Source organism: Rothia nasimurium (genome assembly GCF_042660305.1).
In the GTDB taxonomy this organism is placed as follows: domain Bacteria; phylum Actinomycetota; class Actinomycetes; order Actinomycetales; family Micrococcaceae; genus Rothia; species Rothia nasimurium.
Map to the genome: position 1 here is coordinate 1 of NZ_JBHSTW010000008.1, position 99,871 is coordinate 99,871.

Annotated in this window: 95 protein-coding genes, 5 tRNA genes and 1 riboswitch; of the genes, 41 read left to right on the top strand and 59 right to left on the bottom strand. The window is 61.0% G+C overall.

Annotated features, from left to right (window positions below; all coding sequences use genetic code 11):
• Positions 1-249: 249 nt before the first annotated feature.
• Positions 250-753, bottom strand: coding sequence for a Dps family protein (locus tag ACFP6B_RS02980; RefSeq protein ID WP_377126638.1), 504 nt, complete (start codon positions 751-753; stop codon positions 250-252).
• A gap of 581 nt (positions 754-1,334) precedes the next feature.
• On the opposite strand from ACFP6B_RS02980, the gene ACFP6B_RS02985 reads away from it, so the two are divergent.
• From ACFP6B_RS02985 to ACFP6B_RS03000, 4 genes are all read left to right on the top strand, one after another.
• A complete protein-coding gene (locus ACFP6B_RS02985; RefSeq protein WP_377126857.1) occupies positions 1,335-2,453 on the top strand; it encodes a VIT1/CCC1 transporter family protein in 1,119 nt (372 codons plus the stop codon).
• A gap of 184 nt (positions 2,454-2,637) precedes the next feature.
• The gene (locus ACFP6B_RS02990) at positions 2,638-3,570 is read left to right on the top strand and encodes an amino acid oxidase (RefSeq protein ID WP_377126641.1); all 933 of its coding nucleotides are present in this window, start codon (positions 2,638-2,640) and stop codon (positions 3,568-3,570) included.
• A 342-nt stretch (positions 3,571-3,912) separates the two neighbouring features.
• The gene (locus tag ACFP6B_RS02995; RefSeq protein WP_377126644.1) at positions 3,913-5,178 is read left to right on the top strand and encodes a DUF418 domain-containing protein; all 1,266 of its coding nucleotides are present in this window, start codon (positions 3,913-3,915) and stop codon (positions 5,176-5,178) included.
• Positions 5,179-5,304: 126 nt separating this feature from the next.
• Positions 5,305-6,543, top strand: a complete 1,239-nt coding sequence (locus ACFP6B_RS03000) for a heparan-alpha-glucosaminide N-acetyltransferase domain-containing protein (protein ID WP_377126860.1) — start codon at positions 5,305-5,307, stop codon at positions 6,541-6,543.
• A gap of 78 nt (positions 6,544-6,621) precedes the next feature.
• Here the strand turns inward: ACFP6B_RS03000 and sucD are convergent, their stop codons facing one another.
• The 4 genes from sucD to pcrA form a co-directional block, all read right to left on the bottom strand.
• Positions 6,622-7,536 carry a succinate--CoA ligase subunit alpha gene (sucD, locus tag ACFP6B_RS03005; protein WP_377126647.1) on the bottom strand — a complete coding sequence of 305 codons (915 nt, stop codon included), beginning with the start codon at positions 7,534-7,536 and terminating at the stop codon, positions 6,622-6,624.
• Between the two features lie 33 nt (positions 7,537-7,569).
• A complete protein-coding gene (sucC, locus tag ACFP6B_RS03010; RefSeq protein WP_377126650.1) occupies positions 7,570-8,736 on the bottom strand; it encodes an ADP-forming succinate--CoA ligase subunit beta in 1,167 nt (388 codons plus the stop codon).
• 210 nt (positions 8,737-8,946) lie between these two features.
• Complete coding sequence (locus tag ACFP6B_RS03015; protein WP_237199300.1) at positions 8,947-9,555, bottom strand: sarcosine oxidase subunit gamma family protein; 609 nt, start codon at positions 9,553-9,555, stop codon at positions 8,947-8,949.
• A gap of 67 nt (positions 9,556-9,622) precedes the next feature.
• The gene (pcrA, locus tag ACFP6B_RS03020; protein ID WP_377126654.1) at positions 9,623-12,319 is read right to left on the bottom strand and encodes a DNA helicase PcrA; all 2,697 of its coding nucleotides are present in this window, start codon (positions 12,317-12,319) and stop codon (positions 9,623-9,625) included.
• A gap of 94 nt (positions 12,320-12,413) precedes the next feature.
• Here pcrA and ACFP6B_RS03025 point away from each other — a divergent pair, with 94 nt between their 5' ends.
• Positions 12,414-13,118 (top strand): hypothetical protein, encoded by a 705-nt coding sequence (locus tag ACFP6B_RS03025; RefSeq protein ID WP_377126657.1) that lies wholly within the window; start codon positions 12,414-12,416, stop codon positions 13,116-13,118.
• Positions 13,119-13,196: 78 nt separating this feature from the next.
• Here ACFP6B_RS03025 and ACFP6B_RS03030 read toward each other — a convergent pair whose 3' ends face one another.
• A complete protein-coding gene (locus tag ACFP6B_RS03030) occupies positions 13,197-14,030 on the bottom strand; it encodes an endonuclease domain-containing protein (protein WP_377126660.1) in 834 nt (277 codons plus the stop codon).
• A 251-nt stretch (positions 14,031-14,281) separates the two neighbouring features.
• On the opposite strand from ACFP6B_RS03030, the gene ACFP6B_RS03035 reads away from it, so the two are divergent.
• Positions 14,282-14,354 (top strand) — tRNA-Arg (locus tag ACFP6B_RS03035).
• A gap of 71 nt (positions 14,355-14,425) precedes the next feature.
• Here ACFP6B_RS03035 and ACFP6B_RS03040 read toward each other — a convergent pair.
• The 3 genes from ACFP6B_RS03040 to ACFP6B_RS03050 all read right to left on the bottom strand — a co-directional run bounded on the left by ACFP6B_RS03040 (position 14,426) and on the right by ACFP6B_RS03050 (position 16,846).
• Positions 14,426-14,665, bottom strand: coding sequence for a hypothetical protein (locus ACFP6B_RS03040; protein ID WP_377126663.1), 240 nt, complete (start codon positions 14,663-14,665; stop codon positions 14,426-14,428).
• Between the two features lie 229 nt (positions 14,666-14,894).
• Complete coding sequence (locus ACFP6B_RS03045) at positions 14,895-15,518, bottom strand: C40 family peptidase (protein ID WP_377126666.1); 624 nt, start codon at positions 15,516-15,518, stop codon at positions 14,895-14,897.
• A gap of 4 nt (positions 15,519-15,522) precedes the next feature.
• Positions 15,523-15,667, bottom strand: a riboswitch (cyclic di-AMP (ydaO/yuaA leader).
• A 486-nt stretch (positions 15,668-16,153) separates the two neighbouring features.
• On the bottom strand, positions 16,154-16,846 hold the full coding sequence (locus ACFP6B_RS03050; RefSeq protein WP_237207603.1) for a metal-dependent transcriptional regulator: 693 nt from the start codon (positions 16,844-16,846) through the stop codon (positions 16,154-16,156).
• Positions 16,847-17,237: 391 nt separating this feature from the next.
• Here ACFP6B_RS03050 and serC point away from each other — a divergent pair, with 391 nt between their 5' ends.
• The gene (gene serC / locus ACFP6B_RS03055; protein WP_377126863.1) at positions 17,238-18,332 is read left to right on the top strand and encodes a phosphoserine transaminase; all 1,095 of its coding nucleotides are present in this window, start codon (positions 17,238-17,240) and stop codon (positions 18,330-18,332) included.
• 88 nt (positions 18,333-18,420) lie between these two features.
• On the opposite strand, the gene ACFP6B_RS03060 is transcribed toward serC, so the two are convergent.
• Positions 18,421-19,791, bottom strand: coding sequence for an MFS transporter (locus tag ACFP6B_RS03060; protein WP_377126670.1), 1,371 nt, complete (start codon positions 19,789-19,791; stop codon positions 18,421-18,423).
• Positions 19,788-20,348, bottom strand: a complete 561-nt coding sequence (locus tag ACFP6B_RS03065) for a DUF3027 domain-containing protein (RefSeq protein ID WP_377126673.1) — start codon at positions 20,346-20,348, stop codon at positions 19,788-19,790. The genes ACFP6B_RS03060 and ACFP6B_RS03065 overlap by 4 nt, the downstream gene beginning before the upstream one ends.
• Positions 20,349-20,454: 106 nt before the next feature.
• On the opposite strand from ACFP6B_RS03065, the gene ACFP6B_RS03070 reads away from it, so the two are divergent.
• From ACFP6B_RS03070 to ACFP6B_RS03085, 4 genes are all read left to right on the top strand, one after another.
• Positions 20,455-20,700 carry a hypothetical protein gene (locus ACFP6B_RS03070; protein ID WP_377126676.1) on the top strand — a complete coding sequence of 82 codons (246 nt, stop codon included), beginning with the start codon at positions 20,455-20,457 and terminating at the stop codon, positions 20,698-20,700.
• Positions 20,701-20,826: 126 nt separating this feature from the next.
• Positions 20,827-21,537 carry a response regulator transcription factor gene (locus ACFP6B_RS03075; RefSeq protein WP_185174100.1) on the top strand — a complete coding sequence of 237 codons (711 nt, stop codon included), beginning with the start codon at positions 20,827-20,829 and terminating at the stop codon, positions 21,535-21,537.
• 84 nt (positions 21,538-21,621) lie between these two features.
• Positions 21,622-23,037, top strand: coding sequence for a sensor histidine kinase (locus ACFP6B_RS03080; protein WP_377126866.1), 1,416 nt, complete (start codon positions 21,622-21,624; stop codon positions 23,035-23,037).
• A gap of 265 nt (positions 23,038-23,302) precedes the next feature.
• Positions 23,303-23,593 carry a WXG100 family type VII secretion target gene (locus ACFP6B_RS03085; RefSeq protein ID WP_377126680.1) on the top strand — a complete coding sequence of 97 codons (291 nt, stop codon included), beginning with the start codon at positions 23,303-23,305 and terminating at the stop codon, positions 23,591-23,593.
• On the opposite strand, the gene ACFP6B_RS03090 is transcribed toward ACFP6B_RS03085, so the two are convergent.
• The gene (locus tag ACFP6B_RS03090) at positions 23,590-24,510 is read right to left on the bottom strand and encodes an RNase H family protein (protein WP_377126683.1); all 921 of its coding nucleotides are present in this window, start codon (positions 24,508-24,510) and stop codon (positions 23,590-23,592) included. The genes ACFP6B_RS03085 and ACFP6B_RS03090 overlap by 4 nt on opposite strands.
• A gap of 80 nt (positions 24,511-24,590) precedes the next feature.
• Between ACFP6B_RS03090 and ACFP6B_RS03095 the strand changes: the two genes are divergently transcribed.
• The gene (locus tag ACFP6B_RS03095) at positions 24,591-25,400 is read left to right on the top strand and encodes a 4'-phosphopantetheinyl transferase family protein (RefSeq protein ID WP_377126686.1); all 810 of its coding nucleotides are present in this window, start codon (positions 24,591-24,593) and stop codon (positions 25,398-25,400) included.
• Here the strand turns inward: ACFP6B_RS03095 and ACFP6B_RS03100 are convergent.
• The 6 genes from ACFP6B_RS03100 to ACFP6B_RS03125 form a co-directional block, all read right to left on the bottom strand.
• Positions 25,397-26,491: an isochorismate synthase gene (locus tag ACFP6B_RS03100; RefSeq protein ID WP_377126689.1), complete on the bottom strand. Its 1,095-nt coding sequence runs from the start codon at positions 26,489-26,491 to the stop codon at positions 25,397-25,399. The two genes, ACFP6B_RS03095 and ACFP6B_RS03100, sit on opposite strands and share 4 nt — an antisense overlap.
• A gap of 90 nt (positions 26,492-26,581) precedes the next feature.
• A complete protein-coding gene (gene rlmC, locus ACFP6B_RS03105; protein WP_377126691.1) occupies positions 26,582-27,718 on the bottom strand; it encodes a 23S rRNA (uracil(747)-C(5))-methyltransferase RlmC in 1,137 nt (378 codons plus the stop codon).
• 117 nt (positions 27,719-27,835) lie between these two features.
• Complete coding sequence (locus ACFP6B_RS03110) at positions 27,836-27,988, bottom strand: hypothetical protein (protein WP_237205995.1); 153 nt, start codon at positions 27,986-27,988, stop codon at positions 27,836-27,838.
• Positions 27,989-28,229: 241 nt separating this feature from the next.
• Positions 28,230-29,855, bottom strand: coding sequence for a chaperonin GroEL (gene groL, locus ACFP6B_RS03115; protein ID WP_135013265.1), 1,626 nt, complete (start codon positions 29,853-29,855; stop codon positions 28,230-28,232).
• Between the two features lie 329 nt (positions 29,856-30,184).
• On the bottom strand, positions 30,185-30,937 hold the full coding sequence (locus tag ACFP6B_RS03120; protein WP_377126695.1) for a LytR C-terminal domain-containing protein: 753 nt from the start codon (positions 30,935-30,937) through the stop codon (positions 30,185-30,187).
• Positions 30,938-31,079: 142 nt separating this feature from the next.
• Complete coding sequence (locus tag ACFP6B_RS03125) at positions 31,080-31,322, bottom strand: DUF3263 domain-containing protein (protein ID WP_377126698.1); 243 nt, start codon at positions 31,320-31,322, stop codon at positions 31,080-31,082.
• Positions 31,323-31,385: 63 nt separating this feature from the next.
• On the opposite strand from ACFP6B_RS03125, the gene ACFP6B_RS03130 reads away from it, so the two are divergent.
• Positions 31,386-32,066 (top strand): uracil-DNA glycosylase, encoded by a 681-nt coding sequence (locus tag ACFP6B_RS03130; protein ID WP_377126701.1) that lies wholly within the window; start codon positions 31,386-31,388, stop codon positions 32,064-32,066.
• Positions 32,067-32,095: 29 nt separating this feature from the next.
• Here ACFP6B_RS03130 and ACFP6B_RS03135 read toward each other — a convergent pair whose 3' ends face one another.
• The 10 genes from ACFP6B_RS03135 to ACFP6B_RS03180 form a co-directional block, all read right to left on the bottom strand.
• Positions 32,096-33,574: a threonine/serine exporter family protein gene (locus ACFP6B_RS03135; RefSeq protein ID WP_377126704.1), complete on the bottom strand. Its 1,479-nt coding sequence runs from the start codon at positions 33,572-33,574 to the stop codon at positions 32,096-32,098.
• Entirely contained in the window at positions 33,564-35,690 is a 2,127-nt protein-coding gene (locus tag ACFP6B_RS03140; RefSeq protein ID WP_377126707.1) for a threonine/serine exporter family protein, read from the bottom strand. Before ACFP6B_RS03140 ends, ACFP6B_RS03135 begins: the two co-directional genes overlap by 11 nt.
• An 81-nt stretch (positions 35,691-35,771) precedes the next feature.
• The gene (locus ACFP6B_RS03145; RefSeq protein ID WP_377126710.1) at positions 35,772-36,872 is read right to left on the bottom strand and encodes a lipid II:glycine glycyltransferase FemX; all 1,101 of its coding nucleotides are present in this window, start codon (positions 36,870-36,872) and stop codon (positions 35,772-35,774) included.
• Between the two features lie 209 nt (positions 36,873-37,081).
• Entirely contained in the window at positions 37,082-37,360 is a 279-nt protein-coding gene (locus ACFP6B_RS03150; RefSeq protein ID WP_135013272.1) for an HPr family phosphocarrier protein, read from the bottom strand.
• 123 nt (positions 37,361-37,483) lie between these two features.
• Positions 37,484-39,181: a phosphoenolpyruvate--protein phosphotransferase gene (gene ptsP, locus ACFP6B_RS03155; RefSeq protein ID WP_377126713.1), complete on the bottom strand. Its 1,698-nt coding sequence runs from the start codon at positions 39,179-39,181 to the stop codon at positions 37,484-37,486.
• Positions 39,182-39,211: 30 nt separating this feature from the next.
• Positions 39,212-41,215, bottom strand: a complete 2,004-nt coding sequence (locus ACFP6B_RS03160; RefSeq protein ID WP_377126716.1) for a PTS fructose transporter subunit IIABC — start codon at positions 41,213-41,215, stop codon at positions 39,212-39,214.
• Between the two features lie 55 nt (positions 41,216-41,270).
• Entirely contained in the window at positions 41,271-42,233 is a 963-nt protein-coding gene (locus ACFP6B_RS03165; protein ID WP_377126719.1) for a 1-phosphofructokinase family hexose kinase, read from the bottom strand.
• The gene (locus ACFP6B_RS03170) at positions 42,230-43,021 is read right to left on the bottom strand and encodes a DeoR/GlpR family DNA-binding transcription regulator (protein ID WP_185174084.1); all 792 of its coding nucleotides are present in this window, start codon (positions 43,019-43,021) and stop codon (positions 42,230-42,232) included. The genes ACFP6B_RS03165 and ACFP6B_RS03170 overlap by 4 nt, the downstream gene beginning before the upstream one ends.
• 99 nt (positions 43,022-43,120) lie before the next feature.
• On the bottom strand, positions 43,121-43,561 hold the full coding sequence (locus ACFP6B_RS03175; protein ID WP_377126722.1) for a VanZ family protein: 441 nt from the start codon (positions 43,559-43,561) through the stop codon (positions 43,121-43,123).
• Positions 43,561-44,676 (bottom strand): histidine phosphatase family protein, encoded by a 1,116-nt coding sequence (locus tag ACFP6B_RS03180; RefSeq protein WP_377126725.1) that lies wholly within the window; start codon positions 44,674-44,676, stop codon positions 43,561-43,563. Before ACFP6B_RS03180 ends, ACFP6B_RS03175 begins: the two co-directional genes overlap by 1 nt.
• Positions 44,677-44,831: 155 nt before the next feature.
• On the opposite strand from ACFP6B_RS03180, the gene ACFP6B_RS03185 reads away from it, so the two are divergent.
• The 4 genes from ACFP6B_RS03185 to ACFP6B_RS03200 all read left to right on the top strand — a co-directional run bounded on the left by ACFP6B_RS03185 (position 44,832) and on the right by ACFP6B_RS03200 (position 46,795).
• The gene (locus ACFP6B_RS03185) at positions 44,832-45,572 is read left to right on the top strand and encodes an HAD family hydrolase (protein WP_377126728.1); all 741 of its coding nucleotides are present in this window, start codon (positions 44,832-44,834) and stop codon (positions 45,570-45,572) included.
• 27 nt (positions 45,573-45,599) lie between these two features.
• Complete coding sequence (locus ACFP6B_RS03190; protein ID WP_377126731.1) at positions 45,600-46,199, top strand: hypothetical protein; 600 nt, start codon at positions 45,600-45,602, stop codon at positions 46,197-46,199.
• Between the two features lie 85 nt (positions 46,200-46,284).
• Entirely contained in the window at positions 46,285-46,521 is a 237-nt protein-coding gene (relB, locus tag ACFP6B_RS03195) for a type II toxin-antitoxin system RelB family antitoxin (protein WP_237196471.1), read from the top strand.
• A gap of 1 nt (position 46,522) precedes the next feature.
• On the top strand, positions 46,523-46,795 hold the full coding sequence (locus ACFP6B_RS03200) for a type II toxin-antitoxin system RelE family toxin (protein WP_377126734.1): 273 nt from the start codon (positions 46,523-46,525) through the stop codon (positions 46,793-46,795).
• A 132-nt stretch (positions 46,796-46,927) separates the two neighbouring features.
• Here the strand turns inward: ACFP6B_RS03200 and ACFP6B_RS03205 are convergent, their stop codons facing one another.
• The 4 genes from ACFP6B_RS03205 to ACFP6B_RS03220 form a co-directional block, all read right to left on the bottom strand.
• Positions 46,928-47,527, bottom strand: coding sequence for a methionine ABC transporter permease (locus ACFP6B_RS03205; protein WP_185174719.1), 600 nt, complete (start codon positions 47,525-47,527; stop codon positions 46,928-46,930).
• 59 nt (positions 47,528-47,586) lie between these two features.
• Positions 47,587-48,639 carry a methionine ABC transporter ATP-binding protein gene (locus ACFP6B_RS03210; protein ID WP_237210131.1) on the bottom strand — a complete coding sequence of 351 codons (1,053 nt, stop codon included), beginning with the start codon at positions 48,637-48,639 and terminating at the stop codon, positions 47,587-47,589.
• A gap of 191 nt (positions 48,640-48,830) precedes the next feature.
• Entirely contained in the window at positions 48,831-49,685 is an 855-nt protein-coding gene (locus tag ACFP6B_RS03215) for a MetQ/NlpA family ABC transporter substrate-binding protein (RefSeq protein WP_237210130.1), read from the bottom strand.
• Between the two features lie 232 nt (positions 49,686-49,917).
• Entirely contained in the window at positions 49,918-50,724 is an 807-nt protein-coding gene (locus ACFP6B_RS03220) for a FadR/GntR family transcriptional regulator (RefSeq protein WP_377126739.1), read from the bottom strand.
• 145 nt (positions 50,725-50,869) lie between these two features.
• Between ACFP6B_RS03220 and ACFP6B_RS03225 the strand changes: the two genes are divergently transcribed.
• From ACFP6B_RS03225 to ACFP6B_RS03255, 7 genes are all read left to right on the top strand, one after another.
• Positions 50,870-52,480: an ABC transporter substrate-binding protein gene (locus ACFP6B_RS03225; protein WP_377126742.1), complete on the top strand. Its 1,611-nt coding sequence runs from the start codon at positions 50,870-50,872 to the stop codon at positions 52,478-52,480.
• A 223-nt stretch (positions 52,481-52,703) separates the two neighbouring features.
• The gene (locus ACFP6B_RS03230; RefSeq protein ID WP_377126745.1) at positions 52,704-53,657 is read left to right on the top strand and encodes an ABC transporter permease; all 954 of its coding nucleotides are present in this window, start codon (positions 52,704-52,706) and stop codon (positions 53,655-53,657) included.
• Positions 53,658-53,659: 2 nt separating this feature from the next.
• On the top strand, positions 53,660-55,753 hold the full coding sequence (locus ACFP6B_RS03235) for a dipeptide/oligopeptide/nickel ABC transporter permease/ATP-binding protein (protein WP_377126748.1): 2,094 nt from the start codon (positions 53,660-53,662) through the stop codon (positions 55,751-55,753).
• Positions 55,750-56,616, top strand: a complete 867-nt coding sequence (locus ACFP6B_RS03240; RefSeq protein WP_237185152.1) for an ATP-binding cassette domain-containing protein — start codon at positions 55,750-55,752, stop codon at positions 56,614-56,616. Before ACFP6B_RS03235 ends, ACFP6B_RS03240 begins: the two co-directional genes overlap by 4 nt.
• 75 nt (positions 56,617-56,691) lie before the next feature.
• The gene (locus tag ACFP6B_RS03245) at positions 56,692-57,612 is read left to right on the top strand and encodes a dihydrodipicolinate synthase family protein (RefSeq protein WP_377126751.1); all 921 of its coding nucleotides are present in this window, start codon (positions 56,692-56,694) and stop codon (positions 57,610-57,612) included.
• 29 nt (positions 57,613-57,641) lie between these two features.
• A complete protein-coding gene (locus ACFP6B_RS03250; RefSeq protein ID WP_377126754.1) occupies positions 57,642-58,139 on the top strand; it encodes an ROK family protein in 498 nt (165 codons plus the stop codon).
• 7 nt (positions 58,140-58,146) lie between these two features.
• A complete protein-coding gene (locus ACFP6B_RS03255) occupies positions 58,147-58,836 on the top strand; it encodes an N-acetylmannosamine-6-phosphate 2-epimerase (RefSeq protein WP_377126870.1) in 690 nt (229 codons plus the stop codon).
• 49 nt (positions 58,837-58,885) lie between these two features.
• On the opposite strand, the gene nagB is transcribed toward ACFP6B_RS03255, so the two are convergent.
• Complete coding sequence (gene nagB / locus ACFP6B_RS03260; protein WP_377126757.1) at positions 58,886-59,695, bottom strand: glucosamine-6-phosphate deaminase; 810 nt, start codon at positions 59,693-59,695, stop codon at positions 58,886-58,888.
• A gap of 73 nt (positions 59,696-59,768) precedes the next feature.
• Here nagB and ACFP6B_RS03265 point away from each other — a divergent pair, with 73 nt between their 5' ends.
• On the top strand, positions 59,769-60,899 hold the full coding sequence (locus tag ACFP6B_RS03265) for an N-acetylglucosamine-6-phosphate deacetylase (RefSeq protein WP_377126760.1): 1,131 nt from the start codon (positions 59,769-59,771) through the stop codon (positions 60,897-60,899).
• Positions 60,900-61,024: 125 nt separating this feature from the next.
• Here ACFP6B_RS03265 and ACFP6B_RS03270 read toward each other — a convergent pair whose 3' ends face one another.
• Positions 61,025-62,743 (bottom strand): long-chain-fatty-acid--CoA ligase, encoded by a 1,719-nt coding sequence (locus ACFP6B_RS03270; RefSeq protein WP_377126763.1) that lies wholly within the window; start codon positions 62,741-62,743, stop codon positions 61,025-61,027.
• 47 nt (positions 62,744-62,790) lie between these two features.
• Here ACFP6B_RS03270 and ACFP6B_RS03275 point away from each other — a divergent pair, with 47 nt between their 5' ends.
• The 6 genes from ACFP6B_RS03275 (at position 62,791) to ACFP6B_RS03300 (ending at position 67,739) form a co-directional block, all read left to right on the top strand.
• A complete protein-coding gene (locus ACFP6B_RS03275; protein ID WP_237222181.1) occupies positions 62,791-62,940 on the top strand; it encodes a hypothetical protein in 150 nt (49 codons plus the stop codon).
• Position 62,941: 1 nt separating this feature from the next.
• Positions 62,942-63,583 carry a sugar O-acetyltransferase gene (locus tag ACFP6B_RS03280; RefSeq protein WP_377126768.1) on the top strand — a complete coding sequence of 214 codons (642 nt, stop codon included), beginning with the start codon at positions 62,942-62,944 and terminating at the stop codon, positions 63,581-63,583.
• Between the two features lie 27 nt (positions 63,584-63,610).
• A complete protein-coding gene (locus ACFP6B_RS03285; protein ID WP_377126771.1) occupies positions 63,611-64,474 on the top strand; it encodes a hypothetical protein in 864 nt (287 codons plus the stop codon).
• Between the two features lie 174 nt (positions 64,475-64,648).
• The gene (locus ACFP6B_RS03290; protein WP_237185161.1) at positions 64,649-65,362 is read left to right on the top strand and encodes a response regulator transcription factor; all 714 of its coding nucleotides are present in this window, start codon (positions 64,649-64,651) and stop codon (positions 65,360-65,362) included.
• Positions 65,363-65,509: 147 nt separating this feature from the next.
• Positions 65,510-66,733: an ATP-binding protein gene (locus tag ACFP6B_RS03295; RefSeq protein ID WP_237185162.1), complete on the top strand. Its 1,224-nt coding sequence runs from the start codon at positions 65,510-65,512 to the stop codon at positions 66,731-66,733.
• The gene (locus ACFP6B_RS03300; protein ID WP_377126775.1) at positions 66,723-67,739 is read left to right on the top strand and encodes a hypothetical protein; all 1,017 of its coding nucleotides are present in this window, start codon (positions 66,723-66,725) and stop codon (positions 67,737-67,739) included. Before ACFP6B_RS03295 ends, ACFP6B_RS03300 begins: the two co-directional genes overlap by 11 nt.
• 513 nt (positions 67,740-68,252) lie before the next feature.
• On the opposite strand, the gene ACFP6B_RS03305 is transcribed toward ACFP6B_RS03300, so the two are convergent.
• The 4 genes from ACFP6B_RS03305 to ACFP6B_RS03320 all read right to left on the bottom strand — a co-directional run bounded on the left by ACFP6B_RS03305 (position 68,253) and on the right by ACFP6B_RS03320 (position 73,302).
• The gene (locus ACFP6B_RS03305) at positions 68,253-69,815 is read right to left on the bottom strand and encodes a dihydrolipoamide acetyltransferase family protein (protein ID WP_377126778.1); all 1,563 of its coding nucleotides are present in this window, start codon (positions 69,813-69,815) and stop codon (positions 68,253-68,255) included.
• Between the two features lie 17 nt (positions 69,816-69,832).
• Positions 69,833-70,834, bottom strand: a complete 1,002-nt coding sequence (locus tag ACFP6B_RS03310) for an alpha-ketoacid dehydrogenase subunit beta (RefSeq protein ID WP_377126781.1) — start codon at positions 70,832-70,834, stop codon at positions 69,833-69,835.
• A 3-nt stretch (positions 70,835-70,837) separates the two neighbouring features.
• Positions 70,838-72,013, bottom strand: coding sequence for a thiamine pyrophosphate-dependent enzyme (locus ACFP6B_RS03315; RefSeq protein WP_377126784.1), 1,176 nt, complete (start codon positions 72,011-72,013; stop codon positions 70,838-70,840).
• 152 nt (positions 72,014-72,165) lie between these two features.
• On the bottom strand, positions 72,166-73,302 hold the full coding sequence (locus ACFP6B_RS03320; protein WP_377126787.1) for a histidinol-phosphate transaminase: 1,137 nt from the start codon (positions 73,300-73,302) through the stop codon (positions 72,166-72,168).
• 145 nt (positions 73,303-73,447) lie between these two features.
• On the opposite strand from ACFP6B_RS03320, the gene ACFP6B_RS03325 reads away from it, so the two are divergent.
• Positions 73,448-73,522: transfer RNA gene (locus ACFP6B_RS03325), tRNA-Thr, on the top strand.
• A 122-nt stretch (positions 73,523-73,644) separates the two neighbouring features.
• Here the strand turns inward: ACFP6B_RS03325 and ACFP6B_RS03330 are convergent.
• From ACFP6B_RS03330 to ACFP6B_RS03345, 4 genes are all read right to left on the bottom strand, one after another.
• A complete protein-coding gene (locus ACFP6B_RS03330) occupies positions 73,645-73,881 on the bottom strand; it encodes a hypothetical protein (protein WP_237185167.1) in 237 nt (78 codons plus the stop codon).
• A gap of 35 nt (positions 73,882-73,916) precedes the next feature.
• Positions 73,917-74,768, bottom strand: coding sequence for an HpcH/HpaI aldolase/citrate lyase family protein (locus tag ACFP6B_RS03335; protein ID WP_377126790.1), 852 nt, complete (start codon positions 74,766-74,768; stop codon positions 73,917-73,919).
• Between the two features lie 86 nt (positions 74,769-74,854).
• Entirely contained in the window at positions 74,855-75,613 is a 759-nt protein-coding gene (locus ACFP6B_RS03340) for an ABC transporter ATP-binding protein (RefSeq protein ID WP_237196444.1), read from the bottom strand.
• Between the two features lie 212 nt (positions 75,614-75,825).
• Positions 75,826-76,917: an ABC transporter permease gene (locus ACFP6B_RS03345; RefSeq protein ID WP_377126794.1), complete on the bottom strand. Its 1,092-nt coding sequence runs from the start codon at positions 76,915-76,917 to the stop codon at positions 75,826-75,828.
• 234 nt (positions 76,918-77,151) lie between these two features.
• Here ACFP6B_RS03345 and ACFP6B_RS03350 point away from each other — a divergent pair, with 234 nt between their 5' ends.
• Together ACFP6B_RS03350 and ACFP6B_RS03355 are read left to right on the top strand one after the other, a co-directional pair.
• Positions 77,152-78,546 carry a sensor histidine kinase gene (locus ACFP6B_RS03350; protein WP_377126797.1) on the top strand — a complete coding sequence of 465 codons (1,395 nt, stop codon included), beginning with the start codon at positions 77,152-77,154 and terminating at the stop codon, positions 78,544-78,546.
• A complete protein-coding gene (locus ACFP6B_RS03355) occupies positions 78,543-79,172 on the top strand; it encodes a response regulator (protein WP_272878415.1) in 630 nt (209 codons plus the stop codon). The genes ACFP6B_RS03350 and ACFP6B_RS03355 overlap by 4 nt, the downstream gene beginning before the upstream one ends.
• On the opposite strand, the gene ACFP6B_RS03360 is transcribed toward ACFP6B_RS03355, so the two are convergent.
• The 5 genes from ACFP6B_RS03360 to ACFP6B_RS03380 form a co-directional block, all read right to left on the bottom strand.
• Complete coding sequence (locus ACFP6B_RS03360) at positions 79,169-80,335, bottom strand: acyltransferase family protein (protein ID WP_377126800.1); 1,167 nt, start codon at positions 80,333-80,335, stop codon at positions 79,169-79,171. The two genes, ACFP6B_RS03355 and ACFP6B_RS03360, sit on opposite strands and share 4 nt — an antisense overlap.
• Positions 80,336-80,482: 147 nt before the next feature.
• A complete protein-coding gene (locus ACFP6B_RS03365; RefSeq protein WP_377126873.1) occupies positions 80,483-80,968 on the bottom strand; it encodes a dehydrogenase in 486 nt (161 codons plus the stop codon).
• Positions 80,969-81,210: 242 nt separating this feature from the next.
• Complete coding sequence (locus tag ACFP6B_RS03370) at positions 81,211-81,399, bottom strand: YbdD/YjiX family protein (protein WP_377126803.1); 189 nt, start codon at positions 81,397-81,399, stop codon at positions 81,211-81,213.
• A gap of 9 nt (positions 81,400-81,408) precedes the next feature.
• Positions 81,409-83,679 (bottom strand): carbon starvation CstA family protein, encoded by a 2,271-nt coding sequence (locus tag ACFP6B_RS03375; protein WP_377126806.1) that lies wholly within the window; start codon positions 83,677-83,679, stop codon positions 81,409-81,411.
• Positions 83,680-83,843: 164 nt separating this feature from the next.
• Positions 83,844-84,836, bottom strand: coding sequence for an NAD(P)H-quinone oxidoreductase (locus ACFP6B_RS03380; RefSeq protein ID WP_377126809.1), 993 nt, complete (start codon positions 84,834-84,836; stop codon positions 83,844-83,846).
• Positions 84,837-85,005: 169 nt separating this feature from the next.
• Here ACFP6B_RS03380 and ACFP6B_RS03385 point away from each other — a divergent pair.
• Positions 85,006-85,096: transfer RNA gene (locus tag ACFP6B_RS03385), tRNA-Ser, on the top strand.
• A gap of 108 nt (positions 85,097-85,204) precedes the next feature.
• On the opposite strand, the gene ACFP6B_RS03390 is transcribed toward ACFP6B_RS03385, so the two are convergent.
• Positions 85,205-85,591, bottom strand: a complete 387-nt coding sequence (locus ACFP6B_RS03390) for a DUF4190 domain-containing protein (protein ID WP_237222167.1) — start codon at positions 85,589-85,591, stop codon at positions 85,205-85,207.
• Between the two features lie 177 nt (positions 85,592-85,768).
• Between ACFP6B_RS03390 and ACFP6B_RS03395 the strand changes: the two genes are divergently transcribed.
• A tRNA-Ser gene (locus ACFP6B_RS03395) sits at positions 85,769-85,860 on the top strand.
• A 151-nt stretch (positions 85,861-86,011) separates the two neighbouring features.
• On the opposite strand, the gene ACFP6B_RS03400 is transcribed toward ACFP6B_RS03395, so the two are convergent.
• The 10 genes from ACFP6B_RS03400 to ACFP6B_RS03445 all read right to left on the bottom strand — a co-directional run bounded on the left by ACFP6B_RS03400 (position 86,012) and on the right by ACFP6B_RS03445 (position 94,457).
• Positions 86,012-86,539: a SixA phosphatase family protein gene (locus tag ACFP6B_RS03400; protein WP_377126812.1), complete on the bottom strand. Its 528-nt coding sequence runs from the start codon at positions 86,537-86,539 to the stop codon at positions 86,012-86,014.
• 9 nt (positions 86,540-86,548) lie between these two features.
• Positions 86,549-87,331 (bottom strand): alpha/beta fold hydrolase, encoded by a 783-nt coding sequence (locus ACFP6B_RS03405; RefSeq protein ID WP_377126815.1) that lies wholly within the window; start codon positions 87,329-87,331, stop codon positions 86,549-86,551.
• Between the two features lie 128 nt (positions 87,332-87,459).
• A complete protein-coding gene (locus ACFP6B_RS03410; protein WP_237185177.1) occupies positions 87,460-88,233 on the bottom strand; it encodes a winged helix-turn-helix domain-containing protein in 774 nt (257 codons plus the stop codon).
• A 462-nt stretch (positions 88,234-88,695) separates the two neighbouring features.
• Entirely contained in the window at positions 88,696-89,334 is a 639-nt protein-coding gene (gene upp / locus ACFP6B_RS03415) for a uracil phosphoribosyltransferase (protein WP_237207283.1), read from the bottom strand.
• A gap of 172 nt (positions 89,335-89,506) precedes the next feature.
• Positions 89,507-89,597 (bottom strand) — tRNA-Ser (locus tag ACFP6B_RS03420).
• A gap of 65 nt (positions 89,598-89,662) precedes the next feature.
• Positions 89,663-90,316, bottom strand: a complete 654-nt coding sequence (locus ACFP6B_RS03425; RefSeq protein WP_377126819.1) for a TetR/AcrR family transcriptional regulator — start codon at positions 90,314-90,316, stop codon at positions 89,663-89,665.
• Between the two features lie 110 nt (positions 90,317-90,426).
• Entirely contained in the window at positions 90,427-90,912 is a 486-nt protein-coding gene (tadA, locus tag ACFP6B_RS03430; protein WP_377126822.1) for a tRNA adenosine(34) deaminase TadA, read from the bottom strand.
• Between the two features lie 18 nt (positions 90,913-90,930).
• Positions 90,931-93,150, bottom strand: a complete 2,220-nt coding sequence (locus ACFP6B_RS03435) for a RecQ family ATP-dependent DNA helicase (protein WP_377126825.1) — start codon at positions 93,148-93,150, stop codon at positions 90,931-90,933.
• On the bottom strand, positions 93,150-93,878 hold the full coding sequence (locus tag ACFP6B_RS03440; RefSeq protein WP_377126828.1) for a hypothetical protein: 729 nt from the start codon (positions 93,876-93,878) through the stop codon (positions 93,150-93,152). The genes ACFP6B_RS03435 and ACFP6B_RS03440 overlap by 1 nt, the downstream gene beginning before the upstream one ends.
• A 72-nt stretch (positions 93,879-93,950) precedes the next feature.
• A complete protein-coding gene (locus tag ACFP6B_RS03445; RefSeq protein WP_377126831.1) occupies positions 93,951-94,457 on the bottom strand; it encodes an asparaginase domain-containing protein in 507 nt (168 codons plus the stop codon).
• A gap of 445 nt (positions 94,458-94,902) precedes the next feature.
• Between ACFP6B_RS03445 and ACFP6B_RS03450 the strand changes: the two genes are divergently transcribed.
• The 3 genes from ACFP6B_RS03450 (at position 94,903) to ACFP6B_RS03460 (ending at position 97,212) form a co-directional block, all read left to right on the top strand.
• Positions 94,903-95,619 carry a hypothetical protein gene (locus tag ACFP6B_RS03450; RefSeq protein ID WP_377126834.1) on the top strand — a complete coding sequence of 239 codons (717 nt, stop codon included), beginning with the start codon at positions 94,903-94,905 and terminating at the stop codon, positions 95,617-95,619.
• A gap of 30 nt (positions 95,620-95,649) precedes the next feature.
• Complete coding sequence (locus tag ACFP6B_RS03455; RefSeq protein WP_377126837.1) at positions 95,650-96,222, top strand: hypothetical protein; 573 nt, start codon at positions 95,650-95,652, stop codon at positions 96,220-96,222.
• Positions 96,223-96,369: 147 nt separating this feature from the next.
• Positions 96,370-97,212, top strand: a complete 843-nt coding sequence (locus tag ACFP6B_RS03460; protein WP_377126840.1) for a sulfurtransferase — start codon at positions 96,370-96,372, stop codon at positions 97,210-97,212.
• 2 nt (positions 97,213-97,214) lie between these two features.
• Here the strand turns inward: ACFP6B_RS03460 and ACFP6B_RS03465 are convergent, their stop codons facing one another.
• Entirely contained in the window at positions 97,215-98,126 is a 912-nt protein-coding gene (locus ACFP6B_RS03465) for a 3-hydroxyacyl-CoA dehydrogenase NAD-binding domain-containing protein (protein ID WP_377126848.1), read from the bottom strand.
• 344 nt (positions 98,127-98,470) lie between these two features.
• Here ACFP6B_RS03465 and ACFP6B_RS03470 point away from each other — a divergent pair, with 344 nt between their 5' ends.
• Positions 98,471-99,127, top strand: coding sequence for a hypothetical protein (locus ACFP6B_RS03470; RefSeq protein WP_377126851.1), 657 nt, complete (start codon positions 98,471-98,473; stop codon positions 99,125-99,127).
• The gene (locus tag ACFP6B_RS03475; protein ID WP_377126854.1) at positions 99,114-99,740 is read left to right on the top strand and encodes a class I SAM-dependent methyltransferase; all 627 of its coding nucleotides are present in this window, start codon (positions 99,114-99,116) and stop codon (positions 99,738-99,740) included. The genes ACFP6B_RS03470 and ACFP6B_RS03475 overlap by 14 nt, the downstream gene beginning before the upstream one ends.
• Positions 99,741-99,871: the final 131 nt, after the last annotated feature.

The window sequence follows — 99,871 nt, forward strand, 5'->3', positions numbered from 1 at the left end:
TCCGATGGGGTATCGGAGCCAGGCTTTGGCAGCCCTGACGGTCTAGGATTAAACCAGTCCAACTTTCGGGGGCTAGTTCAGACCGAGGTGCCGGAACATCTGGGGCATGCCCGCTACACCCATACAGAACTTAGCCTGGAAAAAATTAGGGCGCTACCCGAGGGCTAGAAGATACAAGCACATCAGTAAAGGCGGGTCTATCGTGCGATAGACCCGCCTTGACTGTTGTGATTCACGTATAAGTGGAGCTTACTTGAGGTTGCCCTGGCCGTCTTCCAGGTGACCGCGCAGGAACCACTGGAAGAGTTCCAGCTCGGCGGTCTGGCCAATGAGCAGATCCTCGGTAATGGGATCAATATCGCCCACCTTGGCAATAGCTGCCCGGTGATCTTCAATAAGGATGTTGTATACCTCGTTCAGAGCACGAATATGGGTCATGGCATCGGCCCGATCCACATCGTACTCGGCCCAGGTACGCTTCTCTACCAGGTCGCCAGAAAGACCGTTGGGGGCTACGCCCATGGTAGCCATGCGCTCGGCAATGGCATCAACAAAACCACGAACCAAATCAACCTGGGGGTCTAGCATTTCGTGAACGGCAATGAAGTTGGGGCCAACGACGTTCCAGTGGGCGTGCTTGAGCACCAGGTGAAGGTCATTGAGGGCGTGCAGACGCATCTGGAGAACGTCGGCAACGTGGTGGCCTGATTCTTCGGTCAGGCCGGGAACGGTGAATGAAGCGTACTTGCTCATGGCAGACTTTCCTTTCGGGGTTTCTAAGTGACTAGGGGGCTAAGTGTGGGAGCGCCTACCCTAGCCTGCTGTCTACCCTCAACCTTACGTACTTCCCCAGAGCTTTTCAAGGTTTATTGTGAATAAATCAAAATAAGGAAAACCTGGTGCGACAAGGACATATACCTATATAACAGCTTATGCAAGCCTAACCTCAGCAGTAATGATTAGGGCAGATAACCAACCCGCCAAGCTAGCTGCCCAACTAAGCGACTCGGGCTGGCATCTCCGGGACTAGAAAAAATTTTCCCGCTAACCTCCAACTGAACCTCTGAGTAATCCAGCTAGCTGCTATTTTGCATACGAGGCGGCCAGCTCGCTAGAGTGGGAAGAAGCGAAGGGGAGTAGCTCCCACAGGCAGGCAGTATCGAATCGGTGCCAAAGCGGTTTATCGACATACTGGTTACCCCCAGCGGGGCACCCGGTAAACCACCGCTTCCAAGAAGCGGCGAGCGAGACCTTCGGCTAAGAGAACTAGAGTTTCTTTGGCCGAAGTGTATGCAACCTACCCCCACTTCGGCTCCTGCTACAAGGAGAAAACCATGCCAGTGGCTAGCCCGACACCCCCCCTGAACCAGCCCAGTCCCCAACAGATACGCCGCTGGCGGCGCTACCTGGCCGAAGAAATATCAGAAGCCCAGATTTATGCAACCCTGGCCCAGCGCGCCCAGGGCAAGGAAGCAGAAATTCTTAGGCAGGTTGCCCAGGCTGAACTCCGCCACCAAGAGCACTGGCGAGCCCTGTTGGGTAAACATGCCCAGCCTGAACCCCGCCCCTCTATCTCGGCAAGACTCCTGCAGGTTCTAGCTAAAAATTTCGGGTCAGTCTTTGTTTTAGCCTTAGCCCAGCGAGCCGAAAGCCGTTCCCCCTACGCACATGACCCCGACGCTACCGAAGCTATGGCGGCCGACGAAGCTATACACGAGGAAATTATCCGCGCCCTCTCAACCTCAGGTCGCGAGAAACTCTCAGGCAACTTCCGCGCTGCCGTATTCGGCGCCAATGACGGCCTAGTCTCAAATGCTGCCCTCATTATGGGGGTAGGGGCCAGCGGGGCCAGCAGCTCCCTGGTGCTCCTATCGGGCGTAGCCGGACTCCTAGCAGGTGCCCTATCCATGGCCGCAGGAGAATTCGTCTCGGTGCGTTCCCAGCGCGAACTTTTAGCGGCCTCCCGCCCTACCCAGGTCACTCTAGACGTTGCCCACCAGCTAGATATCAACCAGAATGAGTTAGAACTCATCTACCGGGCCCGCGGTATGAGCCAGGAAGCAGCCAGACATCGTTCCATGGAACGTTTCGGCTACTTTACCTGCGACTGCGACCCCTCCCTTTCCTACCGTGACGATAGCCAAGCAGATTCCGCCGATAAGGAGCATCATGCCCTGGGCAGTGACGTGGGAGCTGCCGCCTCTAGCTTCTCCTTCTTTGCCTCCGGTGCCCTCATTCCGATCCTGCCCTATATTTTCGGACTTTCTGGCACTCCGGCCCTGCTCATCTCCCTCCTGCTAGTTGGCCTGGCCCTCATGGTGACCGGAGGAATCGTCGGCCTTCTCTCCGGTGCCTCCCCCCTCAAGCGAGGCCTCCGCCAACTTGCCATCGGCTACGGAGCGGCTCTAGCAACCTACCTCCTAGGCCTTATGTTTAGTGTCACAATTCTTTAGCCCCTCCCTCACCACTAGGAGATACATTCAGCACACCCAAGATAAAAAGTTATCCCCTAAGAGACCAAAACACCCCAGACCAGAACTTTAAGGGTAGAACAAATACAGCACTACAAGCCTTTGCCAGACATTCGCAGGGCTTTTAAAGCAAAACACTCGTACTTCCATAAGGACGCAACCTTACATGACTCGCACAAACGTAGACCGCCGCTCCCTGGCCCAGGCAACCCTTTGGTCGGCTCCCCTGGTTCTAGCTTCCAGCACCCTGCCCGCCTACGCTGCCTCCAGCCCCCGCACGCCCACCCTCGATGTACAGCACGGTATCTTCGTTACCACCCAGTACAACGGTGACTTCGTTGGCTACCAGGGAGCTAACGACTCAACCGGCCACCCCACCACCCCTGCCGCCTACTTCAACTCCCTACCCAATACCCCCGAAGCAGATATCAACTGGAACGACGCTACCAACCGTCCTGCCAACAATAGCTTCTACACCAACGGTGAAGGCTCCTTCACTCCGGCAACAAACGGCCAGAGCGCCAACCCCGGAACCTACCTGACCTCCACCGGTTTTTGGTTTTCGGTTCCCACCACCAACCTCGTCAGCGGCACCGACTACGTAGCCGAATCAGTAGCCACCCTAGAGAAGGGTGCTTCTTTCAGCACCGTTGTCGAGTTCGTGGTTCCCGCCAGCGCCACCCAGACCATCAACAACGTCAAAATTAACCGTATCGTCTGGAACCGGCAGCTATCAGGTCGCCTGGCTGACATCAATGCCTCTGGCGCCTCAGTCTACCTACAGACTGCCGGTATTGCCGGTGACTGGGTTGCCGAGAAGCCGACCATCACCCAGCAGGCCGATGGTTCCCTGCGCTTCCGGTCCACCATCACCTTCGTCACCAGCAAGGCCCTGACTCTGACCCAGAAGGAGCAGAAGTACTACGCCCAGGCCATGATTCTTCCTGCCACCATTGAGCTGAATCCTGCCCAGGGCTGGGAGAGTTTCTCCCTGACTTCCTCTGTAACCTCAGCTACCGTAACCTACTCTGCGCCTGGCTATAACTCCCAGGTCAAGGTTATTGCTGGCGATACCGTAACTTCTACCATCAACCCCTAGCGGTTAGCCCAGGTTCCAGATATTTTCTCAGGAATTTAAAAAATAGGGGCAGATTTCTTGCCTCACCGGGGCCTATCCAGCCTAAGCTGAGGTTAGTTCACTCAAAACTTTCACTACCCTCAGCTATCGGATAGGCCCTTGGTCTACCCGGTAGACAGTTTTACCTCCGCCACTGGCGGGCCTAAACCTAAAAAATTGCCAGAAAATTCTGTATATTTTCCGCCAAAATTCCCGCTGCTAGCCAGGTCGCAGAAGATACGCGCTAGTCAAAGATAGATTCTGAGGCTTACTCCCGCCCCGTAACCCAAGCAATCTTAAGAAGTCTATGGTAACCTCACGCCTATGAAGAATAAGCAGACACCTTCCCTCAGCACCTCGGGGCGCTACCTGGCCCTTGACGTCCTGCGCGGCATGGCCATCATAGGCACCCTGGCCACCAATATAAGTATTTTTGCCAGCACCGGAATTACCAACCTGGCATCAGCCCTGGACGGCGGCGGAGAAGAGCAGGTTCCGCTCACTTCGCTCCTAGTCAATCTAGTGACCGACGGAAAATGGATTGGCCTGCTGACCATCATGTTCGGCATCGGCCTAGAAATTCAGCGACAGAGCGCCCTCAAGAAGGGCAAAAGCTGGCCGGGCCGCTACCCCTGGCGAGCTGCCCTGCTGATTTTAGATGGCCTTCTGAACTATATTTTTATCTTTGAATACGATGTCCTTATGGGCTACGGCCTCACAGCCCTGGTTGTCTGCGTCGTTCTCGCAACCACACCAAGAACCCAGAAAATTTGGTTAGCTATCTCTCTTGTTGCCTACGTTCTCGTCATTGGGGCTATCTGGGCCAATTCAACCTTCTTCGCTCCCCTAGAGGAAGGTGACGCCCAAATCCAGCAATTCGCAGAAGGGGGCGACGTTCAGACCGAAGACATTCAAATGGCAACATCTACCTCCTACTGGGGAGCCGTTATCTTCCGTCTCGAAAATTTCTGGTCAGGTCGCTACGAGATTCCCATCATGTTTGTCATGGGTATCGCTCTCTTCCTAGCCGGGGCCCACCTCTACCGGGCTGGCCTCTTTAAAGCAGAACAGGGTGCCCTGCGGAAAAAGATTATGCTCTACTCCTTTACCCTGGGCCTTGCCCTTGACTGGTCCCTCAGGCTCTGGCAGGGCGGTATCTATTCTGGTGCCCTAGGGCGCTACCTGACCTCCACGCTGGTTTCTTTCGGCCTGCTGGCAGCGGTAGCCCACTTCTATGCTGGAGGACGGCAACTAGGGCCGCTAGGCTACTTCTTCACCATCATTGGACGCACAGCCCTGAGCTGCTACATTCTGCAAAATCTCATAGCTTCCATCATCTTCTACGACTGGGGCTTAGGATTAGCAGCTAAGATTGACCCTACCAATTCATCACTGGTCTGGCTTAGCTGGTTCTTGATAAGCCTGGCTCTTTTTGCCTTCTCCTGGCTCTGGCTCCGTTTCTTCCCACGCGGGCCGGTAGAGCTGATCTGGCATTCCTCCTTCATGGGTATTAATAAGATTCTCGATCAGCGTTCAGCCCGCAAGGCCGCTTCATCAGCGTCCTCAGAAAGCTCCCCTAAAACCGAGTAAACCAGCTCTTGACAGGGAAAGCCAAGATGAGACAAGGAAATATCCTATGACCCTAGCCCCCTCTGCTGCCCTGCAGAAGCCAGCTGGCAGAAGAATCAGTATCGCTGAGAGATTCTCGGCCCCCGTATTCCCGGGCTAGACCTAGCCCGGGCCCTGGCCATTATCGGAATGGTCGCGGTGCATACCACAACGGTTTCTACCCAGGTATCGCTCACCGACCCCGCTACCTGGAGCGGCCTAGCCAATGGCCGCCCGTCCTTGCTGTTCGCCCTGCTCGGCGGTATCTCTATCGCGCTTATGACGGGAAGAAAGCAGCTCCCCCAGGCAGCTGAGCTACCCCGTATTCGCCTTAACCTTACGGCCCGAGCACTGACAATTTTTGCTATCGGGGTTCTCCTTGAACAGTTAGCCACCAATGTAGCCGTTATTCTTACACTCTACGGGGCAATCTACTTTCTGCTCTTTCCCTTTCTGCGGCTACCTCCCAAAATTCTCTTTGGCCTATCTCTAGGCATCGCCCTGCTCGGCCCCCTCCTGGTGGAAATCCTCAATAAATTTTTCCCGGTTTCCATCGGCATGGGCCATGCCCTGCTTTTTCAGACCTCCTACTCCCTACCTGCCTGGCTAGCTACTATGCTCTTCGGCCTGGGTATAGGCCGGAGCATTACCGACTGGAGAAATATTAAGGTTGCCCTCACCTTCCTGGCTCTCGGTTTGGCTCTCACCAGCCTGGGCTACGGTCTAGGAAGTCTCTACCAGGGCGGGGGCCAAAGCCAGGCAGAAAAGTCCTCCCTGGCAGAAGACTTCTCCGGGAAAAGCCCAGAATTTTATGAGCAGCTATCGCAGGCAGAAGGCTGGGAGACAGAAAAAGATAAATCCCAGCTACCCCTCTCTGATCCCTCTCAAGAGACAGAGAGCGCTACTGATAACGAGATTATCAGTGCCTGGCCCGACACCCTCGCTACAGCCCTCTCAACGGACTGGGGAGCCCTAGCGATGGAGGCCCTGTTAACCTCAAGACCCCATAGCGGTGCTAGCGCAGAAATCATTGGCTCTGGAGGTATCAGCCTCATAGTGCTCGGTCTCTGTCTGCTGCTCTCTCGGCTGCTTCCCTATCTGCTCTACCCCCTCCTAGCCTTGGGCACTATGCCCCTGACCGCCTACTCCGCCCACGTCTTTATCATCTGGCTAGTCACCGGCCCTGGGGGTAACCTATCTTCCCTGCCCTTCTTCCTCTTCCTCACCACTGTGCTTATCTTGGCAAGTAGCCTATGGTTGCTCTTCTACCGGCGTGGCCCGCTTGAGGCCCTGACCCAAAAGGTAGCCAAGGCCATGTTAGGGCCTCTAGCAAGGACAAAAAACTAGCTTGAGATAGCTTAAAGGGGTCTTCCCCCTCCTGCTGACAGGAGGGGGAAGACCCCTAAGACTTTTGAGGAAAATCCTTTACTGAGCGAAAATAGCCCGAACCAGCTGCGCCGCCTCAGAAGGAGTCTTACCGACCTTAACACCGGCTGCCTCAAGGGCTTCCTGCTTAGCCTGAGCCGTACCGGAGGAGCCTGAAACAATGGCACCGGCATGGCCCATGGTCTTACCCTCAGGAGCAGTAAAACCTGCCACATAACCGACCACAGGCTTAGTAACCTTAGCCTTGATAAACTCGGCGGCCCGCTCCTCAGCATCACCACCAATCTCACCGATCATGACGATAGCTTCGGTCTCCGGGTCAGCCTCAAAGGCCTCCAAAGCATCAATATGAGTGGTGCCAATGATGGGGTCACCGCCAATGCCGATAGCGGTGGTGAAACCGATGTCGCGCAGCTCGAACATCATCTGGTAGGTCAGGGTACCTGACTTGGAGACCAGACCGATCTTGCCCTTACCGGTGATGTTGGCGGGGGTAATACCTACCAGGGATTCGCCGGGGGTGATGATGCCGGGGCAGTTAGGGCCGATGATGCGGGTAATCTGCTTGCCGTTGGCGTCCACCTTGCTCTTGGCGTAGGCCCAGAACTCGGCGGTATCGCCCACGGGCACGCCCTCGGTGATAACGACGACCAGGGGCACCTCAGCGTCGATGGCCTCGATCACGGCGTCCTTGGTGAAGGCCGGGGGGACGAAGACGATGGAGACGTCAGCGCCGGTTTCCTTGACGGCTTCAGCAACGGAGCCGTAGACGTTCAGCTCAACGTCGTTACCGGAGGCGTCCTTGTGGGAGACGGTGGTGCCAGCCTTGCGGGCATTGACACCCCCCACAATCTGAGTACCGGCAGCCAGCATACGGGCGGTGTGCTTGGTGCCTTCACCGCCGGTGATGCCCTGAACGATGACCTTGGAGTCCTTGTTCAAAAAGATAGACATTGTATAAACCTTCTAGTAATAATCAGCGGTGATTTATGCGGTGTGGGCCAGCTCGGCTGCCTTATCGGCACCAGAGTCCATGGTTCCTGCTAGGTAAACCAGCGGGTGGTTAGCTTCGGTGAGAATGCGGCGGCCCTCTTCGACGTTGTTGCCGTCCAGGCGAACGACCAGGGGCTTAGTTGCCTTATCACCGAGGATTTCCAGGGCCTTGACGATACCGTTAGCTACAGCGTCGCAGGAGGTGATACCACCGAAAACGTTAACGAAAACAGACTTGACCTGCTCGTCGTTGAGGATGATGTCCAGGCCTGCTGCCATCACCTCGGCAGAAGCACCGCCACCGATGTCGAGGAAGTTAGCGGGCTTGACATTGCCGTGGTTTTCACCGGCGTAGGCAACGACGTCCAGGGTAGACATGACCAGACCGGCGCCGTTACCGATGATGCCGACTTCACCGTCGAGCTTGACGTAGTTGAGGTCATTTTCCTTGGCCTTAGCTTCGAGGGGGTTCTCGGCTGACTTATCAACCAGAGCCTCGTGCTCGGGCTGGCGGAACTCAGCGTTATCATCGAGGGAGACCTTGCCGTCCAGGGCCAGAATCTTGCCATCGCCGGTCTTGACCAGCGGGTTGACCTCAACCAGGGTAGCGTCTTCCTTCTTGTAGACCTCGCCCAGCTTGACCAGCACGGCGGCGACGTCCTCGCGTACGTCCTCAGCGAAGCCAGCGACCTCCACAATCTCGGCGGCCTTCTCGGCGGTGATGCCGTCCATGGGGTTGACCTCAACCTTGGCCAGGGCCTCGGGGCGCTCGGCAGCCAGGGTCTCAATGTCCATGCCACCTTCAACGGAGCACATAGCCAGGTAGGAGCGGTTAGCGCGGTCAAGCAGCATGGAGAAGTAGTACTCTTCAGCGATGTCTGCGCCCTGGGCAATCATCACGCGGTGAACGGTGTGGCCCTTGATGTCCATACCCAGAATCTGCTGGGCGTACTCGTAAGCCTCATCAGCGGTCTTAGCGACCTTCACGCCGCCAGCCTTACCGCGTCCGCCCACCTTAACCTGGGCCTTAACAACGGTGACGCCACCGATCTTCTCAGCTGCTGCCTTTGCTTCTTCAGGGGTGGTAGCTACGATGCCCTGGAGCACGGGAACGCCGTGCTTCTCAAAGAGATCGCGTGCCTGGTATTCAAACAGGTCCACAGGTGTGTCCTTCTTCGTCGAAGTCATGCCAGAAAGCGGTGCTCCCGGCGTTTACATGTACGAAGTTCGGTGCCCGCCCCATTGCGAGAGCTGGAGCACACAAAGCTTCTCCACAAAGAAACTTTAGCGTACTTGCCTATAGGGGTGCGAACTTATTTCCCTCTGAATGAAACAAACCTGTCAGTTACCATCGACGCTCCCACACCGGGACTATTTGACCTTCTCGCAGGCGTCCAAAATATTGACCAGGAAGGGGGCTGTATCGGAGGCGCGAGGCACCATCAGATACTCCAGCTCGTCGATGCGCCAGAGCATGATACGGGCCTCAGCCACGGTGCAGGACAGGGCCTTGCCCGGGTCGAAGAAGTCCGGCGGGAAGTCGAAGTGCACGACCTCGTCGATGACGTCCGCCGCGGCAACCCCGCTCAGGTTCAGCACGGTGCGATTGACCGATACATCGAGCACCAGCCCCTCATCGCGCCCCAGGGCCGCGGTGAGCGCGCGCCCCAGCTTTACGGCGTCCACCCTGGTCACCACCAGGTACACGCCCTCTTCAACGTAGAGGCAGGCCACGACCTGGCGGGTGCCGTACAGCAGATGCAGGGCGGTCGCATCGCCAGTTACCTGCCCGCGAGTAGTGGGAAGGGCAGCGCCCAGCACCTTCTCAATGCGGCGGGCAGCATCGGTCGAGGGGTCAATTTCAATACGAAAAAGGAAGAGATCAGAAATCTCTTGAAGCTGCACGCGGGTATCGGTCACCTCATCCATTGCCTCCACAAATTCTTCGGCGATAGAGGGAAGGTTAGAGTCGTGATCCATGGTCATCCTTGAGTGAATCGGGCAGAAAAGAGCCCGGCACCACGGGCGGTACCGGGCTTCTTATATCTTAGTCGGTCTTTTTAGTCAGCGGCGCGTAGCGCAGCAGGAGTCGTTTCTCTTCTTTGGCGAAGCGCACCTTGGCGACGGTTTTATCGCCGGCCCCTTCAACCGCGGTCACGCGGCCCTCACCAAAGCTGGTGTGCTCAACGCGGTCGCCAACCGCGAGCGCCGGAATTTCCTTGTTCTGCTGCACGCGGGAGACCTGCCGGGCTGCTGCCTTGAGTCCGTAGGTGGAAGACCCGTTGACTTCGCTGGTGGACGGTTCGGCAGGACGCCGCCGCTCGGCCGGTTCGTCAAAGCGGCTGGAGTAGGTGGAGGACCCGTACGAAGAACCGTACCCGCTCGATGAGCCGCCGCGGTTGCCTGCCCAGCCGCCGCGTCCGCCCGCGTAAGCGCCCCCGTAGCCGCTACCGGAGTATCCGCCAAAGGAGGAGCCGGTGCGCTTCCAGTCAATGAGCTCTTCGGGGATCTCTTCGAGGAAGGGCGACGGCGGGTTGAACTGGCTCTGGCCCCACATGGAGCGGTTCTCAGCGCGGGTGAGGTAGAGGCGTTCCATGGCGCGGGTCAGGCCCACGTAGGCCAGGCGGCGCTCTTCGCTCATCTCCGAGTCGTCGGTGAGGGCTCGCTGGTGGGGGAAGAGGCCGTGCTCCATACCGGTCAAGAAAACCACGGGGAATTCTAGGCCCTTAGCGGTGTGCAGGGTCATGAGGGTAATGACGCCCTGGGAGCGGGCTTCTGCCACCTCTGCGGCAATCTGGGCGGCGGACGGCCCGCCCTCCTGCTCGGACTTGGGCTTGTTGGGGATCTGGTCGGCGTCAGCGACCAGGGCAACGTGTTCGAGGAAGTCCTCCAAGGTGGCACCTGCGTTGTCGATTTCGAACTCGCGCACGGCGTCCACCAGCTCTGAGAGGTTTTCCACGCGGGATTCGTCCTGAATATCCTTGGACTCGCGTAGAGCCGCCAGGTAGCCGGTCTGCTCCAGTACCGCCTCTAGGCAGGTGGCTGCTGACTCGGTGGCAGCTAGCTGAGCAAGGTCGTCGATCATCTGGGCGAAAGCGGCCATTTTCTTCACGGCGGCAGACCCCAGGCCGGGCACTTCACTGCCCTGGCGCAGGGTGGCCATGAAGGAGATACCGGTAGCGCGCGCGTGGTCGGCGACCACACTTTCAGACTTAGCCCCGATTCCGCGTTTGGGTTCGTTGAGCACGCGGCGCACGTTGATGTCGTCGTCGGGGTTGACCAGCACGCGCAGGTAGGCCAGGGCGTCCTTGATTTCCTTGCGCTCGTAGAAGCGGGTGCCACCGACTACGCGGTAGGGCAGACCCACGCGCATGAGCATTTCTTCAAGGGTGCGGGACTGGGCATTGGTGCGGTAGAAGATCGCCACGTCGCCGGGGGCGGTGCCGTGTTCATCGCGCAGGCGGTCAATTTCCTGGGCGATGTAGCGGGCCTCAGCGTGCTCGGACTCTGCCACGTAGCCGGTGATTTTGGCACCGTCGCCGCTGGCCGTCCAGAGCTTCTTGGGCCTGCGGCCCTTGTTGCGCTCAATCACGGCGTTCGCTGCCGAGAGGATGTTCTGGGTAGAGCGATAGTTCTGCTCCAGCAAGATGGTATGGGCCGCCGGGTAGTCCTGCTCAAAGTCGGTGATATTGCGAATATCAGCCCCGCGGAAGGCATAGATGGACTGGTCAGAGTCACCCACCACCGTCAGCTCAGCGGGCGGGTAGGCGTCGGGGTAGGGACCGTTATCGGCGGGGCCGGTCTCAGGGCGCAAGGACGCCGCACCCCCCACCAGCTGCCGCACCAGCTGGTACTGGGCATGGTTGGTGTCCTGGTATTCGTCCACCAGGATATGGCGGAAGCGACGGCGGTAGTACTCGGCTACCTGGGGGTGGTTCTTCAGAAGGTTGACAGTTTCAAAGATGAGGTCGTCGAAGTCCAGGGAGTTAGCGGCCCGTAGACGCTCGGTGTAGGCCGTATAGACCTTCGAAATCACGCCTTCCCAGGGGTCGGTGGGGCTGGTTTCAGCTGCGAACTGTTTGGCGCTGACCAGTTCGTTCTTGAGGTTAGAGATACGGTTGCCCACGACCTTGGCGGTGAACTTCTTGGTATCGAGATTCATCTGCTTGATAATCAGGGTCAGCAGGCGCTGGGAGTCAGCCGAATCGTAGATGGAGAAGGTCGATTTGAGGCCCAGGGCTTTTGCCTCGCGGCGCAGTACGCGCACACAGAAGGAGTGGAAGGTTGAAATCCACATGCTCTGCGCCCGCGGCCCCACCAGGGCGGTGATACGCTCCCGCATCTCGGCGGCAGCTTTATTGGTGAAGGTAATAGCCAGAATCTGCCCCTGGTGGGCACGCCCCGTTGCCAGCAGGTAGGCGATACGGTGAGTCAGCACGCGGGTCTTACCCGACCCGGCACCCGCCACAATCAGCAGGGGGCTACCGGCATGCTTTACCGCCTCAGCCTGGTGCTCGTTCAGGCCCGCCACCAGCGTCTCGGGATTGACGCTGGGAGCAGGGCGGACGTCCTCAAACTCAGGCATAAACCCGCCCACCTGGTAGGCAGGGGGCACAAAATCATCAGCCGGAGGGGCCGCATCGTAGAAGGGGTCGAAAGGAGGCTCGTCAAAGAAAGGCTCCCCCTCAGGCGCAGCAGAGCGCGGCGAGGCGGGCGCAGGCATAAAATCGTCGTCATCAAACATAGAAGAACCCTCCAAAGATCAACCGTCAACTCCCCATTTTAGGCGAGAGGGCCACAGCCCACACCCGATTGAGCTGACAGATAAGATAGACAGCATGGGTCTTTCAAAAGGTCAGAAGAAACGTCTCTACGGTGAAAACACGCAAGCGCACTCCCCCGCGCCGCCCGCAGCTCAAGCGGGGCGGACGTCCGCGCCCCCTCGCGGGCAGGGGGCAGGGCCGCGCGTTGTCACCGACTACAGCCGGGCAGAGCTTGCCGCCGAGCCGGAAAAGGGCGGGGGTTCCTATATTTTCTTGGGCGTTGCCTTTGTCGTGACGGTGCTGTTTTTGCTCTACTACTACCTCATGCTGCTACCGGGGGTGTCGGCGGCTGCCAGTGCTACCGCCCCGGAACTCATGCTGCGTTTTGACGCCCAACACCTGCAAACCGTAGCGGCGGGCCTGGGCGTAGAGGGCTTGCAGGCCTACCAGGTGCTCCACCGTTCAACGGGGCTCATTCTGCCCCTGATTTTTGCTTTCACCTGGTGGAATATGGTGCGAGCCTCCAAGTTTGAGCTGCTGGTGGGCCGACTGATGCTAACCCTGCCGGTGGCCTACGCTTTTGTGTTCATTGCCGGTGGTTTTGCCGTTGATTCAGCCCTAGCCGACCCGCTGGGCGGCGCTACCGCACTTGCTTCTCTTCTCATGACGGCCCGCTGGGCCCTGTTCGTGCTCTGCCTGGTGCAGCTGGGTTACCTGGCACTGCGACTGGTTAGAAGCAAGATGGACGCCTTCGCCCGCGGCGAGCTGCCCGGGCAGTGATGTTAGGCTAGCGTCCCGCCCGCGTCCGCCCCCGAAAAGTGCAAGTGCCTGTGCAAAAGTGACAGGCACTTGCACTTTTTAAGCGGCATCTAGTCGCCGCACCCCGTGCCGTAGCAACAGACAAACCACGTGCTGCGGGCGGTGGGTGAGGTCTTCATAGGTGATTCGCAAGACCTTCCAGCCCTCGTTCTCTAACTCGCGCTGCCGGAAGAGATCTTGTTGCCGCTGTTCGTCAAAAGACCGATAAGCCCCAGTGTACTTGATACGGCCGTCGACCTCGAGGATAAGCCTGAGGCGCCGCCACATAAAATCAGGACGATAGCGGCGGCCACTGCTCGTAACCACCCACCGCTGCAAGGCGGGCAGCTCAAGATTTTCAAGCACCATCAGAAAATACGCCTGAGATTCTAGCGGTGATTCAAGCTCGGTCGTCAGGCTCCGTGCCAGGATACGAGCTTGCTTCGCGCCGCGGTCGGAGACGGCTAGTAGCGCATCGTGCAGCAGGTACTGGTTGCAAAGGTTCTGGTGGAGAAAATAGTGTGCAACCGTCACCGTGGTGAGCGCCCGCTGGTGACCGATACAGCTCAGGACGGTGTCTATAGGTGAGAGAACCGTAAGGCCCTGGTGTTCCTGTGCCCTATTTATTGCTTCAGCAGGAGTGACGCAGCGGCGAATGCCCTGCTGTTTGCCGCGATCGCGCCAGGAACTCGCGAGGTAGATATGAGAGGGGAGTTCAAGGAGGGGCGCTCCCCAGGCAAGAGCAGCGGACGTGCGTGTAAGGACGGCGTGTGAGCGGGTTTTGCTCACCGCTATGTGGTGTATCAGGGCACGCTCGGTAGGGGTTGCCTGGGCGAGAGTCTGGGTTTTGATGTAGGCTCCCTGTCTGAGACGGACAAGCTCTTTGGACCGCACTGCGTCACTAATTTTGCGACTGGTCAGTCCCTGTAGTCGTAGATCACCGGTAAGAAGTACTGAGTTATATAGGTTCTGGCTCATGGTGTATAGGGTGACTGAATCAGGGATGTTGACGCTAGCCCTGTGGACGCAGGGGCCGGTTAGCGCGTCTTAACGCCGCAGGAAAAGTGCATATGCCGTCGACTTATCCACAGGCGTTTGCATTTTTCGGGTGGCGTATAGGTTTTCGTGTAAACTGGTGGGGTTGCGCCCTCGTAGCTCAGGGGATAGAGCACCGCTCTCCTAAAGCGGGTGTCGGACGTTCGAATCGTCTCGGGGGCACAAAAAGAGAGGGTATGCCATACTGCGCGAAGCGCTGGCATACCCTCTCTTTTTGTGCCCGCCTGGGGGCGTTAGTTGCGGGTTTTCTTTTTTCGGTAGGCTAGCCGAGAGATGACAAGCCCGAGGACGATGCCGATGCCGCCGGTGATGGAGACCCACATGGCTGCGTGCCCGACGAAGATGGCGATGATGAGGCCGAGGACGATGCCGGGTATGGCGCCGGCTACCATTCCGATGGCCATGTAGGTGAATTCTTGGTCGGATGAACCGGTCGGGTTTTCGAATTGGGGGCTGTTTAACTTCTGCGACATAGTTCCAATCCTAGCTGTGCCTTCTACCGGAGTCGAAAAGTGGGTATAAAAAATGCGCCCCAGCTGGTCGTCTGGTGCGCATGCGCAAACGTAGTGTTTGCGGGGGATCCTTACCGTGTGATGTGTGGTAGGAATTCTTGTGTTCATTTTTCAGTAGGAAGTTGACCAGCTACTGAATGAACGTCACCGACTGGGGCAGTTTTGGCTGCCCCGTACCGTGTGAGAAGTCTTAGATGCCAGCGGTGTAGTAACCGTCAACGGGCATGAAGCCGCCGCCGTCAACTGCGGTCAGCTGGGTGCCCTGTGAGGGGTTGAGAGCTGAGATCATCTGGCCGTTACCAACGTAGATGCCGACGTGTGCGTAGCCGTTGGTGAAGACGATGTCACCGGGCTGGGGGTTTGAGGTGGGGGTCAGCTCGGTTGCCATGGTGTAGGTGTAGGCGGTCAGGTTGATGCCAGCCTGTGCGTAAACGTAGGAGACGAAGCCTGAGCAGTCCCAAGCCTTGTAGGACTTGCCACCCCAAACGTAGGAGCCGCCGATGCCGTCGTAGGCAGCTGCCAGGACGGTTTCGCGAGCGGTTGACAGGTCAACGTTGCTGGAAACCTCGGTGGTGGTGGTTGCCTGGGTGGTGACGGTTGAGGTGGTCTCAACTGCGGTGTTTTCAACTACGGGAGCAGTTTCGTAGCCCCAGGTGTTGTAGTTGTAAGAGTGTGAAGCCAGTGCAGGTGCTGAGTGGGCGGGTGCTGATACTTCAGCTACTGCGAATGCGTTTGCGGGTGCAACGGTTGCGGCGAGCATGGCGCCTGATGCTGCAACGATACCTGCGGTGCGTACGATGGTTGACTTAGCCATTTTGTTTTCCTCCATTGCCGAACGAGGTGAGCTGTCGGGTTCGAGCATGAAGTTCGCTCGGCCGCAGAATCTGCGACTTAACCCCTAGGGTTCTCGGTGGAGAGCCCGAAAGGTGGGTCCCCCGCTTCTGCCGTGATGTTATTTTGTTTGTTTTCCTGTGAACAGTGGCAGAACTAGGCGGTGCTGTTCGTAGGGTGCTGATCCGACCAGTGATGAGCACGAAATAGAACATTACACAGCCTGGGCTGGTTTGTCACGCTTTGGTCACGATTTTGTTGCAAGACCCCCGGAATGCAAAGCAGGGTGATTGATTTTTTGGCTTTCAGGACGTGTCCAGCTGGGGCTTATGGGGCACATAGAGTTAGTTTTGACAAGGGAAAATAAAAGGATTTTAAGGCAGCCCCACAACACCCTCCCGCCGGCCCCCTATCAGGGTTTTGCCAGTCTTAATTTAACTGAGAAGCCGACCACTTAAGGCCCCGCACCCTCTCTACAGCCCTCCGCAGCCCCTCAGCCAGTCCCCCATCAGCACCTTACGCAACACCAAAAACAGCTTTTCACCCTCAGAACATCACAATTTGATAACAAAAAAGGTGCCTACCAGCCGGGTGGGCACCTTTTTCGTTATCAAACTGTTATCTTTTGACGATAATCGCTTCTGCTACTTCAGCGCTGAGCGTCAGCGCTTCGTCCTCGCCGTCCGCGTGAACCAGCACGGAGCCGTCCTTATTACCCAGAATCGACACCGTTGCACCGTAGACGATGCCCGCATCGCCCAGACGCTTCAGCAGCTGCACGTCGGTCTGGATAAACTCGGGCAGACGAGACACAGTAAAGCGGTCATCTTCAGATGAGTCGCGGCCCGCAATCGACATGGTAACGGTGCGGCCGTCGTTCTCTTCGCTCTCGGCGCCCAGCTCTTCCAAGCCGGGAATCGCGTTGCCGTAGGGGGAGAACTTAGGCTCATTGAGCAGTTCCAGCAGGCGGCGCTCCACACGCTCACTCATGACGTGCTCCCAACGGCAGGCCTCTTCGTGGATGTATTCCAGGTCAAGACCAATCACGTCAGCGAGCAGGCGCTCAGCTAGACGATGCTTGCGCATTACCTCCACTGCCTTCTGACGCCCTTCTTCGGTGAGCTGGAGGGAGCGGTCGCTAGCGACGGTGAGCAGACCGTGGCGTTCCATGCGGGCAACGGTCTGAGAAACGGTGGGGCCGGAGTGCTCAAGGCGCTCTGCAATACGGGCGCGCATGGGGGTGATGCCCTCTTCCTCAAGCTCCAGCACGGTGCGCAGATACATTTCAGTGGTATCAATGAGGTCTGTCATGCCTTCTCGAATCTCCTTGGGCCAGCCCGCACGGTGCACGGGTTGTTAGGTGCAGTGGTTTTGACCTTAATTGTATGCGCTACTAGGTCAGGGAAGCGTTTACTCTCTTCAAGAGCTGAAATTGTTGCGCCCGCACCGCGCACCTTCGGTTTGCAGCGCCGTCCACCACCAAGCCCTACACCGAGGCTATCTCACTATATAAATTTATTCCCCACATTTTGGGCCGGTACGGGGTGCTTGAGGGCCGCGGGGCCCGCGCAGGTTGCACAATAGAAACAGCAGGACGCCCGCGGCACCTCCCTCCCTCACATCAACGCAAAGCCGCCCGGCTGACCTCCTGCCCGTGTCTAGGAGATATTCAGTGACCACTTTTCCCGTGATTCCCACCGAGATGCTACCTGCCGATGGCCGTTTCGGTGCCGGCCCCTCGAAGGTCCGCCCCGAGCAGGTTGCCGCCGTATCAGCTGCTGCCACTACCCTGCTAGGTACCTCCCACCGCCAGGCCCCGGTCAAGAACCTGGTCGGTGAGATTCGCGAGGGCCTGCGCGCTTTCTACTCTGCACCCGATGGCTACGAGGTGATCCTGGGCAACGGTGGCGCCACCGCGTTCTGGGATGCCGCAACCTTCGGCCTGGTTGAGAACAAGGCTCAGCACCTGACCTTCGGTGAGTTTGGCTCTAAGTTTGCTTCAGCCACCAAGGCGGCCCCTTTCCTGGATGATTCCACCGTTATTTCTTCTGAAGCCGGCACCCGCCCCGAGGCCCGTGCTGAAGAGGGCGTAGACGTTTATGCTTGGCCCCACAACGAAACCTCAACCGGTGTTTTTGCCCCGGTGGCCCGCCCTGCCGGTATCGCCGATGATGCCCTGGTGCTGATTGACGCTACCAGTGCCGCTGGCGGTCTGGATGTTAACGTGGCCGAGTCCGACGTCTACTACTTCTCACCCCAGAAGAACTTTGCCTCCGACGGCGGCCTGTGGCTAGGCCTCTGGTCACCGGCAGCGATTGAGCGCACCGAGCGTATCGCCGCTTCTGACCGCTGGATCCCCGATTCCCTGAACCTGGTTACCGCCATTAGCAACTCCCGCCTCAACCAGACCTACAACACCCCGGCTCTGGCCACCATGATTATGCTCAATGAGCAGATCAAGTGGATGAACGAACAGGGTGGTCTGGCCTTTGCCGCAGCCCGTACCGCTGATTCTGCAGGCCGTGTCTATAATTGGGCCGAGGCTAGCGAGTACGCCACCCCCTTTGTGGCGAACCCGGCTGAGCGCTCCAACGTCATCGCTACCGTTGATTTCGATGAGAGCATCGATGCCGCTGCTATTGCCAAGACCCTGCGCGCTAACGGCATCGTCGATACCGAGCCCTACCGCAAGCTGGGCCGCAACCAGCTGCGTATTGCCACCTTCACCGCTATTGACCCCGAGGACGTCTCAGCCCTGCTGGCCTGCATCGACTACGTGGTCGAAAAGCTCAAGTAGTTGTAGCTAGGCAAAGATAAGGACGCCGCTCCCCGCTCACCTGCCGTGTGGCAGGAAGCGGGAGGCGGCGTCCTTCTTTTCTTAATCTTTAGCGGGGTTCTTGCAGGTCGATTGCTGCTGTGACCGGGGGCGGCTCCCGGTCAGGGCTCTCAGCGGTTTCAGGGCGCGGACGCAGCACCAGGCGGGTGCGGGCCTGCCTGTCGTAGTGCAGGTGCAGGTGCTTATATTTCATGATCCAGATCAGCCCAATCAGGGCCGCCAGAAAACCGGAGGCAGAGGCAACACCCAGGCCCCAGCGAGCGCCGAAGACGTCGTTGACCAGCCCGACCAGGGGTGAGCCGATAGGGGTACCGCCGATGAATACAGCCATGTACACGCTCATAACCCGCCCTCGCATGGCAGGCTCGGTTGTTACCTGCACGTAGGCGTTTGCTGAGGTGATGATGGTCAGTGCCATGAGCCCGAGCGGAATCAGGGCCAGGGCAAACAGCCAGAGGTTGGGGGCGAGTGCCGCCAGTAGGGTTGCCACGCCGAATCCCAGGCAGGAGGCAAACATGAACCGCATGCGTGGGGTATCCCGCCGAGCAGCTAGCAGGGTGCCTGTCACCGAGCCGATGGCAACAACGGAGTTCAGCAGCCCGAATTCACCCGCGCCCTGCCCGAATTCGGTGGTGGCCATAGCAGCAATATTGAGGGCTGTATTCAGGCCGAAAGTACCAATGAGGAAGGCTGCCACCATCACCACGATGATGTCGGGGCGATGTTTGAGGTAGGTAAGGCCGTCGCGCACCCGGTTGTGAGCGGCGGACGACCGTGGCAACTGCCGTAATTCATTCTCACGGATAGCGATGATTGCCAGAATCATAGCTATAAAGGTCACCGTGTTCAGCAGGAAGACCGGCCCGGTGCCCACCGCAACAACCAGCAGGCCGGCAACCGCCGGCCCGATCATGCGGGCGACGTTGAAGGACATGGAGTTGAGCGCTACGGCATTGGGCAGGTCTGCGTCTGAGACAAGTTCTGAGACGAAGGTTGACCGTACCGGGGAGTCCAGGGCTGAGATGATGCCCAGGGCTAGCGCGAAGAGGTAGACGTGCCAGATAGCAACATGGCCCGATAGCACTAAAAGCCCCAGCCCGAGGGCCAGCAGGCCCATGATGCTCTGGGTCCATAGGAGAATTTTTCGCCGATCGCCCCTATCAGCAAGCGCCCCCGCATAGGGGGCTAGGAAGAGGGGCGGGGCGAACTGCAAAGCGATGACGATACCCATCTGGGTAGAGTCGTGGCTTGAGAGGTCGTTGAAGACCAGCCAGTCCTGGGCGGTGCGCTGCATCCAGGTGCCGATGTTAGAGACAAGGGCACCAATGAACCAGAGACGGTAGTTAAAAATCCACAGTGAGCGGAAGGTTTTATTCCTCCCGTTCATGGGCTGGGGTTCTCGTCTCTGGGTGGAGGTCATTCAGCGCTGGCACCTACCTGAGCTTCTTCGGTGAAGTCGGTATCGTCCTCGCTCTCTGAGGCGCTGTCACCGTAGTCCGCATCGTCATGGTCGTACTCTTCTTCCTCCCGGTCTTCGGGCAGGAGGCGGTCGGCCCAGGGCACCCAGGCCGGGGCCAGCAGGGCGTCATCGCCGGGGAGCAGGCCGACCTCACAGACGGTTGCTACCTTTGAGCGGGGAGCACGCGAGAGGGTGGCAAACCAGAACCAGCCACGGTAGCCGGGAAGGGTACATTCAAAAAGGTGGGTGGTGAGGCGTTCTTCTTCACCGCGCAGGTGGTGGACGGGGCCGATAGCGTTTTCCGGGGCGATGTCGGCTAGGCCTGCGAGGGCTACGTCTTTAGCTGCGGCAAGGACGGCGTCGACCTTGCTGGTACGACGACGGCGAGTGGGCTCGCCCAGGGTTGGTTCAGGGGCGGACGCCGGTACCTGCTCAGCGGCTTCGGGGCCGGGCTGCTCGTAGCTTTCTGCGCTCGAAGCGCCGGGGGCTGTTAGCTCGTCTTTTACCTCTTCAGTCATACTCCTATTAAAGCAGGCCGGTAGAGGCTGTGGCCGCTGCTCTTCCTCCCGGCGTAATACCCGTGCTTCTTTAGGTAGCTATAGCGGGCCTTGATAGCTTAGAGATATGTCTTCTGAACACACTGAAATTCCTGAGCTACCCTACGGCGGTGGTATCCGGGCGCTGGGGCTTGCCGCCGGCGTCCTCATGCTGGTGGGCACCCTCTCCGGTGTCACTATGCTGTTGCTGAAGTGGGCTACCGGAGCTGCTCCTGAGATTTTGAGTATTACACCGCTGCTGACTCTACCGCTAGCTTTTTTGGCCTTGTTAGGATCCCTGTTTCTCACTCTGCTTCGCCGCCGAGCTAGCTAGAGACTGAGCTCTGCCCTTTTGCTCACGGCGTACTTACCGTATTTTCCCAGCAGGGCTAAGGCAAACTCAGCAGAACATACAGCTGCACACAGCTAGTGCACAGGTAGTAAGCGCACAATTAAAAGCGTGAATACCAAAGAACCTGAAGCAAAACTGCTGGTCGTCGACGACGAACCCAACATTCTAGAGCTCCTCGCAACCTCCCTGCGTTTTGCGGGCTTTGAGGTTGTCACCGCAGCCAACGGCCGTGAAGCCCTTGAGAAGGCTGAAACCGAGTCACCCGACCTGGCTGTACTCGATGTCATGCTGCCCGATATGGACGGCTTCACCGTCACCCGCAAGCTGCGTAGCTCCGGCCGCCTCTTCCCCGTCCTCTTCCTCACCGCTAAGGACGACACCGAAGACAAGGTCACCGGCCTGACCGTCGGCGGCGATGACTACGTCACCAAGCCCTTCAGCCTCGATGAAGTTGTGGCCCGCATCCGCGCCGTCCTGCGCCGTACCCAGCCCCACATCGAAGAAGATTCCCGCCTGCGCGTAGATGACCTGGTGCTGGACGACGACGCCCACGAGGTCTTCCGCGGCGACCGCGAAATCGACCTCTCCCCCACCGAGTTCAAGCTCCTGCGCTACCTGATGCTCAACCCCAACCGTGTGCTGTCTAAAGCCCAGATTCTGGATCACGTATGGGAATACGACTTCAACGGCGATGCCTCTATCGTGGAGTCCTACATCTCCTACCTGCGCCGCAAGATCGATAATGATCAGAACCTACCCCCGCTGATTCATACCAAGCGCGGCGTCGGCTACCTGCTTCGTACCGCTAACAAAAACTAAGGGGTTACGAGTTTGCGCTCTCGTCTCTCTGTGCACCGGCTGGGTTCGCTGTCCTTGCGAACCCAGCTCGTGCTTTTAACATCTATGCTGCTGGCTCTGGCCATCTCTGTGATGTCTCTGGTTGCTATTTCAGCGATTCGGGGCAAAATGATGGATCAGCTCGACGATGAGATTACTGCCAGCTACAGCTACCTGGTCACTGCGGTCTATGCTGACCAGCAGCTATCACAGACCCAGGGAACTTTTATTCCCTATGAAGCATATTTACTAGATAGCGACGGGAATATCGTACGCCCGGTGGCAACTCTGGCTGATGAATCCTCCTCCCCCGTCATTTCGGGTCTCACCGCCGATAACGTCAAGCGCTACAACAAGGCTGCCCTGACGGTGCGTTCAGCCAGCGGCCACACCGAATGGCGCCTGATCGCATTCCCGGTTGAAGACACCAACCAGACCCTGGTCATTGCCGCACCCCTGACCCAAATCAATCAGACGGTAGCTATCGTGGGCAGCTTAACTATGCTCTTTGGTGTGGCAACCCTCTTAGCCTCTATTGCGCTGACCTGGGTGATTGTTACCAGAGCCTTTGAGCCCCTTGCCCGCGTGGAGCAAACCGCTGCCCAGATTGCCGCAGGCGACCTCTCCCAGCGTATTGAGAACTACAGCCCCTACAACGAGATTGGCCACCTCACCACCTCTTTGAACACCATGCTCTCGCACATCGAAGAGGCCTTTGACGCCCAAAAGCGGTCAGAGGTGAAGATGAGGCGTTTCGTGGGCGATGCTTCGCACGAGCTTCGCACCCCGCTAGTATCGATTCGGGGCTATTCTGAGCTCTACCGTATGGGCGGCCTGCCCAACGATGAGGCCGTGGCAATGGCTATGGACCGCATTGAGTCAGAGTCGAAGCGCATGGGCCAGCTGGTAGAAGACCTCTTGACCCTGGCTCGTCTCGACGAGCGCCGGGTTGCCGAGAACGCCCGGGTAGACCTGCTGAAGCTAGCTACGGACGCCGCTAATGACGCCTTCGCCTCGGCCCCCGACCGCACCATCGAGGTGGTGGGGCTAGAGGGTGCAGAAGCTCTTACCTCCCTGGTCTGGGGCGATGAGCAAAGACTGCGCCAGGTCATCGCCAACCTGATGACCAACGCGCTGCGCTACACCCCGGCGGGCTCCCCGATTGAAATTGCGGTCGGGTCGGTGCCGGGCGTTGATGGCACGTGGACGTCCGTGCTCCAGGTTCGCGACCATGGCCCGGGTATTCACGGTGAGGACGCCGAGCGCGTCTTCGAGCGCTTCTACCGGGCCGATACCTCACGAACCCGGGAGACAGGCGGCACCGGCCTTGGCCTGGCTATCGTCGCTGCGATTGTGGGCCAGCATGACGGCACAGTGCGGGTTGAAGAAACCGAAGGTGGCGGTGCTACCTTCACGATTCGTCTTCCGCAGTACAGCGACCGTACCGGACCTATTCCGCTGGTTGCGGGGGAACAAGCCTAGAGTCTCCATCAGCCCCAGCTGCCGGTGTAGGAGACCTGTGGATAGCCTCTCGAAGCCGTCATAGAGACGTCATCACTGCACCGTTTATCGCTTGTAGCACTGACCCGAACCCCGCCTCACTAGCCTGGCTAGTGAGGCGGGGTTTTCCACAGGTTCTCGTTTTCTTCCGCTACCAGACCTCTCTCCCCTAGGCTCAAGGTCATCAGGCACCTCTACCTAGCGGTACCTGTCCCACCCTTAGACCTAACTTTAAAAGGAGAGCCCCATGGCCCAGTTCAATGTCGATGCAGACCTCATTGCCAGCAAATCAGCCCAGGCCCGCGCCCAGGTAGAGACCATCGTTTCGGAGGTAAACGCTCTAACCGCTTCCCTCCAGGACCTTCAGGGATCGTGGACTGGCTCTGCGTCCGCTAACTTCCAGGGCGTGCTCGCTAACTGGCGAGCTACCCAGCACCAGGTGGAAGAATCTATCGCCCAGATTAACGAGGCACTCTCACGAGCTGGTGTGAACTACTCAGAAACTGAAATGGCTAATGCCGCCATGTTCGTGGGTTAGTCTCTCGTCGCAGTGTCCTGGCGGTAGCGGAGCTTCCAGCTGCCGCCAGTGAGTACCCAAGTACTGGAACGCACCAGGGTTCCCCGCGCTGTGGGAACCTTGGATACCAGTAGGGCTGCGCCCTGCCCCAGGGCTACCGACGACAGGCACTCAGGTTCCCCCGTCGTTGCACAGGCCCGCTCGCGGTAAGCCAGCACCGTTACCCTATCTGTTACCTGGCCAGTCGGCACGGTCCAGCTCAGCTCGGGGTGCAGGAGGGCTCCTAACAACTTTTCTGACCCATAGATAGATGGCTTGAGCATCTGCTCTTCGTGGGCGAGCGCTTCTGCTACAGGGTCTGTCGTGCTCTTAGCAACCTGCTGGGTCAGTTCCTGGGTTTTCTGCTGATGAGCTGTAGTGACCTCTTCGGTAGTTGTGCCTTTGTCCCTTGGCCTCTCGCTCCGAGCAAGCCGCAGGCCGGGCCCAGCGTCTACCGGAGTGCCATCGCGGTGGGCCTGGGCAGCCCGGTTGGCGCGCTCGTCCGCGGCCTCGTTCAGAGGATGGCCGGTATGCCCCTTGACCCACTCAAAGGAGTAGCTTCGCCCCTGGATAGCTCGATCAAGGGCCTGCATGAGGTCAACATTGAGTACCGGCTTGCCGTTGCTTTTCTTCCAACCCTTTTTCTTCCAACCGGGCATCCACTTGGTGATGGAGTTGATGGTGTACTGGCTATCGCAGATGACGTGCAGATGGTCCTCTGCCCGGTCTGCTGTTGCTTCAAACAGGTCAAGTACCGCTTTGAGCTCGCCCATGTTGTTGGTTCCGTGCTCCCAACCACCGGCTGCCCAGTTATCTTCGTTGATGTACCAGGCCCAGCCAGCGGGCCCGGGATTGCCCAGGGCAGAGCCATCTGCGGCAGCGATGATTTTTTCGGTCATGGTCCTCGAACTTTCAGGTTGTGGGCGCCTTTTATTCTACGCGCCGCTCCACTTGGAGCATCACCGTTAGAATGGTCATCATGGTTCACCCTTCAGCTACCGCCGAGGCAGCGAGCGCCCAGCTCACCCTTTTTAGCATGCCCGCAGAGACCCTCCGCACGGGTCACGGGGTGAGTTGGCTGGCTTATGTCGGTATTGAGGAGCAGGTAAGAGCCTCTGAATTCAAGAATCCGGACGAAGCGCTTGCCTTTGCAGCCCAGCACACCCTCATGCGGTGTATGGCGGCGACCCTGCTCGGGGTTAAGGCGACGGCGGCCGCAGATATAGCGGTAGACCGCACCTGCCTTTTATGTGGAAGCGGGCAGCCTCACGGCAAGCCACGTATTGAGGGGGTCAACCTCAGCATGGCAAGGGCCCTAGGGCTGGCGGCCGGGGTAACCGGACCGACCGGGCTCAGTATAGGGCTCGATCTCATTACTGTGCGCGGTAGCTATTACGATAGCTTCGACCGCATCGCCCTCGCCGACTACGAAAAGCGGGTGGTGGCGTCCTTACCTGCCGCGGAAGCAGCCTTAGCCAGACACCTGCTCTGGAGCGCTAAAGAAGCGGTACTCAAGGCTACCGGCTACGGCCTGGCGCTAGCACCCAGCACCGTTATGCTGGCGTTGCCGCCCCTACCCGCCACGCTGGAAGAAGCCCACGGGCTTACGGCTAGAGCTTCAGTACAGCTACCCGGTGAGGCCGAGTCTCGCACCTACTGGGTGACCTGGCAGGTTCACGAAGGCACCTACCTACTAGCTATTGCCAGCGACCAGCCCCATACCCTCACCAGCCACAGGGTTACAGCGCCGCTCATGGTGCGCCGGGCTCTAGAGCAAGAAATGCGCTAGAGCTCTAGGGAGCCCAGATTAAGCCCCAGGGCCCGGGCGAAGGTCCCCAGCTTGGTTGCGGTCTCAGCGTGCTCGTTAGCCGGGGTGGAATCTTTCACAATTCCGGCGCCCGCGAAAAGAGTAGCCTGTAGTGGAGCAACCTCAGCACAGCGCAAAACCAGGTACCAGCTCCCCTGCCCGTGGGCGTCCATGTACCCCACCAGACCGCCGAAGAAGCCCCGGTCGAAAGGCTCTAGCTCTTCAATCAGCCCCCGAGCCACCTCTGTAGGTGTGCCGCAAATAGCCGGGGTAGGGTGGATGGCTCGGGCTGCCTGCAGCGACGAGACACCGGGCAGCAATTGGCCGGTGACCGGCGTACTGAGGTGCCAGAGCTGGGGTGTAGAAATAAGTGAAGGTACGGCGGGCACATCCATCTGCACGGTAAGGGCCTCTAGCCGCTGGCTGATGTCATTGACCACCGTTGCGTGTTCGGCTCTGTCCTTAGCGGACCGCATGAGAGCCTCACCGATTTGGGCATCGTCGGTGCTCCCCGGGGCAGCAGTTCGGGCAGCGGAGCCAGCCAGGGGGACAGTTCGAAACGCGCTCCCCTCCGTCTGAAACACCAGCTCGGGAGAAGCACCCATAAGGTAGTTTCCATTGGGCAGCTGAGCACTAAAAACGGTAGCCCGCTGCTGCTGGGCACGCAGGGTATCAAAGAGATGGGGCAGGTTCAGTTCTTGCTCGTACTGCACCCGCAGCAGGCGGGCCAGGACGACTTTATCAAGCTGACCCCGGTTCATCAGCTCAACGGCATGGGCGACGGCTGCCCGGTACACGTCACTGTCAATTCCCTCAACCAGGGCAGGAGCCGGCTGGTCCGCCGTATCGTCATCGGGTAGGGGGGTATCTTCTCGCACCCAGCGGTCAGGAACGGCAAGCTGGGCCGGAGCGTCCGGGTCAAAGGGTATCAGCCCCACGACCGCAGAGCCCCGGCGCTGGGCCAGGCTCAGAGCGTCTGCCTCGCTCACCGGAGTCAGGGCACCTTCAGCCCGCACTACGGTAGTGCCTTCAGCCAGCATAAAAGGCGAAGGCAGGGCAGGGAGCTGAGGCATTTTACTTTCTTTCACACTTATTCGGGGAGCGGAGTTGGGCTTCTTTCACCCTAGTACACAGACCTGATGAGAGCCTAAAAACAGGGTAGGTTAGCGGCGGCGCTTAAGCAGCATAATCGTCTCGTAGTGGCTACTGTGCGGGAACATATCCATTACCTGCCCCTGCACGGGCTCCATCGACGGCATGCTTTTGAGATCTTTGACGAGAGAGCGCAGGTTGCAGCTCGAATAGATCACCTGGTCGATACCGCTGCCCTCGATCCAGTGAGAAAGCTGCGGCCCCAGCCCCCGGCGGGGCGGGTTCACAATCAGCATCTCGGGTACCTGGCCACTGCTGGTGGCGTAGTCGGGCGCATCCTGGGCAATGAAGTGTAAACCCGCAAGTCCCCGTTCAGCGACGGTGCGCTGGGCAGAGGCAATAGCTTCGCTACTAATTTCAATACCGGTCACGGTAGCCCCCGTCGGCATGACCGCTGCAGCGTGCAGGGCGAAGCCTCCTACCCCACAGTAGAGGTCCCAGAGGCTGGCCGGTGCTGCTTCGCTGACCCATGCCTGGGCCTGACGGTATAGGGCAGCTGCGATGGGGGTGTTGGTCTGGAAGAAGCTCTGGGGGCGCAGGTGCAGGGTCATATCGTTGACCTGCATGGGCAGGGTAGTGCGCTCGGTCAGAATAATTTCTTCGCTCCCCTCAACCAGGGCAACGTGTTCGCGCAGCAGGTTGACACTCACCACCGCAAGCTGAGGTAACTGTTCGTGGAGCCAGGGCAGTTCCCGTTTGAGCGCAACAATGAGCTTTTTGGAACGCAGAACGAAGCGGACCATCAGTTCGCCGCTATCTGAAGCGGTCACCAGAATGTTTTTCAGTTCCCCCTTGCGTTTCTGAACGCTGTAGGGGGTAAGGTCAGCCCGCTGGATTAGGTCAGCAAGGACGGGTATGGCTCGGCTAATTGCGGGCAGGTAAAGCTGGCAGTCGGAGAGGTCAATGCCCTGCCCCTGCCTGTCGAGAATACCGAGGGTGGGCTGCTGGGAGGTTCCTCCTACAACCAGCTTGGCCTTGTTGCGGAAGGCTTCGTCAGCGCTTGCTACGGGTGGGAGCCAGCTGAGGCTCGCCCAAGGTTCGAGCAAGGTCTGGGCGTCATGCTGTTTACCCGCTAACTGGTCGGTGTAGGGGGTTTCAAGCAGGGAACATGAGCGGCAGAGGCCGGCATCGAAGTAGTGGCAACGCATAGCTTCACTATTTTACAGCCCCCGCCACCGGTCGTATAGGTGGAGCTTTCGGCATAGAGAAACCGGCGCCTCGTTGCCGAGACGCCGGTTCCAGGAAAACACAATCACTATTAACTCTTAGCCACCTGCACCAAATGCAAGATCGCGATGGAGAGCCTCAGCGCTCTTCTTCTCGAGCTTGGTCCAACCGTCGGATGCGTAGGCAACAAGCAACATTGCCAGGAGCCCCACGATGATTGCGTAGAGAACAAGATCGACAATGGTAACCATATGCCTCACACCTTTCAGTTTCGCCTTTGATACTGATGAGTAAAAGTAAGAGAAGACCTCTTTAGTGATTTAAAGCATACCCATAGATAGATGTGAAGTGCAATACTATTATCTAAAATTTTTAGTCATATTTTCAGAGGGGTATAAAAAAGCTCCGCCGCTCCTTGCCAGGGGCAAGAAACGGCGGAGCTTACAGCACATGAGAAACCGGACGTGAACCGGTGCTCTCAGGCGGGCGTGATTACATCATGCCGCCCATGCCACCCATGTCGGGGGCAGCAGCTGCTGCTGCGGGTTCGGGCTTGTCGGCAACGACGGCCTCGGTGGTCAGGAAGAGACCGGCGATGGAGGCAGCGTTCTGCAGGGCAGAGCGGGTTACCTTCACGGGGTCGTTGATGCCTGCTGCCATGAGGTCTTCGTACTCACCGGTTGCAGCGTTCAGGCCGGTACCTGCGGGCAGGTTACGGACCTTGTCGACAACGACGCCGGGCTCCAGGCCTGCGTTGAAGGCGATCTGCTTGAGGGGAGCATCGATAGCGACGCGGACGATGTTGGCGCCGGTTGCTTCGTCGCCGGAAAGTTCCAGCTTCTCGAAGGCCTTAACGCCGGCCTGAATCAGGGCTACGCCGCCGCCGGGGACGATGCCCTCTTCAACGGCTGCCTTAGCGTTGCGGACGGCGTCCTCGATGCGGTGCTTGCGTTCCTTGAGTTCGACCTCGGTGGCGGCACCGGCCTTGAGAACTGCAACGCCGCCAGCCAGCTTGGCCAGGCGCTCCTGCAGCTTCTCGCGGTCGTAGTCGGAGTCGGAGTTAGCGATTTCGCCACGGATCTGGGCTACGCGACCCTCGATAGCGTCGGCATCGCCGGCGCCCTCAATGATGGTGGTCTCGTCCTTGGTAACAACAACCTTGCGGGCCTGGCCCAGCAGGTCGATGGTTGCGGTGTCGAGGGAGAGGCCGACCTCTTCGGTGATGACCTGGCCGCCGGTGAGAATAGCGATGTCAGCCAGCTGGGCCTTTCGGCGGTCGCCGAAGCCGGGAGCCTTAACAGCTACAGACTTGATGGAACCACGCATCTTGTTGAGGACCAGCAGGGCCAGGGCTTCGCCCTCGACGTCCTCAGCGACGATCAGCAGGGGCTTGCCGGACTGCATGACCTTTTCGAGGACGGGGACGAGGTCCTTGACGTTAGAAATCTTGGAGCTAACGATCAGGATGTAGGGGTCTTCAAGAACAGCTTCCTGGCGGTCTGCGTCGGTGACGAAGTAGCCGGAGAGGAAGCCCTTGTCGAAGCGCATACCCTCGGTCAGTTCCAGGGTCAGGCCGAAGGTGTTGGACTCTTCGACGGTGATGACGCCTTCCTTGCCGACCTTTTCCATGGCCTGGGCAATGAGCTTACCGATTTCGGGGTCGCCGGCTGAGATAGATGCGGTTGCAGCGATCTCTTCTTCGGTTTCAACTTCCTTAGCTGACTCCAGCAGTTCGGCGGTGACGGCTTCTACAGCCTTTTCGATGCCGCGCTTGAGGGAGAGGGGGTCGGCACCAGCGGCGACGTTGCGCAGGCCTTCGCGGACGAGAGCCTGAGCCAGGACGGTTGCAGTGGTGGTACCGTCACCGGCGATATCGTCGGTCTTCTTGGCGACTTCCTTGACCAGCTCTGCGCCGATCTTTTCGTAGGGGTCTTCGAGTTCGATTTCCTTGGCGATGGAAACACCGTCGTTGGTGATGGTGGGTGCGCCCCAGGCCTTCTCCAGTACAACGTTGCGACCGCGGGGGCCGAGGGTTACCTTCACTGCGTCTGCCAGGGTGTTTAGACCCTTTTCAAGACCGCGGCGTGCCTCTTCATCAAAAGCAATCAGCTTTGCCATATGGCTTTCGCTCCTTCTGGAACATTCGGGGTGAGCGCGATTCTTCGGTGCCCGCGACGGACGGCGCAGCCCGGCTTGTACTGCCATGGGGCAGGTGGGTGCGCCTCACCAGAGCATCGCTTCAGGTGTCTTACTCAAGAGCGGTTCGGCGGCTAAACCTAGCACATGATTTAGCAGTCGAAGCCTCTGAGTGCTAATACCAATCTTGGCACTTGAGCCCTAGGGGCGCAAACCTATTGCTCTTTCAGTTCCCCCTTAATCGCCCACAGCGCACAAGCCCTACCTGGCAGACGGCGGGGCGGGCGTCCACTGGCCGCTAGCTCCTACCGCTAACCTAGCTGGTAGGTGCCGGTGACAGGGTCATAGATATAGCTGCCGGCTGGGTCCAGGTAGAAGGTGCCGGTGGCAGGGTCGTAGCTGTAGCGCTCAACGTCGGCGGGTGTAGCAGAGCTAGTAGCCCCTGCTGTGCCCCCTACCTCAGTGCTACCGCTGGCGGCCTCTTCGTCCGTGGCTGAGGGCGATGACGCAGTCCCGGGAAGGCTGGCAGGGTCAAAGTCAGCTCCGAGCACCACATAGATAAGGCCGGTTTCTGCCTCATAGTCCTGGGCGATGGTAGGCAACCCCAGAGTATCAGCTACCTCGTTGGCTTCTGAGGACGCCCCGGTAGCGAAGTAGACCATAGATTCAGTAGCATAGGCCCCCGCCCAGTTAGCGGTAGCGCTTACGGTGTAGCCGGCTTCTTCCAGGGCGGCGCTTGCCTGGGCGGCTGCACCTGACGGGGCGCTGGAGTTATAGACCTCAACCGTCACACTAGAGGGGTTGGTGGTGGGAGTAGGCTCAGCACTGGAGCTTGCCGAAGCGGTGGCCGTAGCGCTACTTGCATCAGCAGCTTCAGGAGCATCGGTACGCGGAGAAATCACGTACATAGTGCCACCCACAATCAGGGCCAGGATGCCGCTGATAATGATGGCCATTAGACCGGCGCGGGAGGTCGCAGTATCGACTACGGCACCGCGATAGGCGCCGCGGCGGGCCTTGTTCTCGTCGATATCGTCGAACTCATCGCGGGGGTAGCTGTTCACAGACGTCCTCATTATCGTGCGCGGTGGCGGGTTTTTAGTTACTAGGGTACACGCTAGGTAGTGGTGAAGCGGGCTCACGCTCGTTGCCGCCCCTCTCGCCGGTTCGCTAGCTGGCTCTCAAGCTCGTCAGCTAGACTGCGGGCTAGGTTAGGGCGTCGCGTTTGAGTCGCAGGCGCCGGGTAAGGGCAGGCTCGGCGGCGATAGCCTTGGGGTTATCGATCAGCGTGTTGAGTTGCTGGTAGTAGGCCACCGGGGTGAGCCCGAGGGTGCTGCTGATAGCCGGCTCCTTACTGCCCTGGTATTTGAACCGTTTCTTTTCAAGGGCAAGGATGCTGAGCTCCAGCTCTGTGAGGCTCTCTGGAGACTGGGGGCTTTGACTGCTCATATGACCTCTTTCGGTGGTCTAGTCTTAGTAGGGAGAATACCGCACCGACACCCAAGGAGTACCGTGCCTGCCCGCCCCCTGCATGAGATTATGGCCCCTGACTGGGCTCAAGCCCTAGCCCCGGTGGAGCCTCAGATTCGCGCTATGGGAAATTTCCTGCGAGCAGAACATGAGGCTGGGCGGGCAACGCTCCCCCCGGGTGCTGACATTTTCAGGGCTTTCACCTACCCTATGAGCGAGGTGAAAGTCCTGGTCATTGGCCAGGACCCCTACCCCACTCCCGGGCATGCCATGGGCTTGAGCTTCTCGGTGCGCCCCGATGTGCGTCCGCTTCCTCGCTCCCTCCAAAATATCTACAAGGAGCTCCAGGCTGATACCGGCCTTGTTCCACCTGCCCACGGAGACCTCACCGCCTGGAGCGCCCAGGGGGTCATGCTCATGAACCGGGTGCTATCGGTCGGCGCGGGCCAAGCTGGCTCCCACCGTAACCTGGGGTGGGAGCAGGTCACGACTGCCGCTATCGAAGCGCTGGCGCAGAGGGGCAAGCCCCTGGTGGGGTTACTCTGGGGTGCGGACGCCCGCAAGTGCAGGCCCCTGCTTGGCGGCTATCCCTGTGTTGAGTCGCCTCACCCGTCACCGCTGTCAGCATCACGTGGCTTCTTTGGTTCCCGTCCCTTTAGCCAAGTCAATGGGCTTCTGGTAGAGCAAGGGGCGCAACCTGTGGACTGGGCATTACCCCACTAAAGATATAGCTAAAAGAGCATATAGCTTTGTCAGACCTGCTGATGGGAGTTCCCCAACCGTAATCGCCGAGTTATCTCATCCCACACATAGGTACCGCACACAATGCCCGTGGCCATCAGCAGAACCGTCACCCCGGCGGCGGTGAGGCCCTGGCCCCCGGCAAAGACGTCCTCCCCTCCCAAAACCAGGTAGGAGGAGCGGAAAATAGTGAGACCCGGCAGCATAAACATCATGCCCGGCACATAGTAAATAGAGGCCGGGCTATGCAAAAGATAACCCAAGAAGGCCGAACTCAAGCCCACCAAGGTTGCCCCGGCGAGTATCTGCAGACGTCCGCCCTCTAAGCCCGTTATAGCACCCAGCCCGTAGTAGCCTGCCTGCCCCAGCAAAGACACCAGCAGGGTCAGCCAGATAGTCTGGGCAGAGCCCTGCCAGGCAGCTGCCGACATGGCACTTCCCACCGCCATACCGGCTATAGAAACCCACAGGGGCGGCGGGCTAAAAACTGACTGCTGCACGTCCAGGCTAGTGGCATCGAAATAGTTCATGACCGTCACGGCCACCGCGATTCCCGCGATAATCCCGGTGAAATTAGCCCCTGTAATGACAAACTTACCGGCCGCGGTGAGGGGGAAACCGTGCAGGGCGTCCTGAACCGCTGATACCAGGCGGAAGGTGGGGAGTAGCATCATCAACCCTGCCGCCACGATATGCGGGGCAGATACGTAAAAGCCCCTGGCATAAAACCAACCCTCGGGGTCAGAGACCAAGAGGGCCAGCACCGTAATCGTTGCAGCGCCCAGGGCCATCATGAAGTAGCTAGGCAGGCGCAAACGCCCCGCCCACACCAGCACAAAGTTCACCACGGTAAACACCGCCAGAGAAGTCACAGCGGCTCGCCAGGAGCCTCCCACGCCCAGAGTAAAAGCCCCTGCCATCAACAGGTTCCAGGCCAGCAAAACAGCCGGTGAATAGGGCTTCTTCTGCGCATTGACCTGAGCCAGACGGCGCTCGGCCCGGCCCCGGCTCACACTCCCCTGGGCAATATCGTGTACCAGGCGGTAGAGCTGGTGCAGGGCTAGGTAATTCTCAGAGGTTGACCGTACCACCCGCACCAGGGTCAACCCCAGCTTCTCAACACCCAATCCACCGGCTTCGGGCAGCTGCCCGCGCCCCGCTGCCTCATCAAATTCAGAGACATAGTTAATCACGATGGACTGGTAGGTGATATCAACCTCTACATCGTGAATACCGTACATAGCGCATACGGTCACAACGGCGGTATCTACGTCCGCAGCGTCAGCCCCGTAATGGAACATGGTCTCGGCCAGACGTAGGGCGAAAGCCAGAATCTCGTGGGTTTCTTCCTTCTGCCGAATCCGCTGCCGGTAGCGGGCTAAGGCCACCTGCGCCACCTGGCGCTGGGCCACACGGGCAAGTCCGCGAATAGGGACGGTCAGGGCTTGCTGGGGCTGGGCAAAAGAACGAAAGCCCCCGTTAGCGGTCACGCTTTTCTTTCTGCTCGCCGCCTTCAAGAGCGGGGCTCAGATAGCGCTGAATGATGTACTGCATGAGGTAGCTCCCCAGCACCACTCCAGAGGCCATGGAAAGAATAATGGCGATAGCCGCTACCATGCCGGGCACACCGGCATCGGAGTTAGCTTCGACCGTAAACAGGTAGAGGCCGCGGAAGACCGAGAGACCGGGGAGCAGGAAGGTCAGGGCAGGAACGTAGAAGATAGAGGCCGGGGCATGCAGGCGATAGGCCAGGAAGGTGCTCATCAGGCCGATTACTAGAGCGGCAAAAGCTGTATTGGCCCGCCCAGCGCCGGCACCAAACATAAGGGTGTAGCCCTGGTAGACCCAGAAGCCGCAGGTTGAAATCAGCAAGATCCACAGCAGGGTTCGCCAGCGGGCGTGGGTGGTCACCGCAAAGGCTAAAGAGGCCAGCATGAAGAAGGTGTAGCTGACGCCCAGCCCCGCCCCCACAAATCGGGTTTCGGTGATATCGAGTTCGCTCACGCCCAGTACCGACAGCACCGCTACCGCCGAGGCCAGCCCCACCACAATGCCCAGGAAGGACATGCCCGTTGACACGAACTTACCCGCCGCCGTGAGCGGGAAGCCGTTGAGGGCGTCCTGCACCGTCGAGACCAGCCGGGCGGTGGGCAGGAGCATGATGAGCCCGGCCGCCACAATGTGGGGAGCCGAAACGTGAAAGCCCACTTGAGAGAAGATAGATGCCTCATCCGATATATAAATAGCGGCGAAGGTAACCACACCGGCACCCGCTGCCATGTTAAAGAAGCCGGGCATCTTGAGCTTAGAAATCAGGCTGTTAACGAAGTGAATCGCCAGGAAGACGATACCGCCCACAGCGCCCGCCGCCAGAGACCCGCCCAGGGCCAGGACCAGGGAGAAAGCCGCCACTATGTTGGCCAGCATAATGACCATGGGTGAGTAGGGCTTTTTAGCGGTATTGATTTTGTGTAGGCGACGCTCGGCCCGGTGGCGGGGTAGGCCGCCAGCGGTGATGTCGTTAATGAGCTTGTAGATGTCGTCCAGGGCAGCGTAGTTCTCTGACCAGGAGCGCACCACGCGCATAACCGTGTGGCTAAAGCGTTCTTTACCGGGTGCTGAGTTTTCGGGTTCGCTCAGGTTAATAGCCCGGGTGCGGTCATCGACCTCGTCAATATCGGAGACGTAGTTGATAATCACCGACTGGTTGGTGATATCAATTTCAACATCGTCCAGCCCATAGGCTGCACACACGGCCACAATCGCCGAGTCCACATCGACGGTATCTGCCCCGTAGTGGAACATGGTCTCAGCCAGACGCAGGGAGAAGTTGAGGACCTCGCGGGCTTCTTCTTTCTCACGCACGTATTCGGCGCGGTGGGCGGCGGCGATATTGAAAGGACGCTGGGCCAGGCGGGCAATGCCTCGCATGGGTTTGGTGAGCGACTGGTCGGTGCTCACAAAAGACTTGAGGGAGGAGCGCACCCGCGAGGGGCGTTTAGCAGCAGGACGACGGGGCGACGCGGGCAGGGCAACGGTGTGGGGCCCAGCCGCTGAGGGGTAGGAGGCCTGTTGCAGGCCGGTAGCTTCGTTTACGGTGAGGGTGCCCGCTGTCGCCGGGCTAGGGTCGTTGTCGCTATCGGCTCGACCAAGACTCAGATCGGTGGCCGGGCCAAAGGCAGAGGGAACCTGATAGGTGGCGGGGGTTGCCAGATCAAAAGCGGACGCCCGCGATTCAGCTACCCCGGTAGCAGTAGGGTCTACGGTTTCAGCAGGAGTATCAAAGGCGCTCTCCCCCTGCCCCAGGTGGGCCAGGCGGTTACGCAGCTGAGGGTCGCGCACCTCATCAAGCGACACAACCGGCAGGGGTCCCCAGGCCTGCGCGGACGAGGGGGCGGGGACGTCCTGCCCACCGGCGTCCGCTCCCTGTGCAGGCTGCCCGGTACCCCCCTGCCCAGCCACCGGGCTATCCTCCGGTACCGCTCTCGGCAGGAGCGCAGTCTGCCCGAAAGCCCCGGCCCCGGTGCCCTCCTCGGCGGGAGCCATATCAAAGGCAGAGGCGGAAGGGTAAGCCTTTTGCTGCAAGGGTGACTTGCTGGGGGTCAAAGGGATTACTCCTTCCGCCTCTTACGGTGAAAGTTGTTCAGGCGCAGCACCCGCTGCACCCAAGGTTAACCGGGGTTCGATTTAGTAGAAAGGTTGACCGGTCTTACGTACCCAGAGCTGACGCATGACCTTCTCAACAGCCTGATTCCAGGCCTTGTATTTGACCGGTGAGAGCACCTGATCCCAGACGCCGACGTAGTCGATGACGTCCTTGGTGAAGGAGGTCTTGAAAAGGCCCAGACCGTAGTGATGGTGGTCCTTGTTCTTGAGCTCGCTCTTGGGCGGGGTGCCGCAGAAGTCGTAGCTCTTGATGTCGAATTCCTTCATCAGGTCGGTCAGGGCGGTCCACTGAACCTGGTGCGAGTCACCGTACTGCTTGCGGCGAGGCTTAGAGCCGCCGTCCTTGTAGGTGCCCTTCTCGCCGTAGCGGATCACGTAGGCGCCAACGGAGGGTTCGCCGTCCTCGTAGGTGAAGTAGAGGCGGCCCTGGCCAGCCTTTTCAAAGGTGGTCCAGAAATCGCGATAGTAGTCGTAGGAGCGCAGGTGCACATTGGCGTTGCCCTGACCCACGGTGTCCATGAGAGCGTACATCTTCTTCATGTTCTCTTCGGTCAACGGCACGCGCTCAACCTCGCAGCCCTCGCGCAGGGAGCGGCGTACGGCGTTGCGTCCGCGAGAGGAGAGAGACTTGAGGACATCTTCTTCGCTCTTGTCGGTATCGAGAATCGCGGTGGAGTCGTTGGGCTGGATGTTCCAGCTCTTGACCAGGCCGGTCTTAGCCATAAAGGCGTTGATGGAGTCGTCCGCGATGATGTCGGGTTCAATCTTGACCGCGAAGACGCCAAGCTTCTCGCGCTTGATGAAGTCCTTGTTGGCATCGAGAATCGCGGGAATCTCTTCAACGGAGTTCACCCCGGGGCCCTTGATCATGTACCAGATTTTGCCGAGGGCAGGTACTGACTTTTCGAGGACCAGGTTGTAGCTGGCGAAGGGAGCCTCTTCACCGTTGAGGACGGTGGTACCTTCGTAGACCAGGTAGAGGGGCTTCCAGCCGTGCTTGGCCTTGACGGAGGCGAAGGACGCTGACTGCAGCAGGTTGCCGCCACCGGGGCTGGCGATGACGTGCTCATCCCAGGAGGCGATTTCGGCGTCGGTAGCGAAGCGGGCTGTGAACTGTCGCAAGGTCCCTCTTTTTCTTTTCGGTGCGCAAGTGGGCGCGGGAAAGGTTTCAGCTTCCCAGTCTATCGAGACTGGGCGGGCTATGCACCCTGCGGGCGCCGTGAGTTTCGTCTGGTGTAGCTGGGCGTCTGCCCTACCGCCTCTAGCCCGGGTGCAGCGAAGCCCCCGCTTGCAGTAAGCGGGGGCTTCACATTCAAACCGTCAGGCTGAAATTACTCGGCGTCGTGGTCGGTCTCGAGGATCTTGACCAGGGTGTCGAGTGCTTCTTCAGCGCCTTCGCCCTCTGCGCGCAGAACGACCTTGTCGCCGTGCTTAGCGCCGAGTGACATCAGGGAGAGGATGGACGCTGCGTCCATTGCCTCGTCTGCGGGCTCGCCTTCAGCTGCGATGGTGACTTCAACGGGGAGGTCGCCTGCTGCTTCAGCGAAGATCGCTGCGGGGCGGGCGTGCAGGCCAACACGGCTTGCGATGGTGGCAATACGTTCTGCCATGGGGTTCTCCTTACAAAGGGGTACGGATTTGTTGTCCACTACTGAGTCTAAATCAGGGTGCGTATGTTTGGCGCGCGTTAACCGCTTATTTTGGTGTGATTTATTCAGGAGTGGGCTCTTAGCTTAGAGGCCGAGCTCGTCCAGGATCGGCAGGTGCTTACGCGCTGCTTCCTTGGCTTCTGCTGAGGAAATCTGGTCCAGGGCGTCGTTGGCGATCTGCTGGGCCTTTTCGGGGGTGACCGACTTGAGCACGGCAGAAACAGCGGCCATAGCACCGGCGTTCATGGAGAGGGTGTCTACACCCAGACCTACGAGGACGACGGCTAGTGCGGGGTCGGCTGCTGCTTCACCACAGACGGAGACATACTTCTTGACGCCGGCCTTGGCGGATGCTCGCTTGGCGCCTTCGACGGTCAGCTTGATCATCTTGAGTACGGCGGGCTGCCAGGGGTTGTTGAGGTGGGCCAGGTCGCCGAGCAGGCGGTCTGCTGCCATGGTGTACTGGGTGAGGTCGTTGGTGCCGATGGAGACGAAGTCGACTTCACCGAGGATCGCTTCAGCGTTGACGGCTGCTGCGGGGGTTTCGACCATGACGCCGCGGGTTGCCAGACCTACTTCATCAACCATTTCCTTGAAGCGGCGGGCTTCTGAGGTGGTTGAGATCATGGGGGCCATGACCCAGATGTCGGCGTCGGAGCCGTCGGCTGCTGCCTTGATGGCTTCGAGCTGGCGTTCGAGGACGCCGGGCACGGTCCAGTCGGTGCGGTAGCCGCGGACGCCGAGGGCGGGGTTCTCTTCTTCCTTGACGTTGAGGAAGGGCAGGGGCTTGTCGGCGCCTGCGTCGAGGGTGCGGACGACGATGTGCTGGCCGGGGAAGGCGTCGAAGACGGCCTTGTAGCTGGCAGTCTGGGTTTCTACTGAGGGTTCAGCGTCGTGGCCCAGGAAGCCGAATTCGGTGCGGAGCAGGCCCACGCCTTCGGCCTTGAGTCCTGCTGCCTTTTCTGCGCTCTTGCCGTCGCCGACGTTGGCGTAGAGGGGTACGAGGGTGCCGTCTGCCATGGCGCCGGTGCCGTCGAAGTCGGGCAGTTCCTTGCGGTTGGCGTACTTTTCGGCCAGGTCGCGGTGCTCGTCGGTGACCTCGGTGTTGACGGTGCCTTCGTTGGAGTCAATGTAGACTTCGGTGCCGTTTTCGATGTCGGTGACGCCCTTGGCTGCAACGATGGCGGGCAGGCCGAGGCCGCGAGCAAGAATCGCGGTGTGGGCCTGGGGGCCGCCGTCGGAGGTGATAAGGGCGATGACCTGCTTGGGGTCAAGGGTGGCGGTGTCTGCCGGTGCCAGGTCGATAGCTGCCAGGATGAAGGGCTCAGCAGAGACGGGGATGCCGGGGGCCTGCTGACCGGTCAGTTCGGCGACGATGCGGGCGCGGACGTCGTGAATGTCGGTGACACGCTCGGCCATGTAGCCACCCAGGGCTGCCATCTGGTCAGCGAAGGCTGATGCGGCTTCCCAGACTGCCAGTTCGGGGGCCTTGCCCTGCTTCTCGACAATCTTGATAGCGCTCTTGAGCAGGGCGCGGTCGGTTGCCATCTGGGAGGTGGACTTGAGCACGGCCTTGCCGTCGCGGCTAGCGTGCTCGGCGCGTTCCAGCAGGCCGTTCTTGACGGTCTCGGCAGCTGCCTTGATACGCTCGGCGGCCTGCTCGGGGGTTTCGTCGGCGGAGAGCTTCAGGGATGATGAGGGAGCCTTGATGGGCTCGGGCATCTGAAGGACTTTGCCGATAACGCGGCCGGCGTAGACGCCGACACCCTTGTAGGTAGTCATAGTGTTTTCCTTCTAAGAGGTTGAAGTGATTTAGGCAGTTGCCTCGACCTTACGGGCTGCAAGTGACTTGAGAACAATATACATGAGTGCACCCACTACGGTACCTGCGATAGCGGCCACAAGGAACATGAGGGGGTTCTCAACCAGGGCGATGATCCAGACACCACCGTGGGGAGCGGGTGAAGCGACGCCTGCGCCCATGGATATAGCACCGGCAACGGCTGCACCAACAACGGAGGACGGAATCACGCGCAGGGGGTCAGCGGTGGCGAAGGGGATGGCGCCTTCGGAAATGAAGGAGGCACCCAGCAGCCAGGCTGCCTTGCCGTTTTCGCGTTCGGGGGCGCTAAAGAGCTTGGGGCGGACGGCGGTGGCTAGGGCCATGGCCAGCGGGGGTACCATACCGGAGATGATGACGGCCGCCATGACCTGCTGGGAGGCCAGGGTGCCAGCTGAAAGACCGGCGGTGGCGAAGAGGTAGGCTGCCTTGTTGACGGGGCCGCCGAGGTCGAAACCCATCATGGCACCCAGGATGATGCCCAGCAGGATAGCTGAGGCACCGGTCATGGAGTTCAGCCAGTTCTCAAGGGAGGTGGTAACCCAAGCCAGGGGGCCACCGAGCAGGAAGAACATGAGGCCACCGGCGAAGAGGGTAGCAACCAGCGGGGTGATGACCACGGGCATCATGGATGCGAGCCAGCGGGGCAGCTTGAGCAGGGAGAGCCAGTAGGCGCAGAGACCTGCGAGCAGACCGGCGACGATACCGCCGAGGAAGCCACCGCCGACCATGACGGCAACAGAACCGGCGATGAAGCCGGGGGCGATGCCGGGGCGCTGGGCCAGGCCGTAGGCGATGTAGGCTGCCAGAATCGGAACCATGGCTCCCAGGCCGAAGGCACCGATGGTGTGCAGGGCAGCACCCAGGTAGAGGGAGAGGGGGGTGTCGCCCAGGTTGGTCAGGGAGGCACCGGAGAGGATGGCTTCGGTGTCAACGTCCCCCAGGTTGGGCATGGTGATGGCTTCGAGCATGAAGCCGATAGCCAGGATGATACCGCCCGCTGCCACGAAGGGAATCATGTAGGAGACGCCGGTCATCAGGGCCTTGTAGATGCGGGTACCCCAGGAGCCTCCCTCTTCTGCAGTTTCAGCGGAGTCGGCTGCACCTGCGGCAACGCGCTTGCCGTTGGGCTTCTCAGCTTCGGCAAGGGCTTCTTCAATCATTGCCTTGGGCTCGTCGATACCGCGCTTAACGGGGGCTTCAACGTAGGGCTTACCGGCGAAGCGTTCGCGGCCGCGAACAGGTAGGGCAACGGCGAAGACGACGGCGTCGGCTTCGTCGATTTCGGCCTGGGTGAGCTTGTCGCCACCGGATGATCCCTGGGGCTCAACCTTGAAGTCGTAGCCCAGCTCTTCGGCGGCGTACTTGAGGCCGTCGGCTGCCATGTAGGTGTGGGCGATACCGGTGGGGCAGTTGGTCACAGCCACAATCTTCTTGCGGCGGGCAGGTGCTACATCGGCAGCGCCAGCGGCTGCAACAGAGCCGGACGCGGCGTCCGCAGCGGATGCCTCAGCTGCCTTTTCGCGCAGGCCCAGGGCCTCTTCAACAAGAACGACGACCTCGTCGGCGGTCTTGGCTTCGCGCAGGGCTGCGGTGAAGGACTTCTTCATGAGGGAGCGAGCCATCTGAGAGAGGATCTTCAGGTGGGCTTCGTCGCCGTCTGCGGGAGCCGCGATGAAGAAGATGAGGTCGGCGGGGCCGTCCTTAGCGCCGAAGTCAACGGCGGGGTTGGGGCGGGCCATAGCCAGGGTGGGCTCGGTGACTGCTTCACTGCGGCAGTGGGGAATAGCGATACCGCCGGGAATACCGGTATCGGTCTTTTCCTCGCGGGCGCGCGCAGCGGCGTAGAGGGTCTCAAAGTCGGTGGCGCGGCCAGCACCTACGACGGCACCGGCTAGATGTTCGATGACATCGAAGCGGGACTCGCCGAGGTTCTCATCGAGGCTGATGAGATCCGCAGTGATAAGAGCAGACATGTGCTCCTCCTCGGATTGTGTTATTAGGGGGTTGAGAGTGTGGTTCGGTTGGGGTTTAGAGGGCCAGCTCGCGCAGGGTGACTGCTTCGGGCGTGGTTGATTCTAGGGTGGGCACCTGGGTACCGGGCAGGGAGGCTGCTGCTGAGCCGTGGGCTACGGCCTGCACCAGGCACTCGGGCAGGGTTTTGCCCTGCTCGTGGGCGATCAGGAAGCCGGCCAGGGAGCAGTCACCTGCGCCCACGGTGGAGCGCACCTTGACGGGGGCGTGGACGGCGTGCCAGGCACCTTCTGCGGTGACCAGCACGGCCCCTTCCCCACCCAGGGTGGCAAGAACCATTTCGACACCGCGGTCGACCAGTTCCTTAGCGGTAGCTGCGGTGAGTTCGGGGCTGGCTTCTAGCTCGTCCGCCATCTCGATCTTGCCCACCAGTTCAGCCAGTTCTTCGGAGTTGGGCTTGATGAGGTTGGGCATGCCATCCAGGCCAACCAGGGCGTCGCGCAGGGCTGCACCGGAGGTGTCAACGGCGATGCGGGGGGCCTTCTCGCCCAGGGACTCGCGGATAGAGCGGCCCACGACAGCATAGTAGTCGGAGGGGACGCCGGCGGGCAGGGAGCCTGCCAGCACCAGCCAGGATGCATCGATGGTTTCCTTAATCATCAGGCGGGTCAGCTGCTGCTGGGCTACATCGTTCAGGGGCTCACCGGGGGCGTTGATCTTGGTGGTGGTGCCGTCGGGCTCAACAACGGTGATGTTGGAGCGGATCGGAGCGCCGATGGGCATGTTGACGAAGGGCACCTCGGCCTCTTTGAGGCTGGCCAGTACGGGGTCTTCGTTGTCGCCGGGCAACACAGCTACAGTCTCAAAGCCGGAGATGTTGAGGGCACGGGCAATGTTCACGCCCTTGCCACCGGGGTCGGACGCCGCTGCGACGGCACGCTGAACGGCACCGCGCTTGATTTCGTGGTTGAGCTCCACGGTGCGGTCCATGCTGGGGTTGGCAGTTAGGGTAACGATCATGCGATAAGCACCTCTACGTTGGATTCTTCAAGCGCTGCGGCGAGTTCGCCCTCGGGCGCTTTATCGGTAATGAGAGTGTCGATGTCTTCAAGCCCGGCAAAACGTACCAGGGATTCCTGGCCGAACTTGGCGGAGTCGCACAGGAGCACCACGCGGCGGGCTGACTTGACGATGGCGGTCTTAACGATGGCTTCGTTCAGACCGGGAGTGGAGAGCCCAAACTCGGCATCCAGGCCGTTCACGCCGATAAAGGCGATGTCGGGACGGATGGTTTCGAAGTGGGCAGCGGCCCGGGTGCCAACGGCGGCCCAGGTCATTTTGCGGAGCTGGCCGCCTACCATATCGAGCACCACGCCGTCGGCCTCAGCCAGCTTCACGGCGATGTGAAGGGCATGGGTGATGATGAGGCGGTCGGCACCTGACTTGAGGGAGAAATCAGCGGCGGCGATACGGTCGGCGAGGATTTCGATGGTGGTACCGGCATCAAGAACTACCGCACCGGCGTCCGAATCGCGCAACAGCTCGTAGGCACGCAGGGCGATCTTCTGCTTTTCGGGGGTGTTCATGTTTTGACGTAGGGCGATAGACGACTCTACAGAGGTCGACTGCTCTACGGTTACGGCACCGCCGTGTACGCGGCGCAGCTTACCGTCAGCTTCGAGGGCTGCTAGGTCACGGCGGACGGTTTCCATCGTGACTTCGTAGCGTCTAGCCAGGTCTGCGCCGTTGACACGGCGTGCGGAAGCTACGAGCTTCGCTATTTCGGCACGTCGTTCTTCAGCGAACATGTGTTTATCACCTTATACAACTGGAAGGTGGGTCGGGTGACCCTATCTATAGTTGATTTTATGTGGGTTTCTGTGGGCACGTCAATGTAAAACCCACGGTTACGGGTGTATTTCGGTGTTTTGGTTGGGTTTTTCGGTCAATTTCACTAGGGCCAGTGCCAAAACCCAACCGATAGCACACCCGAGAGTGTTGGCGAGGACGTCCAGGGGTGAGCTGGTACGCCCGGGCATGAAGTGCTGGGTGGTTTCGATCGCCAGGGTACAGGCCAGACCGCTCAGGGGTACGAGCCAGGTGCGGGCCGGGCGCAGCAGCCAGGTGAAGAGAAGGCCACCGGGCACAAACATGACCACGTTCGACAGCCATTCCACCTGCCCGTAGCCGAACCAGGTAGGCAGCCAGCCGCGGGCGTGACCGTCCGCAAGAATCCGGGCTAGGGTTTCGCCCGACTCACCGGAGTCAACGTGGGTGGGCCAGAGGACGATGAAGGCAACGGCAGCAACGTACAGGCAGGTGATGCCCCAGAGAAAGATATGCCCCACTAGGGCTTACCTACCAGCAGGGGTTCCTTGGCCTCTAGCCAGTGGGCAAGGCCCGGCAGGTCAACTTCGAAGGGTTCGGCGTTGGCAATGGTGCCGAATTCGCGGCCGTGGGTGGCAGAGAGGGCGCGGCGAATCAGGGAGCCGTGGGACACAGCGATAACGCGCTGGCCCGGGTAATCGCGGGCAATCTGGCGCAGCACCCCAATACCACGCAGGTAGACGGAGCGTTCGCTTTCAACGCCGCTGTAGTAGGCGTCGGGCTCCTTGCGGGCTTCTGCTGAAATATCGAGCCCCTCAGCTTCGCCGTAGCTGCGTTCTATCAGGTCATCGTAGGTACGGTCGACGGTCAGACCGAAGGCTGCGCCAATAATCTCTGCGGTCTCGTGGGCACGGGAGAGCGGGGACGAAACCACCACGTCGAACTCGAAGCCCCGAGCCTTAAGAGAGGCAGCAGTCTCGTGGGCCTGGGCGCGGCCGGTGTCGTTGAGGGGAATATCGCTGGAGCCCTGCATGAGGTGGGCCTTGTTCCAGTCGGTCTGGCCGTGGCGGATGAGCATGATGGAGGACGCCCGGTGGGCAGGGGCCAGGGGCACCACCTCACCGTTGTGGGGCACCAGCACCTTCTGGCCGGTGCGGGCGGTTTGCAGGCGGGAAATCAGCATGCCGTGCACCACGATAATCAGGTTCTGACCCGGGTAGTCGGCTTCAACCTGGTCGAGGGCGTCTTCAACGCGGGCAAGGAAGTCGGTAAGGGGTTCGATGTCTGCGGTTTCGTTTTCTACCGTCTCCCAGAGGGCGGAGTTGTTCTGTACGCCTTCGAGGTCTTTGAAGGAGCGTTCTGCGAGTCCCGGGTAGGAGCCGAGGACGGGTAGGCCCAGCTCACCGGCGATAATGGCACCGGTTTCTGCGGCCCGGGAGAGGGGGGAAGTGACGACGCCGTGCCAGGTGAAGCCGGGGTGGGCGTCCGCTTGGGCCTTGGCGTATTCGAGCACGTTGTGGGCGGCGGCGAGCGCCTGGGCGCGGCCGGTGTCGTTGAGGGGGATGTCGCTGGAGCCCTGTAGGCGGTGTACGAGGTTCCAGTCGGTCTGTCCGTGTCGAATGAGTACGCTAGGCATGGGTTCTATTATCCCCTCCCAGCCCACCGAGTGCGGGGTGGTGGGAGTGTTAGTTTGCTCCCGAGGCTCAGAGCTCGAGGTAGTCACAGAAAAGATGGTAAGTACCCGTGATACATCGTATGACCTCCCCCGCTCCGGTATGAGAGCATAGAACCATGTTTGAACTTCACTCAGCCCCCGCGAACTTTGCCCCCGCTTGCGCCGTCTTCGACTGCGACGGCGTCCTGCTCGACTCAGAAACCCTCTGGGGCGAAATCCAGGCCGAAATGTTCAAACACTACCGGGTAGACCTTACCCCCGAACTCGAGGCCTCCCTCGTCGGCATCTCAGCCGGGGATCTTGCCGACCGTCTCTCAGCCCTCACCCCGCTGGCGTCCGAATTCGATGGCTCCCCCGAAGCCTTCCGCGACAGCGTCTACACCACCATCACCACCACCGAATTCGACATTATCGACCGCGGCGTCACCGCCATCGACGGCGCCCTCAGAGCCATTCAGCTGCTCTCAGCCAAAATCCCCGTGGCGGTGGCGTCCAACTCCGGCGACAAGCTGCTGGCCAAAAAACTCACCCACTTCGGCTACGCCCCCTACCTGGACACCTGGGTCTCCTTCCACGACGTCAAAGAAGGCAAGCCCGCCCCCGACATCTACCTCGAAGCGACCCGCCGCCTGGGTTTTGCCTCCGAGCAGGCCCTCACCGTGGAAGACTCCGTCACCGGCATGACTGCCGCAACCGCCGCCGGCACTAACTGCCTGATTTACCAGGTAGAGCCGGACGCGGCCACCCCCACTCCCCTGCTGACAGCAGGTATCGGGCGGTTTAGTTCCTTCACCGACCCAGCCTTCCTCGCCCAGCTCGACGCCTGGGTAGGGCACCTGCCCGACCGCGACCGCTAACCCTCACCACCTTCTCAAGGACGAGCAGTGACAGACCCCGAGCAGAACCCGCGCCCCTCCCGCTACGGCCGCCGCCTCGAAGACCTCAGCGACGACGAACGCGCCTACTACCGCGACTTCCTCCCGTCCCAGGCCCTGACCGGGGAGCAGGGGGCTGAAGAGCAGATGCCGGGGCAGGCGTCCGCACCGCTCGGGTCAGGCGCCACCACCCACCCAGCGCGGACGAGCCCCGGCAGCCAGCGGGGCAAACGGCCCCGTAGCCGCTGGTACTGGCTGCCGCACTCTCTTACTATCCTGGCGGTGATTCTGGCGGTGGCATCTTTCTTGGTAGTGCCCGCTATCTACAGCGACGCACCCCCGGAACTACGCCGTAACTACGTGATTATGTGGGCCGAGCTTGCCTTCTTCTTCCTGCTTTTTGCGGCCTTGCTGTACGGTATCTTTGCGCTCTCGCAGTTCACTGACCACGACGATGAGGATGACGAGCGGCTCATGCGCCCCACCGATTTTGCTGAGCGCCTCTACGAGCAGGAGCTTGAGCGCGGTACCGGCCGAAACGGCGGGAACGGGCCGGGGACAGGAGGGCTCTATGACTCGTCCTGGATTAGCGGCAAGAAAAACGACTAGAGAACAAAAGGGCCGGTTCCCGACGGGGAACCAGCCCTTAGCTATATCTATTTCTTTCATGTATTCACTGTCATACAATGAATACATGACTGTTGCCGATAGCGTCCTCACCATCCGCATCCCCTCTTCCTTAAAAGAACGTCTCAGCAAACTCGCTAGTGAGTCTGACCGTTCAGTGGCGTATTGTGCCCGGAGCATCATTGAGGAGCATATCGCTGAGGCTGAACATGCAGCGCAGCTGCATGCCAAGGTCCAGGCTATCCAGAAAGGGGAAAGAGCAACCTACAGCACCGCAGAAATCCGGGCTGAGCTAGGTCTCTAAGATGGCCACGGAACAGTGGGCTCTTCGCTATGACCCAGATTTCCTCAAGGACCTCAAAAAGCTAGATAAGCCGGTAGCTCGACGAATACTGGCTACTTTAGAGAGACTTTCTGAGTCGCCGGAACCTGTTGCCCAGTGCAAGGCCCTTACCGGTAATTACTCTGGGCTTTGGCGCTATCGCATTGGGAATTACCGGGTCATCCTCCACTTCAATCAGGGCGAGTTCATCATACTGGCTCTTGAAGTTGGCCATCGTTCTAAGATTTATTTATAAAATTTAGGGTCGGCTCCCGACGGGGAACCGACCCTTAGCTATCCCGTTTTAGGCGGTGGGATATCAGAAGAGGACGCGCGGATGCGCTTGGAGCCTGCCAGCCCCGCTCTCCGCGCGTCCTCCAGAACAGCCTTATCGACGCATGACCTTGCGGGCCAGCATATTGCCCACCAGCTGGATTAGCTGCACCAAAATAATGATTACGGCAACAACAGACCAGGTGATGACCTCGTTGAAGCGCTGGTAGCCGTCCACCAGGGCAACCTTACCCAGGCCGCCACCGCCGATGTAACCGGCCATAGCTGACATGTCGACTACGCCGATGACCAGGAAGGTGTAGCCCAGAATCAGCGGGCCGAGGGCTTCGGGAATCATGACGGTGAAGAGGATGCGCATCTTGGAGGCGCCCATGGCACGAGCTGCTTCAATGACGCCGGGGTCGATGGAGACCATATTCTGCTCGACGATGCGGGCGATAGCGAAGGTTGCGCCGAAGACCATGGCGAAGATTGCGGCGTTGACGCCCAGGCGGGTGCCGACCACCATCTGGGTCAGGGGGCCCAGGGCTGCGAGCAGGATAATGAAGGGGATGGGGCGTACCACGTTGACCACGACGTTCAGCAGGATATTGACGAAGCGGTTAGCCAGGATGTTGCCCTGGCGAGTGGTGTAGAGCAGCAGACCGAAGATCATGCCTAGGGCACCGGCGACCAGCATGGTCAGTGAGACCATGTAGAGGGTGTCGCCGAGGGCGGGGATAAGTTTATCGGTGACGAAGGTTGAGTCCACGGTTAGCGTACCTCCTGCACGCGGGTGACGGTCTTGAGCTCAGCGACCACGGCGTCGAGGCTGGTGACGTCACCGAGCAGTTCGAGGGTGAGGTTGCCGTAGCTCTTGCCCTGCAGGGTTTCGAGGCCGCCCTGCACGATGTTGAAGGAGACGTTGCGGGAGCCCAGGTAGGAGAGTACCTTGCCGATGCCGTTGTTGCCTTCGGTGATTTCGATGTTGATGAGGTAACCCTTGTGGCGGGCTTTGAGGTCGGCGGCTTCGTCGCCTACGGGTAGGGACTTGACGGTGGTGCCGACGAAGCGGCGGGCGACCTCGGTTTGGGGGTTGGAGAATACGTCGTAGACGTTGCCTGATTCGACGACTCGGCCGTTTTCCATGACGGCTACGCGGTCGGCGATGGTTGAGACGACGTCCATTTCGTGGGTGATGACGATGACGGTGATACCCAGCTCGGCGTTGACCTTTTTGAGCAGGTCGAGCACTTCAGCGGTGGTTTCGGGGTCCAGGGCGCTGGTGGATTCGTCGGCGAGCAGCAGGGAGGGCGAGGTGGCGAGGGCGCGGGCGATACCGACGCGCTGCTTCTGGCCGCCTGAGAGCTGGTCGGGGTAATTTTTGGCCTTGTCGGCGAGCCCTACGAAGTCGAGCAGTTCGGCGATGCGTTCGGCGCGCTTGGCCTTGTCCCAGCCTGCAACGATCAGCGGGAATTCGACGTTACCGGCGACGGTGCGGGAGTTCATGAGGTTGAACTGCTGGAAGATCATGCCGATGTTGGTTCGTACCTGGCGCAGCTGTGATTCGCGCTTACCGGCGATTTCAAAACCGTCGACGGTGAGTGAGCCGGAGGTGATGGCTTCTAGGCCGTTGATCAGGCGTACCAGGGTTGATTTACCGGCGCCGGAGTAGCCGATGATGGCGAAGATTTCACCCTTGTTGATGGTGAGGTCTACGCCGTTGACGGCGGTGACGGTTTTTTTGCCGACCTTGAACTCTTTGGTCACGTTGTTCAGCACGACCATGGGCTGGGGCCCGGTTGGCTGTAGTCGCTGTTCGGTCATGTCTTCTTCTTCGGTTGGGGGCTTGCTGTGGCTGCGGGTGGACGCACCTGCTGGGGTGGGTGCACAAAGCGGCAGCCGCTGCGGGGCTAGAGCTGGGCACCGGACGGGGCCGAAGTGTCTAGCCTACCGCAGGTTGGCTGCCGCTTATGGGGTGCGTGAGCTAGCTCAAGGGTGAGCTTTCACCTAGTGTTTTAGCCGTTGCGCTTCTGCTCTTCGAGGGTTGCCAGGGTGGAGCGCAGTTCGGAGACGTCGGTGGTGACTTCAACTGCGGTGCCCTGGGTGTCTTCCTGTACCACGGCCTGGACTTCTTCGGTGTGGTAGAGCTCTACGATCTTCTTGTAGGTCTCGTTGTCGGCGTTATCGGCGGTGGCGACGAAGAGGTTGACGTAGGGGCGGGCTGACTCATTAGCGGGGTCGTCCTGGGCCAGGGCGTCCTTGGGGTTCAGGCCGGCGTCCTTGAGGAAGTCGTTGTTGATGACGGAGCCGTCAACGGATTCGAGGGCGAGCACGGTCTGGGCTGCGTCGACGGGGGTGACGGTGACCTTGGAAGCAGCGGTGTCGACGTCGTCAACGGTGGGGCTGGTGGTTTCTGAGGTGAAGGAGACCAGGCCGTTAGCTTCGAGCAGCAGCAGGGCGCGTGCTTCGTTGACGGTGTCGTTGGGGATTGCGATTTCAGCGCCCTGGGGCAGCGCTGAGATGGAGTCGTGCTTGTTGGAGAACAGCGCCATGGGGTAGATAACGGTGGGGCCTACGATCTGCAGGTCGTCGTTAGCTTCTACGTTGTAGTTGGAGAGGTAGGCGATGTGCTGGAACCAGTTGAGGTCGATTTCGCCGGAGCTCAGGGCGGGGTTGGGCTGGGTGTAGTCGGAGAATTCAACGATTTCGATGTTGATTCCCTCTGCCTTTGCGACCTCGACGAGCTTGTCGTTGGAGGGGTCGGTGCCTACTACGCCGATTTTGACGACGTCGTCGCTGGAGGATGAGCCGCAAGCTGCAAGACCGAATGCGAGGGGTACGAGAGCCAGAGTGGCAACAAATTTCTTCACGGCTATGAATCTTTCTGTTGAGAAATAGTGGTGTGTGCGGCCACGGTTCAGCGGCACCGTCTCTAGCGCTGTGTGCTGATGTGGTTTCGGGCGTCCAGACTAGACGCCTCTTCTATTAGAACACTGTGGCGCGACCGCTCCCCACTGCGGCTTCATTTTGGGTCATATGTCACGTGTGTGACCGCAACAAAAAGTTACGGCGTCATAAAACGTCATAAAAGGACGGCCGGGTTCAGCTTTCTTTTTCTGCAAGCCAGTTGGCTTGCCAGGAGGTGAGGCGGGCGCGAATACCCACAAAATGTTCGCTCATAAGCCGGGTGGCGGCGTCCGCGTCCTTATCTCGTATGGCCTCGTAGAGCTTGCGGTGGGCATCGAGCAGGGTGCAGGTTTGCCCCTCGTCGAGGGGGGCTACCGTATCGAGCACGCCAGAGATGTTGTTGTAGACCTGCCAGAAGACATCGAGCATGCGGGAGAGCAGCTCGTTGCCCAGAGGCTCGAAGATAGCGGCGTGGAAGCGCTGGTCGCATTCGGCCAGCCAGATGCCGTTGTGCACGCTGGCTTCCATATCGTCGTAGGCGGCTTTGATTTTGGCCAGCTCGTCGGGGGTAATGACGGGGATGACCGCGCGTAATAAACCGACTTCGAGAGCTTCGCGCACTTCAACCAGTTCGAGGGCTTCTTGGCCGCCGTGGTAGAGGGCTAGTTGGCCCCGGAAACTCAGGGCTCGGGCCATGGAGGTCAGGGCGTTGCCGCCCACGAAGGTGCCAAAGCCGTGGCGCACCTCAACGATGCCAAGAGCCTCAAGCACTTTGAGGGCTTCTCGCACGGAATTTCGGCCCACCCCGAGCTCGTCAATGAGTTCCTGTTCGGTGGGCAGGGGGTCGCCCTGGCCCAGCTGGCGCCGGAAGATGAGGGCGATGATGTCGTTTTGCAGCTGCTGCTGGCGTTTTTGGGCCGCGCTCAGTGAGGACGCCGGGGGCGGGAAGGTGGGTAGGGCGGCTCCTGCCGGGGTGCTGGTGAATGAGTCGTGGTGGTTCATACTACTGATTCTTACATCTTCTGCTTGACCAAGTTAGACGTCCGTCACTACTATACAGGATATAGGTAGGACGTCCCACCTCCACTTTAGTTAGACAACCTCCCGCTCCTTCCCGGAGCGCAGCCCCTAAAGGAGTGAGACATCGATGTCACAGCTCACCCGAGTCAAGGAATTTGACACCTCACGTCGCGGCTTCTTCAAGATTGCCGGCGGTATCAGCGCAGCCACCGCCTTTGCCGCCTCCATCGCAGCCTGCGGTAACTCATCAACCACCACCGACTCGTCCGCTAGCGGCAACGCCGCAGGTGCCAACAACGACGGCACCATCACCGCCGCTATCGCCTACGACGTCTCCACCACCTTCGACCCCTCGCAGGCATCAGGCGCAGCCCCCTTCGCCGCCAACATGCACATCTTCGAGGGTCTCTACGGCCTCGACCCCGCTACCCGCGCGCGCTACAACGCCCTGGCAACCGGCGACCCCGAGGTCGTTGACGAGACCACCTACCGCGTCTCCCTGCGCGAAGGCGCTAAGTTCCACGACGGTGCAGCGGTTACTGCCGCAGACGTTGTCTCCACCTTCGAGCTCTACACCTCAGAAGAATCCCTCTTCAGCCAGTTCCTCTACTTCATCGACACCGTCACCGCCGTAGACGACGCCACCGTAGAGTTCAAGCTCAACCAGCCCTTCCCCCTCTTTGCCGACCGCATCGCCCTGGTCAACATCATGCCCGCTTCGGCAAGCGATGACATCGAGGCCTTCGGCGCCCACCCCATCGGCTCCGGCCCCTACAAGTTCGTCTCTGCTACCAAGGGCGACCACATCGCCTTCGAACGCTTCGACGACTACAACGGCCCCCGCCCTGCTCTCGCTAAGAACATGAAGTGGCTGATCCTGGTAGAGTCCTCAGCCCGTGTTACCGCCATGAGCTCCCAGCGCGTCCAGGCCATCGAGTCTGTGCCCTACGACAGCATCCCCGTACTGGAGAACACCAACGGCGTCACCGTTGAATCGGTGCAGTCTTTCGGACTGCTCTTCATGATGTTCAACTGCGCCAAGGCCCCCTTCGACAAGAAGGAAGTACGCCAGGCCCTCTTCTACGCCATCGACATCGAGAAGGTCATCTCCACCGGCCTGCTGGGCAACGCCACCGCAGCCACCTCCTTCCTGCACAAGGAACACCCCGACTACGCCGAGGCCTCCACCGTCTACACCTACGACAAGGCCAAGGCCCAGCAGCTGCTCAAGGATGCCGGGGTTGAGAACCTCTCCATCACTCTGCGTACCACCGACCACGACTGGGTCAAGCAGTGCTCCCAGCTGGTACAGGAATCCCTCAAGGACGCCGGGATCGAGGTCAACCTGCAGGACTCCCAGAGCTCATCCCTCTACTCCGACTACGTTGACACCGGCGACTTCGACGTCGTCCTAGCCCCCGGTGACCCCTCCGTCTTCGGCAACGACCCCGACCTGCTGCTCTCCTGGTGGTACCGCGGTGCCACCTGGCCCGAGAAGCGTTTCCGCTGGTCAACGACCGAAGAATACGCCCAGCTGCAGGACGCCATGGCCAAGGCCGTCGCATCAGACAGCCCCGACTGGAAGGGCATCTTCGACATCGTGGCAGAGAACGTCCCCCTCTACCCCCTCTTCCACCGCAAGCTGCCCACCGCTTGGTCGGCTGATACCCTCACCGACTTCGCCCCCATTCCCACCACCGGCCTGTCCTTCCAGAACGTAGGCACCACTCAGGCCTAGGTGGTTCCACCGGCCCAACCTCCCCCAGCTGGATTAGCCGGTAACCCGTGAAAAGGTAACCCCATTTCCACACATCACACCCCCTTTTCACACCCCGCCCGGCACCTGCCCGCCCTCTACTGGGCAGGTGCCGGGCCCCACACAAGACTTCTAACCCCACCGGGGCGCCCATCCACCCCCAAGCTGCCCCGGCCTCGTCCTAAAACTTCAGGGAGCCAGACCCGTGTCAAACTTTCTCAGACTGCTCGGCAGGCGCCTTATCGCCCTGCCCATCATGATTCTGGGCGTCGCCATCTTGGTCTTCGTCATCCTGCAATTCACCCCCGGCGACCCAGCAACCATCGCCCTGGGTGAAGGCGCCTCAGAAGAAGCCAAAGAAGCCTACCGAGAATCACGGGGCCTCAACGACCCACTCATCGTTCAGTACTTTGCCTTCCTCTCCCGGCTCATCCGCTTTGACCTGGGCATGACCACCCCTCCTGCCCAGCCCGTCATCGACCAAATCAAGGTCGCCTTCCCCACCACCTTGCAGCTGACTTTCCTGGGCGTGCTGATTGCGGCGGTAGCCTCCCTGGTGCTGGGCGTCATTGCGGCCCTCTACCGCGACCGCTGGCCCGACCAGATTATCCGCGTGCTCTCCATGGCCTCCATCGCACCCCCCTCCTTCTGGCTGGGTATTCTGATGATCCAGTACTTCGCCCTGGGCCTGGGCTGGTTCCCCACCGGCGGCTCCGCCCCTCCCGGCAGCGGTTTTGGCACCTGGCTCTCCCACATGTTCCTGCCTGCCGTAGCCCTCGCTATCCCGGTGAGCGCCTCCCTGACCCGCACCGTCCGTACCTCCATGGTTGAAGAACTCGACAAGGACTACGTGCGCACCGCCATCGGCAACGGCGTTCCCCGCCGCGAGGTCATCACCAAGAACGTGCTCCGCAACGCCCTCATCACCCCGGTCACCGTGCTCGGTCTGCGCATCGGCTACCTGCTCGGCGGCGCCGTGGTCATCGAAATGATTTTCTCCCTCAACGGCATGGGCAACCTCATCTTCATCGGTATCACCGGCAACGACATCAACCTGGTTCAGGGCGTCGTGCTCACCATCGCCGTCACCTTCGTGCTCGTCAACATCATCGTTGACCTGCTCTACCTACTCATCAACCCCCGTATCAGGAGCGTCTAACCATGCGTAGCGGACTAGCAGAACGCCTCTCAGCGCCAGGCATCCGATTCAGGGCGCTCCCCACAGGCTCCAAAATCGCCCTCAGCTTCCTCGCCATCATCGCCCTGGTCGCGATTTTCGCCCCCTGGCTGGCTCCCCATGACCCGCTGGCCTCCACCGGTGCCCCCATCGGGGCCCCCAACTCCGAGTACCTCTTCGGTACCGACCGCCAGGGCCGCGACATCCTCTCCCGTCTGATGTACGGTGCCCGTGCCTCCCTGCAGGTCGGCTTGGGCGCTGTTGCCCTGGCCCTCATCATGGGCGGTATTCTTGGTGCCCTGGCAGCGACCAGCTCCAAGTTCGTCTCCGAGCTGATCATGCGCGTCATGGACGTGCTCATGGCCTTCCCCGGCATTGCCCTAGCAGCCGTCCTGCTGGCTTCCCTGGGTAACTCGGTAGGCACCATTATCTTCACCATCGCCGTGGTCTACACCCCGCAGCTGGCCCGTGTGGTCCGCGCCCAGGTGCTGGCCGCCTGGGACGAAGACTACGTTCGCGCCGAGCGCGTTATGGGAGCCCCCCGCTTCTACATCCTGCTCAAGCACGTTGTACGCAACACCATCGCCCCCGTGCTGGTCTTCGCCACCGTCATGGTCGCCGACGCCATTATCCTCGAAGCATCCCTAAGCTTCCTCTCAGCCGGTGTGCGCCCGCCCAACCCCTCCTGGGGTAACGTCATCGCCGACGGCCGCGCCCTGGTACTGGCAGGCGGCTGGTGGGCTACCACCTTCGCAGGTGCCGTCATTCTGCTGACCGTGCTGGCCCTCAACGTGCTCTCTGAGGGCATGACCGACGCCATGGTCAACCCCAAGCTGCGCCGCAAGGTCAAAATCGATGACTCCTCCGTTATCGCTGGCACCACCGCCGGTGCCCTGACCGCAGCGCCCTCCACCGCCGACGATAAGTCCATCGCGGCCACCTCCCCCGATGCACAGGGGCAGGACGCCACCCCCTGGGGCGGGCCCGTCAAGCACGCTGGCTCCCGCTCGGCAGCCGAAAGGGACGCCGTCGCCGCAGCTAACCTGGCAGGTGTGCTCGAAGAACTCAAGGGGGCAGAAGCCCGCCGTACCGACCGGCTGCAGGCGGACGCGTCCGCCCGTGTCATCCTGGAAGTCAAGGACCTCTCCATCTACTTCCCCGAACGCTTCGGCGACACCCCGGTCGTCGATCGTGTCTCCTTCACCGTCACCGAGGGCCAGACCATGGGCCTGGTGGGTGAGTCAGGTTCGGGTAAGTCCATCACCTCCCTGGCGATCATCGGCCTGCTCGATAAGAAGGCTAAAATCACCGGTTCCGTGCTCTTTGAGGGCCAGGAACTGGTGGGGGCCTCAGAGGCAGACTTCCAGAAGCTGCGCGGCTCGGTGATTTCCATGGTTTACCAGGACGCCCTGAGCTCACTGAACCCCTCCATGCTCATCAAGGATCAGATGAAGCAGCTCACCCGCCGTGGCGGCCGCAAGAGCCCCGAAGAGCTCCTGCGCCTGGTCAAGCTCGACCCCGAACGTACCCTGGCCTCCTACCCCCACGAGCTCTCCGGCGGTCAGCGCCAGCGCGTCCTCATCGCTATGGCCCTCTCCCGCTCCCCCAAGCTGGTCATTGCCGACGAGCCCACCACGGCCCTCGACGTCACCGTCCAGGCCGAGGTCATTAAGCTCCTCAACGAGCTGCGGGAACAGCTGGGCTTCGCCATGATCTTCGTATCCCGCGATCTAGCCCTGGTAGCCCAGGTCGCCCACCGCATCTCGGTCATGTACGCCGGCCAAATCGTAGAAGCAGGCGCTACCAGCCAGCTTCTGAGCAACCCCATGCACGAGTACACCCGGGGCCTGCTCGGCTCCGTGCTCTCCATCGAATCTGGCTCAGAGCGCCTCTACCAGATTCCCGGCACTGTGCCTTCCCCCTCCGACTTCGCCACCGGCGACCGCTTCGCCCCCCGCTCCCAGCGCCCCGATGCTGACCCCGAGCAGAAGCTGGTCTTCACCCCCGTCACCGGCGATACCGACCACCACTGGGCCTCCCACCTGGCCCCCGCCCCTACCTCACAGGAGACAGCATGAACACCCAACCTGTGACCCCCGCAGCAGAAAACCTGCTCAACACCACCGGCCGGGCCGCCGTCCGCCGCGTCAGCGAGCCCATCATCGAGCTCAAAGACGTGCAGGTCTACCACCGGGCCCGTACCGGCGGCATCTTCAAGCCCAATATCGTCAAGGCTGTAGACGGGGTGAACCTGGCCATCCGCCGCGGCGAAACCATCGGCCTGGTCGGCGAATCGGGCTGCGGCAAGTCCACCCTGGCCTCGGTTATCGTGGGCCTGCAAAAGCCCACCGGCGGCGACGTGCTCTTCAAGGGTAAAAGCGCCCTCAAGCGCAACGCCGCCCTGCGCAAGGAGTTCGGTTCGGACGTCTCCATCGTCTTCCAGGACCCCTCCACCGCCCTCAACCCCCGCATGACCGTGCAAGACATCCTCAAGGACCCCCTGGACGTGCACGGCATCGGTGACAAGGCCGGGCGCGACCGCCGCGTCCGCGAACTCCTGCACCTGGTGGGCCTACCCGCCTCAGCAGCGGACGCCCTCCCCTCCCAGATCTCTGGCGGCCAGCGCCAGCGCGTCGCCATCGCCCGCGCCCTGGCCCTAGAACCCAAGGTCATCGTGGCGGACGAGCCCACCAGCGCCCTCGACGTCTCGGTGCGCGCCCAGGTGCTCAACCTGCTCTCAGACCTCAAGGAAGAGCTCTTCCTCGGCATGGTCTTCATTTCCCACGACATTCAGACCGTCCGCTACGTCTCTGACCGTATCTGCGTGATGAATAAGGGAAAGATCGTCGAAGAAGGCAGCGCCGAACAGGTCTTCGATACCCCCAGCCAGGACTACACCCGCACCCTGCTCGGGGCGGCCCCCACCCTGCTTCACGTCTAAACCACCCACCCGGGCGGCGCGGCCCCTCACAGTCGAGCCACCGCGCCGCCCCTACCCCACCAAGGAGAACACCCCATGACCGCACCCGCTTTCTCCGGCGTCATCCCGCCCCTGCTCACCCCCCGCACCGCTGACGGTGCCCTCGACATTCCCTCCCTGCGCCGCCTCATCGACCACCTCATCGACGGCGGAGTAGACGGCATCTTCGCCCTGGGTTCCTCATCCGAGGTCCTCTACCTGACCAACGAAGAACGCGAAACCGTGCTCACAACCTGCGTGGACGCCATCGCCGGCCGGGTCCCCCTCATCGTCGGTATCAACGACATGACCACCGCCCGCGTCATCGATGAAGCCCAGCGTCTGCTGACTATCGGTGGTGACGCCATCGTGGTCACCAGCCAGTTCTACGCCATCGACAACGCCTTCGAAGAAGAACGCCACTTCCGCGCTATCGCCGACGCTGTCAACGTCCCCGTCTTCGCCTACGACGTGCCCGTGCGCACCAAGCAGAAGCTCCCGCTGCCCCTGCTCACCAAGCTAGCCCGCGAAGGCGTCATCGCCGGTGTTAAAGACTCCTCCGGCGACGACGTTTCCTTCCGCCAGCTGGTCCTCGCCACCCGCGACATCGACGGTTTCGCAGCCTTCACCGGCCACGAAGTCGTCTGCGACGGGGCCATGCTCTCAGGCGCCGCAGGCCTCGTACCCGGCCTCGGCAACGTCGACCCCGCAGGCTACAAGCGTCTCTACGAAGCCGCCCGCGCAGGCGACTGGGAAACCGCCCGCACCGAACAGGACCGCCTGGCCCGCCTCTTCGACATCGTCTTCGTCGAAACCCCCAGCGTCTCCGGCGGCGCAGCAGGCCTCGGCGCCTTCAAAACCGCCCTGCAGGTCATGGGAGTTCTCGACTCCAACACCATGTCCCAGCCCATGGAAACCCTCGGCGACACCGAAACCCAGCGCATCCGCACTATCGTCGAATCAGTAGGGCTCATCTAGCCCCCTCCACCTGAGAAAGGGACGCTTTCATGACCAACCAGCCCGTAGCACTCACCGCAGACCTCGGCGGCACCAAAACCGCCCTCGGCATCGTCTCCCCCACCGGCGACGTCCTGCACCGCGACAAAATCCCCACCCAGGCCCAAGCCGGAGGGACCAAACTCGCCGAGCACACCGCGTCCGCCCTCGCCGACCTCGCCGACCTGGCCCGCAGCCGCGGCTACCAGCCCGTCGGCATCGGCATCGGGTCCGCCGGAGACCCCATCGCCTGCGACGCCATCGCCCTCGGGGCCCGGGCCGCCGGTATTGCCCTCGGCGACCTGGCCACCATCCTCGACCCCCACCTCATCGTCGTTTCAGGCGGCGTGGTTAACCTTGGCGCCCGCTGGTGGAACGACATGGCCACCGCCTACCTCGGCGCCGCCCTGGGCCAGGCAGCCGAAACCACCATCGTCCGAGCAACCCTGGGCTCCGACGCCCCCCTGCTCGGCGCCGCCACCCTCATCCCCGACTTCGCCACCCGCTAGGAGAAACATCGTGTTCACTCTCGACCAGCTCACCGACCTCCTCGCAGGCCAGCTCATCGTCTCCGCCCAGGCCTACCCCGGCGAGCCCATGCGCGACCCCCGCACCACCGGCCAGGTCGCTGCCTCAGCCGTCCTCGGCGGGGCCGCCGCCGTACGCGTGCAGGGCCTGGCAGATATCCAGTTCACCCGCACCGCCGTTGGGGTCCCCGTCATCGGGCTCTGGAAGGACGGCCACGACGGAATCTTCATCACCCCCACCCTGCACCACGCCCTAGCCGTCGCCCAGGCAGGAGCCCACATCGTCGCCCTCGACGGCACCCTACGGGACCGCCCCGACGGGCTCGCCCTCACCCAGGTCATTGACGAAGTACACGCCTCAAGCAACGCCCTGGTTATGGCCGACTGCGACTCCCTCGACTCAGCCCTCGCAGCCGCCGAAGCTGGGGCCGACTTCATCGGCACCACCCTGGCAGGCTACACCGGCGCCCGCCCCAAAACCGACGGCCCCGACCTCGAACTCCTCGAAGCCATCGCCGCCCGTAACCTGGGCCGCCCCCTCATCGCAGAAGGACGCGTGCACACCCCGGCCCAGGCTAAAGCAGCCCTCGACGCCGGAGCCCACGCCGTCGTCGTCGGCACCGCCATCACCCACCCGATTTCTATTACGGGTTGGTTTAAAGAGGCAATGACTCAATAAATAAAAAAGGCCGGGGCAACATTTACGCCCCGGCCCTTTTTATATATTTTTATGCCCCGATATTTTCTGGCTTTTGGAAAAAGGGAATATTGTTTTGGGCAAAACGGTAATATTCTGCATTTTTAAGCTGGGAGGCCGCTGCCTCGTCGATAACCACGGTAACGTCGGGGTGCAGCTGCAAAATTGACCCCGGACAGGAAGCCGTTACAGGCCCCTCAGCCATACCGGCGATAGCGGCCGCCTTGTTCTCACCGTCAGCAACCAGCACAATTTTGCGGGCTTCCATGATGGTACCGATTCTCTGAGTCAGGCAGTGAACCGGAACCTTTGAGGTATCACCGTCAAAGAAACGGGCATTGTCTGCCACCATCTTGGGGGCCAAAGTCTTGATGCGGGTACGCGAAGCCAGGGAGGATCCAGGCTCGTTAAAGCCTATATGCCCGTTGGCGCCTATACCGAGAATCTGCACGTCAACACCACCTTCAGCCTTGATAGCTGCCTCGTAGGCGGCGCACTCAGCCGGAATATCTTCGGCCATACCATTGAGCACATGCACGCGTTCGGCACTCAGGCCCACCTTCTGCACCACCTGGTCATCGATGACACTGTGGTAGGACTCCGGGTGGGCAGGGTCAAGCCCCACATACTCATCGAGAGCAAAAGCGCTCACTGCGCTCACATCGAGGCCCGCCTGCACTTTAGCCGCAAGGTGCTCATAGGTACTCTCAGGCGATGAACCGGTTGCCACACCCCACACGGTTGAGGTGCCCCGCTGATTATTTCGCTCGGTCACCATAGCAATAAGTGATGCGGCATAAGCTCCCGCTTGATCCTTTGAATCACATATAATTATTTCCATAAGAATATAGTACGAAAATATATGTATAAATACCCACCAGCACAAAAATATGACGCATTGATAAGGGGCCCCTATGCCGCGCACTATTCTTTTTCATTCCCTGACCCGACTCACCTCACCGGCCAGCCCCACCGGCTGGGCCCTAGTAGAAGGCGAGCGCCTGCTGGCTGCCGGTGAGGGTGCAACCTGGAAACAGCAGCTAAGTGCCGACCAGCTAGCCCAGGCTGAGGTGCGCGATGCGGGAGGCTGGCTTCTAGCCCCGGGGTTCACCGACATTCACTGCCACGGCGGCGGGGGCGTCGCTTTTGAGGATGCCCCCGATATAGCTGCCGCCCTGCGCGTGCACGGGCAGGCGGGTACGTCCGCCCTGGTAGCGTCCCTGGTCTCTAACCCCCTGGAGCAGATGCAGGCCACCATGAAGGCCCTGCTCCCTTTGATGGGTCAGCAGGTGCCGGGGCAAGCCACCCTGCACGGGTTTCACGCTGAGGGGCCCTTTATCTCCCCCGCCCACAAGGGCGCCCACGCCCCCGAGACTCTCCGGGTGCCCACTCCCGACGCCCTTGAGCAGCTCTGGGAGGCCTCTGAAGGTAGGCTCCTGCAGATCACCCTGGCTCCCGAGGCCGACCCCGGTCTAGCTACTCTGCGGCGCTGTGTGGAGCTGGGCATCCGGGTTGCTGTAGGGCATACGGACGCCACCTATGAACAGGCCAAGGCCGCTTTCGATGAGGGTGCCTCGCTGCTGACCCACACCTACAACGCCATGCGCCCTCTACACCATCGTCAGCCCGGCCCGGTTGCCGCCGCAGCTGATAGCCCGCACGTGACCCTGGAGCTTATTTGCGATGGGGTTCATGTGCACGGGCCTATGGTGCGGGCGGCCTTCTCGCTTGCCCCCGGTCGGGTAGCCCTGGTGACGGACGCGATGGCTGCCGCCGGGTGCGCGGACGGCCCCTACCGGCTGGGTTCTTTAGCGGTAGAGGTGCAGGATTCCATTGCCCGAATCAAGGGCACCGAGACAATTGCCGGTAGCACGCTCACCCTGGCGCGGGCAGTGGAGCAGGCTGTTGCTTTCGGGGTTCCCCTAGCAGAAGCAGCCCGGGCTGCCACCGGCGTCCCCGCTGCTGCCCTTGGCCTAGCGCAGACCGCACGCAGATACGCCCTGCTGGGCACCAATGGCTCCCTGCAGGGCGTGCTACGAGGTTAGTTCTTTTTATCAGGATAGGCGGAGCAGGCTCGCAGCGCAGCTGCTGGCTGGGGCTGGCGTGAATCGCCTTGTGAGCGTCAGCGAACCAGGCGAGAGGGTCAGCAGCAAGCGCGAGCCTGCATAGCCTAGCTGTATTTGGCTTCGAGACTTTCGCGCACCTTGCGGCGCAGGGTCTTGCCCAGCATGGAGCGGGGCAGCTCCTCGACCTCATAGTAGTTCTTGGGCACCTTGTAGCGGGTCAGGCGCTCGTAGCAGTGCTGTTTGAGCTCTTCGGGGTCGATGGCGTGGCCCTCGGCAGGGATGATTGCTGCGGTAACCTTTTCACCGCCTGAGCCATCGGGCAGGCCGACAACGGCGCAGTCCGCTACCGAGTCGTGCTGCTTGAGTACGTTTTCAACCTCGGTGGGTGAGACGTTGAAGCCGCCAGTGATAATGACTTCCTTGATGCGGTCAACGATTTCGATGAAGTAGTCGTGATCCAGGCGCACAATGTCGCCGGTGCGTAGCCAGCCTCCGGGGAGCAGAGTCTTGCTGGTGTCTTCGCCGCGCTTCCAGTAGCCGCGCATGACCTGGGGGCCGCGTACCAGCAGTTCGCCTTCGGCGCCGTCGGGAACGTCGTTGAGGGTTTCGGGGTCGACCACGCGGATGTCTGTGGAGGGGAAGGGTACGCCGATTGAGCCGGCTCGGCGGGTGGAGTTGAGGGGGTTGCAGGAGACCAGGGGTGAGCATTCGGAGAGGCCGTAGCCTTCAACCAGCATGCCGCCGGTGGCTTCTTCCCATTCAGCGACGAGGTCGGTGGGAAGGTGCATGGCACCGGATACGGCGTAGCGGATGCCTTTCAGGGAGACACCGCGCTTTTTAGCTTCTTCGAGCATACGGCGGTAGACCGGGGGCACAGCGGGGAGAATCGTGGGGGTGGTTCGTTTCATGGCCCGGAAGATGAGGTCCATATCTACGGTGGGGAAGAGTACTAGGCGGGCCTTGCAGACCGCCGCGATGGTCTGGCCCAGGGTCATACCGTAGGCGTGGAAGAGGGGCAGGACGGCGTAGATTACCTCGTCGTTGCCGGGCTGGATCCATTCCTCACCCATACGTCCGTTGGATTCGAGGTTGCGGTGGGTGAGCATGACGCCCTTGGGCAGGCCGGTGGTACCCGAGGTGTATTGCAGTAGCGCCAGGTCGTGGGCGGTGGGACGGTGGTGGTCGGCGGCCAGGGGCTGGTTCTTCATGAACTGGCGCCAGGGGGTGGTGCCGCGGGCGGTGCCTTCGAGCTTTTCCCGGGATTCCTTGAGCTTGCCGATGGGCAGCTTGAGGGCGGTGCGCATGGTGAAGGGCATTTCTTCAATCATGTTGACCGCGTAGATGTTCTTGGGGCGAATATCGGTGGGCAGAGAGGTGATGTTGTCTGCAATCTTGTCCCAGACGATGGCGGCCTTCGCGCCGTGGTCTTCGAACATGTGGCGTAGTTCGGAGGAGGTGTAGAGGGGGTTGTGTTCTACAACGACAGCCCCCAGGCGCAGGATCGCGTAGAAGGCTACGATGTGCTGGGGGCAGTTAGGTAGCACCAGGGCGACGCGGTCACCGTGCTGGATACCGGCTTTGCGCAGGCCTTCGGCAACGCGCAGAATCTGGTCGCCCAGTTCACCGTAGGTGGTGGTGGCGCCGAAGAATTCAAGGGCGATTTTCTGCGGTACGGTACGCACTGCTTCTGCCATGAGATGGCTCAGTGAGGTTTCAGGTAGGGCAACGTCTCTGTTGCTTTCTGGCCTGTAGTTCTTGATCCAGGGGCGGTGGGCCAAGGGGAAGTCGGTGTCGGTCTGGGGTGAATTTTCGGCTGACTGCATACACACGATTGTGCCACAGGGGCGGTGGAGCTGACATACTTAGGGGTATGGCTCGACGTAGAAATGACGATATTAGCCCCGAAGAATTCCGGGAACTCATGCGAGAGATTAACAAGCGCATGATTATTGCCGGTCTCATTGCAATCGGGGTTGGTCTGGCGATTATTGCTCTAATGACCCTGATGTATGGGAGCTAGCATGACGAACTGGAATGAACTGCGCGCCGGTAAGAGCGTCTTTGAGCAGATGACGGCGGGCTTTGCCTACCGCCCCGATCAGGAGTGTGCCGATACCCATTACCGGGTGGTGGAGCTGGTTGAGGAGTACACCCGACTGTACCGGGCCCGCGATAAGCGCAAACAGGAAGTGCTGGCCCAGATTGTGGGGTCGCTTGGTGAGGGGTCGATGATCCGCCCTTCGGTCTCCTTTGACTATGGAGTGAACACCCATATCGGGGCGGGCTGTTTCTTTAACTTTGGTTGCGTTTTTCTGGACGTTGCCCCCATTACCTTTGGCGATGCCGTCCTCGTGGGCCCCAACGTGCAGTTTTTGACCCCCACCCACCCACTGAATCCGGTGGATCGCGAGGCCCTGTGGGAGGGTGGCCTGCCCATTACGGTGGGCCGCAACGTCTGGATTGGCGGCGGGGCTATCCTCTGCCCCGGCGTCACGGTGGGCGAGAATGCCGTGATTGGGGCCGGGGCCGTGGTGACCAAGGATGTTCCGGCCAACGCTGTGGCTGTCGGCAACCCCGCACGGGTCATTAAGTATGTGAATGCCGATGAGCGCCCCGCCGACCCGGCCCACCAGTACAGCCCCCAGGCTCTGGGGCTAGCCTAAGTATTTCCACTACAGAAAGGGGTACCGGTGACCGAGCCGTCCCAGAACCGCCGCGACTTTGATGAGTGGGATGCCGTCTTTGAAGACTCCGACCCCACCCGGGTTCTCGATCCGCGTACCTTTGGGCAGGACGCCCGCGGCAGCCAGGCGCCTGCCCCAGCGGACGCCGGGGTCTCGGCTACCCGCTACCAGCGCAGCCCGCAGGCGGGCCAGGAGTACCAGCAGACCGCATCGGCCCAGGTACAGCCCCAGCCCCCGCAGCAGATTTATTCTGCTGAACCGGTGCCCCCTGCCCATCCGGTGCAGGCGGTGCCGGCGTCCACCTACCCGGCAGCACATCTAGGGGCGACGACTCCCGCCGCTACCCTCAAACGGGTGCAGTTCATCCCGGCTTTCTGCGGTGCGCTGGTTGCCTACGGTTTGGCCACCGGGGGCCTGGCCCTAGCCCGAACTCTCATGGGGCTGCTGGGAGTATCTACCTACAGCGGCCTCACCGAAACGGTTCTGGCGGTCACTGCACCCGCTAGCCGCGCCCAGGCCTTACCCTGGCTCATCACGGTTGCGCTTGTTCTCTCCCTTGCCTTCGGGCTTGGCGGCTACACCGCCTCGCGCATGACGGCCCTAGCCCCCAGCAAGCAGGCTGTGGGCGTCCTGGCTGTTAGCACCCTGGGCGTTCTGCTTGCCACCCTGCTCACCTGGGCAACCGCCCAGCTGGCCTCCCCGCTTGCCCCCGTCTACGCCCTCCAGCCCCTCCTCACCCCTGACCTGGCTATCGGTGCCCTCACCGCCCTGGCCACCGGCGTCCTGGCCCTGGTTGGCGCCCTCATAGGGGCCGGGCTGGGTACCCGCTACCATCGGGCCCTGACCGGCGCGGACGCTCGACCCCACTAAGACAGCAGAAGCGCGTCACAGCGCCCACAGTTCAGCCCACGAAGCACACTTTGCCTGTAAAATATTTTCGTAAGAAAAATACCCCAGTCTGCTCACCGCACCACACACAGCAACCGATGAGCAGCCACCGCCCACCGGTGAAGGTTGCGCCAGCACACGAGGTAAGTAGGGATTATGAGCGTAGTACGCGTAGGCATTGTCGATGACCACGAAGTCGTCCGCGAAGGTATGCGAGCAGTCGCAGCAGGCGCCAGCGAAATCGAACTGGTCGCCGCAGCCCCCACCGCAGCCGACCTGCTTGTTGCTCTGGGCCGCAGTCTCTCCGACCCCTCGTCCGCTGACCTGGGCAAGCTCAAGCGCGACTGCGACGTCGTACTACTCGACCTCTCCCTGCAAGATAAGTCCCGCCCCTCAGAAAACGTCGATATTCTGCAGCGCGCTGGCATTAAGGTGCTCATCTTCAGCATCGGCGAGAACCCCGGCCTGATTCGTGAAGCCCTCAAAGCAGGGGCCCTGGGCCTGGTGCGCAAGTCAGAACCTCTGGAACACGCCCTGGCAGAAGCCAAGAACATAGCCGAAGGCAAGGCCGTTGTCACCAAGGAACTGGCAGCAGCAATCGACGGTGACCACGAGTTCTCCCGCGCCAACCTCTCACCCCGCGAGCAGGAAACCCTGCGCCTCTACGCCTCAGGTTTTGCGCAGGTGCAGGTAGCCCGCCGTATGGGCATCAAGCAGTCCGCTGTTAAGACCAACATCGACCGCATCCGCGAAAAGTACGCCCGCGTCGGCCGCCCCGCCCCCACCAAGATTGACCTGCGTATTCGCGCCATCGAAGACGGCCTGGTCGACTCCATGGAAGACACCTCCACCGCAGACCGCAACCTCTAAGAAGCGAAGACCTAAGGACGCACCCTGTCTACCACCACCGGCGGCGCCTCCCGGGACCTAGCCCACGCGCTACAACCGTCGCGGGCGGACCGCATCCGTTCCTTCTCCTTCAAGTCGCTCTCCCTCACCACCGGGCAGCAGCGACTCATGGGCCCGAGTTCCTTCGGCCTCTACTGCACCCTGGAAATCATCTACTCCCTGATGGCAGTAGGCCTGCTCTGCCAGTCACTTGCCAACATCTCAGAGATCCGCGGGGGCGACTCCTACTGGTACCTGGCAATTATTCCCCTGCTGGTTGCCCATGCGGCCCTGCTCATGTTCAACGGTATCCGCAAGGAAGTCTCAGCCAAGGTCGTTAGCTTTATGCTTGCTATCGCCTACGGTTCCTACATTCTGTGGCCCTTCACCGTGGGCGCTGAGCACTCAGCTATTCCCTGGTCCTGGCTCTTTGGTATCTACGCTATGCTGGTTCCGGTCTTCGAAGAGAGCCCGCGTGAGAGCATCATTCACAGCCTCGTTTTCCCGGTGCTGCTGGTGGCCAGTTCAGTGGCAGCCCACCTGCTCAAAGGCTCCCCCCTCGACGCCACCGAGCTGCTCATTCGTGTGGCCTTCCTAGGCTTCTGCTGCGCCCTGCTAGCTGGCCTGGCCCGCTTTGCCCTCAACGCCGTCCGCGAATCAGACAAGACCTACTACGAGACCCTCTCGGCCCAGCTTCTACTCAACCGCTCCCGCGACTACGCCAAAGAGCTGCAAGACTTCGACAAGCTGGTGCACGATAACGTCATGGCAGCCCTGCTCGACGCCAGCCGCAACCCCGGCGAGCTACCCCAGCGCACCCGTCTGCTAGCCCGCCGCGCCATCGGCGTGCTTGAGGAAGAGGCTCTCAAGTCCCAGCCCCAGCGCCCTATCACCTTCCAGGCCCTGACCGAGCAGATTGCCGAGGGCGTGGAGCCCTGGAACCAGCGCCTGCGCTTTGTCTCCGACTCCATCGAAAAGCACCCGCTCGCCAGCCCAGACTCCACCCTGCCCTACACCGCGGCTAGGGCCTTCACCCACGCCGTCACCGAGGCTGTGTCTAACTCTGCCCGCCACTCGGGCACCCGCACCACCCAGATCTCGATTCGCACCGAGATGCGCCGCCCCTTCAACTCCACCCGCTCCGACGAGGTACGCCCCTATATTCTCTGCACCATCTCAGACAAGGGCCAGGGCTTCTCAATGAGCGACATCGACTTCCGCCGCCTGGGCGTGCGCGTGTCGATGATTCGCTCCATGGAGGACGCCGGCGGTATGGTCACCATTACCTCGGCACCTGAGAAGGGTACCCGCGTCGTCGTCCAGTGGCCCAACGAGGAACCCAATGCTGGCTAAGTACTACCGCTCCCGCATCCTCACCCTCATTCTGAGCACCGTCACCCTGCTGATCCTGGGGTCGTTCTTCTTCTGGTACGACCACTACACCGTCACCCGCGCCCCCCACTGGGCTATCCTGCTGAGTCTCTACGCGCTAGCGGCACTGCCGGTCTTCCTACCCACCAAGCGCCTGGCTCTGCCCGACGTCATGATGCCTATCATCATGGTGCTCGCCCTCAACTCGGTCGATACCACCCTGAGTGCCATCAGCCACTCGATTACCTTCTCCAATCTCTCCTGGCCCCTCATGGCCTACACCCTGCTGGCTGCGGGCCTGGTGCTGCGCCGCCATACCTTCTTCGGCTGGCTCTTCTTTTGTGGTTTTATGGTGCTGGTGCTGAGCTGGCACACCAACTATTTCGATACCCGACTGACGCTCTCTACCGAGTTCGCTATCCCCTTCCTGCTCATGCTGGTGAGCATGATTGTGCCCAAGCAGATTGAGCAGGCGGTCTCTAAGACCAGACAGGCTCGCGGTATGCGCATTATCGCGGACGCCGGGCGCGCCGAAGAGACAGATATGGGCGCTATTGCCACCCAGCGTGTGCAGGAGGTCCGTGCCCTGACCGAGGATATGCTGCACCGTATCGCCTACAATGAGTCGCCGGTGACCCGCGCCGAGATGGACGAATTCCGCTTCACCGAGGCCCAGTTGCGCGATACGATTCGCGGCCGCTACATCGTGAACAAGGAGATTCTGGACGCCGCCTGGCTGGCCCGCCAGCGCGGGGTCAAGGTCGATATTCTGGACGAGCGCGGCTCGGCCCTACCCTCCCGCGTCTCACTGGCCCTTACCCAGTGTGCGGTTGATCTTTTTGATAACGCGTCAGGCGGTACTATCACGGTGCGTGCCTTCCCTGCCGGTGACCAGACCGCCGTTATGCTGGTGCACGACGGCAACTCAGAGGACGAAGAGCCTAGCGCTATCGAGATTTCGCAGACCGGTGTGATTGAGCGTTTCTAGAGCTTATATAGTCTGGAGATTCCACCTTTGGTGGGGCAGTCTTGTGGGCATTTTGAGGGAAGTAGTCAGGCTACTGTCCACAGCTTACGCCCTAGTGTCGCCCTATATGAGGACATACAACCCCGATGGGCTCAGCTAAAATTTAAGTAACTTGAGTGCTTCTTGCATCGAGTCGGGGGACTCGGTGTTCTGGCGACGTTGGGGGACTGACCCAGAGCTTATCAAGAGAAGTTCTTTCAAGGGCATAAGGTAACCTACGAGACCTGAACCTATGTGGGCTCAGCGCCCATAGATTCGGATTTCTTGGGGGAGATAATTCGGATTATGCTCCAGGTTTCGTACCTTGGCGTTGTGAGGCTCCCGCCCTAACCGGCGGGAGCCTCACTATGTTCACACTTGTTCCGTTGGTTTTTAGCCATCAGGTTGAACTTCCAGCGGGGCCAGCGAGGTTACCGTGTGCTGCAAGGCCCGGGTACTCTTTGAGTGCCCGGGCCTTGTGCTTTCCCGGCTCTTTTACATGTCGAGGAGCAGGGCCGGTTCTTCGAGAATCGAAGCGACATCTGCCAGGAACTTAGCGGAGAGATCACCATCGAGGACGCGGTGGTCAAAGGAGCCGCCCAGGGTTGTGACCCAGCGGGGAATCACTTCGCCGTCTACGACCCAGGGCTTCTGCTTGATAGTGCCGAAGGCAATGATGGCGGCCTCACCGGGGTTGATAATCGGGGTTCCGGTGTCAATGCCCAGAGAGCCGATGTTGGTGATGGTCATGGTGCCCTGCTGCATTTCGGCGGGCTGGGTTTTGCCTTCGCGGGCCCGGGTGGTCAGGTCGTTGAGGGCCAGTGCCAGCTCCCGCAGGTTCATGGTCTGGGCGTCCTTGATGTTGGGGACCATCAGGCCGCGCGGGGTTGCTGCGGCGATGCCGAGGTTCATGAAGTGCTTAATCTGAATCTCGGAGTCTGTCCAGGTGGCGTTGACCTGCGGAGTGCGGGCGGTTGCCCAGATGACGGCCTTGGCCAGGATCAGCAGCGGGGTTACTTTGACTCCCTCGAACTGGGGGGATTTCTTGAGGCGCTTGACGAACTCCATGGTGCGGGTGGCGTCTACATCGACGAAGATTGAGACATGGGGCGCCTTAAAGGCTGACTCAACCATGGCTTTGGCGGTGGCCTTGCGGACGCTCTTGACCTTGATACGTTCGATACGATCGCCGCCAGCACCGGCGGGAATCCAGAAGCTGGTGGGGTCGGTGGTGTCGGTAACGCTGGCCTGTTCGGTGAGGCTCAGGTGGGCTGCGTAGTTGAGCAGGTCGCGTTTGGTAACCTGCCCCTGGTCCCCGGTGGGGGTGACCTGGGCTAGGTCGATGCCCATGTCTTGGGCGGCTTTACGCACGGGGGGCTTGGCCAGGGGCTGGCGGCGGGGCACCTCACTGGTGCCGGTTTCTGTAGGTAGCTCATGGCTTCCCAGGCGGCGAAGCATTCCCTTGCCGCCTTCGCCCAGGAGCTTGCCCGCGCGGGCGGGCAGGCCGGTCAGCAGCTGACGGCGGCTGTCGGTGCCCAGCGGTGCAGAGGCGGGTACCTGAGCGGACGCAGCAGCGCCGGCAGGTGCCGCAGGCGGCTGGGCTGATGCAACAGCGCCGGCAGGTGCCGCAGGCGGCTGGGCTGATGCAACAGCGGGCGGACTAGCTTTCTTGCGGGCCCGGCGCTTGACGGGGTCGGCCTTGGGGCCTGAGCCTACCAGGGCGTTGCCACCGCCCTGCTCCCCTGCCGGTGCGGCGGCCTGCTGGGGGGCGGCGTCCGGACGCTCTGCCGCAGGCCTACTCCCCCCGCTTTCTTCGGCGCCCTCCCCGGCAATAGCGATGATGGGGGTGCCCACCTCTACCGTCTCGCCCTCGGCAACCAGGAGCTCCTGCACGGTGCCCTCGTAGGGGGAGGGTAGCTCGACCACTGACTTGGCAGTCTCGATTTCAACAAGTACGTCGTTGATCTCGACGGTGTCGCCGGAGGCTACCTTCCAGCTGAGGATTTCTGCCTCGGTGAGGCCTTCGCCCACATCGGGCAGGTTAAAGATCTGTGACATGGTGTGCCTTTCGGGCTTTAGTAGGCCAGGGAACGGTCGACGGCTTCGAGCAGGCGGTCTATGCCGGGCACGTACTCTTCTTCGACGCGGGAGACCGGGTAGGGCATGTGGTAGCCGCCCACGCGGATCACGGGGGCCTCGAGGTGGTAGAAGCAGCGCTCGGTGATGGCGGCTGCGATATCTGAGCCGATACCGCCGAAAGTGGGGGCCTCGTGGGCCACGACCAGGCGCCCGGTTTTTTGTACCGAAGCCTCAATAGTAGGGATATCAAGCGGTGAGAGGGAGCGCAGGTCGATGACCTCGATGGAGTGGCCGTCCTCAACCGCGGCCTGGGCGGCAGCCAGAGCCACCGGAACCAACGGACCATAGGTGGCAATGGTGAGGTCGTCGCCCTCTCGCACCACCTGGGCGGTAAAGGGGTCGAAGTCGGTATCTGCGAAGTTGACCTCGCCCTTCATCCAGTAGCGGCGCTTGGGCTCGAAGTAGATGACCGGGTCGGGGTGGGCGATGGCTTTGCGGAGCATCCAGTAGGCGTCGTGGGGGGACGAGGGAGTCACCACGCGCAGGCCCGGGGTGTGGGTGAAGAGGGCCTCGGGGGACTCTGAGTGATGCTCTACCGAGCCAATCATGCCGCCGTAAGGGATACGGACGGTAACGGGCACCTCGTACTGGCCGTGGGTGCGGCCGTGCATTTTAGAGAGCTGCGAGGTGATCTGGTTGAAGCCGGGGAAGACGAAACCGTCAAACTGGATTTCGGGTACGGGCCTGTAGCCGCGCAGGGCCATGCCGATGGAGGTTCCGATAATGCCGGATTCACCCAGGGGGGTGTCCATAACCCGGGTGGGGCCAAAGGTTTTTTGCAGGCCGTCGGTTACGCGGTAGACACCGCCGAGTTTGCCGATGTCTTCGCCCAGGGCCAGAACCTTGCGGTTGGCGGTCATTTCATCGTGTAGAGCGCGGGTAATAGCCTTAGCCAGGGTTAGGGTTTCGGTGCCCTGCTGAGGGGTCTGGTCTGACATGGTTTAGTCCTCCTCGAAGCCGTCGTTGTAGGCGCGGTAGAAGGCGCGGTCGTCCTCAACCTGCTGGTGGGGAGCCGCGTAGGCGCGGTCCAGGTAGGTTTCGAAGGTGTCCGGTTCGCTGGCAAGAACGTAGGAGCGGACGCCCTTCACCTGCTCTTTGGTGTAGTTGGTGACCTCGTCAAAGAAGGCGTCATCGGCCTGGCCGGTTGAGCGCAGGTAGGCTTCGAGGCGCACCATGGGGTCGAGCGGCTCGTAGGTGGCGCCGTGGTCTTCGGGGCGGTACTTGGTAGGGTCGTCGGCTGTGGTGTGAGGGCCGAGCCGGTAGGTTTCTGCCTCAATCAGCACGGGACCCTCCCCCGCCCTGATTTTGTCCATGGCGTAGCGGGTGGCGGCGTAGACGGCTAGCACGTCGTTGCCGTCCACGCGCAGGCCCTCGAAACCGTAACCGGCGGCCCGGGTTGAGATGGGCACGCGGGACTGCACGCTAAAGGGCACAGAGATGGCCCAGTGGTTGTTTTGCACAAAGAAAAGGACGGGCGCGTTGTAGCTGGCCGCAAAGACCATAGATTCGTGTACGTCGCCTTCGGTCGTTGACCCGTCGCCAAAGTAGACCGCTACGGCGGGCTTCTCGGCGTCCTGTTCGGGGTCGGTCGCCTGACCCTGGCCGGTCTGGGCCTGACCGGTTTCTGCCTGGATCTCGGCGTCGAGGTTCAGCCCCATGGCATAGCCGGTGGCATGGAGTACCTGGGCGGCCAGCACCAGGGTGTAGGAGTGCACGTTGTGCTTTTTGGCGTCCCAGCCCAGGGTGCCTGAGCCCCGGAAGAGGGGGGTGATTTCTTCGGGAGTAATACCGCGTTCAAGGAGCACCCCGTGGTCGCGGTAGGAGGGGAAGATGTAGTCGTTGGCGGCAAGGGCCCGAGCGGACGCCACCTGGGCAGCTTCCTGCCCGCGGGAGGGAACCCAGAGGGCCAGCTGCCCCTGGCGTTGCAGGGAGGTCATTTCGTCGCAGAAGCGGCGGGTCAGGGCCATGGTGCGGTACATGTCTTTGAGGTCTTCGCCGGTGAGTTCGTCGGCGTAGGCTGAGAAGCTGGTGTGGGGGGTGGTCTCACCCGCTTCGTTCATGAGCTGGATACGCTCTGGCGTTCCCCAGGGGTTGGTGGGGTTTTGCGTCTGTGACATGGGGGTCTCCGGTCTTGCTCTGTTACTACCTTTTCTTAACCCTACGCCTGCCGGTGGGCAGAGAGGGTCTATTTTTAGAATTTTGAGGGATTAATTGCAAATAAGTTGGGGTAGGCGGGCGGACGCCCCCGCCCGCCTATCGTCCGTCTGCCCTAGAGGGGCTTGGTGGTGCGTTCTTCGAACTCTGCTGCGATTTTGAGCAGGCGGGCGTTGGCCTCGTCCTCACCGATGCTCACGCGCACACCCTCGCCTGCGAAAGCACGCACGGACAGGGCGTTAGCTTCTGCCAGGGCAGCGAAGGCTGCCGAGTGCTCGCCCAGGGGGAGCCAGACGAAGTTGGCTCGGGTTTCGGGTACCCAGTAGCCCAGCTCCTGGAGCCCTGCGACGACCTTTTCGCGCTCAGCCACCAGGTGTTCTACTCGCTCCATAACCTCGTCGTTGTGGTCGAGGGAGGCCACGGCAGCCTTTTCAGCCAGGGCACTGACTGCAAAGGGGGTGGCACCCACGCGCAGGTGGGCGGTGACCTCGGGGTGGGTGATGGAGTAGCCCACGCGCAGGCCAGCCAGACCCTGAGCCTTGGAGAAGGTGCGCAAAATAGCGACGTTGGGGTAGTCGGGGTAGACATCCAGGCCGTTGACGGGAGGTTCCTGACCCTCGGGAATCTCGGAGGCCGCGCAGAACTCGAAGTAGGCCTCGTCAATCACCACGAGTACGTCACTGGGTACCTTGGCCAGGAAGTTGCGCACCTGTGACTCGGTAACGGCCGGACCGGTGGGGTTATTGGGGGTGCAGATAAGGATGACGCGGGTCTGGTCGGTCACGGCGGAAGCCATGGCATCTAGGTCATGGGCGCCGTTGGGCAGGTTGGGCACCTGCACGCTCTTAGCACCGGCCAGGCCAACGCAGATAGGGTAAGCCTCGAAAGAGCGCCAGGCGTAGATAACTTCGTCCTGCACACCGTCGGCGTGGGTACCTGCAAAGGTGGTCAGAATCTGGGTCAGGGCGCCCAGGCTTCCTGCACCGGTAACGATATCCTCGGGGTCAACCTCCAGGTGCTCCCCCAGGGCAGTGCGCAGGGCAGTGGAGAGCGGGTCGGGGTAGCGGTGGACGGTATCAAACTCAGCCAGAATCTGAGCGACCGAGGCTACCGGGCCGAAGGGGTTCTCGTTGGATGAGAGCTTGTACTGGGTAAGCCCCTCAACCGGTGCCGGAGGTTTACCTGCGGCGTACTTGGGGAGCTGATTGAAAACCGGGCGGGGGTGCAGCCCGGAACGCTGTGAACTTGTCATGCCATCCATTCTAGTGTCACAGGCCACAAAATCTAGGGTTGGGGGTACCGCTCTTTTGGTCAGCGGTGCACGCAACCGGTGGTTGCAGCCCTCTCTTTCTGGTAAAGTTTTCTTTCGTTCGCCCCCGATAAAGGGGTAGGAACAGGCCTCCATAGCTCAGGGGTAGAGCATTTCCCTCGTAAAGAAAAGGTCGTCGGTTCAAATCCGACTGGGGGCTCCATCAGTAAAAATCTCGCGGCCCGCACCGGTTTAGGTGCGGGCCGCGAGATTTTTGTTGTCTATAGACCACCCGTGCGGACGCGTCCGCCCGCTACCGGCGACACCCGAGCCTACGCGGGTGGGCTAGTCGTCGTCCATGTGGTTTTCGGCCCCGTAGCCAATCAGATAGGCCCAGATCCAGGCGGTGATAACCGCCAAGAAAGGTACCACCAGCAGGTGGGTGTCGTTGGCAAAGAGCCAGCGGTAGAAACCCCAGAGGGCCAGCGAGGGTACCAGGAGCAGGGCAAAGAGCAGCAGGAATCCGCGGGAGAAGCCACCACTGGGCGTCCTGCGGGTTTGAAAACCAAGATAATTCTTCACGCTGCCTATCCTACCGCTGCCACCTGGGAGTTCTTCTAGCTACGCCACAGGCCGTAGGTCTTAGCCAGGGACGAGACCTTGCGGGCACGGGCCAGACGGGGCAGGTAGGAGCCGTCCTTGGGCACGGAGTCGCCTTCGCTCTTCTGGAGCAGTTCGCGGGCCCATTCGATTTCGTCAGCGCTGGGGGCCAGGCCCACGTTGATGGTTTCGGTCTGGCCGGGGTCGAGGGTGAGCTTGCCGGTCATACCGTGGCTGGTGGTTACCGCGCAGTCTTTGAGCAGGTCGCCGCCGTGCTTGCCGACGGAGGGACCGTCGATGGGGCCAGCCAGGCCGCCCACGCGGGAGGCCAGAACCAGCTGGGAGCGCGCATAGGCCAGGGCGATAGGGTCTGCGGAGACGCCGGTGTCGCGGCGGTAGTCGCCCACGCCGAAGGCCAGGCGGAAGGTGCCGGGGGCCTTGGCGATACGCACAACGTTCACCATGCCCAGTGCGGTTTCAATGAGGGCGATGACGGGGGTACCTGCCGGGAGCATCATGGCGGTGCGGGTGACGTGGTCGGGGTGCTCGGTCATGGCCAGCATGACGCCCTTGAGCCCGCTCACCCGGTTGAGGGCTTCAAGGTCTTTGGCCCAGTGGTCACTTTCAATACCGTTGATGCGCACCCAGGCTGAGGCACCGTTGTTGAGCATCTCGATGATGTGCTCGCGGGCCTCGTCCTTCTGCTCTTCGGGGCAGCCGTCCTCTAAGTCGATGATGACCGAGTCGGCCTCTGATTCGAGGGCAGCGGCGATGGTTTCTTCGCTTGCGGCGGCAGAGACCAGTAGCCAGGAGCGGGAGAGACGGGCGGGCAGGGAGGCTGCGCGTTCGTTGCGGTGAAAGTTAATCACGGGTGTGTCCTTGTAAAGGTTATTTTGACCGCTTCAAGTTTACCCTGCCCGCTTGCCCCGGGGCTGGCTGTCTCTCGGAGTAAAGCCTAGGCTGCCGGTGAACTCTCTAGGCGGCCGTCGACCATGTGCTCGACCCGATCGGTGAGCTGCACCTGTTCGAGGTCGTGAGTAATCATGAGGGTTGCGGTGTTGAACTCGGCGGTGACCTTGGCCAGGAGCTCGACGATGGCGGTGGAGCGTTCGGCATCGAGGGCGCTGGTGGGTTCGTCGGCCAGGAGTAGGGAGGGTGAGCCCATGAGGGCGCGGGCGATGTTGACGCGCTGACGCTGGCCGCCGGAGAGCTGGTGTACGCGGCGGTTGGCGGCGTCGCCCAGTCCTACCATGTCGAGTAGGTCGGCGGCGGTGGCGCGGGCGGCTTTGAGTTCTGCTCCGCGGGCACCGCTGATGCGGGCGGTGAGTTCTAGCTGTTCGGCGGCGGTGAGGGAGGCAATGAGATTGGGCTGCTGGAAGATAATTCCGATGTCGGTGCGGCGCAGGGCCGCAAGGTCGGCGTCCCTATAGGCGGTGGTGTCGGTGCCGTTGATCAGGCGGGCCCCGGCTGTGGGGGTGATGAGCCCGGCGGCAACCGATAGCAGGGAGGACTTACCCGAGCCAGAGGCACCGGTCAGGGCGATGAACTCGCCGCGGCTCGCGGTGAGGTTCACGTGATCTAGGGCGCGCATGGTGCGCGGGTTTCCCTTCTCGTCTACGCCGTCGGGGTAGTCCAGCACGATGTCGCGCAGTTCAAGGACGCTGGGGGCAGCTAGGGTTTCTTCGGCCAGGGGGCGGGTGAGGAGGTCAGTCATGAATGGTCTCTTTCAGGGGAGGTAAGCGAGTTTAGATAGAGGGAGCGGGTGCGCTGGAGCCTGCTGGCTGCGATGGAGCAAGCGGGTGCGCCAGCACGCAAGAGCGAGCGGAATCCGCCGCAAGGCGGGGCGTGAATCGGCCGAGCGCCCCGGCGCGAGTGCCGAGAGGGTCGGCAGGCGAAAGCGCACCCGCTCCCTCTTGGCAGACTGTTCTAGTTGCCGCCGAGGGCAATCATGGGGTCTACGGTGGCGACGCGGCGCAGGGCGATGAGGGCGCCACCCATGCCCAGGGCCCAGATTCCGGCGGCGGGGCCGGCGATGGTGAGGGCTGAGAGCTGGAAGGGTACGGCTCCTGCGGCCAGGGTGCCGAGGCCCCAGCCCACCAGGGCACCGAGGGCGGCGCCGACGGCGAGAATCACGGCTGCCTGGGCGAGGGCGTCCTTGGTGAGGAAGGCGCGGGAGGCGCCCAGGGCACGCATGACGGCGATGTCGCGGGTGCGCTGGATGGTCCAGACGGTCAAGAAGGAGATAATTACCAGGGCGGAGATGCCGTAGAGGAAGCCCTGCACGGTTTTGAGGGAGCCGTTCTCGGAGGAGTATGCGGGCAGGGCTGCGAAGGACTCGCGGGTGGTCAGGGCCTGGGTTCCGGCGGCATCTGCGGTGGCTGCGTAGTCTGCGCTACCGGTTACGGCCAGGACGGTGCCGAGCACGGCGCTCTGCCCCTCGATTTCACGCTGGTGGGTGATGTTCTGCCAGGTGGCGGTGGTTGCCCAGCCTGCGTTGGTGTGGGAGTAGAAGGTGTCCTCGGTGATGCCTGAGACGGTTACGTCGGTACCCGAAAAGGTAACGGTATCGCCCACGGTCGCGCCAATCTCTTCAGCAATGCCAGCGGGTAGGGCGATCTGCCCGTCAGCGGGTTCGGTGCCCTGGATCAGGGGCGCGGTACGCTCAGCCAGGTCAGAACCGACAGGGGTAGCAATCAGGCTCATGGAAGTGGCCCCGGCTCCCTCAACCTTGCCGGTGAGGAAACCGACCGGGGTGGCGCTCGCACCGGTTGCCTGCCACTCGTCCTGCAGGCTGGCAGTGACAGCAGAATCGGTGAAGGACGCCTTGCCCCCGCTTTCTGACGGGGCGAAGACAAAGCGGTCAGCCCCCATCTTTTCAAGGGCATCGGTATTCTGGTTGCCCAGACCACCGGTGAGGCCGGTGAGCATGACCAGCAGCAGGGTAATCAGGGCTACAGTCGCCCCAATCAGGGTGAAACGGCCCTTAGCAAAGAGGATGTCACGCCAACCAACGAACACGACAGCACTACCTTTCAGGTGCAGGAGAACTTGATACTTCTATTCAAGCCCTCTACCGGCACCGCCCACATCGGGGTAAGGGTTGAACCTGGAATCAACCGTTTGGTTGATGCGCTCCCCCGCTAGCTGTGCAGGGTTCTTGGTGCGTGTGCAGGTTTTTCTCTGCACACAGCCTAAAAAGCCTGCCCAGCTCCAAAACCTGCGCAGTCCCAGCTAAAGGTAAAGTGAATTTCTATGATGACCGAGCCCCCTCCCCCACCCGCAGCGTCCTCCCACCAGACCCTACTGGTGCTCAAGATTCTGCGAGTGAGCCTGCACGTCATGTTCGCTTTTTTGCTGTGCTTCGGTGCGGTGCTAGCCCTGATCGGTAGCGTCTACCAGGTACGTCATGCCGTGCTCGGGGTACTCTCACTGGTACTCGGGGGCATCTACCTTGCCGGAACGGTCTACGAGAACCGGCGGGGACTACCGGCTACCTTCTCCGACCTCTTCCCCCGGCCAGGTGCGTCCACCCGCTACCGGCAGGCAGCCCGCTTTACTCCCGCCCACCTGTGGCTACTGACTATCACTCTGCTATGGCTGGGGCTCATGACCTTAGATAGCGCCTTCACCTGGGTAGTCTTCCCCATCATGTTCCTCTACCTGCACCTGCTCACACCCCTAGCAGGAGTAGCCGCCACCCTCGTCCTCTGCGCCCTGGCCATTGCCCTGCCCCTGGTCGGCCCTGCCGGTTTCGGCCTCGACTACCTGCTGGCAGAAGGCCTAGCCCCCGGCTACCTCATCGGCCCCACCCTCGGCGCCCTGCTAGCTATCGTCATCTCCTTCACCTACCGAGCCCTACGAGCCGATGCCGCCCACCAGTACCAGCTCGCCCAGCAGCTCCGCGCGGTACAGGCAGAACTCGTCCAGCAACAGTACAGCGCCGGTAAGCTCGAAGAGCGCGAGCGCCTAGCCCGAGAAATCCACGACACCCTCGCCCAGGGGCTCTCATCCATCGTGCTGGTCTCCCGGGCAGCAGCGTCCTCCCTCCAAGAGGGAAAGGCGGACGCCGCAGCCGCCCAGGTGCGCGTTATCCAGGACTCTGCCGCCGCCAACCTGGCTGAGGCCCGCCGCTTTATTCGGGATCTCTCGTCCCCTGCCCTGGATGACTCCCTGGTGTCAGCGCTCAGGGCTCTCACCGCGTCTACCGAGACCGCCCAAAAAGCCGCCGGGAAACCCCTCACCTGCGCCTTTATCCTCGAAGGGAAGGAAGAAACAGCCAACGCCCTACCCGAGGCGGTATCGGCAACCCTCATGCGCGTAGCCCAGGGCGCCCTGGCCAACGTCGCCGCCCACGCCGAAGCCAGCCGCGCGGCCCTCACCCTCAGCATCTGGCCCGGCGAAGTCACCCTCGACGTCTTCGACAACGGCCGCGGCTTCACCCCCACTCCCCTAGCAGCGGGCCCCCTCAGCGAAACCGGAACCGGCTACGGGCTCACTTCCCTCACCGAGCGAGTCACCCGCATCGGCGGTAGCCTAGACATTGAAAGCACCCCAGGCGAAGGCACAGTGCTCACAGCCCGGATCCCCCTCAACCAGCCCAGTCAGCAGCCACCCCACCAGCCGCTACCCACCCAGGAGGCCCAGTGACCGTCCGCGCCCTACTCGTTGATGACCACCCCGTTGTGCGCGCCGGCCTGCGCGCCATGTTCGAAAGCTTTGAAGGTATCGATGTGGTTGCCGAAGCAGCTGACGGGTCGGCGGCGCTCGCCGTGGCCGCGGAGCAGGCCCGGGCTGGGGCGGCGCTGGATGTGGTGGTTATGGACATTCAGATGAAGCCCATGGACGGCATCGAGGCAACCCGCGCTTTCAAGGCTGCGGGCGGGCCGCCGGTGCTGATTTTGACGACCTTTGACACCCAGGGCGATATCGTTGCTGCTATTGAGGCAGGGGCCCTGGGCTATCTGCTGAAGGACGCCCCGCCCGAGCAGGTGCAGGCGGCGGTCCTGGCGACGGCGCGGGGTGAGCGGACGCTGTCGCCCGAGATCACGGCGGCCTTGATGGAGCGTATGCAGCGGCCCGCTATTTCTCTGTCGGCCCGTGAGATGGAGCTGCTCAAGCTACTGGCTACCGGGGCTACCAATAAGGAGCTGGCTGAGGCTCTCTTTATTTCTCAGGCCACGGTGAAGACCCACCTGGTGCATATCTACACCAAGCTGGGCGTCGATAACCGCACGGCAGCTATCGCGGCGGCCCGGAGCGAGGGGCTGCTCTAGCTCTTGGTTCCCATGGGGCCGGGAGTATCGGCCGCTACCGCCTGCTTCTTCCAGCTTGCCCCGAAGTAGCGGTCTTTAAAGCGCATGACCGGCACCTCGACGACCAGGTACATGGCTACACCGGCGACAACACCCAGAGGAGCCAGCAGGGCAACCTGGGCCAGCGTCGGAAGCCCGTGCAGATGGGGTTCCAGGGCCTTGAAAAGCACATCGTGCACCAGGTAAATGCTGTAGCTCGACAAGCCAATCAGTTGCAGGGGGCGCCAGGCCAGGAGGCGGTGCACCGCAGCACCCAGCGGCTGGCGCGAAGCAACCAGACCCCAGAGCATCACGGCGGATGCCGCCCAGGCCTGGAGCGAATAGCGCACCGTATCGCGGAAGGTCTCATCACGGATAACCAGGGTCAGCAGGTAAACCCCCAGGGCGACGAAAAGCACCCAGTTGCGCCCTAGAAGTGGGATGGTGCGTCCGTCCTGAATCAGGGCCCCCGACCGGTAGCGACGGCCGGTGACCTCGCGCCCCAGCACCATCTCGTCCGCTGCGTAGCGGTGGTACCAGAGGGCAGTGAGCATACCGATGGCGATAGCTTCCATGCGGGTATCGGTACCAAAGTAGATGCGATCGGTGCTAGCCCCCGCATCGTGGAGAACCCAGCGGGAGAGCGACGAGTAGAGCACCACGGCCACACCCAGCACAGTCAGGGCCCGTCGGTAGGCAGTCCAGCGCACCAGCACTAGCCAGATCAGGGCAAAGACCAGGTAAAACTGCTCTTCAATCGACAGGGACCACATCACGTGCGTGCCCGGCAGCACCGTAATCTGCGAGTCTAGATAGCGCAGGTTGAAGAAGAAGAAAATCTGCCCCAGAAAATCCAGGGTATCGACGGCCCCACCCATCGACCGGTACACCAGCGTGGGTAGCACAATCGCCAGAATCAGAGGCGGGGCAATTTTGAGCAGGCGTCGGATATAGAAGCCCGGCACATCAAACCCGCCGGTCTTATCGCGCTCCCGCAGCAGCAGGTAGGTGATGATGAAGCCAGAGATAGCAAAGAAAATCGTCACGCCCGACCCGCCCGGCACAAAAGTGAACCCGGCGTGGGAAAACACCACCAGAAGCACCGCAAAAGCGCGCATTGCGTCAATGTGGGCGTAGCGGTTCATGGCGTAGAAGTCCCCTCTGATTCAGGTGCGATGTGTAGCGGTGCCCTGAGAAAGCGCGAACGGGCACCCAACTACCTTACCGGCTAGCAGCGCAGGTGGGCAGGCGCTTTTTGGGGGATAGCTACGCGATATAGGCGACAGAATTTGTCAGGACGCCGGGGTCAAGCTTTCCTGCCGGGCGGCTTCGAGGTGGGCTTCGGCGTCCGCAACGTGCTGCTCTACCGTCTCAACCCGGCGGGCGATGGTGGTGGTGCGGGTGCAGCTGCTGGTGCAGTCACCGGCGCAACGGGTCATAGCCAGGGCTTCGGCGCAGAGAGCCAAGGAGTTACCGGCCTTGGAGAGAGCCCGGTGCAGGTCGGAGTAGACGCCAGAGGGCGAGGCGGGGATGTCGTTTGATGCGCTGGGAGCTAGGCGCTGGGCCTCGCTAGCGATAGAGCGGACGCGCGGCAGCAGGTCAGCCAGATCATTAGCCAGGGGCACAAGCTCTTCGAGGGTGGGCCCGGAGGGGACGCGTTCGAGGATCTGGTGGAAGCGGTCAAGACCGCGTACGAAGCGGTCGTGGGCCCGACGCCAGAGGCCTTTGCCAAGCTCGGCGTCGTCCCTGCGGCTCTGCAGGAAGTCTTTGATACCCACGGCTACTCCTTTCACGAGGTCTACATACTTAGGTTACCCTAATATTTGCTACTGGATGTCGAAAAGCGAGGTACGGGGACACACTCCGCCGACCAACCTTCTCGCCGGTTCACTTCGCTCACAGGCGATTCATGCCAGCCCCAGCCAGTCGGCTTCCGTGTGTCCCCGTACCTCGTTATATCGAGACTTCTTTGTGATGCGCTACGGCAAGTCTTCCCTTCGCACGTAGCCTCTCACTGTTCCTAGCAGCACCGAGCTCCCGGGTTCTTATCGAGGGAGTCAGTGTAGTCTTTCCAGAACTCCCGCTCGGTCATAGGAGCGTGGGCGCAGCCGCTGGCGCGGTGGTGGGCCAGGTACTTCTGGTACTTATCTGCGCCCATAACTCCACTAGCGAACCAGCGGACGCGGGCGAGGAAAGAACGGATGCTCATACTCCCCTCCTAGTGGCCACTGTGCCCGGCAGAACCGCTGATCTGGTCGGGGTGCTTGCGGTAGAACTCCTGCCACTGGGCCTCTAGCTCCCGCTCGGCGGGGGTGGCAATCATGCCAGCCGGGGCGTAGAGCTTCGACTCGATGTAGGGGTTTTCCTTGCTTTCCTTCGCGTGGCCGTTCTTAGCCTTGACGACCTCAATCAGGGCGGTAACAACGACCACCAGGGTCAGCACCACGAAGAGGATAGAAAGCGAGCCCTGCACGAAGGTGTTGCGTACAACCGCCTCCATGGCAGCGACGTCCTTCGCCGCACCCAGCGAGGTTTCACCGGCCGCCAGGGCCTCCTTGTAGCGGAAGTGGTTAGCCCAGTAGCCCACAGCGGGATTGGACGAGAAAATCTTCTGGTAAGAGCCCACCACCGTAACGACCAGGTCGAAGACCAGGGGCAGGGCGATAATCCAGAGGTACTTGAAGCGGCCCTTATTCGCGGCAATCGCCAGGCAGACAGCCAGCGCAACAGCAGCCAGCAGCTGGTTGGCGATACCGAAGAGGGGGTAGAAGGTGTTGATGCCGCCGAGCGGGTCGGTGACACCCAGAATCAGAATCGAACCCCAGCCTGCCACCATGACGGCGGTGGTCAGCCAGGCGCCCAGTCGCCAGTTATGGTCGCGGAACTTGGGGAAGAAGTTGCCCAGGGTATCCGAGAGCATGAAGCGGGCTACGCGGGTACCGGCGTCCACCGCGGTGAGGATGAAGAGGGCCTCAAACATGATGGCGAAGTGGTACCAGAAGCTGGTGAGTTCGAACCAGGGCAGCATCTGGTTGAGAATCAGCGCCATACCCACAGCCAGGGTGGGGGCGCCACCGGTGCGGGAGACGATGGAGTGCTCGCCGACGGCGTCCGCAGTGCCCTGCAGCAGTTCGGGGGTGACGTGCACGCCAGTCAGGCCCAGGGAGTTAACGAAAACGGCCGCTGATTCGACGGTACCGCCGGTTGCCCCGGCTGCTGAGTTCATGGCGAAGTAGATGCCGCGGTCGATGGTGACAGCAGCGACCAGGGCCATGATGGCGACGAAGGATTCCATGAGCATGCCGCCATAGCCAATGAAACGAGTCTGGCGTTCCTTTTCAACCATCTTGGGAGTGGTACCCGATGCAATCAGGGCGTGGAAGCCAGACAGCGCACCACAGGCGATGGTGACAAAGAGGAAGGGGAAGAGGGAACCTGACCAGACGGGGCCGTCGGCGCGGCCGGCGAACTCACTAATGGCGGGGACGGTGATTTCGGGGCGGACGACGATAATGCCGACAGCCAGCAGCACGATGGTGCCCACCTTCATGAAGGTTGAGAGGTAGTCGCGCGGGGCGAGCAGCAACCAGACGGGCAGGACGGCGGCGATAAAGCCGTAGATAATGACGCACCAGGCCAGGGTGACGCGGTCGAGCAGCAGGTACTCCATACCCCAGGCGGTGTTGGAGACCCAGCCGCCGCCCACGATAGCGGCCATGAGCAGGACGAAGCCAATCAGCGACACTTCGCCCACCTTACCGGGGCGCAGATAGCGCAGGTAAACGCCCATAAAGAGGGCGATGGGGATAGTCATACCCACCGAGAAAACACCCCAGGGGGATTCACCCAGGGCATTGACCACGACCAGGGCAAGGATAGCGGTAATGATGATCATGATGGCCAGGGTTGCCAGGATGGCGGCGTAGCCACCTACGGTTCCTAGCTCTTCCTTGGCCATCTGGCCCAGGGAGCGTCCGCCCCGGCGCATGGAGAAGAAGAGCACCAGGTAGTCCTGCACGGCACCGGCAAAGATAACGCCGACGATAATCCAGATGGTGCCGGGCAAAAAGCCCATCTGGGCTGCCAGGACGGGGCCTACCAGGGGGCCAGCGCCCGCGATAGCGGCGAAGTGGTGGCCGTAGAGTACGCGGCGGTCGGTGGCGGCGTAGTCCTTGCCGTCAGCGTCGTATTCGGCGGGGGTCGCGCGGCGGTCATCGGGCTGGGTGAGCTTGGCTTCGATGAAGCGGGCGTAGAAACGGTAGGCAATCAGGTAGCTACAGACGGCGGCGAAGACGAACCAGATGGCGTTGACGGTTTCGCCGCGGAAGATAGCGATCATGGACCAGGAAACCGCTCCGACCAAGGCGATGAGGGCCCAGATGGCGATAGTTTTGGGCTTCCAGGTGCGGTGTTCGGCATCGAGCACGTCGGGGTCGACGTAGGGCTTCGGCCGCTCCTGCTCTAGGGTTGAAGAGCTCTGTGGTGACATGGTGAGGCTCCAATGTGACTGTGATGTCCCACAACTGTGTGGGTGTATGCACTCACACAATACCCCCCCTATGGGCGCTAGGTCACATATTACGGCGCTTGTGACGCCGCTTTTCGTTCACCGGCCGGCAGGGCGCCCGCCGCAGATGCGCGGACGCCCGCAGCTTAGGGGGTCAGCAGGATTTTGCCGCGGTGCTTCCCGGCTTCTAAATGGGCGTGGGCTTCTGATGCCCGCTCAAGCGGGAAGACAGCGCTGGTATGGTTCGAGATTTCCCCACTTTCAATCAGGGGCCACACAAGCTGCCCCACACCGTCGACGATACGGGCCTTATCAGCAGCCGACCGCGAGCGCAGGGAGGTGGCGTGCACGCTCAAGCGGCGCGGGAGCATATAGCCCAGGTTGAGCTGCCCCTTGGGCCCGCCCTGCAGTCCGATGACAGCCATAGAGCCATCTACCGCCAGGGTCTTAATGTTTTCCTCCAGGTAGGCTCCACCCACAACGTCCAGGATGTAGTCGGCCCCGCGTCCGTCCGTAAGCTGGCGGACGGCCTCGCGAAAGTCCTGAGTGCGGTAGTTGATAGCCTCAGCGCCCAGCGCCCGAATAAAATCGCACTTTTCATCACTACCACCGGTGGCAAAAACCTGCAGCCCCAGGGCTCGGGCCAGTTCGATAGCGTGGGTACCAATGCCGCCGGTACCACCGTGAATGAGCAGAGTTTTGCCGTCGTTGCCCTCGGGGCGGGGTGCAGCCCCCAGGGTAAGAACCAGGTTGGAGTAGACCGTTGCAGCCACCTCAATGAGGCCGGCGGCGTCTTCGAGGCTGGTGCCTTCGGGTACCGGCAGGGTGTGGTTCAGGTCCACCGCCACGTACTCGGCATACCCACCGCCAGCGAGCAGGGCGACCCGCTCCAGGTTCAGGTAGCCCTCATCGATGCCCTCACGTACGGCTTCCACCGTGCCCGAGACCTCCAGGCCGTAGATGGAACTAGCCCCAGGGGGAGGAGGGTAAAAACCCTGCCGCTGGGAGACGTCCGCCCGGTTGACCCCGCTGGCCGCCACCCGTAGCAGCACCTGGCCGGGGCCAGGTGTCGGCGTCGGCTGCTCGCTCACGACCAGCACCTCGGGGCCGCCGTGTTCTTCTTCGAGGATGGCGCGCATGGGGAACTCCTTCTCACACAGGATTTTCTGCCCCTTGCCGGGGCAGCTAGGCGGACGGACGCTTACCACCCACCTCTATCCCCAGCCTAACGAGAGCAAGGGCACAAAGGCCACTATTTTGCTTTAGGGCGGCAACTGTGTACCATAGTAGAAGTGCTCAGCACAGTTTGGATGGTTGTCCGAGCGGCCGAAGGAGCTGGTCTTGAAAACCAGTAGGCGGCAACCCCGTCTCGTGGGTTCAAATCCCACACCATCCGCCACGAAGCCCGCTTCCGTAAGGGAGCGGGTTTTTTCATGTCCGGGTTCAGAGACAAAAGCGGGGGCAGGCCTCAGCCTGCCCCCGCTCTCTAGGTAAAAGACTTCTAGCGCTAGTAGGTAGAAGAAGTACCGGCGGTGCCGATCAAAATAACAACAAAGGCAATGTAGGCGATGATGAAGAGCAGGGAGAGGATGCCCAGCACCAGGCCGATCCAGCCGGTGACCTTACCGACGGTTGCCTCAGCTCCGTAGGATTCAGCCTTGCGGACCTGGGAAAGGGCAAGGGGACCGAAAACTACGCCGAGGCCCGCAATCACGATGGACAGAATACCGAAAATCATGGCGTTCTGGGCGTGCTTCTGCCCCTCAGGGTTTACAGCAACCTGGCCGTAGGGCTGGTTGTAGTTCTGGGCGTAGGGCTGCTCGCTGGGCGCACTGTAGGAGCCGTAGTTCTGACCTGAATTCTGGGGATTCTGCTGGTTGTACGATTCTGACACGCCGATTTCCTTACCGTTGGGCGCTGAGTGTTACCTGTGCCATTTTATCAAGTGGTCCACAGCAAGCTCCAGGGTTAGCGCCTGCATCTCACAGGGTTTTGACCGCCGCTACTTTTGTCGCTAGTATGGGTAGAGCTGTGTTGCTAGGCCACGTTGACGAGCCTCTACACAGACTATGGAGACGTGCCAGAGCGGCCGAATGGACTTCACTGCTAATGAAGGGTCGGGGTTAAACTCGACCGGGGGTTCAAATCCCCCCGTCTCCGCCACAAAACCCCGGTTGACCTTGGTCGACCGGGGTTTTTCTGTACCTTCACGGCACTCTGCTGGCAGGTGTGCTGCTGACCGCCAAATGTGGCGATGCCGCCGCCACATTTGGCGGTTAGCGCCACAGGTACGGACGCCCGCCGTCAGCTCCCGCTAAAAGCTTGCGAAATGGGTCAGGCGGGCCTCGCCCTCAATCAGCTGGTCCCAGTCACCGCTTACCTCAAAAACGGTCAGGGACGATGGGGCATACCCGTAGGAGGCGTCCATCAGCGCCTCGTACTCTGAATCGGGGCGGGCAAGCTGTAGGGCGGCGTCCTGCACTCCGGGGAGGTGGGCAATCAGCATCAGGGACTGCACCCCGGCGGGGGTGCGGTTGATAGCGGTCAGCAGGGCTGAGGCCGGTGCGTTGTAGAGGCGTTCATCCAGGCTGGCGGTAGGGGCCTTTTCTCCCAGGGCATCTGAAACCCAGGTTGTGGTCTGCCTGGTGCGTAGTGCCGCTGAGCTGACCAGCATCTCGGGTATCAGCCCCTTCTCCTTCAACCACTCCCCGGCCCGCTGGGCCTGCTCACTCCCATGACGGGTCAGCGGGCGGTTGAAATCGTCAAGCCCCCAGTCAGCTTCAGCATGGCGCATGATAATGAGGGTGCGGGCATCGTGACGTGGCAGGACGAAATCGGTCATACACCCATCCTAACCGTCGAGGCCGATAAAGCGCTTGAGCAGGTAAATGGTCTCTTCGGGCTTCTCAGAGTGCACCCAGTGCCCGGCCCCCTTCAGCACCACACGGCGTACCAGGGGGAAGAGCTTCTTCATGGGCTCAAGGTCAGCGTCTGTGATGTAGGGGGAGTCCCCGCCTGCAACCCACAGCACAGGCTTCTCAAAAACTCCGTCAGCCCCCGGCCAGCCCATAATCTCGGGCAGGTGGCGACGGAGCATCTGTAGGTTGGGCTCCCAGGAGTTACCGGCCTTTGACATGGTCAGATTCTGCAGAAGAAAAGCTCGGGTGCCAGCAGCTGGCACATTAACTGCCAGGTCAGCTTCGGCTTGGGAACGGGTAGTGTAGGTATCGATCGGCAGGTTCAGCATAGAATCCATGAGAATCTCAAAACTGCCCTTAGACTCCCCCGGGGCAATATCGATAACCACCAACTTGCTCACCAGGTGGGGGTGGCGCAGGGCCAGCAGCATAGCGATTTTGCCACCCATCGAGTGGCCCATGAGCACCACAGGTTCCCCAGCCCCAAACTCTTCAACGGCCTGAGCTGCCAAGTCCGCCATCTGCCGGTAGTCGAAGCTCTCTGTCCAGTAGCTAGCCCCGTGGTTGGGCAGATCAACAAGCAGGGTTTGCACCCCCTCCCCCAGCCCCTTAGCGATTCGGGTGAAGTTCTTACCCCGCCCCAGCAGGCCGTGTAAAAAGACAGTTTTAATGGGCCCAGAGCCAACAAGAGAAGTTTTCAGAGAGGGAACAGTCATGCTCTCTACTCTACTACCGCCCGCTCCCCCGGCAGCAGGTAGCCGGGCGGGAGCGTCCGCGCATATAAAGAGCACCGCACCCAGCCCCTATAGCTGAGTGCGGCGCTCTTCGCATGGTAGGTGTAAGCCTAGATGGAGTATTCCGGTGCTGCCCAGACAACGACCTCGGGGTGCTCGTAGAAGCGGTAGCCCTGGCCGCGCACGGTACGCACGGTATTCGACAGGCGACCCAGCTTGGAGCGCAGACGGCGGATATGCACGTCAATGGTGCGCTCATTGGGGATTTCTTCAGCGTCACGCCACAGGCTGGTGAGCAGCTCTTCGCGGGCAACGGTACGCTGGCCGTTCTCAACCAGGTAGTTGAGGAGCTCAAACTCCTTGTAGGTGAGGTTGAGCAGTTCGCCGTCCAGGTAAACCTCGCGGCGGGAAAGATCAATCAGCACGCCCACTGAGTGGGTGGGCTTGGCGTCCTCGCCACCGTGATGAGCGGACGCCGGTACCGCCTCAGGCTGGTAGTGCACAGCGGTGGGATCGCCCAGAGCATTGCGGACGACCTCAAGGTCGCTACCCTGTGCATCGGCAGGGGCCAGCGCCACAGCTGCGTAGGACTCGGCGCCAGGCACCTGGTTCTGCACATAGGCGCGGGTATCTTGGACGATTCGCACCAAAGAGGTTCCATGGTTAGCGGCAGCTTCTTCGCTAAGGCCAACATAAATGACGAAGCCGCGAGCTTCGTTCTCCTGCGCAGCTGCGCGCGGAGGCTCAGGCTTGTAGGTCATAGGGCGAAGATTAGCGGGCTGCTGCTTTGCAATACCACGGCTATGACCGGCTACACCCTGCTGGCGCTGAGCGGCAGAACGGTTGCGCTGCGAGATGTGAACATACCCCGGTGCACCTGACATTTTGCCTACCTTCTCCCTGTATGAGTCGAGCATTAGTGTGTGGTTCCGCTAGAAAGCAAACCCCGTGTGCGGGTGGGCCTGCTGTCTACTTTTAATCGTTGTCCGAATTTGTATTTAAAGCAAGTAATATTCGCGTATTTTTTCAACTTATCTGAGTCTAGCCTCTGGGTGGGCGTCAGCAAACATGAAAACCCTTACACCCCACGGCATACTTTTACACTCTAGGTTCTGAATAAAGCCTTGACACCCCCGGTTTTCTGCATATTTTTACCTACCGAAAAAACCAGACAGCTAGAACGCCTGAAATTCAAATGTCAATACCTTTTTGTGGCCAAATCTCACCATGCAATATATTTGCCATCACGTACCGGGCCCGCAGCAGGCGTCCGCCCCTACAAAAACAGGGGCAGCCCGCCACCTGGCGAGCTACCCCTAGGCTAAAGGCAGTGAGCTAAAAAATCCCTACTCAGCGACCCCGTAGAGGCGGTCACCGGCATCGCCCAGACCGGGCACAATGTAGGCCTTCTCGTTGAGGCGCTCGTCCTGGGCGGCCAGGAAGAGGTCGACGTTCTCAAGGCCGTCAACGCCTTTCTCAAGGGCCTCAATACCCTCAGGGGCACCCAGTACGCATACGCAGGTGATGTGCTCAGCGCCGCGAGCGCGCAGGAACTTGATGGACTCGATCAGGGTACCGCCAGTGGCCAGCATGGGGTCCAGCACATAGACCTGACGGCCGGTGAGATCCTCGGGGAGACGCTCGGCGTAGGTGACGATATCCAGGGTTTCCTCGTTGCGAGCCATACCCAGGAAGCCCACCTCAGCGGTAGGAATAAGGCGGGTCATGCCCTCTAGCATGCCCAGACCGGCGCGCAGGATCGGCACAATCAGGGGGCGGGGGTTGGCAATGTGCGAGCCGACGGTGGTAGCAACCGGGGTTTCAACTTCGCGGGGCTCAACGCGAATCTCGCGGGTAGCCTCGTAGGCCAGCAGAGTGACAAGCTCGTCAACAAGCTGGCGGAAAATCGGGGAGGGGGTGTTCTTATCGCGAAGAACGGTAATTTTGTGGTCAACCAGGGGGTGGTCCAGAACTTTAATACGCATAGTTAAAAGCTACCACTGGGCGCCAGCCCGTGAAGAGTTGAAGGGCAAACGAGTATCACACGGGTATCACCGCTTGACAGGTTTATGTCAGATTTTTGTCACGGGGCCGTTTTTGGGCATGAAAAAACCCGCCCCCCTCTAGCTCTCACTAGGGGGAACGGGTTTTTATCGTTGGCGGTGACGGAGGGATTTGAACCCTCGGTACGGGGTTACCGTACACAACATTTCGAGTGTTGCACCTTCGGCCGCTCGGACACGTCACCAAACTCTGGAAATTTTACCCTAGATACCCTGGTCACTCAACTCAGTGGGGCCAGTAGGCAGGGCTCTAGCCCTGGATGTAGCCGTCGATGGTGAGCATAGCCAGCTCGGCCCCCTCGTCAGGGGTGCGCTCAGCGCCGTGGCGGGTTTCGTCCATGGAGAGCATGAAGACCGCGCCAAAGATAATGAGGGAGACCCCCTCGATGGAGCGGTCTGTACGCACGGTGTATCGGGTAGCCAGGGGGCTAATGAGCTCGCGGATAAAGCGCATGATGTCTGCACGAATCAGGTCGGTGGTGGGCGACCATTCAGCACCGGCCCGCCAGAGCTCTGACACCCACAGTCGGGCGAAGCCGGGGTGCTCGCTCAGGTAGATAATGGCGGCGTGCAAGGCGCTCCGCAGGGCTTCTCGGGGGTCGTCGTGGTTGCTGGCAACCGTGGTCATCTCGGCCAGCAGCAGCTTGGCACCGTATTGCAGGAGCTGGTCAATCATGGTCTTCTTCGACCCGAAATTGTAGTAGACCGTGCCCTTTGAGACCCCGGCCCGCTCCGCGATGTCTTCGACGGTGGTGGCGGTGGGGCCACCCTCGCTCATGATGTCCATGGCAGCTTCAAAGAGTTTGAGCTGGGTTTTATTGGTACGCCCGGGGCGGCGACTGCTCGCCTCGACCACCGGTGTTTGGTGTGCGTAGACGACCGCTTCTACCTGTTGTTTGGCCACGCCTGCCCCCTTACCGTATTTGAAAAAATAGTATTGCTTTTTCAAAGATACATGATTGTGGGGCGGCTGTGCAGTTTTCTGCGGGGCGTTTTAGGGCAGGCCCTCCCCTACTAGCGATGTTTTCTAAAGAAAGTAGTCAGCAGCTCGGCGCATTCGCTCTCAAGCACGCCGGGGTAGACCTCTACCCAGTGGTTGACTTTGCGGTCGCGCAGCACGTCGTAGACGCTCCCGGCAGCCCCTGTTTTTTCTTCCCAGGCTCCCATCACCACGGTGGGCAGGCGGGCCAGCAGGATAGCCCCGGCGCACATGAGGCAGGGTTCGAGGGTGACGACCAGGCTGCAGCCCTCTAGCCGCCAGCTGCCCAGGTGTTCGGCGGCCTGCCGAATGGCGATGACTTCGGCATGGGCGGTGGGGTCGGCATCGGCCTCGCGCCGATTGTAGCCGCGCCCGATGACCTGCCCGGCGGCGTCCACAACCACCGCACCAATGGGCACATCGTCGCTGGCTAGGGCCAACTTTGCCTGGTCAATGGCCTGGCGCATGAGGGCTTCGTGCTGCGGGTTGCGCGGACGCGTGGGCAGGGCGGTTCGGGGCATGGTTCCTTCGGCGCGTGCTTAGTTGGTGAGGGCCAGGGCGTAGGGCAGGACGGCGGTCGCACCGGCTGCCCGCAAGGTACGGGCGGTGACGGTGGTTGACCAGCGAGAGTCAATTCTATCGGTGACGACGAGAACCGGGCCCGGGTTGGTCGCCAGATAGTCGGCCGCCGCCGGGGGCAGGCGGTAGGCGTTCAGCACCCCGGCACAGCGGAAGACGCTGTTGCCGCCGAAGTGGGTAGGGGCGTCCGCCAGTTCAAAGTCGCCCAGGTCGGCCAGGCGTCCGGCTGCGGCGATGCCGCGGGCCAGTGAGGATGCCAGCTGCGGACGCACCGGTGAGGGTAGACCAATGACGGCAACCGGGCGCTCTTCCCAGCCCCATTCGGCCAGCACCTGCAGGCTGGCTCGGCCCAGGTCGGCAGGGACGGGGCCGTCCGCAGCCTGCCCGTCGGGGCCGGGGGCGAAAATCTCGCGCAGGCGGTTACCCCAGCCCAGGTCGGTCAGGCGGGCGAGGGCCCGGCCCTCACTAGCGCGTTCAGTTTCGGCGATCTTGCCGTGCAGGGGCTTGCCGGTGACTTCGTGTACCGCCTGGGGAACTAAGCGGTCGAGGCCGGTGGGCCACATGCCGCGCGGCTCAATGAGTACGCCCACGCGGGCTAGGGCCGCCCCGGCCTGCTCAGTCAGGGCGGGGTTGAAGCCGGTGGGGTACCAGGGACCGGCGCACACGTCGCAGATGCCGCAGGGACGGGCTGTGGTGTCGTCGAGTTCGCGGGCGAGGAAGACCATACGGCAGGTATCGGTGTGCTGGTAGGCAAGCATGGCTTCCTGCTCACGCTGACGGGCCTGGCGTACCCGAGCGTAGCGGGGGGCGTCATAGTGCCAGGGGGCTCCGGTCGCCACCCAGCCGCGGGAGCCGCGTTCTACAGCCCCTTCCACCGCTAAGACTTTAAGGAGCAGGTCAAGAGAAGAGCGCTTAACATCGACTCGGGTTTCGAGGGCGGGCACGCTCAGTTCTGTGCCCGCGGCGGTTGCCTCGGTCAGCGCCGCCAACACGGCACCGGTGTTTTCTTCGGTCGGCATCGAGGCAGTGGCGAAGTAGTCCCAGATTTCCTTATCTTCCCTGCCGGGTAGCAGGAGCACATCGGCCTTGATAGCGCCACGACCGGCTCGGCCCACCTGCTGGTAGTAGGCCACGGCGCTGGAGGGAGCACCCAGGTGCACCACAAACCCCAGGTCAGGCTTATCGAAGCCCATCCCCAGGGCGCTGGTAGCTACCAGGGCTTTGACCCGGTTTTCTTTCAGGGCACTTTCGGCCTCGCGCCGTTCATCGGGGTCGGTTTTACCGGTATAGGCCAGCACCTCGTAGCCGGCGGCCCGCAGGGCTGTGGCGGTATCTTCGGCCGCCGAAACGGTCAGGGTGTAGACAATGCCAGAGCCTGGCAAGCTGCCAAGGTGGGTGGCTAGCCAGCCCAGGCGGTCGCTGGTGGTAGGTAGAGCAAGGACGCCCAGACGCAGCGAGTCGCGGGACAGCGGGCCCCGCAAAATAAAGACTTCATCAGCGGAGCCCGCACTACCCTGCTGCCGGGTGCCGAGCTGCTCGGCGACGTCCTGCACCACCCGCTCGTTAGCGGTTGCGGTGGTAGCCAGCACGGGGACGCCGGTGGGCAGGGCCGCGATCAGGTCGCGGATACGGCGGTAGTCGGGGCGGAAGTCGTGCCCCCAGTCAGAGATGCAGTGGGCCTCGTCAATGACCAGCAGGCCGCAGGTACGCACCAGCTCGGGTAGCCAGTCTGAGCGGAAGGAGGGGTTATTGAGCCGCTCAGGGCCCACCAGCAGCACATCGAGTTCACCGGCAGCGAGCTGGGCGCGCACAGCGTCCCACTCGGTCACGTTCGACGAGTTGACCATAGCGGCCCGCACCCCGGTGCGGGCAGCGGCCTCTACCTGGTCGCGCATGAGAGCCAGCAGGGGCGAAACAATGAGGGCGGGCCCGCTCCCCCGCCTGCGCAGGAGCAGAGCGGAGAGGAAGTAGACCGCCGACTTACCCCAGCCAGTTCGCTGGATTACCAGGGCCCGGCGGCGCTGCTGCACCAGGGCCTCAATGGCCTCGAACTGGCCGGGGTGGAAGGCGGCAGCGGGGTTGCCGGTCAGGCGGGTGAGAAGCTCGGTAGCCTCAGCCCGCAGGCTCCCGGGCGAAAGGACGCCGCCCGCCACCGGGTCTGGCTGTTGGGGCAGGGGCACTAGCGCTGGCCCCGGTCAGCGCCCATGTAGGCCTGCTGCAGTTTCCACTGCTGGTAGGCCTTGATCTGACGCATGTAGGTTGAGACGGGGTTCTTCCAGACGAAGACCAAAAAGACGATAGCTAGCACGCCAGCGAGCAGGTCTACCAGCATGGTCCAGTGGAAGATCAGAAGCAGGGTCAGTGCACCCATGAGCAGGTTCAGAATCTGGATGCTCGCCACGACGGTCAGAACGATACGGGCCCAGTTATGGCCCTTGTTCATCATGATGGTGAAGAAGACGAGCAGGGCTGACCAGATAAGACCAAAGACCAGCCCCATAATGAGGCCGGCAGTAGCGAAACCTGCATCTGCGCTCGCAGTTATCTCAGCCTCCGCCGCAGCGAAGTCTTCTTCGGTCATTATCCCGCTGAAGAGGGAGAGGATGCTGTTGCTCGTTGCCTGCTGAATCTCCTGGTAGAAGATAGTGCCCAGAATAGACCCCAGAACGCCCAGTCCAATCATCACGTACATGATGAGGCTAGCGGTTTTGAGGGACTGTGGACGCTCGGGTGCATCCATGTGGGCGGGGAGGCCCTGCCCGTAAGCCTGGGCGTAGCCGGCGTAGGCGCCCTGCTCGGTGTAGTAGCCGGGCTGGGTTGCCGAATAGGCCGGGGGCTGGGCCTGGTTGGGGTAGGTGGGGGGCTGGTAGTTACCGGTGGTGTTGTCGTTGCCGGGGTACTGGCTCACGGGGTCCTCCTGGTCAGTGGGTGGCCGATGCTTGCTTTAAGCCTACCGGCCAATAGCCCCGCTCACCAGGGTTTACGCAATTTCGAAGATGCCGCGAGCCCGGTCCTTTTTTACGGAGGAGGCAGGGAAAATACGGCCGCTCATCGAAATGTAGACGCCGGGTTCGAGCAGGCTAAGGGCGGCGACTGCTGCGCCCAGGTTGAAGCTGGCGTCGGACTTTCGCATAGACGCCGGCTGCATGGCCCCGGTGAGCACAACTACCTTGTTGCCGAGGGTGGCGTTGGCTTCGAGGTAGCGGGCGGTTTCGGGCATGGTGTCGGTGCCGTGGGTGATGATGATGCGGTCGTTCTGTACGGCGTTGAGGGCCTCGGTCAGCACGGCACGGTCGGCATCAACCATATCGAGGCTGTCGAGCTTGAGCACGCTTTGAACCTCAAAAACGGTATCGGTAAGCACGTAGCTGAGCAGCTCGGGCACTGAGGGTTCGCCGATTTCCAGTTCACCGGCGACGGAGTAGACCTTGTCGAAGGTGCCACCGGTGGTCAGGATGGTCACGGTCTCTGCGTTGTTGATGGGCATGGCTTCCTTGAGGGGTTACGGGGGGTGTTTCTAAGTCTAGTGGAGGGGCAGACGGACGCCCGTGGTCGGCTCAGTGGGCGGAATCGGGACTTCCTGCCCCCGATTTAATTCGCTCATGGCGAACATGGGCAAGAGAGCACTCCGTAAACGCAGGGTAAACAACAGGAAAAGTAAGGTGCAACACAAAATTTTACCCCGAAAACGTCAAGTCTATACAACCTTAAAGTCGTCATAACTTTAAGGGACAAGCCAGCCCCTTTTTAAAGAAAACCCAGCAATATTTCAAACACTAAATAAACCCGCCCACCACCAAAGTCAAGACCCCGCACCCACCCCAAGCAAGGGCGTCCTAACCTGCGATATAAGCGCGCCAAAACACGCTCCTAGAATGACTCGTAAGCCCCCAGGGGCCCACCCACACACCACCTCACCCTAGGAGCAAACCATGAAGCTCGCACCCAAAGTAGCAGCAACCCTCTCAGCAGCTGCACTCGCCTTCTCCATGGCGTCCGCACCCGCCACCGCCGCCGAAAGCACCGACGCGGGCAACGGCACCATCATCAACACCTACCCCGAAACCCCGGCCCTCAACGCCACCCTGCCCATCGTAGAGACCTACCACAAGAGCGACTCCATCAAGGCCAACATCCTCAACGCCCGCCCCGTCTGCAACGCCTGGGAAGACTACCGCACCGTGGTCTACAAGGTCACCGACAACTTCACCCCCGTCGGTACCATCTCAACCACCAACAGCACCTCAGCCCCCGTCAACCTCACCCAGAACCTCTCCAAGACCCAGACCGTCACCATGAGCGTCAACGGGTCAAAGACCGAAACCGCCTCGTTCAACCTGGGCGGCACCCAGAACCTCGATAAGGGCAGCATCAACGCCGGCATCGCCTACTCCATCGCCAAGACCGTAGGCGGCGACGCCTCCTACTCCCTCTCCTGGAGCGTCGGCCAGACCATCGGCCCCTACGAAGTACCCGCAGGCTACACCGGCGAAGCTACCTACGGCTTCCGCACCATCGCCATGACCGGCACCCAGCAGTACTGCATGCTCAACGGCACCTGGTCCAACCCCGTCGCCTGGCGCGCCAACGTCCCCATCAAGAACCAGGTCACCGTCAAGCTCTACAGCAACCCCGCTGACTCCTACTAAACCGCCCCGTCTTTGAGAGAAGGTACAACCATGCAGACCGCTATCACCCGTCGCACCGCCATCACCTCCCTAGCTCTGGGCACCGCCTCCCTGGCCTTTGCCTCAACCGCAGCCCGAGCCGCCGCCCCCGCCTACGACCTTGAGCCCGTCCTCACCGTCTCATCCTGGAAGGCTGAAGGCTACGCCGGCCTGGTCGCCCTGCGCCTCAAGAACGTAGGCACTGAGCGCTACTACGGCGACTTCCCCGTGGTCTCCTTCCGCATCGACGTGAAGACCGCATCGGGCCCCACCGGCGTTGACCGCCTGATCACCCCCGGCTGGTTCAACGGCGCCTACACCCGCGACCTGGGTTTTGACGCCGCAACCTCAACCCGCAGCTTCCTGGTCACCCTGGCCAACCCCATCAAGGCCGGTGAAACCCAGCTGGTTGCCAACCTCAACTTCGGTGACGGCCTCACCTCAGAGGGCCGCCTGCGCAACTACATCACCGTCGCCCAGGTCGGCCGCATCGCCGGTGACACCTCCACCGGTAACGACCAGAACCGTGATTCTCGCGAAATCACCCTGACCGATACCGGCCGCAAGGCAAGCGGCATCTTCTAAGCCGCTCGGCTTCCAAGCCTTAACTTGTCGCACCTACTGCACCCCGGCGTCCTTGCCGTCTATGAGCAAGGACGCCGGGGCGCAGCCTTTCGCGGGTAGCGGCAGAGTCAGTAGCATGGGAGGGTAACAATCCCCCGTGAAAGGCTGATGATGCCCGAAACTACCGCCATTAACCTGCGCTTCCCCATCGTGGGAGCCCAGTGGCTGGCAGCCAATATTGCCGCCCCGAACCTGGTCATTCTGGACGCCTCCGTCGGCGAATTCGCCGGCGCTAGCACCGGCATACCCGGCGCCCGCCGCTTTGATATCGACGGTGAATTCAGCGGCCCCGAGGGCGTGCACACCATGCTGAGCGCCGAGGACTTTGAAGCTAAGGTCCGTGCTCTCGGCATCAGCAAGGACGCCGCCATCGTGGTCTATGACCGCCAGGGCATGTTCTCTGCCGCCCGCGGCTGGTTCATGTTTGTGGCTATGGGGCACGATAACGTTGCCGTGCTCGACGGGGGTCTGCCCGCCTGGGAGGCAGCCGGTTTCAACCAGCTCCCCCTCAACGAGGGCCCTTTTACTCCCGGTTCATTCGTGGCAGAAGACCGCGGCCTCTTCGTTGACGCGCTCACCACCAAGGCCTTTGCAGAGCGGGAGGACGCCGCCGTCATTGACGCCCGCAGCGCCGAACGCTTTGCCGGCACCGCGCCCGAACCCCGCCCGGGTCTGCGGGCTGGCCATATTCCCGGCTCCGTCAACCTGCCCTTCACCTCCCTGCTCGATGAGCAGGGGCGCTTCCGCGCCCCCGAAGAAGTCAAGGCAGCCGTGGATGCGGTGGCAGGGGATGCTGAAACCCTGATTTTCTCCTGCGGCTCCGGCGTGACCGCCTGCATTGACGCCCTCGCAGCCTATGTATCGGGCTATACCGAGCTGGCTGTCTACGACGGTTCCTGGGCCGAGTGGGGCGCAGAGGACCCGGCGGGCCTGCGCCCCGTTGAGCAGTAGCGCTACTTTCCGAAGTTTTCGGTCCAGTAGTCGTTGGCTCCGGTGATGTTGCCATCCTCGTCGTAGAGGTAGAAGCCCTTGCGGTCGGCAACACCGCTGAAGCCAGCTTCGAGAGCTTCCTTGAGTTTGACACCGAACTCGCGGACGGTTTCATCATCGCTTGCCGAGGCGATGTGTGAGGCGACGTTGAAGCCCACGGTGTCATAGGCTGCGAAGGGGCCTGCCTTGGTACCGGTAGCGATGGTCCAGGCCTTATCGATTTCTTCAGGGGTGCCTACGCCATTGACGTAGAGCTTTGCGCCGGCATCGAGCCAGGGAATGAGCAGGGAGTTCAGTAGGTAGCCGGGCTGCTCCTTGCGGACGTAGACAGGGACCATGCCGGTTTCTTCGGCGTAGCGAATGGCGTCCTTGATACTTTCTTCGTTGGTCTTGGCGGTGCCCATAATTTCGGCGGTATTTCGTACCCAGACTCGGTTGGCGTAGTGGATGGCCAAGAAGCGGTCGGTGTGGCCGCTAGCGTCTGCGAAGTTAGAGGGTAGCAGGGACGAGGTGTTGGTAGCGAGCAGGGTGCGCTCATCGGCTAGCTCCCCTACCTTGGCCCAGGTTTCGCGCTTGAGGTCGAGGTTTTCGGGGACGGCCTCGATGACGATATCGACGTCGCTGACCGCTTCTTTGAGGTCGCTGGTGGGAACGATGCGGGCGATGGCTTCGTCGAATTTTTCGGGGGTGTAGTCAGGAAGGTCTTGTTCGTAGCCCTGGCGGATCCAGGCCCAGCGGTCGGTGAGCTTATCGAGGGCTTCGGGGAAGGCATCGTAGGCAAAGACCTTCTTGCCGTGCCAGGCTGCCTGCATGATGATTTGGGACCCCAGGACGCCGGTACCGAGGACAGCTACGGTGTTGAATTCGCGTGACATGGTGGTCTTCTCCTTTGAAGAGTTATTTCATTGATGTAATAGATACTACACCTACCAACCCCTCACCGCCACCTCCCGTGTTCGCGGGCACAACATGTTGCGTCCACCGCCAATTGTGGCAGCGGCACCGCCACATTTGGCAGCGAGCGCCACAGGCGCACAGTTATTCCTTGACGAAGCTCGAACCCACGACCCACGGATTAAAAGTTCTTGACCAGCTTACCTAAAGAAACTCAGCGGGGCTTCGAGAAATCTTAGACTGTCTTGAAAAACAGTAACCCCGGCGATATGCAAGAGCAGGGATCGTTCCGGGGTTTTCATTCTCAACTATAATGCTAAGAACCATGGGAAACAAGAAGGTATCAGTCGAAGAGTTAGAGGTGTGGTTCTCAGAACCTCGACTTCACAGGTACAGGATGTATAGGAATCCGGAGCAGGTCTACCACTGGAATGCTCATATCACCAAGGAACTCTTAGTTGACATCGGCCACCTCGAAATCCTACTGCGAAATGCAGTAGACAGAGCCCTCCGCCAAGATGACAGATACGGCAAATACTGGTTTCAGAACCCTGCCCTACCGCTGAGCTATCAAGCTCAGAAAAGCGTGGTTAAAGCGGTCGAACGCGCAACGCGGCGCGGGACAAGGCCTTTGGATGCCGGTCGGGTTATCGCAGAACTACCTTTTGATTTCTGGAGGTATTTATTCTCGAAGTACTACCAAGCAACAGTCTGGCCAAAGTTTGCTAGCTGCTTGTCAGCCAAGGTCAGCAGAGTCGAATTTGAGCGCCATCTCAACTTTGTTTATATCAACCGTAATCGTTTCTCTCACCATGAACCTATCATCAAGGGAAGCTACGAGGATGATCTCGCATATGTTCAGAGTCTATTGGCTTCTATCTATTTTTTAGCATCTCTTATCTCAGACAATACTTCCTTGTGGATTCGACAGAATTCATCTGTAGATGAGAGGTTAGGGAATCATCCAGATGCCAACTCGTGAGGGCCACACACAAACTATCGCTGCTTATTCTGAGCGTGCTCAAGAATATGCAACGGTGTTAGGACATATTAAAGCTACGAAAGAGGCCGATCGAAAGCTGGTTAGCTCTTGGGCCAGTTCCGTCGCGGGGATTATCCTTGACCTCGGATGCGGGCCTGGGCACTGGGCAAATTTTATTGCATCACAAGGTATAAAGGTGAAGGGCCTTGACCCCACTCCCCTTTTTATTGAAATTGCCTCGGAAAAATATCCTCATGAGCAGTTTGAGGTGGGAACAGTTGCAGATGAAGCAGGAAAGGAATATCGCGGGGTTCTTGCTTGGTACTCCCTCATACATTGCGCACCAGAACAACTCTTACAGGAACTAAAAGGTATCTGGTCGGTTCTTTCTGAGGACGGCACCCTCCTGCTTGGGTATTTTCGGGGAAAATCTCTAGGAATCTTTAACCACGCGGTCACCCCGGCCTGGTACTGGCCTGATAGTTTTATGGCCGAGATTCTTAGTCAGGCAGGCTTCCAAATCCTTGACCGAGAGTATCGAACTGATCAGGATGCTCGCCCTCATGGCGCAATAGTTGCACAAAAGGTGACCCCTGAGAGGGGAGATTTTTAGAAGTTAACAGGCTATAAGACCCAAGGTAAATAAAGAGCCCCGCAGGCTATATGAACTAGCCCCCGAAAGTTGGACTGGTTTAATCCTAGACCGTCAGGGCTGCCAAAGCCTGGCTCCGATACCCCATCGGA

What these genes read in the sequence shown, in the direction of transcription:
- ACFP6B_RS02980 (WP_377126638.1), bottom strand. Translation starts at nt 753, where the DNA reads ATGAGCAAGTACGCTTCATTCACCGTTCCCGGCCTGACCGAAGAATCA.
- ACFP6B_RS02985 (WP_377126857.1), top strand. Translation starts at nt 1,335, where the DNA reads ATGCCAGTGGCTAGCCCGACACCCCCCCTGAACCAGCCCAGTCCCCAA.
- ACFP6B_RS02990 (WP_377126641.1), top strand. Translation starts at nt 2,638, where the DNA reads ATGACTCGCACAAACGTAGACCGCCGCTCCCTGGCCCAGGCAACCCTT.
- ACFP6B_RS02995 (WP_377126644.1), top strand. Translation starts at nt 3,913, where the DNA reads ATGAAGAATAAGCAGACACCTTCCCTCAGCACCTCGGGGCGCTACCTG.
- sucD (WP_377126647.1), bottom strand. Translation starts at nt 7,536, where the DNA reads ATGTCTATCTTTTTGAACAAGGACTCCAAGGTCATCGTTCAGGGCATC.
- ACFP6B_RS03015 (WP_237199300.1), bottom strand. Translation starts at nt 9,555, where the DNA reads ATGGATCACGACTCTAACCTTCCCTCTATCGCCGAAGAATTTGTGGAG.
- pcrA (WP_377126654.1), bottom strand. Translation starts at nt 12,319, where the DNA reads ATGTTTGATGACGACGATTTTATGCCTGCGCCCGCCTCGCCGCGCTCT.
- ACFP6B_RS03025 (WP_377126657.1), top strand. Translation starts at nt 12,414, where the DNA reads ATGGGTCTTTCAAAAGGTCAGAAGAAACGTCTCTACGGTGAAAACACG.
- ACFP6B_RS03040 (WP_377126663.1), bottom strand. Translation starts at nt 14,665, where the DNA reads ATGTCGCAGAAGTTAAACAGCCCCCAATTCGAAAACCCGACCGGTTCA.
- ACFP6B_RS03045 (WP_377126666.1), bottom strand. Translation starts at nt 15,518, where the DNA reads ATGGCTAAGTCAACCATCGTACGCACCGCAGGTATCGTTGCAGCATCA.
- ACFP6B_RS03050 (WP_237207603.1), bottom strand. Translation starts at nt 16,846, where the DNA reads ATGACAGACCTCATTGATACCACTGAAATGTATCTGCGCACCGTGCTG.
- serC (WP_377126863.1), top strand. Translation starts at nt 17,238, where the DNA reads ATGCTACCTGCCGATGGCCGTTTCGGTGCCGGCCCCTCGAAGGTCCGC.
- ACFP6B_RS03060 (WP_377126670.1), bottom strand. Translation starts at nt 19,791, where the DNA reads ATGACCTCCACCCAGAGACGAGAACCCCAGCCCATGAACGGGAGGAAT.
- ACFP6B_RS03065 (WP_377126673.1), bottom strand. Translation starts at nt 20,348, where the DNA reads ATGACTGAAGAGGTAAAAGACGAGCTAACAGCCCCCGGCGCTTCGAGC.
- ACFP6B_RS03070 (WP_377126676.1), top strand. Translation starts at nt 20,455, where the DNA reads ATGTCTTCTGAACACACTGAAATTCCTGAGCTACCCTACGGCGGTGGT.
- ACFP6B_RS03080 (WP_377126866.1), top strand. Translation starts at nt 21,622, where the DNA reads ATGCTGCTGGCTCTGGCCATCTCTGTGATGTCTCTGGTTGCTATTTCA.
- ACFP6B_RS03085 (WP_377126680.1), top strand. Translation starts at nt 23,303, where the DNA reads ATGGCCCAGTTCAATGTCGATGCAGACCTCATTGCCAGCAAATCAGCC.
- ACFP6B_RS03090 (WP_377126683.1), bottom strand. Translation starts at nt 24,510, where the DNA reads ATGACCGAAAAAATCATCGCTGCCGCAGATGGCTCTGCCCTGGGCAAT.
- ACFP6B_RS03095 (WP_377126686.1), top strand. Translation starts at nt 24,591, where the DNA reads ATGGTTCACCCTTCAGCTACCGCCGAGGCAGCGAGCGCCCAGCTCACC.
- ACFP6B_RS03100 (WP_377126689.1), bottom strand. Translation starts at nt 26,491, where the DNA reads ATGCCTCAGCTCCCTGCCCTGCCTTCGCCTTTTATGCTGGCTGAAGGC.
- rlmC (WP_377126691.1), bottom strand. Translation starts at nt 27,718, where the DNA reads ATGCGTTGCCACTACTTCGATGCCGGCCTCTGCCGCTCATGTTCCCTG.
- ACFP6B_RS03110 (WP_237205995.1), bottom strand. Translation starts at nt 27,988, where the DNA reads ATGGTTACCATTGTCGATCTTGTTCTCTACGCAATCATCGTGGGGCTC.
- groL (WP_135013265.1), bottom strand. Translation starts at nt 29,855, where the DNA reads ATGGCAAAGCTGATTGCTTTTGATGAAGAGGCACGCCGCGGTCTTGAA.
- ACFP6B_RS03125 (WP_377126698.1), bottom strand. Translation starts at nt 31,322, where the DNA reads ATGAGCAGTCAAAGCCCCCAGTCTCCAGAGAGCCTCACAGAGCTGGAG.
- ACFP6B_RS03150 (WP_135013272.1), bottom strand. Translation starts at nt 37,360, where the DNA reads ATGGCAGAACGTATTGCCACCATCGCAAGCCGTGTTGGCCTGCACGCC.
- ptsP (WP_377126713.1), bottom strand. Translation starts at nt 39,181, where the DNA reads ATGACTACCTACAAGGGTGTCGGCGTCTACGCCGGCCGCGTTATCGGC.
- ACFP6B_RS03160 (WP_377126716.1), bottom strand. Translation starts at nt 41,215, where the DNA reads ATGTCTGCTCTTATCACTGCGGATCTCATCAGCCTCGATGAGAACCTC.
- ACFP6B_RS03165 (WP_377126719.1), bottom strand. Translation starts at nt 42,233, where the DNA reads ATGATCGTTACCCTAACTGCCAACCCCAGCATGGACCGCACCGTGGAG.
- ACFP6B_RS03170 (WP_185174084.1), bottom strand. Translation starts at nt 43,021, where the DNA reads ATGTTCGCTGAAGAACGACGTGCCGAAATAGCGAAGCTCGTAGCTTCC.
- ACFP6B_RS03180 (WP_377126725.1), bottom strand. Translation starts at nt 44,676, where the DNA reads ATGCCTAGCGTACTCATTCGACACGGACAGACCGACTGGAACCTCGTA.
- ACFP6B_RS03185 (WP_377126728.1), top strand. Translation starts at nt 44,832, where the DNA reads ATGTTTGAACTTCACTCAGCCCCCGCGAACTTTGCCCCCGCTTGCGCC.
- relB (WP_237196471.1), top strand. Translation starts at nt 46,285, where the DNA reads ATGACTGTTGCCGATAGCGTCCTCACCATCCGCATCCCCTCTTCCTTA.
- ACFP6B_RS03200 (WP_377126734.1), top strand. Translation starts at nt 46,523, where the DNA reads ATGGCCACGGAACAGTGGGCTCTTCGCTATGACCCAGATTTCCTCAAG.
- ACFP6B_RS03205 (WP_185174719.1), bottom strand. Translation starts at nt 47,527, where the DNA reads ATGGTCTCACTGACCATGCTGGTCGCCGGTGCCCTAGGCATGATCTTC.
- ACFP6B_RS03210 (WP_237210131.1), bottom strand. Translation starts at nt 48,639, where the DNA reads ATGACCGAACAGCGACTACAGCCAACCGGGCCCCAGCCCATGGTCGTG.
- ACFP6B_RS03220 (WP_377126739.1), bottom strand. Translation starts at nt 50,724, where the DNA reads ATGAACCACCACGACTCATTCACCAGCACCCCGGCAGGAGCCGCCCTA.
- ACFP6B_RS03225 (WP_377126742.1), top strand. Translation starts at nt 50,870, where the DNA reads ATGTCACAGCTCACCCGAGTCAAGGAATTTGACACCTCACGTCGCGGC.
- ACFP6B_RS03235 (WP_377126748.1), top strand. Translation starts at nt 53,660, where the DNA reads ATGCGTAGCGGACTAGCAGAACGCCTCTCAGCGCCAGGCATCCGATTC.
- ACFP6B_RS03240 (WP_237185152.1), top strand. Translation starts at nt 55,750, where the DNA reads ATGAACACCCAACCTGTGACCCCCGCAGCAGAAAACCTGCTCAACACC.
- ACFP6B_RS03245 (WP_377126751.1), top strand. Translation starts at nt 56,692, where the DNA reads ATGACCGCACCCGCTTTCTCCGGCGTCATCCCGCCCCTGCTCACCCCC.
- ACFP6B_RS03250 (WP_377126754.1), top strand. Translation starts at nt 57,642, where the DNA reads ATGACCAACCAGCCCGTAGCACTCACCGCAGACCTCGGCGGCACCAAA.
- nagB (WP_377126757.1), bottom strand. Translation starts at nt 59,695, where the DNA reads ATGGAAATAATTATATGTGATTCAAAGGATCAAGCGGGAGCTTATGCC.
- ACFP6B_RS03265 (WP_377126760.1), top strand. Translation starts at nt 59,769, where the DNA reads ATGCCGCGCACTATTCTTTTTCATTCCCTGACCCGACTCACCTCACCG.
- ACFP6B_RS03270 (WP_377126763.1), bottom strand. Translation starts at nt 62,743, where the DNA reads ATGCAGTCAGCCGAAAATTCACCCCAGACCGACACCGACTTCCCCTTG.
- ACFP6B_RS03275 (WP_237222181.1), top strand. Translation starts at nt 62,791, where the DNA reads ATGGCTCGACGTAGAAATGACGATATTAGCCCCGAAGAATTCCGGGAA.
- ACFP6B_RS03280 (WP_377126768.1), top strand. Translation starts at nt 62,942, where the DNA reads ATGACGAACTGGAATGAACTGCGCGCCGGTAAGAGCGTCTTTGAGCAG.
- ACFP6B_RS03290 (WP_237185161.1), top strand. Translation starts at nt 64,649, where the DNA reads ATGAGCGTAGTACGCGTAGGCATTGTCGATGACCACGAAGTCGTCCGC.
- ACFP6B_RS03295 (WP_237185162.1), top strand. Translation starts at nt 65,510, where the DNA reads ATGGGCCCGAGTTCCTTCGGCCTCTACTGCACCCTGGAAATCATCTAC.
- ACFP6B_RS03300 (WP_377126775.1), top strand. Translation starts at nt 66,723, where the DNA reads ATGCTGGCTAAGTACTACCGCTCCCGCATCCTCACCCTCATTCTGAGC.
- ACFP6B_RS03305 (WP_377126778.1), bottom strand. Translation starts at nt 69,815, where the DNA reads ATGTCACAGATCTTTAACCTGCCCGATGTGGGCGAAGGCCTCACCGAG.
- ACFP6B_RS03310 (WP_377126781.1), bottom strand. Translation starts at nt 70,834, where the DNA reads ATGTCAGACCAGACCCCTCAGCAGGGCACCGAAACCCTAACCCTGGCT.
- ACFP6B_RS03315 (WP_377126784.1), bottom strand. Translation starts at nt 72,013, where the DNA reads ATGTCACAGACGCAAAACCCCACCAACCCCTGGGGAACGCCAGAGCGT.
- ACFP6B_RS03320 (WP_377126787.1), bottom strand. Translation starts at nt 73,302, where the DNA reads ATGACAAGTTCACAGCGTTCCGGGCTGCACCCCCGCCCGGTTTTCAAT.
- ACFP6B_RS03340 (WP_237196444.1), bottom strand. Translation starts at nt 75,613, where the DNA reads ATGACTGACCTCCTCACCCGCCCCCTGGCCGAAGAAACCCTAGCTGCC.
- ACFP6B_RS03350 (WP_377126797.1), top strand. Translation starts at nt 77,152, where the DNA reads ATGATGACCGAGCCCCCTCCCCCACCCGCAGCGTCCTCCCACCAGACC.
- ACFP6B_RS03360 (WP_377126800.1), bottom strand. Translation starts at nt 80,335, where the DNA reads ATGAACCGCTACGCCCACATTGACGCAATGCGCGCTTTTGCGGTGCTT.
- ACFP6B_RS03370 (WP_377126803.1), bottom strand. Translation starts at nt 81,399, where the DNA reads ATGAGCATCCGTTCTTTCCTCGCCCGCGTCCGCTGGTTCGCTAGTGGA.
- ACFP6B_RS03375 (WP_377126806.1), bottom strand. Translation starts at nt 83,679, where the DNA reads ATGTCACCACAGAGCTCTTCAACCCTAGAGCAGGAGCGGCCGAAGCCC.
- ACFP6B_RS03380 (WP_377126809.1), bottom strand. Translation starts at nt 84,836, where the DNA reads ATGCGCGCCATCCTCGAAGAAGAACACGGCGGCCCCGAGGTGCTGGTC.
- ACFP6B_RS03400 (WP_377126812.1), bottom strand. Translation starts at nt 86,539, where the DNA reads ATGACCGATTTCGTCCTGCCACGTCACGATGCCCGCACCCTCATTATC.
- ACFP6B_RS03405 (WP_377126815.1), bottom strand. Translation starts at nt 87,331, where the DNA reads ATGACTGTTCCCTCTCTGAAAACTTCTCTTGTTGGCTCTGGGCCCATT.
- ACFP6B_RS03410 (WP_237185177.1), bottom strand. Translation starts at nt 88,233, where the DNA reads ATGTCAGGTGCACCGGGGTATGTTCACATCTCGCAGCGCAACCGTTCT.
- upp (WP_237207283.1), bottom strand. Translation starts at nt 89,334, where the DNA reads ATGCGTATTAAAGTTCTGGACCACCCCCTGGTTGACCACAAAATTACC.
- tadA (WP_377126822.1), bottom strand. Translation starts at nt 90,912, where the DNA reads ATGCCCCGAACCGCCCTGCCCACGCGTCCGCGCAACCCGCAGCACGAA.
- ACFP6B_RS03445 (WP_377126831.1), bottom strand. Translation starts at nt 94,457, where the DNA reads ATGCCCATCAACAACGCAGAGACCGTGACCATCCTGACCACCGGTGGC.
- ACFP6B_RS03450 (WP_377126834.1), top strand. Translation starts at nt 94,903, where the DNA reads ATGAAGCTCGCACCCAAAGTAGCAGCAACCCTCTCAGCAGCTGCACTC.
- ACFP6B_RS03455 (WP_377126837.1), top strand. Translation starts at nt 95,650, where the DNA reads ATGCAGACCGCTATCACCCGTCGCACCGCCATCACCTCCCTAGCTCTG.
- ACFP6B_RS03460 (WP_377126840.1), top strand. Translation starts at nt 96,370, where the DNA reads ATGATGCCCGAAACTACCGCCATTAACCTGCGCTTCCCCATCGTGGGA.
- ACFP6B_RS03465 (WP_377126848.1), bottom strand. Translation starts at nt 98,126, where the DNA reads ATGTCACGCGAATTCAACACCGTAGCTGTCCTCGGTACCGGCGTCCTG.
- ACFP6B_RS03470 (WP_377126851.1), top strand. Translation starts at nt 98,471, where the DNA reads ATGGGAAACAAGAAGGTATCAGTCGAAGAGTTAGAGGTGTGGTTCTCA.
- ACFP6B_RS03475 (WP_377126854.1), top strand. Translation starts at nt 99,114, where the DNA reads ATGCCAACTCGTGAGGGCCACACACAAACTATCGCTGCTTATTCTGAG.